108 protein-coding genes and 2 tRNA genes (1 of these 110 running past the window's edge) are annotated in these 115,343 nt (G+C 35.2%); 34 read left to right on the top strand and 76 right to left on the bottom strand.

Features of this window, described 5'->3' with window-relative positions; all coding sequences use genetic code 11:
* The 12 genes from BW932_RS10350 to BW932_RS10295 form a co-directional block, all read left to right on the top strand.
* Positions 1-358, top strand: the 3' portion of a protein-coding gene (locus BW932_RS10350) for an acyl-CoA dehydrogenase family protein (protein WP_076387432.1). 782 nt of this gene lie to the left of the window's left edge; 358 of the gene's 1,140 nt are visible here — the last part of the coding sequence; its start codon lies beyond the left edge, outside the window; the stop codon is at positions 356-358.
* Positions 359-454: 96 nt separating this feature from the next.
* Entirely contained in the window at positions 455-895 is a 441-nt protein-coding gene (locus tag BW932_RS10345) for a hypothetical protein (protein ID WP_076387431.1), read from the top strand.
* Positions 896-1,083: 188 nt separating this feature from the next.
* Complete coding sequence (locus tag BW932_RS10340) at positions 1,084-1,551, top strand: pyrophosphohydrolase domain-containing protein (protein ID WP_076387430.1); 468 nt, start codon at positions 1,084-1,086, stop codon at positions 1,549-1,551.
* Positions 1,552-1,580: 29 nt separating this feature from the next.
* Positions 1,581-2,141, top strand: coding sequence for a TlpA family protein disulfide reductase (locus BW932_RS10335; protein WP_076387429.1), 561 nt, complete (start codon positions 1,581-1,583; stop codon positions 2,139-2,141).
* 1 nt (position 2,142) lies between these two features.
* Positions 2,143-2,754, top strand: coding sequence for a DUF4230 domain-containing protein (locus BW932_RS10330; RefSeq protein ID WP_076387428.1), 612 nt, complete (start codon positions 2,143-2,145; stop codon positions 2,752-2,754).
* 690 nt (positions 2,755-3,444) lie between these two features.
* Positions 3,445-6,198: a M4 family metallopeptidase gene (locus BW932_RS10325; RefSeq protein WP_076387427.1), complete on the top strand. Its 2,754-nt coding sequence runs from the start codon at positions 3,445-3,447 to the stop codon at positions 6,196-6,198.
* A 340-nt stretch (positions 6,199-6,538) separates the two neighbouring features.
* The gene (locus BW932_RS10320) at positions 6,539-6,730 is read left to right on the top strand and encodes a hypothetical protein (protein WP_076387426.1); all 192 of its coding nucleotides are present in this window, start codon (positions 6,539-6,541) and stop codon (positions 6,728-6,730) included.
* A 358-nt stretch (positions 6,731-7,088) separates the two neighbouring features.
* Positions 7,089-9,014 (top strand): threonine--tRNA ligase, encoded by a 1,926-nt coding sequence (gene thrS, locus BW932_RS10315; RefSeq protein WP_076387425.1) that lies wholly within the window; start codon positions 7,089-7,091, stop codon positions 9,012-9,014.
* 84 nt (positions 9,015-9,098) lie between these two features.
* Positions 9,099-9,605 carry a translation initiation factor IF-3 gene (gene infC, locus BW932_RS10310; RefSeq protein WP_185113915.1) on the top strand — a complete coding sequence of 169 codons (507 nt, stop codon included), beginning with the start codon at positions 9,099-9,101 and terminating at the stop codon, positions 9,603-9,605.
* Between the two features lie 204 nt (positions 9,606-9,809).
* On the top strand, positions 9,810-10,007 hold the full coding sequence (gene rpmI / locus BW932_RS10305; RefSeq protein ID WP_076387423.1) for a 50S ribosomal protein L35: 198 nt from the start codon (positions 9,810-9,812) through the stop codon (positions 10,005-10,007).
* Positions 10,008-10,125: 118 nt separating this feature from the next.
* Entirely contained in the window at positions 10,126-10,470 is a 345-nt protein-coding gene (rplT, locus tag BW932_RS10300) for a 50S ribosomal protein L20 (RefSeq protein ID WP_076387422.1), read from the top strand.
* A 445-nt stretch (positions 10,471-10,915) separates the two neighbouring features.
* Positions 10,916-12,109: a M28 family peptidase gene (locus tag BW932_RS10295; RefSeq protein ID WP_076387421.1), complete on the top strand. Its 1,194-nt coding sequence runs from the start codon at positions 10,916-10,918 to the stop codon at positions 12,107-12,109.
* Between the two features lie 54 nt (positions 12,110-12,163).
* Here BW932_RS10295 and hisIE read toward each other — a convergent pair whose 3' ends face one another.
* The 13 genes from hisIE to BW932_RS10230 form a co-directional block, all read right to left on the bottom strand.
* The gene (hisIE, locus tag BW932_RS10290; RefSeq protein ID WP_076387420.1) at positions 12,164-12,754 is read right to left on the bottom strand and encodes a bifunctional phosphoribosyl-AMP cyclohydrolase/phosphoribosyl-ATP diphosphatase HisIE; all 591 of its coding nucleotides are present in this window, start codon (positions 12,752-12,754) and stop codon (positions 12,164-12,166) included.
* Entirely contained in the window at positions 12,751-13,503 is a 753-nt protein-coding gene (hisF, locus tag BW932_RS10285) for an imidazole glycerol phosphate synthase subunit HisF (RefSeq protein WP_076387419.1), read from the bottom strand. The genes hisIE and hisF overlap by 4 nt, the downstream gene beginning before the upstream one ends.
* 1 nt (position 13,504) lies before the next feature.
* Complete coding sequence (hisA, locus tag BW932_RS10280; protein ID WP_076387418.1) at positions 13,505-14,218, bottom strand: 1-(5-phosphoribosyl)-5-[(5-phosphoribosylamino)methylideneamino]imidazole-4-carboxamide isomerase; 714 nt, start codon at positions 14,216-14,218, stop codon at positions 13,505-13,507.
* A 162-nt stretch (positions 14,219-14,380) separates the two neighbouring features.
* Positions 14,381-14,962, bottom strand: coding sequence for an imidazole glycerol phosphate synthase subunit HisH (gene hisH / locus BW932_RS10275; RefSeq protein WP_076387417.1), 582 nt, complete (start codon positions 14,960-14,962; stop codon positions 14,381-14,383).
* Positions 14,959-16,053, bottom strand: a complete 1,095-nt coding sequence (gene hisB, locus BW932_RS10270; protein WP_076387416.1) for a bifunctional histidinol-phosphatase/imidazoleglycerol-phosphate dehydratase HisB — start codon at positions 16,051-16,053, stop codon at positions 14,959-14,961. The genes hisH and hisB overlap by 4 nt, the downstream gene beginning before the upstream one ends.
* Entirely contained in the window at positions 16,050-17,078 is a 1,029-nt protein-coding gene (hisC, locus tag BW932_RS10265; RefSeq protein ID WP_076387415.1) for a histidinol-phosphate transaminase, read from the bottom strand. The genes hisB and hisC overlap by 4 nt, the downstream gene beginning before the upstream one ends.
* Positions 17,068-18,363, bottom strand: a complete 1,296-nt coding sequence (gene hisD / locus BW932_RS10260) for a histidinol dehydrogenase (protein WP_076387414.1) — start codon at positions 18,361-18,363, stop codon at positions 17,068-17,070. Before hisD ends, hisC begins: the two co-directional genes overlap by 11 nt.
* Positions 18,364-18,375: 12 nt before the next feature.
* On the bottom strand, positions 18,376-19,233 hold the full coding sequence (gene hisG / locus BW932_RS10255; protein ID WP_076387413.1) for an ATP phosphoribosyltransferase: 858 nt from the start codon (positions 19,231-19,233) through the stop codon (positions 18,376-18,378).
* 219 nt (positions 19,234-19,452) lie between these two features.
* Positions 19,453-20,556: a glycosyltransferase family 4 protein gene (locus tag BW932_RS10250; RefSeq protein WP_076387412.1), complete on the bottom strand. Its 1,104-nt coding sequence runs from the start codon at positions 20,554-20,556 to the stop codon at positions 19,453-19,455.
* Positions 20,557-20,558: 2 nt separating this feature from the next.
* Positions 20,559-21,488 (bottom strand): glycosyltransferase family 2 protein, encoded by a 930-nt coding sequence (locus BW932_RS10245; protein WP_076387411.1) that lies wholly within the window; start codon positions 21,486-21,488, stop codon positions 20,559-20,561.
* Positions 21,489-21,501: 13 nt separating this feature from the next.
* A complete protein-coding gene (locus BW932_RS10240; protein WP_076387410.1) occupies positions 21,502-22,671 on the bottom strand; it encodes a glycosyltransferase family 87 protein in 1,170 nt (389 codons plus the stop codon).
* Positions 22,672-22,690: 19 nt separating this feature from the next.
* Complete coding sequence (locus tag BW932_RS10235; RefSeq protein ID WP_076387409.1) at positions 22,691-23,503, bottom strand: 2,3,4,5-tetrahydropyridine-2,6-dicarboxylate N-succinyltransferase; 813 nt, start codon at positions 23,501-23,503, stop codon at positions 22,691-22,693.
* A gap of 35 nt (positions 23,504-23,538) precedes the next feature.
* A complete protein-coding gene (locus BW932_RS10230) occupies positions 23,539-24,075 on the bottom strand; it encodes a C40 family peptidase (protein ID WP_076387408.1) in 537 nt (178 codons plus the stop codon).
* Positions 24,076-24,230: 155 nt separating this feature from the next.
* Here BW932_RS10230 and prmC point away from each other — a divergent pair, with 155 nt between their 5' ends.
* Positions 24,231-25,082 (top strand): peptide chain release factor N(5)-glutamine methyltransferase, encoded by an 852-nt coding sequence (gene prmC / locus BW932_RS10225; RefSeq protein WP_076387459.1) that lies wholly within the window; start codon positions 24,231-24,233, stop codon positions 25,080-25,082.
* Between the two features lie 360 nt (positions 25,083-25,442).
* Here prmC and BW932_RS10220 read toward each other — a convergent pair whose 3' ends face one another.
* From BW932_RS10220 to BW932_RS10165, 12 genes are all read right to left on the bottom strand, one after another.
* Positions 25,443-26,099 (bottom strand): rhomboid family intramembrane serine protease, encoded by a 657-nt coding sequence (locus tag BW932_RS10220; RefSeq protein ID WP_076387407.1) that lies wholly within the window; start codon positions 26,097-26,099, stop codon positions 25,443-25,445.
* 42 nt (positions 26,100-26,141) lie between these two features.
* The gene (locus BW932_RS10215) at positions 26,142-26,450 is read right to left on the bottom strand and encodes an ATP-dependent Clp protease adaptor ClpS (protein ID WP_076387406.1); all 309 of its coding nucleotides are present in this window, start codon (positions 26,448-26,450) and stop codon (positions 26,142-26,144) included.
* Between the two features lie 47 nt (positions 26,451-26,497).
* On the bottom strand, positions 26,498-27,856 hold the full coding sequence (locus tag BW932_RS10210; RefSeq protein ID WP_076387405.1) for a hemolysin family protein: 1,359 nt from the start codon (positions 27,854-27,856) through the stop codon (positions 26,498-26,500).
* A gap of 476 nt (positions 27,857-28,332) precedes the next feature.
* On the bottom strand, positions 28,333-29,217 hold the full coding sequence (locus BW932_RS10205) for a T9SS type A sorting domain-containing protein (RefSeq protein WP_143745547.1): 885 nt from the start codon (positions 29,215-29,217) through the stop codon (positions 28,333-28,335).
* A 387-nt stretch (positions 29,218-29,604) separates the two neighbouring features.
* Positions 29,605-30,462: an ATP synthase F1 subunit gamma gene (gene atpG, locus BW932_RS10200; RefSeq protein WP_076387403.1), complete on the bottom strand. Its 858-nt coding sequence runs from the start codon at positions 30,460-30,462 to the stop codon at positions 29,605-29,607.
* 85 nt (positions 30,463-30,547) lie between these two features.
* Positions 30,548-32,125, bottom strand: a complete 1,578-nt coding sequence (gene atpA, locus BW932_RS10195) for a F0F1 ATP synthase subunit alpha (RefSeq protein WP_076387402.1) — start codon at positions 32,123-32,125, stop codon at positions 30,548-30,550.
* 18 nt (positions 32,126-32,143) lie between these two features.
* Positions 32,144-32,683, bottom strand: coding sequence for an ATP synthase F1 subunit delta (gene atpH, locus BW932_RS10190; RefSeq protein WP_076387401.1), 540 nt, complete (start codon positions 32,681-32,683; stop codon positions 32,144-32,146).
* Between the two features lies 1 nt (position 32,684).
* Positions 32,685-33,182: a F0F1 ATP synthase subunit B gene (gene atpF / locus BW932_RS10185; protein WP_076387400.1), complete on the bottom strand. Its 498-nt coding sequence runs from the start codon at positions 33,180-33,182 to the stop codon at positions 32,685-32,687.
* 107 nt (positions 33,183-33,289) lie between these two features.
* Complete coding sequence (atpE, locus tag BW932_RS10180) at positions 33,290-33,478, bottom strand: ATP synthase F0 subunit C (protein WP_031503230.1); 189 nt, start codon at positions 33,476-33,478, stop codon at positions 33,290-33,292.
* 24 nt (positions 33,479-33,502) lie between these two features.
* The gene (gene atpB, locus BW932_RS10175; protein WP_076387399.1) at positions 33,503-34,630 is read right to left on the bottom strand and encodes a F0F1 ATP synthase subunit A; all 1,128 of its coding nucleotides are present in this window, start codon (positions 34,628-34,630) and stop codon (positions 33,503-33,505) included.
* A gap of 73 nt (positions 34,631-34,703) precedes the next feature.
* Positions 34,704-35,093 (bottom strand): hypothetical protein, encoded by a 390-nt coding sequence (locus BW932_RS10170; RefSeq protein ID WP_076387398.1) that lies wholly within the window; start codon positions 35,091-35,093, stop codon positions 34,704-34,706.
* A complete protein-coding gene (locus BW932_RS10165; protein ID WP_076387397.1) occupies positions 35,077-35,355 on the bottom strand; it encodes an AtpZ/AtpI family protein in 279 nt (92 codons plus the stop codon). The genes BW932_RS10170 and BW932_RS10165 overlap by 17 nt, the downstream gene beginning before the upstream one ends.
* A 105-nt stretch (positions 35,356-35,460) precedes the next feature.
* On the opposite strand from BW932_RS10165, the gene ffh reads away from it, so the two are divergent.
* Entirely contained in the window at positions 35,461-36,828 is a 1,368-nt protein-coding gene (gene ffh, locus BW932_RS10160) for a signal recognition particle protein (RefSeq protein WP_076387396.1), read from the top strand.
* Positions 36,829-36,898: 70 nt separating this feature from the next.
* Here the strand turns inward: ffh and BW932_RS10155 are convergent, their stop codons facing one another.
* From BW932_RS10155 to BW932_RS10140, 4 genes are all read right to left on the bottom strand, one after another.
* Positions 36,899-37,606: a porin family protein gene (locus BW932_RS10155; RefSeq protein ID WP_076387395.1), complete on the bottom strand. Its 708-nt coding sequence runs from the start codon at positions 37,604-37,606 to the stop codon at positions 36,899-36,901.
* A gap of 176 nt (positions 37,607-37,782) precedes the next feature.
* Complete coding sequence (locus BW932_RS10150; protein WP_076387394.1) at positions 37,783-38,376, bottom strand: outer membrane beta-barrel protein; 594 nt, start codon at positions 38,374-38,376, stop codon at positions 37,783-37,785.
* A gap of 124 nt (positions 38,377-38,500) precedes the next feature.
* Positions 38,501-39,052, bottom strand: a complete 552-nt coding sequence (locus BW932_RS10145; RefSeq protein WP_076387393.1) for a porin family protein — start codon at positions 39,050-39,052, stop codon at positions 38,501-38,503.
* A gap of 130 nt (positions 39,053-39,182) precedes the next feature.
* Complete coding sequence (locus BW932_RS10140) at positions 39,183-40,142, bottom strand: PhoH family protein (protein WP_076387392.1); 960 nt, start codon at positions 40,140-40,142, stop codon at positions 39,183-39,185.
* A gap of 130 nt (positions 40,143-40,272) precedes the next feature.
* Here BW932_RS10140 and BW932_RS10135 point away from each other — a divergent pair, with 130 nt between their 5' ends.
* Positions 40,273-41,100: an SAM hydrolase/SAM-dependent halogenase family protein gene (locus tag BW932_RS10135; RefSeq protein WP_076387391.1), complete on the top strand. Its 828-nt coding sequence runs from the start codon at positions 40,273-40,275 to the stop codon at positions 41,098-41,100.
* A 72-nt stretch (positions 41,101-41,172) separates the two neighbouring features.
* Here the strand turns inward: BW932_RS10135 and BW932_RS10130 are convergent, their stop codons facing one another.
* The gene (locus tag BW932_RS10130) at positions 41,173-43,329 is read right to left on the bottom strand and encodes a M12 family metallo-peptidase (RefSeq protein ID WP_076387390.1); all 2,157 of its coding nucleotides are present in this window, start codon (positions 43,327-43,329) and stop codon (positions 41,173-41,175) included.
* Positions 43,330-43,483: 154 nt separating this feature from the next.
* Here BW932_RS10130 and BW932_RS10125 point away from each other — a divergent pair, with 154 nt between their 5' ends.
* Genes BW932_RS10125 through gldG form a run of 3 tightly spaced genes read left to right on the top strand, consistent with a single transcriptional unit; the run spans position 43,484 to position 46,501 of the window.
* Complete coding sequence (locus tag BW932_RS10125; RefSeq protein WP_076387389.1) at positions 43,484-44,026, top strand: CopD family protein; 543 nt, start codon at positions 43,484-43,486, stop codon at positions 44,024-44,026.
* A gap of 48 nt (positions 44,027-44,074) precedes the next feature.
* Positions 44,075-44,803 (top strand): ABC transporter permease subunit, encoded by a 729-nt coding sequence (locus BW932_RS10120; protein WP_076387388.1) that lies wholly within the window; start codon positions 44,075-44,077, stop codon positions 44,801-44,803.
* Positions 44,804-44,824: 21 nt separating this feature from the next.
* Positions 44,825-46,501 carry a gliding motility-associated ABC transporter substrate-binding protein GldG gene (gene gldG, locus BW932_RS10115; RefSeq protein ID WP_076387387.1) on the top strand — a complete coding sequence of 559 codons (1,677 nt, stop codon included), beginning with the start codon at positions 44,825-44,827 and terminating at the stop codon, positions 46,499-46,501.
* Between the two features lie 167 nt (positions 46,502-46,668).
* On the opposite strand, the gene aspA is transcribed toward gldG, so the two are convergent.
* The 3 genes from aspA to BW932_RS10100 all read right to left on the bottom strand — a co-directional run bounded on the left by aspA (position 46,669) and on the right by BW932_RS10100 (position 50,716).
* Entirely contained in the window at positions 46,669-48,075 is a 1,407-nt protein-coding gene (aspA, locus tag BW932_RS10110; RefSeq protein WP_076387386.1) for an aspartate ammonia-lyase, read from the bottom strand.
* A gap of 123 nt (positions 48,076-48,198) precedes the next feature.
* Entirely contained in the window at positions 48,199-49,359 is a 1,161-nt protein-coding gene (locus tag BW932_RS10105) for a porin (RefSeq protein WP_076387385.1), read from the bottom strand.
* A 25-nt stretch (positions 49,360-49,384) separates the two neighbouring features.
* Complete coding sequence (locus BW932_RS10100) at positions 49,385-50,716, bottom strand: anaerobic C4-dicarboxylate transporter family protein (protein WP_076387384.1); 1,332 nt, start codon at positions 50,714-50,716, stop codon at positions 49,385-49,387.
* A 194-nt stretch (positions 50,717-50,910) separates the two neighbouring features.
* Between BW932_RS10100 and BW932_RS10095 the strand changes: the two genes are divergently transcribed.
* A complete protein-coding gene (locus BW932_RS10095; protein ID WP_076387383.1) occupies positions 50,911-51,558 on the top strand; it encodes a Crp/Fnr family transcriptional regulator in 648 nt (215 codons plus the stop codon).
* Positions 51,559-51,611: 53 nt separating this feature from the next.
* Here BW932_RS10095 and BW932_RS10090 read toward each other — a convergent pair whose 3' ends face one another.
* The 8 genes from BW932_RS10090 to BW932_RS10055 all read right to left on the bottom strand — a co-directional run bounded on the left by BW932_RS10090 (position 51,612) and on the right by BW932_RS10055 (position 61,258).
* A complete protein-coding gene (locus tag BW932_RS10090) occupies positions 51,612-52,040 on the bottom strand; it encodes a DUF4268 domain-containing protein (protein WP_076387382.1) in 429 nt (142 codons plus the stop codon).
* 67 nt (positions 52,041-52,107) lie between these two features.
* On the bottom strand, positions 52,108-53,304 hold the full coding sequence (locus tag BW932_RS10085; RefSeq protein WP_076387381.1) for a glycine C-acetyltransferase: 1,197 nt from the start codon (positions 53,302-53,304) through the stop codon (positions 52,108-52,110).
* A gap of 80 nt (positions 53,305-53,384) precedes the next feature.
* Positions 53,385-55,316: a M1 family aminopeptidase gene (locus BW932_RS10080; protein WP_076387380.1), complete on the bottom strand. Its 1,932-nt coding sequence runs from the start codon at positions 55,314-55,316 to the stop codon at positions 53,385-53,387.
* 79 nt (positions 55,317-55,395) lie between these two features.
* On the bottom strand, positions 55,396-56,862 hold the full coding sequence (gene dacB, locus BW932_RS10075; RefSeq protein WP_084566499.1) for a D-alanyl-D-alanine carboxypeptidase/D-alanyl-D-alanine endopeptidase: 1,467 nt from the start codon (positions 56,860-56,862) through the stop codon (positions 55,396-55,398).
* 148 nt (positions 56,863-57,010) lie between these two features.
* Positions 57,011-59,458, bottom strand: coding sequence for a replication restart helicase PriA (gene priA, locus BW932_RS10070; RefSeq protein WP_076387379.1), 2,448 nt, complete (start codon positions 59,456-59,458; stop codon positions 57,011-57,013).
* A 60-nt stretch (positions 59,459-59,518) separates the two neighbouring features.
* The gene (locus tag BW932_RS14400; protein ID WP_262493362.1) at positions 59,519-59,719 is read right to left on the bottom strand and encodes a Txe/YoeB family addiction module toxin; all 201 of its coding nucleotides are present in this window, start codon (positions 59,717-59,719) and stop codon (positions 59,519-59,521) included.
* 74 nt (positions 59,720-59,793) lie between these two features.
* Positions 59,794-60,054 (bottom strand): hypothetical protein, encoded by a 261-nt coding sequence (locus tag BW932_RS10060; RefSeq protein WP_076387377.1) that lies wholly within the window; start codon positions 60,052-60,054, stop codon positions 59,794-59,796.
* A 34-nt stretch (positions 60,055-60,088) separates the two neighbouring features.
* Positions 60,089-61,258: a proline dehydrogenase family protein gene (locus BW932_RS10055; RefSeq protein ID WP_076387376.1), complete on the bottom strand. Its 1,170-nt coding sequence runs from the start codon at positions 61,256-61,258 to the stop codon at positions 60,089-60,091.
* Between the two features lie 89 nt (positions 61,259-61,347).
* Here BW932_RS10055 and aroB point away from each other — a divergent pair, with 89 nt between their 5' ends.
* On the top strand, positions 61,348-62,388 hold the full coding sequence (gene aroB, locus BW932_RS10050; protein WP_076387375.1) for a 3-dehydroquinate synthase: 1,041 nt from the start codon (positions 61,348-61,350) through the stop codon (positions 62,386-62,388).
* 299 nt (positions 62,389-62,687) lie between these two features.
* Positions 62,688-63,317: a porin family protein gene (locus tag BW932_RS10045; RefSeq protein ID WP_076387374.1), complete on the top strand. Its 630-nt coding sequence runs from the start codon at positions 62,688-62,690 to the stop codon at positions 63,315-63,317.
* 61 nt (positions 63,318-63,378) lie between these two features.
* Here the strand turns inward: BW932_RS10045 and purF are convergent, their stop codons facing one another.
* The 7 genes from purF to purB form a co-directional block, all read right to left on the bottom strand.
* On the bottom strand, positions 63,379-64,869 hold the full coding sequence (purF, locus tag BW932_RS10040) for an amidophosphoribosyltransferase (RefSeq protein WP_076387373.1): 1,491 nt from the start codon (positions 64,867-64,869) through the stop codon (positions 63,379-63,381).
* Positions 64,870-64,887: 18 nt separating this feature from the next.
* Positions 64,888-65,607, bottom strand: coding sequence for a phosphoribosylaminoimidazolesuccinocarboxamide synthase (gene purC / locus BW932_RS10035; protein ID WP_076387372.1), 720 nt, complete (start codon positions 65,605-65,607; stop codon positions 64,888-64,890).
* 29 nt (positions 65,608-65,636) lie between these two features.
* On the bottom strand, positions 65,637-66,338 hold the full coding sequence (locus BW932_RS10030; protein ID WP_076387371.1) for a DUF3307 domain-containing protein: 702 nt from the start codon (positions 66,336-66,338) through the stop codon (positions 65,637-65,639).
* Positions 66,339-66,944 (bottom strand): SatD family protein, encoded by a 606-nt coding sequence (locus BW932_RS10025; RefSeq protein ID WP_076387370.1) that lies wholly within the window; start codon positions 66,942-66,944, stop codon positions 66,339-66,341. It lies immediately after the preceding gene.
* Between the two features lie 196 nt (positions 66,945-67,140).
* Positions 67,141-70,836, bottom strand: coding sequence for a phosphoribosylformylglycinamidine synthase (locus BW932_RS10020; protein ID WP_076387369.1), 3,696 nt, complete (start codon positions 70,834-70,836; stop codon positions 67,141-67,143).
* 55 nt (positions 70,837-70,891) lie between these two features.
* The gene (locus BW932_RS10015) at positions 70,892-71,296 is read right to left on the bottom strand and encodes a hypothetical protein (protein WP_143745546.1); all 405 of its coding nucleotides are present in this window, start codon (positions 71,294-71,296) and stop codon (positions 70,892-70,894) included.
* A 132-nt stretch (positions 71,297-71,428) separates the two neighbouring features.
* Positions 71,429-72,856, bottom strand: a complete 1,428-nt coding sequence (gene purB / locus BW932_RS10010; RefSeq protein WP_076387367.1) for an adenylosuccinate lyase — start codon at positions 72,854-72,856, stop codon at positions 71,429-71,431.
* Positions 72,857-73,028: 172 nt separating this feature from the next.
* Between purB and BW932_RS10005 the strand changes: the two genes are divergently transcribed.
* Together BW932_RS10005 and BW932_RS10000 are read left to right on the top strand one after the other, a co-directional pair.
* Positions 73,029-74,627: a GMC family oxidoreductase gene (locus tag BW932_RS10005; RefSeq protein ID WP_076387366.1), complete on the top strand. Its 1,599-nt coding sequence runs from the start codon at positions 73,029-73,031 to the stop codon at positions 74,625-74,627.
* Between the two features lie 66 nt (positions 74,628-74,693).
* Positions 74,694-76,055, top strand: coding sequence for an aldehyde dehydrogenase (locus BW932_RS10000; RefSeq protein ID WP_076387457.1), 1,362 nt, complete (start codon positions 74,694-74,696; stop codon positions 76,053-76,055).
* 38 nt (positions 76,056-76,093) lie between these two features.
* Here BW932_RS10000 and BW932_RS09995 read toward each other — a convergent pair whose 3' ends face one another.
* Positions 76,094-76,684 carry a thioredoxin family protein gene (locus BW932_RS09995; RefSeq protein ID WP_076387365.1) on the bottom strand — a complete coding sequence of 197 codons (591 nt, stop codon included), beginning with the start codon at positions 76,682-76,684 and terminating at the stop codon, positions 76,094-76,096.
* 84 nt (positions 76,685-76,768) lie between these two features.
* Between BW932_RS09995 and BW932_RS09990 the strand changes: the two genes are divergently transcribed.
* From BW932_RS09990 to BW932_RS09965, 5 genes are all read left to right on the top strand, one after another.
* A complete protein-coding gene (locus BW932_RS09990; protein ID WP_076387364.1) occupies positions 76,769-77,644 on the top strand; it encodes a lysophospholipid acyltransferase family protein in 876 nt (291 codons plus the stop codon).
* Positions 77,645-77,691: 47 nt separating this feature from the next.
* Positions 77,692-78,654: a glycosyltransferase family 2 protein gene (locus BW932_RS09985; RefSeq protein ID WP_076387363.1), complete on the top strand. Its 963-nt coding sequence runs from the start codon at positions 77,692-77,694 to the stop codon at positions 78,652-78,654.
* 67 nt (positions 78,655-78,721) lie between these two features.
* Positions 78,722-79,582, top strand: coding sequence for an alpha/beta hydrolase (locus BW932_RS09980; RefSeq protein ID WP_076387362.1), 861 nt, complete (start codon positions 78,722-78,724; stop codon positions 79,580-79,582).
* Between the two features lie 18 nt (positions 79,583-79,600).
* Positions 79,601-80,368 (top strand): alpha/beta hydrolase, encoded by a 768-nt coding sequence (locus tag BW932_RS09975; RefSeq protein ID WP_076387361.1) that lies wholly within the window; start codon positions 79,601-79,603, stop codon positions 80,366-80,368.
* Between the two features lie 222 nt (positions 80,369-80,590).
* Positions 80,591-81,148, top strand: a complete 558-nt coding sequence (locus BW932_RS09965) for a 3'-5' exonuclease (protein WP_076387359.1) — start codon at positions 80,591-80,593, stop codon at positions 81,146-81,148.
* Between the two features lie 163 nt (positions 81,149-81,311).
* On the opposite strand, the gene apaG is transcribed toward BW932_RS09965, so the two are convergent.
* The 24 genes from apaG to BW932_RS09845 all read right to left on the bottom strand — a co-directional run bounded on the left by apaG (position 81,312) and on the right by BW932_RS09845 (position 104,664).
* Positions 81,312-81,698, bottom strand: a complete 387-nt coding sequence (apaG, locus tag BW932_RS09960) for a Co2+/Mg2+ efflux protein ApaG (protein WP_076387358.1) — start codon at positions 81,696-81,698, stop codon at positions 81,312-81,314.
* 82 nt (positions 81,699-81,780) lie between these two features.
* The gene (gene odhB, locus BW932_RS09955) at positions 81,781-83,037 is read right to left on the bottom strand and encodes a 2-oxoglutarate dehydrogenase complex dihydrolipoyllysine-residue succinyltransferase (protein WP_076387357.1); all 1,257 of its coding nucleotides are present in this window, start codon (positions 83,035-83,037) and stop codon (positions 81,781-81,783) included.
* 18 nt (positions 83,038-83,055) lie between these two features.
* Positions 83,056-83,622: a hypothetical protein gene (locus tag BW932_RS09950; RefSeq protein WP_076387356.1), complete on the bottom strand. Its 567-nt coding sequence runs from the start codon at positions 83,620-83,622 to the stop codon at positions 83,056-83,058.
* 7 nt (positions 83,623-83,629) lie between these two features.
* Positions 83,630-86,437 (bottom strand): 2-oxoglutarate dehydrogenase E1 component, encoded by a 2,808-nt coding sequence (locus BW932_RS09945; RefSeq protein WP_076387355.1) that lies wholly within the window; start codon positions 86,435-86,437, stop codon positions 83,630-83,632.
* Positions 86,438-86,534: 97 nt separating this feature from the next.
* Positions 86,535-87,572 carry an SRPBCC family protein gene (locus BW932_RS09940; RefSeq protein WP_076387354.1) on the bottom strand — a complete coding sequence of 346 codons (1,038 nt, stop codon included), beginning with the start codon at positions 87,570-87,572 and terminating at the stop codon, positions 86,535-86,537.
* A gap of 77 nt (positions 87,573-87,649) precedes the next feature.
* Positions 87,650-88,918, bottom strand: coding sequence for a glucose-1-phosphate adenylyltransferase (locus BW932_RS09935; protein WP_076387353.1), 1,269 nt, complete (start codon positions 88,916-88,918; stop codon positions 87,650-87,652).
* A 429-nt stretch (positions 88,919-89,347) separates the two neighbouring features.
* Positions 89,348-89,421 (bottom strand) — tRNA-Asp (locus BW932_RS09930).
* A gap of 31 nt (positions 89,422-89,452) precedes the next feature.
* A tRNA-Asp gene (locus BW932_RS09925) sits at positions 89,453-89,526 on the bottom strand.
* Between the two features lie 127 nt (positions 89,527-89,653).
* Complete coding sequence (gene trxA, locus BW932_RS09920) at positions 89,654-89,971, bottom strand: thioredoxin (protein ID WP_076387352.1); 318 nt, start codon at positions 89,969-89,971, stop codon at positions 89,654-89,656.
* A 68-nt stretch (positions 89,972-90,039) separates the two neighbouring features.
* On the bottom strand, positions 90,040-91,215 hold the full coding sequence (locus tag BW932_RS09915; RefSeq protein WP_076387351.1) for a cysteine desulfurase family protein: 1,176 nt from the start codon (positions 91,213-91,215) through the stop codon (positions 90,040-90,042).
* Between the two features lie 39 nt (positions 91,216-91,254).
* Complete coding sequence (locus BW932_RS09910; protein ID WP_076387350.1) at positions 91,255-91,842, bottom strand: HAD-IB family hydrolase; 588 nt, start codon at positions 91,840-91,842, stop codon at positions 91,255-91,257.
* 38 nt (positions 91,843-91,880) lie between these two features.
* Positions 91,881-92,606 (bottom strand): SDR family NAD(P)-dependent oxidoreductase, encoded by a 726-nt coding sequence (locus BW932_RS09905; protein WP_076387349.1) that lies wholly within the window; start codon positions 92,604-92,606, stop codon positions 91,881-91,883.
* Between the two features lie 45 nt (positions 92,607-92,651).
* Positions 92,652-93,968 carry an FAD-binding oxidoreductase gene (locus tag BW932_RS09900; RefSeq protein ID WP_076387348.1) on the bottom strand — a complete coding sequence of 439 codons (1,317 nt, stop codon included), beginning with the start codon at positions 93,966-93,968 and terminating at the stop codon, positions 92,652-92,654.
* A gap of 85 nt (positions 93,969-94,053) precedes the next feature.
* Positions 94,054-94,938: a decaprenyl-phosphate phosphoribosyltransferase gene (locus BW932_RS09895; RefSeq protein ID WP_076387347.1), complete on the bottom strand. Its 885-nt coding sequence runs from the start codon at positions 94,936-94,938 to the stop codon at positions 94,054-94,056.
* A gap of 87 nt (positions 94,939-95,025) precedes the next feature.
* Positions 95,026-95,718, bottom strand: coding sequence for an OmpA family protein (locus BW932_RS09890; RefSeq protein WP_076387346.1), 693 nt, complete (start codon positions 95,716-95,718; stop codon positions 95,026-95,028).
* 19 nt (positions 95,719-95,737) lie between these two features.
* Positions 95,738-96,226, bottom strand: coding sequence for a lipocalin family protein (locus BW932_RS09885; protein WP_076387345.1), 489 nt, complete (start codon positions 96,224-96,226; stop codon positions 95,738-95,740).
* A gap of 106 nt (positions 96,227-96,332) precedes the next feature.
* On the bottom strand, positions 96,333-98,045 hold the full coding sequence (locus tag BW932_RS09880; protein WP_076387344.1) for a S8 family serine peptidase: 1,713 nt from the start codon (positions 98,043-98,045) through the stop codon (positions 96,333-96,335).
* An 11-nt stretch (positions 98,046-98,056) separates the two neighbouring features.
* Entirely contained in the window at positions 98,057-98,668 is a 612-nt protein-coding gene (locus BW932_RS09875; protein WP_076387343.1) for a WbqC family protein, read from the bottom strand.
* A gap of 146 nt (positions 98,669-98,814) precedes the next feature.
* Positions 98,815-100,467 carry a signal peptidase I gene (gene lepB, locus BW932_RS09870; RefSeq protein ID WP_076387342.1) on the bottom strand — a complete coding sequence of 551 codons (1,653 nt, stop codon included), beginning with the start codon at positions 100,465-100,467 and terminating at the stop codon, positions 98,815-98,817.
* Positions 100,468-100,605: 138 nt separating this feature from the next.
* A complete protein-coding gene (dapB, locus tag BW932_RS09865; RefSeq protein ID WP_076387456.1) occupies positions 100,606-101,307 on the bottom strand; it encodes a 4-hydroxy-tetrahydrodipicolinate reductase in 702 nt (233 codons plus the stop codon).
* Positions 101,308-101,337: 30 nt separating this feature from the next.
* Entirely contained in the window at positions 101,338-101,967 is a 630-nt protein-coding gene (locus tag BW932_RS09860) for a DUF5683 domain-containing protein (RefSeq protein WP_076387341.1), read from the bottom strand.
* Entirely contained in the window at positions 101,968-102,855 is an 888-nt protein-coding gene (locus BW932_RS09855; protein WP_076387340.1) for a ParB/RepB/Spo0J family partition protein, read from the bottom strand.
* A gap of 51 nt (positions 102,856-102,906) precedes the next feature.
* Positions 102,907-103,680 (bottom strand): ParA family protein, encoded by a 774-nt coding sequence (locus BW932_RS09850; RefSeq protein ID WP_076387339.1) that lies wholly within the window; start codon positions 103,678-103,680, stop codon positions 102,907-102,909.
* Between the two features lie 171 nt (positions 103,681-103,851).
* Positions 103,852-104,664, bottom strand: a complete 813-nt coding sequence (locus BW932_RS09845) for an energy transducer TonB (RefSeq protein ID WP_076387338.1) — start codon at positions 104,662-104,664, stop codon at positions 103,852-103,854.
* A gap of 546 nt (positions 104,665-105,210) precedes the next feature.
* Between BW932_RS09845 and BW932_RS09840 the strand changes: the two genes are divergently transcribed.
* Genes BW932_RS09840 through BW932_RS09830 form a run of 3 tightly spaced genes read left to right on the top strand, consistent with a single transcriptional unit; the run spans position 105,211 to position 109,582 of the window.
* Complete coding sequence (locus BW932_RS09840) at positions 105,211-106,812, top strand: hypothetical protein (RefSeq protein ID WP_076387337.1); 1,602 nt, start codon at positions 105,211-105,213, stop codon at positions 106,810-106,812.
* Between the two features lie 58 nt (positions 106,813-106,870).
* Positions 106,871-108,739: a hypothetical protein gene (locus tag BW932_RS09835; RefSeq protein ID WP_076387336.1), complete on the top strand. Its 1,869-nt coding sequence runs from the start codon at positions 106,871-106,873 to the stop codon at positions 108,737-108,739.
* Between the two features lie 21 nt (positions 108,740-108,760).
* Positions 108,761-109,582 (top strand): N-acetylmuramidase domain-containing protein, encoded by an 822-nt coding sequence (locus BW932_RS09830; RefSeq protein WP_076387335.1) that lies wholly within the window; start codon positions 108,761-108,763, stop codon positions 109,580-109,582.
* 64 nt (positions 109,583-109,646) lie between these two features.
* Here the strand turns inward: BW932_RS09830 and BW932_RS09825 are convergent, their stop codons facing one another.
* Positions 109,647-110,933 carry an adenylosuccinate synthase gene (locus BW932_RS09825; protein WP_076387334.1) on the bottom strand — a complete coding sequence of 429 codons (1,287 nt, stop codon included), beginning with the start codon at positions 110,931-110,933 and terminating at the stop codon, positions 109,647-109,649.
* A gap of 169 nt (positions 110,934-111,102) precedes the next feature.
* Here BW932_RS09825 and BW932_RS09820 point away from each other — a divergent pair, with 169 nt between their 5' ends.
* The 3 genes from BW932_RS09820 to obgE all read left to right on the top strand — a co-directional run bounded on the left by BW932_RS09820 (position 111,103) and on the right by obgE (position 113,372).
* Complete coding sequence (locus tag BW932_RS09820) at positions 111,103-111,657, top strand: phosphoribosyltransferase (protein ID WP_076387333.1); 555 nt, start codon at positions 111,103-111,105, stop codon at positions 111,655-111,657.
* A 61-nt stretch (positions 111,658-111,718) separates the two neighbouring features.
* The gene (locus BW932_RS09815; RefSeq protein WP_076387332.1) at positions 111,719-112,297 is read left to right on the top strand and encodes an adenylate kinase; all 579 of its coding nucleotides are present in this window, start codon (positions 111,719-111,721) and stop codon (positions 112,295-112,297) included.
* A 76-nt stretch (positions 112,298-112,373) separates the two neighbouring features.
* Positions 112,374-113,372 (top strand): GTPase ObgE, encoded by a 999-nt coding sequence (gene obgE, locus BW932_RS09810; RefSeq protein WP_076387331.1) that lies wholly within the window; start codon positions 112,374-112,376, stop codon positions 113,370-113,372.
* Positions 113,373-113,808: 436 nt separating this feature from the next.
* Here obgE and BW932_RS09805 read toward each other — a convergent pair whose 3' ends face one another.
* Positions 113,809-114,360, bottom strand: a complete 552-nt coding sequence (locus BW932_RS09805) for a hypothetical protein (RefSeq protein ID WP_076387330.1) — start codon at positions 114,358-114,360, stop codon at positions 113,809-113,811.
* 488 nt (positions 114,361-114,848) lie between these two features.
* Positions 114,849-115,133, bottom strand: a complete 285-nt coding sequence (locus tag BW932_RS09800; RefSeq protein ID WP_076387329.1) for a hypothetical protein — start codon at positions 115,131-115,133, stop codon at positions 114,849-114,851.
* Positions 115,134-115,343: the final 210 nt, after the last annotated feature.

The following is a 115,343-nucleotide window of genomic DNA, read 5'->3' as shown; positions in this document are numbered from 1 at the left end:
TTTAAAATATTCATTAGAAAGACACCAGTTTGGTAAAGCAATCAATCAATTTCAAGCCATTAACTTTATGCTTGCAGATATGGCAACAGAGATTGATGCAGCTGAACTTTTGATTCAGCGTGCTTCTAATTTGAAAAACGCCAAACAACCGATGACCAAAGAAGGTGCAATGGCAAAACTATACGCTTCTGAAGCTTGTGTACGTATTGCAAATAACGCAGTTCAGGTATTTGGTGGATATGGATATACGAAAGATTTCCCTGTGGAGAAATTTTATAGAGATTCGAAATTATGTACCATTGGCGAAGGAACTTCTGAAATTCAGAGATTAGTGATTGGAAGAGAAATTTCAAAATAGGCTCTCCTAATTTTTACTATAATAAAGCATCTCTTTTGAGGTGCTTTTTTTCGTGTAATTATTTTTATTAATTTTATTGTAATAAAAACTACACCAATGGCAACTGAAAACAAAACCGAAAAAACGTCGATTGCGGTCATTATTACTGCAGTTGCGACCTTGTTAACTGCATTAGGCGGATTAATTTACGCATTGAAATCTCCCTCGCAAAACACATTACCTGCTCCTAACAATCCGGTACATCTTTCAGAAAATACAGAAAAAACATATCATGGTAATGTTGGTAAATTAGAAGCTACCTTTAATTTAACCTTTATTAATAATTCCACAACGGTGAAAGGAACCTATTTCTACGACAAAAAACAGGATCAACGGTACGAACTTTCTGGAACGGTGATCAATGGTGATTTGCATCTGAATGAGTACACTAAAGGTATATTAACAGCCAACTGTGTTTTAAAAAAATACGATGGATGCTTTAGCGGAAAAATGTTCAACAAGGATGGAAGAGTTTTTGTCATGAATCTTTGCGAATAAAATAACTTTAAAATCGAGCTGGTTTTCTCCCAAATCAACTTTATGAAATTACGAGGAGCTAAAAAATTAAATGATCCTGAAATCACTATCGCTTAATTAAAGCTTGGTTTATTAAGTTGACTTAAAAAATTGGGACCGCATTTATATTTATTAAACTGAATGTTTATCTTTGTTCAAATTAAACTTTAATGGAAAAAATAGATGCGCTGAATCAGGTTGCAGAATTTCACAAAACATTTAATGCCCCAATTTTAGAAAAGCCTCAAATTCCTTCCCAAGAAAGATGCGAACTCAGAGTTTCTCTCCTACAAGAAGAATTGAATGAGCTGCAGCAAGCAATTGCTGACAATGATCTGGTAGAAATTGCAGATGCATTGTGCGATTTGCAGTATGTTTTGAGTGGTGCGGTTTTAGAATTTGGTTTGGGCGAAAAATTTCCGGCCCTTTTTAATGAAGTTCAACGATCAAACATGTCTAAAGCTTGCAGCAATCAACAAGAAGCTGATGAAACCATCGCATTTTATAAAGAGAAAGGTGAGGAAGCATTTTCAGAAAAATCAGGTGACAAGATTAATGTTCACCGGAAATCCGATCACAAAGTTTTAAAAAACAAATACTATTCTCCAGCTGATTTAAAAACTATTTTAGACAAGTAAGTCTATTCACTTAATTTAATGCTTTACAAATGAAAAAAATATCCCTGATTATAGCGACTGCAACCGTACTTTTTTTTACACTGCAATCTTGTAATTCCCAAAAAATGGTTGTTAACAGAGAAGTTCAAACAACAAAAGACGGAAAAATGCTTTTAGGACAACAAACCAAAAAACAGTTGCTGAAAGAACCTTACAGCGAATGGTACATCAAAGAACACGATGAATACGCCATCGATCAAAATGCAATTAAACATCTGAAAAAAGCAAAAATAAATACCTACAACATTACCTTGGTGATGGGAACTTGGTGTGAAGACAGTCACCGCGAAGTTCCACGCTTGTTTAAAATTTTGGAAGCTGCTAATTATCCTGAAAATAGAGTAACCATGATTGCCGTAAATAGAAAAAAAGAAGCACCGAGCGGCGAAGAAGGTCCTTTCAATATTCAGAAAGTTCCTACCATTATCGTGCAAAAATATGGCAAAGAAATTGGTAGAATTATAGAAAGTCCTCAATCAGGTTACTTGGAAAAAGACTTGGTAGAAATTCTAAAAAAAGACGATTCATCATTTAAAGATCTCCTCAAATAAATTGAAAAATAATAAGACCGGAATAGCATTCGTTTTAGGAGCTGCTGCAATGTTCCTCCTCTTTTTCATTTGGAATGCAATTACAAAAAAATCGGAAGATAAAGTTCAGAACGACTACTATATCATCTCCAATCAGATTACGAAAATGAATAAATTGGTGGTTATGGAACAGGACTTCTCAAGCATGCAGAAAACTAATATTTCTTCTGAGCTTTTAGGAGGAATGTTGCCAAAATTTGAAAAAGAATTAATCACCTTTACAAAGACCAATGCACAGGTTTCTTATGATCTGACCAAGATGAAAATTGAAGTTGATTCGATCAATAAAAAACTCATCATCAAAAAATTACCAAATGCCGATATAAGAATTACACCCAGTGTAGAGATTCAATCACTTGATGATTCATTTTTCAACCGTTTTGATGAAAAAGATTTTCAGAAAATCACGAAATCGGCAAAAGAAAATGCGTACAAAAGTGTCAATCAGACTCGATTGCGTGACGATGGTCGAAAACAATTATTAGAAAATCTTGAAAATATTTTTGTTTTAGCCAAAGCGTTGAATTATAAAATCGAAGACCAAACCGGCCAAATCGATGTTTCCAAACTTTAGTAATACAGGATTGTCTTGCAAAAGAAATAATATTGTGTAATTAAATATTTAGTCTGAAATTTTGTTTTGAAAACGGACAACACATTCAAAAAAGCGAAAATTAATTTTTTCGCTTTTTTTATTTTTAAAGCTTTACTAAAGTCCAAAAATAATTTTCAGGTGCCATAAGATTTGCAACCAATTACTGAAGCGCGATATCCCATTAAATTTAAAAATTTATAAGATGACAAACAATATTAATGCAATTGTAACGACCATCGAGGAAGCAATCTTCGCAGCGAATCACCTAAAAAAACGGTTTTTTTAAAACAATTTCCTGGTTTTTCAAAAAACACAAAGTTGCGCGATGAATCTCAAGCAGAAGATCATTTGATTGCTGAAAATGAAATTCCCGTTTATACGCCAAATTTGAATGGAGCACCCCTCGCAAAAAATATCTTAATGATAATCGAATAGCAATTCATCATTTACCAAATCTCCATTTTCTATATTTTTCATCAATATCTTGTTTGCTTTCAACATCTAAAGTATGCACTTTATTTTGTTTGCTGATAAAATAAGACGATTCCATTAATCTACAATTCAATTTCTCTAATTTTATTAAAAACTAAGTTTTTCAAATTTTTATCCCGATTTCACAATTTAAAATCAAAATATTTATTAATTTTACAGAAAGTAAAACCAATAATTATGAAAAAAAAATTACTCACGCTCGGTATTCTCGGGCTCGTTCTTAGCATTACCGATTCAATTTCTGCACAAGATCTTGTTAAGCAAAGAATAACCAATCCCAATGGCGGAATAAGTCTTGCCGTTTTTGATGATCATTCTAACCTGAATGAAAGCTCTGTAAAAATGATTTTTCAAGATATTTTGAAATTACGTCCTACAGAAGAATTGCGACTTATAAAATCTGAGAAAGATTTCACTGGTAAATTTACGGATGCTAAATACCAACTTTATCAGAATAATATTAAGGTAGAGGGTGGAATTTACTTTTTGCATTATCAAAATGGAAAACTCGTCAGCATGAATGGGGAAATTTTTCAGGATGACAAAACCATTACAACACCTGTACTTTCTCCTAACGCTGCTTTTCAACAAGCAGTTAAAAGTGTGGGAGCCGACAAATACATGTGGGAAGATGATGCATACATGGCAGAAAACACGTACAAAAAACCCACAGGTGAATTGGTTTATATGCCGATTTCGCAGGGTGTTGATAAATACAGTTTAGTTTTAGCCTATAAGTTTGATATATATGCCGCTCAACCATTGAGTAGAGATTATGTTTTCGTAGATGCAACAGAAGGAAGAATTATTGCTGTGGATGCTATTATGAAACATGCACAAAAGAAACAAAGCAATGAAGAAAAGTTACCAATATCAATCGCACCATTTGCAGAAACTAGTAAAAATTTCTCAACTTTAGTTCTAGGAACAGCCGATACAAGATACAGTGGCTCTCAATCGATACAAACTACTTTGTTAGGTTCCGGTAAATATACATTAAACGATACGACACGAGGCGGCGGAATTCGAACTTATAATTTGAAAAAAAGCAGTACACTTTCGACTGGTGTTGATTTTGAAGATAATGATAATAACTGGACCGCTGCAGAATTTGACAATGCTTTATTTGATAATGCTGCGTTAGATGCACATTTGGGTGTAGAAAATACGTATGATTATTTCTTCACTACTTTTGGAAGAAATAGTTACGACGGTCTTGGTACTTTGCTCAAAAGTTACGTTCATTACGGCAACGCCTATGAAAACGCAGGTTGGACGGGTTCTGAAATGATTTATGGAGACGGTGCATCAACGTTCAAACCTTTAACAGCATATGATGTGACTGCTCATGAACTGGGTCACGGTGTCTGTTCCAGTTCAGCTGCTTTGATTTATAACAGAGAATCCGGCGCTATGAATGAAGGTTTCTCCGACATTTGGGCCGCAACAGCAGAATTTAAATATTCGCCTACCAAACAAATTTGGTTGATTGGTGAAGACATTACTAAAATTGCTCCATTCTATCTTCGCTCGATGAGTAATCCGAAATCTGGGCTCAATCCACAACCAGATACTTACCGCGGTATCAACTGGAAACCTGCAACCGTTGCAGAAGGTTGTGTAACTCCAAGTTCTTCAACAAATGATAATTGTGGAGTGCATTACAACAGTGGAGTTCTAAACCATTGGTTCTATATTCTTTCTGTCGGAAAAACTGGAACCAACGATATTGGAAGCAATTACAGTGTAACTGGTATTACCATTGCCAAAGCAGAAAAAATTGCTTACCGCTTAGAGACTACTTATCTTACACCCTCTTCCAACTACAAAAATGCAAGAGATTTTGGTATTCAAGCGGCAAAAGATCTGTACGGAGCTGACTCTCCAGAAGCAATTGCTACACAAGATGCCTTCTACGCGGTGGGAATTGGTGCGAAATACTTAGCTATTCCCGACACAACTGCACCAACCGCTCCTTCAACTTTAACAGCGACAAATACTACAGGTTCCCAAACCAAATTAACATGGAATGCTTCTACAGATACCAACGGAATCGATCGTTACCTTATTTTTAAAAACGGTGTAGAATCTGCTACTGTAGCAGGAAATATAAATACCACCATTATGGCAGGTCTTACTACTTCTACTGCATACAATTTCTATGTAAAAGCAGTTGATCCTTATGAGAATGTATCTTCTGAAAGTAACACGGTAAATATTACAACCTCGAATGTCCCAACATATTGCACCTCTACTTCATCAAATACCAATGATGAAAGAATACAGCGGGTACAATTTGGAACCATTAATAATCCAAGTACAAGTACCGCAGGTTATGAAGATTTCTCCTATCTTTCTACAGTCGTCTACAAAGAGTCCATTTATCCAATTACCATTACTCCAGAGTGGCCCGCAACTATTTACAATGAAGCATATGTGGTTTATGTCGACTGGAATAATGATGGTGATTTCTTAGATGCGGGCGAAACTGCCTTTACAAAAGCTGCATCCAAAGACAATCCTGCAGTAGGAAGTATTACAGTTCCATCAACATATACCTACACCGGACCAGTTCGTATGAGAGTTATCATGAGATTTAGTACAACTCCAACTACAGCTTGTGGCACCATTCCTTATGGTCAAATTGAAGATTATACGTTAAATGTTAACAATAAACTTTTAGCAACTTCAAATATCAATAATACTTCAACAGCAATTTATCCAAACCCTGTAAATGATATTATTAATATTCAAACGAAAGTTAGCGGAGAATTTTCTTACAAAATTTTAAACGCGGCCGGACAAATCGTGAACAGCGGAACTTCTGCCGATAAAAAAGTGAATGTTCAAAAGCTTCCTGTAGGAAACTATGTTATTGAACTTACCGATAAAACGGGTCAAAAAATAAGCAGCAAATTTATCAAAAAATAAATTTTAGGTCCTTTTTTAACCGCCTCAAAGTTTTCTTTGAGGCAGTTTTTTTTCGATTAAATTTCGCTTTTACTGCGTTAAAACCATATCAGTATAAAAATTTGCGAAAAACAAAAAGATGACCATTTCATATTTTTAAAAACATTTCAAAAATTAAATCATAGGCCACTTTTTTCCTAATGACCCTATTCGGAATTAAAGTTTTTGCTTCGTGAACAAAGAAATGATAGGAAATAAAAATTAATTCGGTAAAAGATGGAATAAAAAAGGCAAACTTGCATTTTCAAATTGATTGGCAACACTTTTGAAGATAAATGGTCTAACCCTTTAAAACATTGTTATGAACAACGAAAAAAACAACAAAAAAACAAAAGATTCCGAGGTTCTTAAACAAAACGAAGACTTTCCAAATATTCCCGTGTCATCAGAAAAAGTTGGGTCAGGACAAACCATGAAAAAGCAAATCAAAAAAACGTCTAAATTAAATGTTGACGGAAAAACAGACAATACAGAAAAAAATAGCAACAATTAGTATTTTAGCCGTTTCATACTTTCCCATATCGCAATCAATCAGCTAAAAAACACCCAGTTCAAAAATTCAAATCAGAAATATTTTCGATCGAGTGAGCAATTTTTCTGAGCATGAAATTTCATTTTGTACTTCCAAGACTCCACCGGCTTTCACTACTCGCTTCCCGATAAATCGGGAGAGCTCAAACATGATGTTCAATCCGGGCTACAATATCATTTCGTTTTTCTTTGTGGGGATCTGAACCACAAAATCTCAAAAATTCACACAAAATAATGCAAGTACACCATAAAAAACATTAAACTAAAAGACTCTTTCATAGAAAATCCGTATTTTTGCCTCCTAAAATTTCTCGTTCAAAATGATAAAAATTACTCTTCCCGATGGGAGCATCAAAGAATTTGAAGGCGCGGTAACTCCGCTTGACGTCGCAAAATCAATCAGTGAAGGTTTAGCAAGAAATGTTATTTCTGCACTCGTAAACGGAACACAGGTTGAAAATACCACACCAATCACGACAGATTCTACGGTTCAATTGCTCACCTGGAACGATGATTTGGGAAAAAAAGCATTTTGGCATTCCTCCGCTCACCTTTTGGCACAAGCGATCATCGCGTTTTATCCGGACGCTAAATTAACAATCGGACCTGCAATTGAGCAAGGGTTCTATTACGATGTTGATTTCGGTGATGAGGTTTTATCAGAAAAAGATTTCGAAAAAATCGAAAAGAAAATGTTGGAGAACGCGAAGAAAAACGAAACCTTCAGTATTTATCCGGTTTCAAAATCAGATGCTTTAAAAGAATACGCAGACAATCCTTATAAAACAGAATTAATCACCAACTTAAACGATGGTGAAATTACGTTCTGTACCCACGACAACTTCACCGATCTTTGCCGCGGCGGTCACCTTCCTGCAACAGGAATCGTAAAAGCTGTAAAAATATTAAATGCAGCGGGAGCATATTGGAGAGGCGATGAGAAAAATAAGCAATTAACAAGAGTTTACGCGATTTCTTTCCCGAAACAAAAAGACCTAACAGAATATCTAGAACTTTTAGAAGAAGCAAAACGACGTGATCACCGAAAACTTGGTAGAGAATTAGGAATTTACGCCTTCTCCGAAAAAGTAGGTGCAGGTTTACCTTTATGGTTACCAAAAGGAACAGCTTTAAGAAAAAAATTAGAAAACTTCCTTTCAGAAGCGCAGAAAAAATCTGGTTATGAATTTGTGATGACGCCGCATATAGGTGCAAAAGAATTGTACGTAACTTCTGGACATTGGGATAAATACGGAGCAGATAGTTTTCAACCCATCAAAACTCCAAACGAAGGGGAAGAATTTATGTTGAAACCCATGAATTGTCCGCACCACTGCGAAATTTACAAAGTTGGTCAATGGTCGTACCGCGATTTACCAAAACGTTTTGCAGAATTTGGAACAGTTTACAGATATGAACAATCCGGGGAACTTCATGGTTTAACCAGAGTTCGTGGATTTACTCAGGATGATGCCCACATTTTCTGTACTCCGGATCAATTAATGGCAGAATTCGAAAATGTAATTGATTTGACGCTTTATGTTTTCAAATCTCTAGGTTTTGAAGATTTTGTTACTCAAGTTTCTTTAAGAGATCCAGAAAAGAAAGAAAAATACATTGGAAGTGATGAAAACTGGAAAAAAGCAGAAGATGCTATTGTTCAGTCCGCCATCAAAAAAGGATTAAATTATGTGGTAGAATATGGTGAAGCTGCCTTCTACGGACCAAAACTCGATTTCATGGTCAAAGATGCATTGGGTAGAAAATGGCAATTAGGAACCATCCAGGTTGATTATAATTTACCGGAAAGATTTGATCTTTGGTACACTGGAAGCGATGGGGAAAAACACCGACCGGTGATGATTCACAGAGCGCCATTCGGTTCTATGGAAAGGTTTATCGCAATCTTGCTAGAAAATACAGCGGGAGATTTCCCATTGTGGTTAGCTCCAGATCAATTCACTATTTTGCCGATAAGCGAAAAATATTTGGATTATGCAAAAAAAGTTTCACAATTGCTGGAAAATCACGATATTTGCGGAATAGTTGACGAAAGAAACGAAAAAACCGGTAGAAAAATTCGTGATGCGGAAATCAACAAGCTACCATTTATGCTCATAGTCGGTGAAAACGAAGAATTGAATGGCACTATTTCTGTAAGAAGAAGAGGCGAAGGAGATTTAGGCGAAATGAGTGTAGAAGACTTTATCACGTACTTCAAAAAAGAAGCAAAAATTAGCAATTAGTATTTAAACAATTAAAATTAAGAAACCATAGCACAGAAATTTAACTACAGAGGTAGAGGTCCACAAAGACGAGTTCAGGAAGATTTGCACCAGATCAATCAAAAAATCCGTGCGAGAGAAGTTCGTTTGGTAGGTGATAACGTGGAACCAGGCGTTTATCCTTTAGAAAAAGCCCTGGAAATAGCAAAAGATCTGGAATTGGATTTAGTGGTTATTTCCGATAAAGCAGAACCGTTTATATCCAGAATTTTGGATTATAAAAAGTTTCTTTATGAGCAAAAGAAAAAGACCAAAGAGCTAAAAGCGAAACAGGTAAAGGTTGTCGTAAAAGAAATCAGATTCGGTCCACAAACCGATGAGCATGATTACGATTTCAAAAAGAAACATGCTGAAAAGTTCTTAGAAGAAGGTTCTAAATTGAAAACGTACGTTTTCTTTAAAGGACGTTCGATCATCTTTAAAGATCAAGGTGAAATTCTTCTTCTTAAATTGGCTCAAGAATTAGAGCACGTTGGAAAAGTTGATCAGTTGCCTAAATTAGAGGGTAAAAGAATGATTATGATGATGAGCCCGAAAAAACCGGCGAAGTAATTTGATGTAACAATTTACCAATTTAAAAATGTAGCAATTTTGAGTTGGGAAGGTATAAAAAAGAGATTTTTAATTTTTAAAAGTCTCTTTTTGTTTGAAGTATGATAATTCAAAGAAATTTCGTACTTTTGCAGTCTGAAAATGTAGAGTTTCTGCATATTCACTAGTAATGACATTGATAACAAATAGATAAAATTAAGCAAAATGCCAAAATTAAAAACTAAATCAGGTGCTAAGAAGCGTTTTAAGCTGACCGGAACCGGAAAGATTAAAAGAAAAAGTGCTTTCAAAAGCCACATTTTGACCAAAAAAGAAACGAAGCAAAAGAGAAATCTTACGCAGACTTCTTATGTTGCAGAAGTGGACAAAAAAAGTGTTTTACGTCAATTAGCTTTAAGATAGTTTTTATAAATCAACCGGTTTATAAGAATTAAAAAAATTCAGAAAATTTAACCCTGAAACGGTGCAAAAAAGTGCAATGAAATAAATTGCCGCCCTTTTCAAAAAAACAAATTTAATTATGCCAAGATCAGTAAATGCAGTAGCTTCTAGAGCTCGCAGAAAAAAAGTAATGAAGCTGGCTAAAGGTTTTTTCGGTAGAAGAAAAAATGTTTGGACCGTAGCTAAAAATGCCGTACAAAAAGCAATGCAATATGCTTACCGCGGTAGAAAAGAGAAAAAAAGAAGTTTCCGAAGCCTTTGGATTATGCGTATTAACGCAGGAGCTAGAGAACACGGAATGTCTTACTCCCAGTTTATGGGCGCTCTAAAAACGAACAACATTGAATTGAACAGAAAAGTTTTAGCTGATTTAGCAATGAATCATCCTGAAGCGTTCAAAGCAATTGTTGATCAAGTAAAATAAATGTAAAATTTTTGTTATCAATTATAAATCCTGAGAATTTCTCGGGATTTTTTTTGTGCCTATAATTTCTTACAATATAGCGAAAAGCAGGTCCAAAATTTGGTGTACTTTAAACCACTAGTTTTTCATTTAGAACAAGTACAAAATAAAGAAGACGTGTAAAATTTCACCAAAAAAAAAATCACTTAATAGGTTCGTGCTTTTTAGTTTTCGCTGAACGAAGCGGTGTTTTTGGGTAAATATTTTTGAGATGCAGCAAGGTTTAGAATTGTTTTATTTTAGGTCCGCTTATAAGAAAGGTAAAAAATAGTGTTCTTCTTTATTACAGTAGCTTTCAATGGTATTGTATATAAAGGAAACTTAATGTAAACTTTTTGGTGATCCGTTCTAAATTCTAAACGTTTGTTTAGGATTTTTTTTTATATTTGAATCAAAATTAAACTATATGAAACGTTTTCTACTTCCATCCCTACTTCTTCTTTCTACCATCGCATCTTCCCAAAGTTTTATACAAGCCTATAAAAACCGGGCAAGCCAAGTTACACAAACAAATATCAATACGCTCTTAACCGATTTTACTGCATTTGGAGTTAAAACAACCGGTTCTACTGCAAATAATAATGCGTTTACTTGGCTTAAGAATAAGTATTTATCTTTTGGATATACTGCTGCAGAAATCACAGAAAATGCATTTACCTATTCTGGAAAGCAAACCAAAAACTTAATTGTAACGAAAACCGGAACGGTGTATCCGAATAAATTTCTTATTATATGTGGTCACTACGACACCATTACAGGAACAGGAACAAATGATAATGGATCAGGAACGAGCATCATTTTAGAAGCAGCCCGGATTTTAGAAAATGTTTCCAGCGAATATTCTATTAAATTCATCAATTTCTCGGGAGAAGAACAAGGACTTTTAGGAAGCCAAGCCTATGTAACAAATGTTGTAAAAGCTACTAATCCAAGAATGGACATCCTTTTAGTAATCAATTTGGATGAAGTTGGTGGTGTAGCTGGAATGGTTAACGACAAGATTTACGCCGAAAAAGACGGAACTCCTACTTTTCCAAGTGGAATGTATACCACTTATCCATCTACCAATAACGCTGCATCTGCAATAAAAACTACCGAGTTTAAGAATAGCATATTGAATTATTCAAACATAACACCGGTCGATAATTACATCGAACGTTCAGATTATATGCCATTCGAAAAAGAAGGATATGTAGTGACCGGTTTATTCGAATATAATCAAAGTACTAAACCACACACAGCGGGTGATACTTATATCAATATGGATCCAGTTTATGTTTATAATGTTGCTCAAGGAGTTGTAGGTGCAATACAGCATTTTTCTACGGCAGCAACAGATATCACTCTATCCACAAATGAATCTTCAAAAAATTTGCAAGATAGAATCAGTATTTTTCCTAATCCTGCAAATGATTTTGTAAACATTGGACTGGATGGAAAAGGTTACACCACATCGATTTCAGATATTTCTGGAAGAAAAGTACAGGAAACCAATGATCAACAGAATCTAGATACTTCTAAATTGAAAAATGGAGTCTATTTAGTTACAATTACCATGAACGGCGAAAGTGTAACTAAGAAACTTATTATCAAGAAATAATTTTTTAACTACTATTAAAAAAAACCTGAACAACTGCTCAGGTTTTTTTTTATGCTATTTTGAATTCCGTTGTAGTAATACTTCCTCAATTTCATTTAATGAAAATCCTTTCGCTTTCAGAAGAATTAAAAAGTGATACAACAGATCTGCAGCTTCATTTTTAAAAAGTTCAGCATTGTCATCTTTCGCTTCGATCACGAGTTCTACGGCTTCCTCTCCTACTTTCTGCGCCATTTTATTGATACCTCTTTGATACAGATCGTAAGTGTAAGATTTTTCTACCTTTTGGTCAATTCGCTCTGAAATGGTTTCTTCTAATTCATATAAAAATCCTTTTGAATTTTTCTCTGCAAAACAACTGAAACTTCCGGTATGACAAACATTTCCAGCAGGTTTTGCCTGGATTAAAAGTGCATCGGAATCACAATCTTCTTTAATGCTTTTTACGTAAAGATAATTTTCAGAAGTTTCGCCTTTTAGCCAAATTCGGTTTGTGGTTCGGCTGAAAAAATGAACGCGTCCATCTTTTTTGGTTAAATCAAGTGCTTCCTGATTCATATAACCCAACATCAAAACCTGCTGCGTTCGATCATCCTGAATAATTACGGGAACCAAACCATTTCCTTTTTCAAAATCTATTGTCATCTTACTTCTATTTTTTGTTGTCTTAAATTATCTTTTAAATCACTGATTTTTATTTCATTAAAATGAAAAATACTTGCAGCCAAAGCTCCGGTAACAGAAGTTTCGGTAAAAACTTCGGTGAAATCCTCCATTTTTCCGGCACCACCTGAAGCGATGATCGGAAGCTGACAAACCTTTGAAATATTCAGTAATATTCGGGTATCGAAACCATTTTTTGTTCCATCGAAATCCATGGAAGTCAGTAAAATTTCTCCCGCTCCTAAATCAGTTACGGTTTTTACCCAATCCAAAGTTTTCAATTCCGTTTGAATTTTTCCCCCATTAATGAAAACATAATCTTCACCGTCGATATTTTTAGTATCGATCGCTATAACCACGCATTGATTTCCGAATTGCTGCGCGATTTCCCGGACCAATTCCGGACGACGAACAGCAGCAGAATTGATGGAAATTTTATCAGCTCCCGCTTTCAACAAAGCTTCTACATCTTGAACCGAGGAAATTCCGCCACCGATCGTAAAAGGAATATTGATTTCTAAACTCAGTTTTTCTACGAGTTCAATTATGGTTTTTCTGTTTTCCAAAGTTGCGGTAATGTCCAGAAAAACCAATTCATCTGCGCCATCTTTGACATATTTTTTCGCCAATTCCACAGGATCTCCGGCAATTCTAAGATCTTCAAACTGAATTCCTTTTACGGTTTTTCCATCCTTGATGTCCAAACACGGAATAATTCTTTTTTTCAACATTTTATAAAAATTTTTGAAGTTCTTTTAACGTAATTTTCCCTTCATACAAGGCTTTTCCAATGATCGCTCCGGAACAGCCGAGTACTTTTAAGTCCTCCAAATCCTTCATGCAGGAAATTCCGCCACTCGCGATGAGTGAAATTTTACATTGTCCCAAAATTTCTTTGTACAGTTCGAAGGAAGGACCTTGCAACATTCCATCTTTGGAAATATCCGTACAAATCACGTCTTTTAATCCTTTCTTTTGATAAGATTGAATAAAATCGATCACCTCCAGATCCGAACTTTCTAACCAACCCGAAGTTTTTACTTTTCGCTCTAAACAATCTGCGCCTAAAATTAACTTTTCCGCACCAAATTCTTGAATCCATTCTTCACAAATTTCCGGATTTTCTACGGCGATACTTCCAACCGTCACTTGATTTGCTCCTGCATTGAAAGCACTTTCCAAACTTTCCCGGGTTTTAATTCCACCGCCAAAATCGATGACTAAATTGGTTTCGGAGGCGAGAATTTCTAAGGTTCTCAAGTTTTTAATGGTCTTCGCTTTTGCACCATCTAAATCGACCAAATGCAAATATTGAATTCCGTTGGCTTCATATTCTTTTGCGATATCCAAAGGATTTTCATGGTAAATTTTCTTCGTATCGTAATCTCCTTTGGAAAGTCGGACGCATTTTCCGTCGATAATATCAATTGCTGGAATTATTTTCATTTGTATTTTATTTTTAAAACCACAAAAGGCACAAAAGTTTTTTTTAAATTTTTTGAGAAACTCAAAAGTCCATAAAAGATTAAATTTTAACGCTTATCTTTTGTAAACTTTACAGCGAATAAATTTCACTTTTACTTTTGTGACTTTTGTGGTTAAAGTCTTTTATTTTAATTTTAAAAAATTTTCTAGAATTTTAGAACCAACGTCACCAGATTTTTCGGGGTGAAACTGTGTTCCATAAAAATTATCTTTCTGTAAAGTCGCACTGAATGGCAAAATATAATCACATTCAGACGTGGTAAATTCCCCAACTTCGCAGTAATAACTGTGAACAAAGTAGAAATTATCGAGTTCTGAAATTCCTTCAAAAAGCGGTCCTTGCAACTTTTGCAAATTATTCCAACCCATGTGTGGAACAATATCTGTGGACGGAAATTCCTTCACTTTCAAATCAAATATTCCGAGACATTTGGTTGCTCCTTCTTCAGAAAAATCACATAGCAATTGTTGTCCTAAACAAATTCCCAAAAAAGGTTGTTTCAAAGTCGGAATTAATTTTTCTAAATTTTTCTGTTTTAAATATTTCATCGCTGTTGAAGCTTCACCAACACCTGGAAAAATAACTTTTTCAGCGTTTCTGATCTCCTCAAAACCTGAGGTAATGATGGTTTCAAAACCCAACTTTTGCACTGCGTTTTCTACGGATTTTACATTTCCCGCCACATAATCAATAATCGCTATCATAATATTCCTTTGGTACTTGGGATGGAAAAATTGTTTGGATCCTGCTTCACTGCATCGCGCAAAACTTTCGCAAATGCTTTAAAAATGGACTCTATTTTATGGTGTTCATTGTCACCTTCACATTGAATATTGAGATTGCATTTTCCTGTATCGGTGAATGATTTAAAGAAATGATAAAACAATTCTGTAGGAACATCGCCAATTTTTTCACGTTTAAAATCAACGTTCCAAACGAGCCAGTTTCGTCCGCCAAAATCCAACGCAACTTGCGCCAAACAATCGTCCATCGGTAAAGCGAAAGCATATCTTTCAATGCCTTTTTTAGAACCTAAAGCCTGCTCAAAACAAGTACCCAAAACCAAAGCGGTATCTTCAATCGTGTGGTGTTCATCAACCTCCAAATCACCATTAACATTCACTTCCAGATCAAAATTTCCGTGTTTGGAGATTTGTTCCAACATGTGATCAAAAAATGGTAAACCCGTATTGATATTCGATTTTCCACTACCGTCAAGATTTAATTCCACCGTTATTTCGGTTTCCTTCGTTTTGCGGTTCACTTTTGCTTTTCGCGGAATTTGCTTTAAATATTGATAGATTTCATCCCAACTTTGCGTGGCTAAAGTGGCCTCTTCAAAATTTTCATTTGCGATAAAAATAGATTGCGTTCCGAGATTTTTCGCCAATTCTACGTCTGTTTTTCGATCACCGATAACGAAAGAATTTTTTAGATCGTAATTTCCGTAAATGTACTTTTGAAGCAATCCGGTTCGTGGTTTTCTGTTCGGCGAATTATCCGATTCAAAACTGTCATCAATCAAAAGATCAGAAAAAACGATTCCTTCATTTTCCAAAGTTTTCAGCATTTTTTCTTGAGGAATCCGGAAATCTTCTTCTGGAAAAAAATCCGTTCCCAAACCATCCTGATTCGTTACCATCACCAATTCGTAATCGAGTTCAATCACGATTTTGGCCAAATTCTGAATTACTTTTGGATAAAATTCTAATTTTTCTAAAGAATCCACCTGGAAATCTGTAGGCGGTTCTAAAATTAATGTTCCGTCGCGGTCGATGAATAATACTTTTTTCATGATGGTATTTTGGATAAAACGTTTAATAATTTTGAATTTTCTTCTGCTGTTCCCACCGTAATTCTCAGACAATTTTTCAAAGCGGGATGTCTTAAACTCGTCAGAATATTCTCTTCTAATAACTTTTGATAAGCGGTTTCTGCATTTTTAAATTCAATGAGAAAGAAATTGGCATCGGAAGGAAAAATTTTATTGACTGAACTTAATTTTTCTAAACCAACTTTCAAATGATCTCTTTCTTTTAAAATAATTGAGATATTTTTTTGCAATTCCTCTAGATTCTCCAATTGTTTTAAAGCCAGTTTTTGACTTTCTGAACTGATGTTGTAAGGTGGTTTAAATTGATTGAATAGCACAGCAATTTCTGGTGAAGCAAATCCGACTCCTATTCTTAAACCTGCCATTCCATAAGCTTTTGATAAAGTTTTTAGAACAATTAAGTTCGGATATTTAGCAAGCAAACTCACCGCAGAAACTTCTTTGGAAAACTCAATATAGGCTTCATCCACGATCACAATTCCTGCAAAACTCTGAATATAAAATTCTAAATCGTCAATTGAATTGCCAGTCGGATTATTCGGCGAACAGAGAAATAAAATTTTAGCCTTTGTTTTTGAAATAACGTCTTGAAAAACCTCTTTTTCTAATTGAAAATCTGAATTTAACTGAAGTTTCTCAACATCAAGATTATTTAATTTTGCAGAAATTTCATACATCACGAAACTCGGATTGAAAACCAGTATGGCATCCTGGGTTGGTTCGCAGAACATTCGCATCGCCAAATCAATCAACTCATCACTTCCGTTTCCTAAAAATAATTGCTCTGGCTGTACTTCATTTATTTCTGCTAATTTCCGCTTCAATTGAAGATGTTCCGCATCTGGATATCGGTTGTAGGATCCAAATGGATTTTCATTGGCATCCAATAAAACCACTTCCTTTTTTAAGTAAGAATTGCGCAAACTTGTGTAAGATTTCGAATCCAACAAGTGTGGACGAATTATATTTTCGATGTTAAATTCCATTTTCTAAAGATTTTAAGCGAAGTGAAACTGCATTTTTGTGAGCGGTTAAACCTTCCGCTTCTGCCATCACTTCTATCGTTTTTCCAATATTCTGAATTCCGGTTTTTGAAATCTCCTGAATGGTGATTTTCTTAACGAAACTGTCCAGAGAAACGCCACTGTAATTTCTGGCAAAACCGTTGGTTGGCAACGTGTGATTGGTTCCGCTTGCATAATCTCCCGCAGATTCTGGCGTATAATTTCCAAGAAAAACAGAACCCGCATTATTGATTTTTGAAATATAAGTTCTCGGGTTTTCTACGGATAAAATTAAGTGTTCCGGCGCATAATAATTGCTCATTTCAAGAGCTTCTTCCACAGAATTCATCAAGATAAATCGGCTGTTTTCTAAAGCTGACTTTGCAATTTCATTTCGGGGTAATTCAGCGACTTGTTTTTCGATTTCTTTTAAAGTTTCATTAAAAATGCCTTCGTCCGTGGAAATAAAAATCACTTGCGAATCGGTTCCGTGTTCCGCTTGCGAAAGCAAATCTGCCGCACAAAACTGTGGATCTGCAGTTTCATCTGCAATCACCAAAACTTCGCTTGGACCAGCCGGTAGATCGATCGCTACATTATATTCCATCGCCAATTGTTTCGCTTGTGTGACATACTGATTTCCAGGGCCAAAAATTTTATCCACTTTCGGAATACTTTCTGTACCCGAAGTTAAAGCTGCAATTGCTTGAGCACCACCAATTTTAAAAATTTTTGTAATTCCACACAATTGTGCCGTAAATAAAATCGCGGGATTGATGGAACCATCTTTTTGTGGCGGTGTACAGAGAATCAATTCTTTGCAACCTGCAATTTGAGCGGGAACAGCCAACATTAAAACGGTAGAAAAAAGAGGTGCGGTTCCACCCGGAATATACAATCCTACATTTTCTATCGCTCTGGATTCTCGCCAACAAAAAACACCTTTTGCGGTTTCAATTTCTTCAGATTCCGCTTTTTGAGCAAGGTGAAATTTATAAATGTTTTCTTTTGCTTGCTTGATCGCCGTTTTTAGTTCCTCAGAAACTTCAGTAATTGCAGATTCGATCTCCTTTTCAGAAACTAAGAAGTTTTCAATGGTTACTTGATCAAATTTTGCAGAAAATTCCTTTAAAGCTAAGTCTCCTTCATTTTTTACTTTCAAGAAAATTTCTGCGACGGTATTTCTTAAATCCTTTTTTTCCAGCACGGGTCTTTCTAGAAGAGTTTCCCATGTATTTTTTTCTGGATATTTACTAATGTTTTTCATATACACTATAATTTACAGGACCATTTTTTCAATTGGAATCACTAAAATTCCTTCGGCTCCATACTTTTTCAACTCGTCAATAATTTTCCAAAATTCACTTTCCCGAACTACAGAGTGAATACTGCTCCATCCAGATTCTGCCAATGGCAAAACGGTCGGCGATTTCATTCCAGGCAAAATGTCGATGATTTTTTCGATGGAATCATTGGGAGCGTTCAACAAGATGTATTTATTTTCTCTGGAATTGATCACTGCCTGAATTCTAAAAAGTAAAGATTCTAAAATAATGGAAATGTCATCCGAAAGATCCCGGCTGGAAATTAAAACAGCTTCACTGGTTAAAACCTGCTCTACTTCCTTCAAGCCATTATGTAAAAGTGTACTTCCGGAACTCACCAAATCTGCGATGGTATCGGCTAAACCAATACTTGGTGCAATTTCTACAGACCCCGAAATTTCCACAATTTCTGCTTCAACATTGTTGGCTTGGAAATAATTTTTAACAATATTTGGATAGGAAGTTGCTATTTTCTTTCCTTGGAAAAAAGTAAGATTGGAATAGTCCTGTTCCTTCGGAATTGCCAATGATAATCTGCAATTTGCAAAACCCAATTTTCTTACGAGATCCACATTTTTACCCTGTTCCAAAACTTCATTTTCGCCAATAATCCCGATATCAACAATTCCCTGCTCTACATATTTTGGAATATCATCATCACGAAGGAAAAGAATTTCTAAAGGAAAATTGGTTGCTGCATTTTTGAGTTTACTTTTAAAATCAGGGATTTTTATGCCACATTCTTTTAAAAGTTCGAGGGATTTTTCGCTGAGTCTGCCACTTTTTTGGATGGCGATTTTTAATTTGTTCATTTTTCTGGGATGTTGGGTCTGAACAAATTCTTAAATTTTAAAACAAAAAAAACCGTCTTTGTTCAGACGGTTTTTAAATATTTTGTTCGCTTATAGCCATAAATAATCAACTCGTCTTTTGGATGAGATGATAATGATGGAATAAAGCGGTTGTATTTTTCATATTGTTTAACGTTGCAAATATATCAAATAAAAAAATGAATATGCAAATATTTATTTTTATTTAGACATAACTTCCTGATAAACAGATTGTAAATTTTTGCCAATTTCTTTGTCATTAAATTTCTGAACGAATTCTAAACTTTTTGCAGCACGTCGATTTCGTTCGGATTCGTTGTTCCAAAGAAACAAAATTTTAGCTTTAATATCTTCGAAATGATGTGGATTGATATAGACCGAATCTTCTCCTCCAGCTTCCGGAAGACAACTTAAATTACTTGTAATTACAGGAGTTTTTGAAAAAAGTGCCTCAATTATCGGAATTCCGAAACCTTCGAAAAAACTGGGATAAACGAAAATATCTGCGAGTTTATAAATTGCTGCCAATTCTTCCATCGAAACATTTTCTAGAAATAGAACTTGCCTTTGCAGCGCATTTTTATCGATGAAATTTTGAACTTTTTTATAATATTTTGTCTTTTTACCAATCACCACCAAAGGAATTTCTGTTCCCTGTATTGCTTTGACAATATTTAACAGATTTTTTCGCTCTTCAATGGTTCCAACATTTAGGATAAATCTTTCGGGAAGATTAAATTTTTCTTTAATCGAAATTAAATATTGCGCACTTTGATTTTCTTTAAAAGATTGGTGACAACCTTGATAAATCACTCTAATTTTACTTTCCGGAACTTTCAAATAATGAATGATATCTTGCTTTGTTTGTTCAGAAATCGCGATAATTAGATCGGCTTGTTCAGCAGCTTTTTTGAATTTCCAGAAATGTATTTTTCGATCAAAAAAAGAATAATATTGCGGAAATCTCATGAATATTAAATCATGAATGGTTACTATTTTTTTAATGGGTTTTTCTGTCCATTTTAGAGGCAATTCGCCAGAAAGTCCGTGGAAAATATCCGCATTAATTTGTTGCGCATCTTTTCCCATTTTAAATTGGCGAGAAAAATTTCCTTTCGATGTTTCTAGGAATGAAACATTAGGTAAATTTAAAATTTCCTTTCCTTTTTCAGACTGATTTTTATTGAAAAGTACATACTGGTTTTCAGGAAAATAAGTCCCCAAAATTCTCACTAAATCCCGGGAATAGTTGCCTAAACCAGAACTGTTATTGAAGAAGCGTTTTCCGTCGAAAGCAATTTTCATGATCAAAAGTTTTTGGAACGGATAATATAATTTGGTCGCTCTTTCACTTGTTTAAAAATTTTGCCAAGGTAAATTCCGATAATTCCAAGAATAATTAATTGTATTCCTCCAAAAAATACAACAGTCATAATCAATGAAGCCCAACCTGAAATTTCGGTTCCTGATACAAAAGAATGGATCACATAAATACCGTAACCAAGAACGGCAATTGCAGAAAATATAAATCCTAAATATGCCGCTAAATAAAGCGGTTTTACGCTAAAAGCAGTAATTCCGGTAAAGGCAAAACGCATCATTTTTTGTAAATTGTAACTGCTTTCACCAAATGCACGTTCACCTGCTGTGAAGTGAATTCCCGTTTGGCGGAAACCCATCCAATTAGAGAGTCCACGCAAAAAAATGTCAGACTCGTTCATATTTCGCACCACATCAACTACGGAAGAATCCATCAATCTGAAATCCGAACCACCACCTTCCCGTAGGTTAACATCGGAAATTTTCGATAAAAACTTATAATATAAGGACGATGTCTTTCTTTTAAAGGCGGAAATTTCTTTTGGGTAAGTTCTGATGGTATAAACGATATCAAAACCTTCTTCCCATTTTTTAATCATGTCGGGAATTAATTCTGGTGGATGTTGCAAATCTGCATCCATCGAAATAACAGCATTGGCGTTGGAACGATCGATTCCGGCTTTTACCGCCGGTTGATGTCCAAAATTTCTAGAAAATTCGATAAACTTAACCTCCTCAAACTGGCTCGCTAATTCTTCAATTTTTGCCTGAGTTTGGTCGCGACTGCCATCATTCACGAAAATAATTTCGAAATGATAATTTTGAAGTTCAGAAAAAACTTTTTTTATTCTTTGATGAATCAAAAAAATATTGCCTTCTTCGTTGTGCGCGGGAATAACGATGGAAATTTTCTTCACGTCGGAAATAGGTTTAATCTAATTTATAATCTTTTTGAAAATCTTTGGTCAGGAGTTCGTAAATCACTCTGAACCAAACGAAACAACAAGGTAGCGCTTTTAGCGAATATTTGATGATATAATTTTCCTTAATGAATTTTGGGAATAAATCTGAGAAAGAAAAGCAAGTTAAAATAATTACAAAAATCAACAAACCTATAACGTAAGGTGTTTTTTCTTTTTGAATTAGGAACCAAATCATGACTCCTGCAACCGCAATAATATAAGTCGGAGATTCGGATCCAGAACTAAACAAGACGATAAATAAAAGTGTAGAGGACAAAATTAAGAGTTGAAACGGAAGGTTTTGATACTGCTTGATTCTTAAATAAGGAAGCGCAAAAACAGCCATTCCCGGAATTAAAAAAGTAAGATTAGAAATGGAAGCGTCTCCTAAAACGCGTCTAACAATGCCCATTAAAGAAAAATCTTGTCTGTTTCCCAAAACTTGGTTCGAAACATTTTTTTCTGACAAAGATTGAAACCAATCGGCGTAAGATTGAATTCCGAAATGAGGGCTCGAAAGCAGCATGGGAAGTACAATAAACAAAATTCCGAATGCTATTAAAGCTCCAATAAATTTTATTTTATTCTTCACGAAAAAGAAGGCTGAAAGTCCGGCGACACCATATAATTTCACAAAAAAACCGATCATGATGAAAAAAGCAGACTGGGTTTCCTTTCTTTCATAAATATAAATTGCAGACAACATCAATAATCCTGCAAGTGCAATATTAAATTGCAGACTCACTGCGGCGGTAATAAATTCTTGCAAACAGAGCCATGCAAAAAATGCTCTTTTCTGGTTCGAAAAAGGGAGTTTGTGAATTGCAAAAAGAAAAACCAACGTATTCGCAACATTCCAAAGTGGCATTCCTAACCAATCAGGAAGCATTGCAAACGGAGCAATTAAAATACTAAAAAATACGCCGTAATGATTGGAATCAAAATGAATATCAGGATAGTGAAGGTAAATATTATTCTCGTGCAGCGTGTTATAAAAAACGTTTGTGAAGATTAAATAATTATTATATTTCAATGGACCTCCATTCAATTTGGCAATCGCTGACAAAACGGCTACAAGCAGATAAATCCCAAAAATATATTTGGGATTTGAAATGAATTTTAAAAATTTATCTTTCAAAATTAATTAAAATTATGATTTAAACCGACACGTTGTTTTCTCTCAAAGCATCATTAAGTGAAGTTTTCTTATCAGTTGATTCTTTTCTTTGTCCGATAATTAAAGCACATGGAACCTGATATTCTCCCGCGGGGAATTTTTTCGTATAACTTCCAGGAATAACAACAGAACGAGAAGGAACTCGGCCTTTAATTTCTACAGGAGTTTCACCGGTAACATCGATAATTTTTGTAGAGGCAGTAAGTACAACATTTGCACCCAAAACGGCTTCTTTTTCCACGTGAACACCTTCTACAACGATACATCTGGAACCAACAAAAACATTATCTTCAATAATTACTGGAGCCGCTTGAAGGGGTTCTAAAACACCACCAATTCCTACTCCGCCACTTAAATGAACATCTTTCCCGATTTGTGCACAACTTCCAACAGTCGCCCAAGTATCGACCATTGTTCCAGAATCCACATACGCACCAATATTGACGTAAGACGGCATCAAAATAACGCCAGGTGCGATATAAGCACCTTCTCTTGCAACTGCGTGAGGAACTACGCGCACTCCTTTTTCTGCGTAATTTCTTTTCAAAGGCATTTTATCATGAAATTCAAAAGGACCCACTTCAATGGTTTCCATTTTTTGAATTGGGAAGTACAGTACTACGGCTTTCTTTACCCACTCATTCACTTTCCACCCGTTTTCGGTAGGTTCTGCGACCCGAAGTTCACCCAAGTCGAGTTGTCGAATTACTTCACGGATCGTTTTTCCGCTTTCTTCGGTGTGTAATAATTCGCGGTTGTCCCAAATATTTTCAATGGTTTGTTGTAATGTCATTCGTTTATTTATTTAATTTTAAAGTGGAGACAAATTTACAAAACTCTTCGTGCGAAAAGGTATGCTTTGTTCCAATATTTTTCATTGAGAGAAGAAATGATGACTCCTTTTGAAGTTGAGGCATGTATAAATTTTACTTCACCTTCACCTCCGATGTCGTGCACAATTCCTACATGAGTAACTTTACTTCCACCTGCTGTTGCGAAAAACAGTAAATCGCCGGGTTTTGTTTCTCTGATATTGATCAGTTTCCCGGCATTGGATTGATCTTCCGAACGGCGCGGAAGTTTGGTGTCATTTTCATCAAAAACCTTGCAGGTAAAACCGGAACAATCGAAACCGGAAGAGGTGTTTCCCGCATATTTATAGGGTGCACCAAGATATTTTTCGGCATCTTTCAAGATTTCTTTTATTTGTGAACTGACGTTTCCAGAAAAATTAGAATCTAAGGTTTTTAGACCTTCAGTTTTTACTACAGATTTTGTAGGAACCGATCTTTTCACTACCGTTTTTGAAGCTCCACAAGAAACCAAAAAAAGAAATGCAAGAACGATAAATAAACCCTTTTTCATATTTTACTTTGATGATTTTCAAAAATAGTAAAATTATTTGCAATGGATAGAAATTTTAGCATTTTTCCTCGATTAATAAATGTTTTGGATGATTTTGGGTGGATTCTGCAAAAAAGAATTTATATTTAAAAATTACTTTAGCGCAAGAGAACATCATGACTATTTTAGAATTAAAAACACTCTTTACCGAAAATTTATCTTCCCATTTCACAACCTCGGAAGGTGCGGAACTCTACTCTATTTTTATTGAAAAAGAGTTGGGATATAATAAATTTCAGCAAAGACAATCTGGAAATGAAATACTTTCTGAAAAGCAAATCGAAAATTTTCGTGCCCTAATTTCGGAGTTGAAAACCGGTAAACCTTTTCAACAGATTTTGGGAGAAACCGAATTTTATGGGCTAAAGTTTTTCGTAGATGAACACATTTTAATTCCTCGTCCGGAAACAGAAGAGTTGTTGGAATTGGCGATTGAAAAGATTAAAGCTAGAAGTTTGAAGTCTGAAGTTATTAAGATATTGGATATTGGAACCGGTTCTGGAATTATTCCGATTGTTCTGAAAAAACATTTTCCGCAAGCTGAAGTTTCAGCGATTGATTTTTCGGAGAAGGCTTTGAAAACGGCAAAAAGAAATGCTGATTTTCATGAAGTTGAGATTAATTTTATCCATCAGGATTATTTGAATGCAGATTTGACGGAGATTTATGACGTCATTATTTCTAATCCACCCTATATTGGAATGGAAGAAGAAGTTGAGATTGCGGATTCTGTGAAAGAATTTGAGCCGAAAATGGCGCTGTTCTCTCCTACTTCTAATGCTTTGATTTTCTATGAAAAAATTGCAAAAGATTGTGAAAATCATTTGGCTAAAAACGGAATGGTTTTTTTGGAAATCAATCAGAAATTAGGGAATGAAACACGGGAATTGTTTGTTGATGTGTTGTCGGAAGTGGAATTATTGAAGGATATTTCCGGAAATGAGCGGTTTGTTTGGGGAGTTTTTTGAGTGATTGTGTAAATGAGTTTTGCGTTTTTAGATCAAGTATGAATAAAAATGAAGTTCAATCTACACTTTTAAGAAATTAAATTGATGAAGGCTTAATGAAAATCTCTTCATGGTAAAAGAAATCTAACTGTTTTATACGTTAAACGGTATAAAAATCTACAATTTTGACTGAGAGAAATACTTTTCTAAGAAGAGATATCTGAAGTTTTAGCCCCGATCGCAACGGCATCCTTTTTTGCTAACCGTCATTTTCTTTTTAAAGATTCTTTTTCTGGCAAAAAAGATAGAGTGAAGAGCGGGACGGGTTTTGGAAAGATGCGATCCCGATTGCTATCGGGACTTGTTGCTCCTTAAAAAAAATTAGCCAATTTTCTTTTTCACGAAAACCATATAGGACATGTAAATAAGCGGAAGTGCCATAATTCCTAGGAAAAATGCATTTTGAATTGCTCTTTCTGGCTGAAATGCAACTGCATAAATTAATCCTAAAAAAGCGCCACCTAAATGTGCAGCATGACCGATTTTGTCGTTTTCTTTGGGATAAAGCATCATATAAACGGAATAGGCGAAGTATAAAAATCCGAAAATATATCCGGGAATTGCAATGGGAATAAAGAAAAAATAAATCCCCAAATCTGGAATCATCGCAATGGAGGCAAACAAAATTCCGGAAACACCGCCACTTGCACCGATTGCTGAATACCACGCTTGATTTTTGTAGAGATAAAGAGAAAATACATTGCCTAAAATGATGGAGCCAAAATAAACCGCTAGAAAGCCAATATCGCCAAATGCCTGAATGACAATGGGTCCAAAGAAATAAAGCGTCATCATATTGAACAGCAAATGCATCATATCACCGTGTAAAAACCCGGCAGAAATTAAGCGAACATATTCCTTTTTTTGAAGAATCGCACCTACATTGAACTTGTATTTTTCGAAAAGTTGGTGGTTGGTGAAGCCCACATAACTAAAAATTGCGGTTGCGATAATGATGATTAATAAAACTGGACTCATATTATTTTTACAAAATAAAAGTTTCGAAAAACGAAACTTTAGTTAAACGATTTCTGAAGTTAAACTGCGCGCAAGTAATTGTTCGTGCATTGGTTTGAGAACTTCTAAACTTCCTGTTTTCACGGTACATTTTCCTTTGTAATGAACGAGCATTGTGCACTGTTCCGCCTGTTCTAAAGTATGTTTGCAAATTTCGACTAATGCTTCGATGACATCATCGAACGTATTTACATCGTCGTTCCAAAGGACGATTTTGTAAACTTCGTCTTCTTTCTCGAGTAATGCGATCTCTTGGTCGTATTCCCGCTGTGGATTTTCGTAATCCTTAATATTATTAATGGTACTAAACATATTTTTTAAATAAAATGATACCTGTAAGTTAGCATTTAGAAAAAAAACTAGAGTTCTGTTATCTCCTCGGAAATATCATCTAGGAGACTTGGTTCTTCGTAAACCAGTTCTACTAAATCGACACTTTTATTCTGCATTTTGAGAATTTTCACATGGTAATCATTAATATTGAACTCCTGATTTTCTTCCGGAATATCTTCTAATTCGTGTAAAATAAAACCTGCCAAAGTATTGTATTCTCCGTCTTCCGAAAGAGGGAACTTTTTGGGTAGATTTTCATTGATTTCGTCTAAGGGTTGCGTTGCTTTTACCCAGAAAACGTTCTCTCCTACTTTGTCGACGATTCTTTCCTCCTCATCTTCTTCATCTTGAATTTCGCCCACCAATTCTTCTAAAATATCTTCGAGGGTAACAATTCCTTCAGTCCCACCAAATTCGTCGATTACTACAGCTAAATGTTGCTTTTTCTGCTGGAAAACTTTCAGCAAATCAGAAATCTTTTTACTGCCTACGACAAAAAACGGATCGCGCATGAGATCTTTTAGATCTTCGTGATTAATGGCACCTTTTCTCTTCACATATTCGCGAATGATTTCTTTGGCATAAAAAATTCCAATAATATTATCGATTGAATTTTCGTAAACAGGTAATCGGGAATATCCACCATCCATAATAATATTGATGATATTTTCGATAGGTTCCTCGATATCAATGGAAGAAATATTCTGTCTCGGAATCATGATTTGCTTTGCAGAATGATCGGTAAAATCAAATGCATTTTTGATGATTTCATAATTCTCTTCTTCGATTGCTCCCGAATCTGCAGATTGCTTTACCAGCAACTGTAATTCTTCGGTAGAATGAATTTCCTGATCTGAAGCTGGGTGAATTTTTACCAAACGCAAAAAACCATTGGACATTTGATTCATGGACCAAATGAAAGGCTTGAAAACAGTATAAAAAAGACGCAACGGCATTGCGATTAACATTGCAGTTTGTTCTGATTTTCTAATGGCAATCGATTTCGGAATCAACTCACCGAATACGATATGCATAATGGTGATGAGTAGAAAACTAATGACAAGGGAAATGGTGGTAATCGTAGAATCAGCCAACGCGATACTAAAATAATGCAACGTTTTATCGATGACATGATGCATTGCACTTTCACCAACCCAACCTAATGCAAGTGAAGCTAAAGTAATCCCCAACTGCGTTGCAGAAAGATACTCATCTAAATGTTTGATCAGATGTTCAGCTTGTTTAGCCATCGCATTTCCTTCGGCGGCTTTAATTTGAATTTGGGAATAACGAACTTTGACTATGGAGAATTCTGCGGCTACAAAAAAACCATTGAGTACTACTAAGAATAAGGCTAATAAAAGCTTGACGACGTCTGAGTCCATTTATTTTTTGAAATATTTGAAGCAAAGATAGAGAAAAATTAATAATTAAATTTTTGAATGAAACCTTTAAACGATTTATTATCTATTAAATAGGGTAATAAAAAAGCATCGAAATAGACGATGCTATTACGTTTATTAATGAATGGTAAATAATATTTTTTAATGAAAAGTTTTATCTTGCTTTCATTCTTTCATTAAAGTTTGTCGTTGGGTAGAAACAGGGTTTCATTCTTACCTGAAAGCTTGTCGCTGGGTAGAAAGAAGCTTTCCGGAAGAGTGGAAAGGTAGTTGCAGGAGTGCATTGCATTTCCCTTACTTATTTCCTCAGCAATCTTATCATTGTTAATAGACAGAGAGAAAAACTAATAACTTATTTCTTGAATGACACCTCAAAACTATATATTCACTATCAAATTGGAAAATAAAAAAAGCACCAGAATTTATCCGGTGCTCTTCAATATAAAAAAAAATGGGAACTATTTTTTAATAAATTTGATGGCTTGTTTTCTCTCACCATCTTTCACTGGATTTAGAAGATACATACCAGGAGTTAAATTTCTAACATCAAGTTGAATGTTTTTTGTATTTTTTATGATGTTTTCATTTTTAACATTTTTGCCCGATGCATCGTATATTTCTAAATTTAATGATTTAAAATCATTGTTCACATCGATCAATAAGTAATCTTGAACCGGGTTTTGCTTAATTGAAATTTCGCTTCCAAAAGTACCAGTTTCGCCAGCTTTTAATGTTGCTCCTGCTGCTACAACAATTTGCCATGAATTGAGAGTAGTAGCATCACCAGTTCCATAATCGTAGACGATAAGTCGCCATGTTCCACTTAATTGCTTGCCATTAAAAAAAGTTGCCAAATTCCCCGGATGATGCACTGGAAATTTTGCAGCACTATAGGTTGGAGCATAATTACCTGCAGGAACGGGAGTACCTGGTGTACTTGCTGCAGCATTAATAAGGTTCACATTTGCCGAATTAAAACCTAGAATATTACCTACAACGAAAGAAGAAGAAGATCCACAACTTGAATTTGCTATAGCACCAATTCTTCTAATCAGCGTAATTCCTTCTCCACCTGGACTTACTAATTCTACGACAACATCACCTAACCAAGCAGCTCCGATGGATAAATTGACCGTAATTTTCGAAGGATCCACAATCGTACCGACTAACGGCACTGCAATTTCGGACATGTTAACACCAGGTTGCGTGGAATATCCGCAACCACCTGCTCTTGTGATTCCATCCACAGCTGTTGCTGGAGTATTGTTTTGATAGGTTTGTGCTTGTGTAAATCCAGCGGACATGAATAAACAAAAAGCCAAAAAATTAAATTTTTTCATCATTTTAAATTTTAAAGGGTTAAAGAATTCTATTTTGTTCTGATTTTCTTTCACTCTACAAATATTATTTAATTATCATTCAAAATAAATAGCAAATCGATGAACGACGTTTTAAATAGACCAATCATTTAAATAAGATAAAAATACCTTTGAAACCTCCCAAAAGAGAGCTAAAAATCTTATTATAAGCGTTCTCCAATTTTTAAGTTTGATAATTATAAACAAAATTAAAACTAAACCTTGTATTATTATAGGGTGAAATCACCCTTTTTTTAACCGTTAAATCACCCTTTTTTAATGCGTGAAAACACCCTTTTTAAAAATCCAGAAAAAATGCACGAAAAAAAGACTGCAAAATTGCAGTCTTTATTATTTTCAAAATAAAAAATATTAGCTATTTTTCAAAGCTTCAGCACCACCTACAATCTCCAAAATTTCATTGGTAATCGCAGCTTGACGTGCTTTATTGTAGAAAATCTTCAACTCATTTCTCAATGCTTCTGCGTTATCAGTTGCTTTGTGCATTGCTGTCATTCTTGCACCGTGCTCTGAAGCTACAGAATCTAAAATCGCTTTGTAAACTTGCGTTTTAATAGATTTGGGCATCAAAACATTTAAAATTTCGCCTGCATTTGGTTCAAAAATATAATCGGTGTTTATGGCGTCTTTCTTCTCGGCCATTGCAATTGGTAAAACCTGTTCTATTTTTACTTCTTGTGTAGCTGCGTTGATAAACTTGTTGTAAATCACAAAAACCTTATCGAATTTCCCTTCTTTATAATCGTTCATCACGTGCTCCACAAAATTGGAAACGCCACGAAAACTCAAAGAATCGAAAATTGCGCTTTGATTATCATATACTTTTCGGCTTCTTCTCACCGCATCATATACTTTTTTACCGACTGAAAGAATTTCAACTTCGTGCGAAGTATTGCTGATCGCAGTATTCAATTCTTTAATTACTGAAGAGTTAAATGCTCCGGCAAGACCTTTGTTTGAAGTCACTACAATATAAAGAACTTTCTTTACTTCTCTTTCTGCGGTGTACATAGAAACACCTTCCAAATCTGTAGTGGAACTTACGTTTTCAATGATTTCCTGAAGTTTTTCGGAGTAAGGTCTCAACATCACAATTGCATCGGTTGCTTTTTTCAGTTTCGCTGCCGAAACCATTTTCATTGCACTCGTAATTTGCATTGTGGAAGAGATCGAAGTGATTCTTGCCCGTATTTCCTTTAAATTTGCCATATTTCTTTAGTTGTTGGTTGTCGGTTGTTGGTTGTTAGTCTTAGAAAAAATCCATCAACTATCAACCAAAAACCATCAACTAATTTTAATTGTATTTAGAAGCTAATTCTGCTGCTGCCTGTTTTAGAACTGCTGTAATATCGTTATCAATTTTACCTGATTTAATGGCTGCCATTGTTTCAGGATGTTTTGATCTTAAAAATGCAACATATTCGATTTGGAATTCTTTTACCTTATTGATAGGTACGTTTTTCAAAAGATTTTCAGTTCCAGAATAGATCATAGCAACTTGTGCATCAACCGGAAGAGGTGAATTTACAGGTTGTTTCAAAATCTCCACGTTTCTTTCTCCTTTAGATATAACTGCTTGCGTAGAAGCATCAAGATCAGATCCGAATTTCGCAAATGCTTCTAATTCTTTGTATTGTGCTTGATCTAATTTCAAAGTTCCAGAAACTTTTTTCATGGATTTGATCTGAGCATTACCTCCAACACGAGATACAGAAATACCTACGTTAATCGCTGGACGAACACCTGAGTTAAATAAATCAGTCTCCAAGAAAATCTGACCATCAGTAATTGAAATTACGTTGGTTGGGATATATGCAGAAACGTCACCCGCTTGAGTTTCGATAATCGGAAGTGCAGTTAAAGAACCGCCACCTTTTACGATTGGTTTCAAAACTTCTGGCAAATCATTCATCTGAGCTGCAATAGTATCATCTTTGATCACTTTTGCCGCTCTCTCCAATAATCTGGAGTGAAGATAGAAAACGTCTCCTGGATAAGCTTCACGACCCGGTGGTCTTCTTAGAAGCAAAGAAAGTTCACGGTAAGCAACCGCTTGTTTCGATAAATCATCATAAATAATTAAAGCCGGACGACCAGTATCACGGAAGAATTCTCCGATTGCTGCTCCTGCCATTGGTGCATACACCTGCATTGGAGTTGGATCAGAAGCATTTGCTGCTACAATTACTGTATAAGCCATTGCTCCTCTATCTTCCAATGTTTTTACAATCTGAGCTACGGTTGAACCTTTTTGTCCAATCGCAACATAAATACAGAATACAGGTTCACCTGCATCATAAAATTCTTTTTGGTTGATAATCGTATCAATCGCAACGGTAGTTTTACCCGTTTGACGGTCACCGATGATTAATTCTCTTTGACCTCTTCCTACAGGAATCATAGAGTCGATTGCAACGATACCAGTTTGTAATGGTTCAGTTACCGGTTGACGGAAAATTACACCTGGAGCTTTTCTTTCCAAAGGCAATTCATAAGTAACACCAGCAATTGGTCCTTTTCCATCGATTGGGTTACCAAGAGTATCAACTACTCTACCCAACATACCTTCTCCTACTTTAATAGAAGAAATTCTTTTGGTTCTGTTTACGGTATCACCTTCTCTTACCAATTTAGATTCACCAAGAAGTGCAACACCTACGTTATCTTCTGCAAGATTTAGTACGATTCCTTCAATACCACTTTGGAATTTTACCAATTCACCGTACTGAACATTTTCTAAACCGTATACTAAAGCGATCCCATCACCGATGGTCAATACAGTTCCCACTTCTTCCACATTAGACTGCGTATCGAAGTTTGCTAACTGTTGTTTAAGAATTGCAGATATTTCTGCCGGATTTATTTCTGCCATTTTATGGTTGTTTTTGTCTTAATTTAATTGAAATTCTTTTTGAAGTTGAGTCAGTTTTGATTTTACCGAAGCATCAATCTGCTGATCACCAACTCTCAAAATATAACCTCCTAAAATACTAGGATTAATGATGGTTTTCACATCGAACTTATTGTCGTGATTCACCAATGCTGAAGATTTCAAAATATTCGCAATATTTTCCTGAGATAATGAAGTTGCAGCAGTTAAAGTAATTCTCTGAACTCCATTTAGATCTTCTACTTTATTTACAAATTCCTGAGCAATATTCTGCATTTGACTTTCTCTTCCGTGTTTGATGACCATGGTGATCATATTAAGAGAAACGGGAGATAAGCTTTTGAAAATTTCTAAAGCAATACTAATTTTTTTCTTAACATCAATAATCGGAGAACTGAAAAAGTTTTGCAGTTCTTTAGATTGGTTAATGGTGTTCACAATGTCTCGCATCTCACCAAAAACAGAAGCAGTACTTCCGGATTCCTGAGTGAAATTAAGCAAACCTTGCGCGTATCTTTTTGCTACTTTACTTGTAAGCATTTTAGTTCAGGTTTGTTTTGTTAAGCATATTTTCTACCAAAGCATTCTGTGCACCATCGTTATCCAATTTCTGTTTCAAAATTGTTTCAGCGATGTTTACAGATAAAGTACTGATTTGGTTTTTGATATCTGACATTGCAGTAGCTTTTTCAGCCTGGATAGACTGTCTTGCTTGCTCAATCATTTTATCACCTTCCGTTTTAGCAAGGTCTTTTGCTTCACCTACAATACGGTCTTTAATTTCTCTGGCTTCTTTCAAGATGTTATCACGCTCTACTTTCGCTTCACGGATGATTACTTCATTTTCAGCTTTCAAATTCAAAACTTCTTGTTTTGCCAATTTCGCTTGGTTCAAAGAATCTACGATGGTCACTTCTCTTTCATTAACAGCATCCATAATTGGTTTCCATGCGAATTTTCTTAGTACCAACAATAGAATGATAAAAACCACCGATTGTATGATGAATAAACCTGATGAAAAATTTTCTAATAATCCCATAATGAGTTATGATATATATTGTAATTGTTTTTAATTTTTTTTAGAAAAAACATCTGCCGTAACCAACCGTTCCCGGCAGATGATTTTTGGGTGGCTGAAAAGCTTGCTTAAACTGCGAATAATGCAGCAAATGCAAGACCTTCAACAAGTGCAGCAGCAATAAGCATTGCAGTTTGAAGTTTACCAGCTTGTTCTGGTTGTCTAGCCATACCTTCTAGAGCCGCAGCACCGATTTTACCGATACCAAGACCTGCTCCGATTACTACTAAACCTGCTCCTACTAATTTAAGATCCATAATATAAAAATTTAAAAGGTTTTATTAATGATGTGCTACTCCTTGTTCGCCCTCATGTGCATGCTCTTCGTTTGCCATACCGAAATATACGGCAGAAAGCATGGTGAAGATATAGGCCTGCAAGAAAGCAACTAATATTTCAAGAAGATAAAGTACAAATGTTAAGAGTGGGAATGCTACTCCAGCGATCACATTTTTGAAAACATAGATCATCGCGATAAGTGACATGATTACAATGTGTCCCGCGGTCATGTTCGCAAAAAGACGGATAAGAAGTGCGAATGGCTTAATGAACATTCCAATAATTTCAATTGGCATCATTACTATTTTCATTGGCCAAGGCAATCCAGGCATCCAGAAAATATGTTGCCAGTATGTTTTGTTTGCTGTAAACTGGGTAATAAGGAATGTAAATATTGCTAAAGCCGCAGTAATTGCGATATTTCCAGTTACGTTAATCCCAAATGGTAACAATCCGAAAATGTTCAAGAACAAAATAAAGAAGAAAATAGTGAGCAAATAACCCATGTATTTCTTGTATTTCGGACCAATGTTTGGTTTAGCAATATCGTCTCTGATAAAAAGAATCAAAGGTTCTAAAATTTTTCCAGCACCACTTGGTACTAAAGAATTTTTATAGCTTCTAGCGATTCCACCAAAAATAAAAATCATTAATAAAGATACCACAACAATCATAAGAACACTTTTAGTAATGGATAAATCCAAGACTTTTTCATTGGTTGCATGGTGCGCCTCATCTAGGTTAATTGTTCCTGAAGCATCGGTTTTGTAGATTTTTTCGTGGAAAAGTTTGTAGTGTCCACCTTTACTTTCTACTACTTTTTCACCGTGATGAAAAGCAGAACTCATCATTGCGTGAAATCCGTTGACTTTATCATAAAAAATCACCGGCAGCGGAAAACCAATATGCTTTCCTTCTTTAGTCACCATGATATCGAAGCTATGCGCATCCAAAAGGTGATGATTAATAAAGTCCTTGTTTTCTTTTCTTACTTGATCAGCTTCAGAAACTACAACAGGAGCTTCTACCCCGTGGGTATTTGTTTCTTTTACTTCAACAGCCTCATGCTGTGCAAATGACGTTGAAAATATCGATAAAAAACCTAGTACAAGAACTACTCTTTTCAGCATTGCTATATCTTATTTTAAAGTTTTGCAAAAATAGGATAAATAATCATAATATAAAAATCCTTTTTTACTGATTTTATTCATCTTTCGAGGTTTCGGAAACCTCCTCATCCTGAATTATTTTTACCGCATACAATGTTTCCAGCACCAAAGCTATTAAATATGGTATAATGAAATGAACCTTGTAATTGGGAACTTCATTTAAATTAAGTTTCTTCATTACCAACAACATCAGCATTAATTTAAACATCACCAAACCCATAAATGCAAAACCCACATAATTTGGATATATTTTTTTGATGATTGAAATTACCGTCACCACCATCATAAAAAGTAAGGTAAGAAACAAATAATACTTAATAAAAGTGGTTTCAAAGCCGATATTTAAGTTTTGCCAAATAAAAAAATGCAAGGCAAACATTAAAAAAAACAAAATTACATATATGGTATTACTTTTTATTTTCATTATTCTGAATATTTTTTAGCTGATGAAGAAGATTATAAAAGGCAATTCCCATTCCCAAAAAACCTATCGCAATAGTCAAAAGATTTCTTTCAATTTCGAAATGATCATTAATTCTTTTGCCGCCCCAAAAAGCAAGTCCCATCGTGGCGAGCATCTGAAAAACAATCGCTGAATAAACACCATACTGCCGCAAACCATTCATTTCGAAATTTTCTTTGTCTTTGTTGCTGAACTGGTCTTCGGTGGATTTTTCGTCGGACATCTTGTTTACATTTTTGCAAATCTAATGATTATAAGACAATAGAAAAATTTAGAATTTTAAAATTCATCAAATTTCTGTATTTTTGCGCATCTTAAATAAAAAACAATGTTCAACAGTTTACAAGATAAATTAGACAAAGCGCTTCACAATATTTCCGGGCGCGGAAAAATCTCGGAAATCAACGTTGCAGAAACGGTAAAAGAAATTCGCCGTGCATTGGTTGATGCCGATGTAAATTACAAAATTGCCAAAGATTTAACCAAAAGAGTTCAGGATAAAGCTTTAGGACAAAATGTTTTGACAAGTTTGACGCCTGGACAATTGATGACGAAGATTGTTCATGATGAACTCGTAGAATTAATGGGCGGAACCAGCGAAGGAATAAATCTTTCTGGCAAACCAAGCATTATTCTGATCGCGGGACTTCAAGGTTCGGGTAAGACTACTTTCTCTGGAAAACTGGCCAATTTTTTAAAGCAAAAGAAAAATAAAAAACCATTGTTGGTTGCCTGTGACGTTTACAGACCTGCAGCAATTCAGCAGTTGAAAATTTTAGGAGAACAAGTTGGTATTCCTGTTTATACTGAAGAAGGTGCGCTAAATCCTTCTTCTATCGCCGAAAATGCGGTAAAATTTGCAAAAGAGAATGGGAACGATGTTGTGATTGTAGATACTGCAGGTCGATTGGCGATTGATGAGCAGATGATGAACGAGATAAAATCGGTTCACTATTTCATTAAACCCAATGAAACTTTGTTCGTAGTAGATTCCATGACGGGACAAGATGCGGTGAATACTGCAAAAGCCTTTAATGAAGCTTTGAATTTTGATGGAGTTGTGCTGACGAAATTAGATGGTGATACTCGAGGTGGAGCTGCATTAACGATTCGTTCTGTTGTTGAAAAACCGATCAAGTTTATTTCCACAGGAGAAAAAATGGAAGCGCTTGATATTTTCTATCCGGAAAGAATGGCAGATCGTATTCTAGGAATGGGAGATGTTGTTTCCTTGGTTGAAAGAGCTCAGGAACAATTTGACGAAGAGGAAGCAAAAAAACTTCATAAAAAAATTGCCAAAAATGAATTTGGTTTCGATGATTTCTTAAAGCAGATCAATCAGCTCAAAAAAATGGGGAACATGAAAGATTTGATGGGAATGATTCCGGGAGTTGGAAAAGCTATTAAAGATGTTGATATTCAAGATGATGCCTTCAAACATATCGAAGCGATGATTCACTCGATGACACCAGAAGAAAGAAGAAGACCTTCCATTATCAATACGCAAAGAAAAAACAGAATTGCAAGAGGTGCAGGAAGAAAAATCGAGGATTTAAACGCATTGATGAAACAGTTTGATCAAATGGGTAAAATGATGAAAATGATGCAAGGACCACAAGGAAAGCAAATGATGGAAATGATGAGCAAAGGAATGCCGAAAATGCCTGGAATGGGCGGCAATTTGTTTGGAAAGTAAAGACTAAATAAGAAAAATACAAAGGCGCTGCAAAATAATTTGAAGCGCCTTCGTTTTATGAAATAAATTTTTAGAATTTATACCCTAAACCAACTTGAAGATAATTCATTTTTAATTCTTCACCATCAACGGGGTCTTTAATATAATTTGTCAAACCAACAGTGTATCTTGCATCTACAGATAATCCTTTGTAAAAAGTATATTCACCACCAAAGAAAATGTTGAAAGCAGTTGATTTAAGACTTTCTTTAAGTAGATCATCTTGTTCTTTTTCCAAAGCTGAAAGTTCCTGATTAATTTCCCCCATAAATTCTGAAGGAATATTATGATCTTTAAATTTTAATTCAGATTTATAACCTGCATTAAATGCAACAGAAGGACCTCCGTATATTGCTAATTGTGGTATAACAAAATACTTAGCAGAAATGGGAATAAGAATTTGATTAAAATTTAATTTATCCTGAAGTGTAAATTTGATGTTTAATCCTCCCGCAGTTTCATCATATTTTACCTCAAATTGTCCACCAAGATTTGCATATTGAGCTTCTCCTTGGATAGCAAATTTATCATTTAGTTTATGCTCTACAAAAGCACCAATAAAATAACCCGATTTAGAGTTGTTATTGCTACTACCACCAAACTCGTCTTCCAAGCTTTCTTCCAACTCTTGCGACACAATGTTAGAGAGAGCATATCCAGCTTTCAAACCAAATTTTGTTTGTTGAGCATTTAAAGCTCCGAAAAGTGCAATAGCACCAATAAGTAATACTTTTTTCATAATTTTTTAAATTTAAACGCAAAAATACATTTTATCAATATTATTACAACATGATATTTATCACAAAAAAACATGATGAAAATAAGAAAAAAATCAAAGTGAATTGTAATTAAATGCACCTCATAAAAAATCCCGAATCTTTCGACCCGGGATCCTGTATGTAAATAATACGATAATTAGAATTTGTAAACTAATCCCAATTTAATATCGTTTAGGTTTACACCGATGTTAAAGCTATCAGTAGACTCAGCACCAGTTACATCTGGTTTAACAGAGTTATAACCAAGAACTCCCGCTTTAGCTTCTAAAGCAAAATGGTTTGTAAGGAAATAGCTAATTCCTGGAGCAAATTCAGCACCAAAACCATTAACTTTTGCTTTTGTAGAACCAGCAATACCGTTATCATAAGAAGCAGTAGCATAATCAACACCTAACTCAGCAAAGATGGAGAATTTAGAAGCTGGCATCCAGTAATATCTACCGAATACACCTGCAGTAAAAGTATCTAATGTAGATTTAACAACTCCGTTATCCTCTGTACCATTATTGTAACCTACTCTTGCACCTAATGCAACGTTAGGAGTTACAAAGTAACCAACACTTGGAGAAATTGTAAAATTGTTTTCTTTAACGTTACCAGTTTTCACTGAATTAAATCCTACTGCACCTGTAATAAAAGTATTACCCTGTGCAAAACCTTCAGTTGAAGTTTCCTGTGCGTTTACCGCTGTAAAAAGTGCTACAGCACCAACTAACATTAATTTTTTCATGTTTAAAATTTTAGTGGTGCAAAGCTAAAACTAAACCTGATAAACCCCACCACGATCTTTAATGAGATAAATCATATCAAAAAATCCCGCTGTATGCGGGATTTTTTGTATTTATTATAATATACTATTTTGTAAATTTGTAAGTTAATCCTATTTGGAAAACATTGTTTCTTATTGAAGTTCCACCATCAGTTTTATCTGCATTGGTAAGACCTGCAACAAATCTTGCATTAATTCCTACACTTGGGATGAAGTAATAACCAGCACCTAAACCAAGTCCTAGATCGAAACTATTAACATTATCTTTAATATCAAGCGTTGCGCCACCTCCTTTTGCTTTAGCACTTACTAAAAAACTAAATTCAGGACCTGCTTCTAAATAAAATTGTGGTACAACATTATACTGAAACATTACTGGAACAGAGATATAATCAAGATTAGCAGTAACGTCAGCTCCGTCAAACTTAAATCCTTTTGAATTATATAAAACCTCCGGCTGGATACTAAAGTTTGTAGCAATTGGTGCGTTCATTAAAGCACCTGCATAAAATCCTATTTTAGATTTTGTATCACTTTCAGACACAGATGAAACATTCATACCTGCCTTTAATCCAAACGTTTGAGCATTCATCGCTCCGAAAAGTGCAATAGCACCAACTAACAATACTTTTTTCATAATTTTTGATTTTTAAATTAGTAAAACAAATATATACTATTTTTTTTAATTAACAAAAAATTAACACTTTTATGGTAAAATTTTTATTATACAAAAGATTTTATAGTATTATTTACTGTATTTTAAAGGATCATTCTTCCCGCAAACGTTGCTCTTCTTTACTGTAAGACTGAATAATTTTTCTTACAATAGGATGCCGCACTACATCTTCTTCTGTTAAATAGACAAAACCTATTTCATCTACGTCTTTTAAAATCCTCATCGCTTCTTGCAAACCAGATTTCTGCCTCATCGGTAAATCAACCTGACTGGGATCTCCGGTGATGATAAATTTCGCATTCATCCCCATTCTGGTCAAAAACATTTTCATTTGCGAGTGCGTGGTATTCTGGGCTTCGTCTAAAATAACGAACGCTTCATCTAAAGTTCGACCTCTCATAAATGCGAGTGGCGCAACTTCGATGACTTTTTTCTCCATAAATCCTTCCAGCTTTTCATGAGGAATCATATCGCGGAGTGCATCATATAACGGTTGTAAATACGGATCCAGTTTCTCTTTCAGATCGCCCGGAAGAAATCCTAAACTCTCCCCTGCTTCTACGGCGGGTCTGGTTAAAATGATTCTTTTTACTTCCTTATCTCGCAATGCTCTTACCGCTAAAGCGACACTGGTATAAGTTTTTCCAGTTCCCGCAGGTCCGATCGCAAAAACCATGTCTTTTGTATCACACGCTTTAACGAGTTTTTTCAGATTGGTCGTTTTGGCTTTAATGACTTTTCCATGAACTCCTTTTACAATGATATCCTGATCAAAAACGAGCTGTTTCTCTGAATCATCTTTAATTTTCAGAATACTTTCGTAATCTTTTAAAGTGATGGAATTATTGGTGGAAATAAAACTTACAATGTCATCTAATTTCTTTTGAAAAAAGTCCAGCGTCTCCTGATTTCCGTGGGCAAAGACGAAATGATCTCTTCCTGTGATTTTCAGGGTAGGAAAGATAGATTTCAGCAGGTTAAAAAATTGGTTATTGACTCCATAAAATATTTTAGGATCGATGTCTTTCAGTTCATAATTTAATTCAAACATTCACAGTCTATTTGGGTTAAAATTTTTATTAAATGTATCAATTTTATTTGAAATAAAAGGTTTTACTTTTCCACAATGGTTGCTCGAAACCTATTTTTTAGTCTAAATTTGTAATCCTCTAAATTTTTTCATGGCGGTTATCACTTTTACATCAGATTACGGGTTAATAGATCACAGAGTTGCTTCGGTGAAAGGTAAAATTCTGAGCTTAAATGAGGAAGTGAAAATCGTCGATATTACGCATCAAATTCAAGCTTATAACTTACTTCAGACTGCATATATCATTAGAAATTCTTATTCATTTTTTCCGAAAGGAACGGTTCATATTATTTCCGTTGACAGTTTTTTCAGCAAAGACCGAAAATGTATTCTTTACCAAAACGATGGCCATTATTTTATCGCTGCAGACAATGGACTACTGAGTTTAATTTTTTATGACATTAAACCCGAAGGAATTTACGAAATCACCTTAAACAATCGGTTTGATGATGAAGTACGATTCACTTCAACTGATATTTTCGCGCCTGTTGCGGTTCATCTTCACAATGGTGGTTTGCCAGAAGTGATCGGGCGAAAATTCAAATCTCCACGTCAACTTTCGTTTCCACGACCGGTTTATAGCGATAGTGAAAAGATGATTATTGGTGAAATTATGTATATTGATAATTTTGGAAATGTGGTTTCGAATATCAGTAAAAAATTCTTTGAAAAGAACAATATTGTATTAGAAAACTTCATCATTAAATTTAGAAATTTAGCGCTTTCAAAAATTTACAATCAATACACCGATTTTGTAAGCGACTGGAAAAACGAGCATGAATATCACGGCAAATCTGCGGCGATTTTTAACGATGCCGGTTTGCTGGAACTCACGATTTACAAAGGCAATGAACACAATGGTGCAAAAACATTGTTTGGTTTGAAGGTGGGCGAAAAAATCTACGTCGAATTTCAATAATCAATATATTTGACTTTAAAAAAAATAGCCGACTGTAAAAAGAGCCGGCTATTTCTATATCTTAAGATTTGATTATCTGATAATCTTTTTCGTTGTTGTTTCTTTTGTAGTAGTAACACTTACCACGTAAGTTCCAACAGGATAATTGGCAAGATTTAATTTTTCTTCAGAACTGTTGAGCTGATTGCTATTCTTAACCAATTTCCCGGAAGCATCAAATACTTTATAGGAAAGGATTTTATCTTTAGAAGTCATTGCAAAAACACCTTTCACTGCCGTACTGGAAATATTCAGGGAGTTTACAAGTGCATTTTCGCCAGTTGCTAAATTTAAACATTCTACTGTTGCTTTCCAACCTGCTTTTGTGCTGCTTGAATTCGAAATAAATCGAATAGTTATCGCACCTGTTGCGTTTGTTGCCTGAAATGGTCCTGGAATCGTAGTTCCGGATAATTGTGAACCATTCGAAAATCGTGGTGATCCAATTCCTGGACCATCATATACATTCATAAAATCACCTGCATCAACATCAAACTGGGAAAAAGTAAGTTTCACTTTATCTGAAGCATTCACCGGGTAAATCGTTTTTGAAAAAGACTGACTGTCGCCATAATTTGCATTCGCACCGCCTGAATCGGTAAACAATACTCCACCACACCAATCTGCATCAGTAAAAATAAGTTGTTCACTAGCAAAAGCTGCTGAACAAGAAGATCCTACTGCGATGGTATAATAAGTACCTTGTGTTAAATCAGTAAAATTCAAAACCTTATTGGTTGAAATACCTGAAGAAATTACGGTACCATCCATTTTGGCAAGTCTGTATTTCCAACTTGTGCCCGTTGCATCACTAATAGTTGCAGTAACTGAAGTTTTTGTAAGATTAGAAAGCGCCATACCTGTAACAGAAACCACGCAGGAAGTAACGCAGTCTGTTCCTAAGCAACTTCTTGCATTGATGGTATTTCTAATTAATGCTCCTGGTTGTGGACCGAATCCTTTAGTAAAATTAATTCCGACACTAGAAACTAAGTGACAGTAGCTCATGATTGTTCCACCACCACTTGGTAGTGTTCCTGCAGCACAAGTTCCGTTCCCTGCATTCCCTGAAGCGGGTCCGCAACCGTCGATTCTGGTATTATCGCCATTCCAAGAACAATCGTGCGTATGTGGAGAGCCTAAATTATGACCAATTTCATGAGTCATTGCTTCAATGTTCCAAGAATAGGTAGGTACATTGCTGTACGCGAAATTTACTCCAGAATAGGAATATTTAGAACTTGTACAAAGCGCATTAACAAAAGCAATACTTGTTGTAGCAGGATTTCTTAAAAGCTGAGCGACATCACCGTTGAAAGTTGTTCTCGTAGTTCGGAACTGATTCAAAATTTCGGAAGGTGTTCCTGTAAAAGGATCAGTGGTCGTCCAAACAAAAACTTGGCTCAAAGCGACTGTAATTCCATCATTGGCATAAAGGGTAGAAATATTATTATGCATTGCAGTAACCCAGTTGGTTGTTGTAGTTGTATTAGAACCGTTTTGAGTGTAAGGTCCGAAACCAGCTTCGTAATAAATTCTTACGCAGTTATCGGTTTTCTTTGCAGTCATGGTTTTTGGATTGTAAGAAGGAATCGCCGTGTTTTGATTTTCTAGCAATTCGTCGCTACCACAAGAAAAAGGATTAACTCCTTTAAGATTAACATCGTTATACGAAACAAAATCGTCAGAATTTTTCGCTTTTCCGATGACGATATTTCCGATATCTTCAATAGAAGTTACCCCAATCACATTATCATTGAAGAAACTGATTGCAACAATCGATTTATCGTCCCCTTTCACAATTCCTTGGTAATAAACTCCAGGAGTATAATTCACAAATCCTTTGTCGGTATTCACTTTGAAATCTTGTGTGAAAAAATTATTCTTCACCAATTCAAGTGTAATATTTCTTCCTTCGAAGGGAAAATTCATTTCTAATGCTTCTGGTCTTTCAGAATTAATTCTTTGAATTTCATTCTTATTTAATTTCATTACGGTAATTCCATCAGCAGCATCTTTGTAAAGACTTTGCTTTTGTACAGAAGGATCTACGGTGAAGAAATTGTAAGGTGCAAAGGTTTTATTTGCAGCGTGAGCGTTGCTCACTTTTTCAGCAACCAGCTTTAAACTCTGCGAATATCCGAGAGCAAAAAATGCCAATGTGAAACAAAATGGGAAAAATCTTTTCATAATTATTAAACTAAATTTTATTATTTTACAAAATAAGTAAAAATTACAGAAGACAGCAACAATTAGCTCAATTCAAAAATTCTTTCGGAACAGAAGAGAAAACTATCACCTGTTGTAAGCGTTTAATTTTTATCTTTGTGCCTAAATTTTTCAGATGCTTTATACCATTCTCAAAGCCGTTCATATCATTTTTATGGTCAGTTATTTTGCCGGAATCTTTTACTTGGTTCGGCTCTTCGTGTATTATAAAGATACCGATGAATTTGAGGAAACCAAAAGAAATATTCTTCGCGAACAATATGTTTTTATGGCCAGAAGATTATGGAACATCATTACTGTACCTGCAGGAATCATTATGCTGGGAACTGGTCTCACCTTGATTTTTCTGAATGATGGCTTAATGAAAACGCCTTGGTTTCATTTGAAACTTACTTTTTTATTGGGTCTCGCTATGTATCATTATTGGTGTTGGAAAAAAGTTTTACAGATCAAAAAACTAGAAGGCAATGTACTTCCCATCAAAAACATCAAACTTCGTCAAGCGAATGAGATTGCCACTTTCCTCTTATTTTTAGTGGTTTTTACGGTGATTCTAAAGTCTTCAATTATCGAATATTGGTGGCAATTAATTGTAGGGTTTTTCGTTTTGGTCTTGTTGATAATGACCACTGTGAAACTCGTCAACAAAAGAAAATAATTGTAAATTTTCAAATTATCGACTTATCAACTTAACTCATTATAAAATATGATTGCAATTTTTAGAAAAGAACTTTGGACCTTTTTCGGGAACTGGAGCGCGTGGTTCATCATCGCAGCGTTCAGTTTGATTGGGTCTTTGTTTTTGTTTTTCTTTGAGAATGATTTTAATCTATTCGATATTGGTACTGCGACTCTGCAAAGTTATTTCGTTTTAGCACCGTGGTTATTGATGTTTGTAATTCCTGCTGTTTCGATGAAATCTTTGGCAGAAGAAGAGCAATCGGGAACCCTGAACTGGCTTTTTTCTCAACCGGTGAAAATATCTGAAATTATCGCCGGAAAATTTCTTTCAGTTTTGATCGTTGGTGTTTTATGCATTATTCCTTCTCTGGTGTATTTTTGTACCGTTTACATTTTAGGTGTTCCGAAAGGAAACATTGATTTAGGCGCGACATTCGGAAGTTATTTCGGTTTAGTTTTACTCATTGCTGTTTTTTCAGCGGTCGGAATTTTAGCTTCATCACTTTCTCAGAATCAAATCATGGCTTATCTTCTCGGTGTCTTTTTGTGCTTTATTTTCTATTTTGGAATTGAGCAACTGGCGAGTTACAAATTATTGGGTGGCGCCGATTACATTCTCAGCAATTTGGGGTTTTATCAGCATTTCATCGCATTTACAAGAGGTTTAATAGACACCAGAGACGTTTTCTACTTTCTTTTGGTGATTGTACTGAGCCTTTTTTTGGCGAAAATTTTTGTAGAAAAGAAAAAATAACCGTTCTATACTATTCATCAAATGGACAAAAAACAGATTCTCTATATTCTTCTTGCGATTTTCGGAATGCTCGGCGTTTTCGGCATTTTTTCAAAGCGATTTGATTTCACTCAAGAAAAACGATACACGCTTTCCCCTTCTACTTTAAAAGTATTAGAATCGGTAGAAAAGCCTTTAATAGTCGATGTTTATCTGGAAGGTGATTTCCCCGCAAGTTTTCGTCAGCTGCAAAACGAAACACGATTTATGTTAGAAGAATTTCGAAAAGTAAACCCGAAAATCGATTTCAAATTTATAGATCCCATCCAAACAAAAATGTCCAAAGAAACTTTGGCGGCTCTGGGAATGCAACCCTCTGTTCTTCCTGACATGAAGGATGGCAAAATTTCGGAAATCGTGATGTTTCCGTATGCGCTTCTAAAATACAATTCGAACTCATTTTCTATTCCTTTAATCATTAATCAAACTGGAATCGACGCTTCTGAGCAACTCACGCGATCCATTGAAAATCTGGAGTATAACTTTGCATCCAACATTAAATTACTGACCGAAGATCATAAAAAAAACGTCGGAATCCTCATCAATCAAGATGAATTGGGACCTACGCAATTTCAAGGTTTTATGGATATGGCGCTGGAAAATTACAACGCAGGTCCGATTATTCCGGCGAATCAAAAAGAATTGTCATTAGCAGATGTTCCGAAACTGAAAAAGATGGATGCGCTGGTTATAGCAAAACCAAGAAAACCTTTTACCGAAAGCGAAAAATTGATTTTAGACCAATACATCATGAACGGCGGGAAAACGTTGTGGATGATTGATGCGGTAAATGCTGAAATGGACACGCTTTTTCAGTCGAAAAAAATCATGGCTTACCCGATGGATAATAATTTGACCGATTTCTTTTTTAATTACGGAATCAGAATTAATCCAGGTTTGGTGAAAGACATGAAAAAATCTGCGCTGATCAGAATCGTGTCTGGTGAAGTTGCCGGAAATCCTCAATTCAGCAGTTTTTTGTGGCCTTATTTTCCGTTGGGAATAGCAGAAACTCCCAATCCGATCACGAAAAACATCAACCCCGTAAAATTCGAATTTCCTACTTCTATCGATACTTTGGGCAGAAAAAATTTGAAAACCAAAGTTTTATTTGAATCAAGCGAAAGAACGAATATCAAACAGGTTCCCAATTATGTTTCATTAGCAGAAATTGTAAAAGCAGATTCTCTGAGTGAATTCGATAAACCCTCTTCACCAAAAATTTTTGCGGTGAGTTTGGAAGGTAAATTTAAATCCGCTTATGCGACTAGAAGCGAACGAAATGCTTATCCGAATTTTACATCGGACAGCAAAAACAATAAAATGATCATAATCGCAGATGGCGATGTCGGTAGAAATCAAATTTACAAAGGGAAACCGCTTGCTTTAGGCGAAGATTTGTTGACCAAACAAATGTATGGCAACGAACAGTTTCTGAGAAATTCCCTTGATTTTCTTTTGGATGATTCCAACTTAATGGAATTAAGAAACCGAAATATAGAAGCGAGATTACTCGACCGACAAAGAATCGACGAAGAAAGAACAAAGTGGCAATGGATTAACTTATTGCTTCCACTAGCAATTATCGGACTTCTGGGTGGATTTTTCTACTGGCTGCGAAAGAGAAAATTCGCATCAATCAAAAACCTTCAAGAATAAAATCCTGAAGGTTTTTTTTAATGGTCATTTCGTGAACGTCTTTTTAAATTTAAAGAAGAAAAATAACGGAGCTCAGAATGTTGTTATCAAACAATATGAGAATACCCTTTTAATAAAAAATCTTGAAACAAACTTAATATCTAAGCTCCATTATTGGACTTACGTACTTAATTAATTGCGTCGTGCGCACTTAACATATTTTTCGGATCTAGAATTTCGTCCAGTTTTTCTTTCGATAGCATGTTTTGTTCTAACACCAAATCATAAACCGTTTTTCCTGTTTCCATGGCTTGTTGAGCGATTTTGGTACTGGCTTTATAACCAATATAAGGGTTCAACGCGGTTACGATTCCGATGCTATTCATGACGAGATTTTTACAAACATCGCGGTTCGCTGTAATTCCATCGATACATTTGGTTCGCAAAGTATCCATGGCTCTTTGTAAGAAAATCATCGATTCTACAATCGAAGCGCAAAGTACAGGCTCCATCACATTTAACTGTAATTGCCCTGCTTCTGCGGCAAAAGTTACGGTTAAATCATTACCAATTACTTTAAAACAAACCTGATTCACCACTTCTGGAATTACAGGATTTACTTTTCCTGGCATAATGGAAGATCCTGGTTGCATGGCTGGAAGATTAATTTCATTAATACCCGTTCTCGGACCAGAAGAAAGCAATCTTAAATCATTACAGATTTTCGAAAGTTTCACCGCCAAACGTTTTAGCGCTGAAGAGTAAATTAAATATGAACCTGTATCTGGAGTGGCTTCTACAAGGTTTGGAGCAGACACAAAAGCTTCGCCAGTTAACTTCGCCAGTTTTTCTGCGCAAAGTAAAGCGTATCCTTGTGGAGCATTAATTCCTGTTCCAATTGCGGTTCCGCCCATATTAATTTCTAAAAACAAATTAGAAATATTATTTAAGAGGGTGATTTCTTCATCTAAATTAGCTGCAAATGCGCCAAATTCCTGACCCAAAGTCATTGGAACTGCATCTTGTAATTGGGTTCGTCCCATTTTAATGACATCACTAAATTCTTCTCCTTTTTTTCGGAATGAATTGTTTAATTCAGCCAAATGCTTCACCAAAATCTGATTCATTTTGATTACCGTCAATCGAACTGTGGTAGGATACACATCATTTGTAGATTGCGAAAGATTTAAATGATCGTTTGGATAACAGTGTTGATAGTCTCCTTTTTCGTAGCCCATTATTTCTAAAGCACGATTGGCAATAACTTCATTGGCATTCATATTAACCGAGGTTCCTGCACCACCCTGAATCATGTCTACGGGAAATTGATCGTGGAATTGACCGTCTATAATTTCTTGGCAAGCCTGTGAAATCGCGTCGGTCATTTTATCATCTAAAAGACCTAGTTCATGATTGGTTTTGGCAGCGGCAAGTTTTACATAAGCGATCGCTTTTACAAATTCTGGATAATCGCCCATCTTTTGACCGGTGATGTAAAAATTATCTACAGCACGTTGCGTTTGTACGCCATAATAAGCCTCTTTAGGAACTTGCAATTCTCCGAGTAAGTCGGATTCTACTCTGTAATTTTTCATAATAATTGATTTTGAAGTATTTATAAATATATTTTTTTAAATTTTTATCAATGTTTAAATTGAAGATGCCTCTTTTTTAAGACTTTTTAAACATCGAAAGATCGATATTTGCCTTCCTTTTTTTTAGAAAGCTTTAATTCTATACATTACGCCTAAACTAACTCGATCAGTATTAAAATCGTGTAAAGTCGGAATTGCTTTGGTGTAGACATATTTTCTACCGATATAGGCCAAGAAAAGTCTTAAGTCCTGATCTTTAAAAGGGAGATATTCCACGCCTCCCATGTAACCATAGGCTTTTCGGAAATCATCATCGTAATTCACTACGTCTTTTACAGAGGTGGTTTCATACATTCCTTTGGCGAAGATATTCCACTCTGGTTTGGGTTGAAATTCTGCTTTTAGAATGAGGGTATTGTAAGTAACGTCGCGAAATATTTTCTGGTTGTTTTGCTCTAGCCATTTCGCTCCATCTTTGGTGGCAATTCCTAAGCGATCAATTTTTTCATCAGCATTCATAAAATCAAAAGTCAACTGAAACTGCTCGAGATTATATTTAGTACCCAGAGTAATCATTTTAGAATAGTTATTCTTGGCTTCTGTCTGAATTCCATACGCCCATCGCGTCTGAAAACGCTTGTTCAGAAAACTACCATTCCAGTTGATGACGTAGGCAAGCGGACTGTGAGACTGTTCAATTCCCTGCGCTGACAAATCACCATAAATATCTTCTAAGTAGGAGTTTCTGTTATTGGTGATCTGAAACTGAAATTCCTGATTTTTAAAGGGAGTATAAATAATAGTTCCACCCATCATACTGTTATCCATTGCATTAATAAAATCAGAATATTCATGAACATTAATGGCATTGAGATCAAATTCAAATCCGCCCCAAGCTTGACGTTGTTTCCCAGTAATCAGGGTAATTTTATCGGTGGCTTTATAACCAACGTAAATATAATCGGTGGCTTTACCTAAGTTATCCAAAGATTGTGGGTTCGTAGGCTTGTTCAACCTTTGTCTAAAACGATAAAACAATTTATCAGTAAGATTTCCTTTAATTTCCAATCGGAACTGTCTTGCCTTAAATGCCATATCTGTTTCTTTACTTTGTTCTGAAACGACGTCGAAACTAGATTGAATATGGAAAAAGATATTGAGTTGGTCGTTATGTCTTTCCAGAAAACTAATTTTATTATCAGTTTCTTTGTTGGTGGGATTATCCTGTGCATAGACGCCTAGAGAAAATAAAGATACGAAGGCGACTGTTATATATTTTTTCATGATGTTTATTCTTTAATGATACATGCTACATAAAACTGATAATGAGATAACCGACTGCAATTGCTACAATTGTTGAGACAAATCCTGGGATCTGAAACGAGTGGTTAATCACATACTTACCAATTCTGGTTGTCCCTGTTCGGTCGAAGTTAATCGCTGCCACCACCGTCGGATAATTAGGTAAGAAGAAGTAACCGTTCACCGCTGGAAACATAGCGAGCAATGCAAGTGGTGAAATACCCAAAGCCAATCCTAGCGGATAAAGTGTACGAACGGTCGCTGCCTGACTGAACAATAAGATCGACATCACGAACAGCGCAAATGCGAAAAGGAAAGGATACGTCGTCACTACACTTTGTATGTTTTCTTTGAAGAAAGCAAGGTTTCCATTAAAAAACGTATCTCCCATCCAGGCAATACCGAAGATGGCAATAACTGCTTGCATTCCTGCAATAAAGATGCTTCCATTAACTGCCTTCGTAACATCAGCTTTCGCGAGAAGTAAAATCAACCCTGCGGTAGACATCATCACGATTTCAATGATTTGTGCCATTGTTACTTTCACCATTTCACCATCGATATTAAATGAAGGTCTTAAACTGGAAATTGAACCAAACAAAACAACAGAGAATACACCCATTAGAAATAGAATCACGGCAATCAACGGACGACTTTTGCTATCTGCATTAGATGTTTCTGTATGTTCTTTCGTTTGTATTAAACCTTCCTGTAATCTTTTCAAATAGATGGGATCTTTATCTAAATCAACTCCCACAAAACTAACGGCAAAGGCACCAGCTAAAACTCCGAGAATCGTTGCAGGAACGCAGACCATCAAAATATCAATCATTTCGATTCCTTGACCACCTAATAAACTGGTACTTAATAGTGCGGCTGTAGCGGCAGAAATCGGGCTTGCTGTGATCGCCTGCTGCGAAGCAATAACCGAAATACTCAGTGGACGCTCAGGACGAACTTTACTATCTGTGGCAATTTCAGAAATAATTGGCAGTAGTGAATAAGCGATATGCCCAGTTCCCGCTAAAAAGGTAAATACATAACAGACAATCGGTCCCAAATAAGTAATTGATTCTGGATTTCTTCGAAGAATTTTTTCTGCCACCTTAACCAGATAATCCAATCCACCGGCAGACTGTAAAGTAGATGCTGCAGTAATTACCGCAACAATCATTAACATAACTTCTATAGGCGCTTCACCAGGAGGAATATGAAATACGAAGACCAATATGGCCATTCCTATCATTCCAAAAATTCCTAACCCAATTCCTCCTACTTTTGCTCCAACAAATATTGCGGCCAAAACCACGATAAGTTGTAAATAAACTGCGTATTCCATGTTCTTGTTTTTTATTGGGGTAAAGGTCCGCCGAATAAACACAGATTTTTGATTCTACCCTATGAACTATCTTTCAGCAGGGAGTTTGAATAGTCACATCAAAGTGTGAACATTTTCTTAGTTGATTAATTTCATACAATACACCCACTTGATACGAATAAAAAAAACGTAAATTGCTTGAGTTAATAAAAACGATGACTGTACCAGAAACTTATTTAGAAAATCCTTTTTTTGACCACTTGAGTGATCATGAAAAGTCGGTACTTAATTCTAATGCGTCACTCATGAAATTTGAGCAGGAGGAAATGTTCATCAAAAACGAAAGCTTACTACTGTCGGTTTTTTACATTTACAAAGGGGAAGTAAAACTAAAAGATAGTGAGGGTCATCTTGTAGATATCTATGGCGAAAAAGATTTTATTGGCTTGAGGTATTTATTCACTGAAGAGCCTGTCTTTTTTTCAGCGTACGGAGTAAAGGGAACCGAAATTATACAGTTCGAAAAAAATGTTTACAGAAAGTTTGTCGCAACGAATTCTAAATTTCTTGTAGAGGTTTATAATAAGTCTAATGAGAACATGAATTCCTTGGTAAAAAATCTTTTAAGCTATAAACGGAATAAGGTGAACGGAGCTTTAGCAAATTTTCTGCTTTGCTACAGTGAAAAAGGATGCTTGATCTATTTAAAACAAAAAGAAATTAGTGATATGTTGGGATATTCCAGAGAAAATATCAATAAGTGTTTAAATAATTTCACCGCAGAAGGTTACATCGAATATACCGATGAAAACATAAAAATAAAGAATATTGAAGCCTTGCAATCCATTAAAAAATTCGGCTAAAATTTTTTAAGATTTTGATCGATAAATTTTGAAATTACGGTTAAATAATTGGATTAAACATCTTTAATAAAATCTTCATATTCATAGAAAACCCTTTCAAAACCTTCCATTTTTTCGACAAAAAACTCAAAGATTTCTTGCCATGTATTTTTATCATAAATAGATACGTTCGCTTTGGTGATCCAAAATCGAGAAATGACTTTTCCGTTTTCTAAAAGATAAAATTCATCTTTAAAAATTTCCCCTAATTCCTCTTCCAGAATAGATTCTAGCGACCACATTTTTTCGAAATAGGCATTCCGAAAGACTTCATCAATCATTTCTATATCTAAAGAAACCTCAGCTTTTTTTGGATCTGCATTAAATTTAAAGGAGAAATCTTTAATTTTCGTGTTGTATAAAATCCACTTTCGGGGAAAACTTTTTCCAAAAGCGATCCAGAATTCTTTCCTGATTTGTTGTGCTTCTACTTTGCTGAACATGTTTGCTGTTTAAAAAAAGCCTTCCAGCTTTGAAAGGCTGAAAGGCTTCCTAGATTGGTCAAAAAAATTATGAAATTACGCCTAAATCTTTCCCCACTTTTTCGAAAGCTGCAATCGCTTTGTCTAAGTGTTCTTTGGTATGAGACGCAGAAAGTTGAACTCTGATTCTGGCTTTACCTTTTGCTACTACTGGGTAGAAAAATCCGATCACATAAATTCCTTCTTCCATTAAATGTTCTGCCATTTTTTGCGCTAAAGGTGCATCATAAAGCATTACCGGAACTATCGCAGCATCACCATCAGGAATATCAAAACCTTTGCCTTTCATTTCTTTTCTAAAGTATTCTGCGTTCTCCATGACTTGATCTCGAAGTGAAGTATCATGAGAAATCATATCCAAAACTTTAATTGCCGCACCAACAATTCCTGGAGCCAAAGAATTCGAGAATAAATAAGGTCTGGAACGCTGTCTTAGCATATCGATGATCTCTTTTTTACCAGAAGTAAATCCACCCAATGCGCCTCCTAAAGCTTTTCCTAAAGTGGAAGTAATAATATCAACTCTTCCCATTACTTCATTCGCTTCATGGGTTCCACGACCGGTTTTCCCAATAAATCCTGTTGCGTGCGAATCATCGACCATCACCAAACAATCGTATTTATCTGCCAAATCGCAAACTCCTTTTAAATCTGCCACAATTCCGTCCATAGAAAAAACGCCATCGGTCACAATGATTTTAAAACGGTGGTCTTTTTTGGAAGCTTCAATAAGTTGCTCTTCCAAATCTTGCATGTTGTTATTTTTATATCGGTATCTCGCTGCTTTACACAAACGAACGCCATCGATAATTGACGCGTGATTTAATTCATCTGAAATTATAGCGTCCTGATCGGTAAACAAAGGCTCGAAAACGCCTCCATTTGCGTCAAAACAAGCTGCATATAAAATGGTGTCTTCTAAACCCAGGAAGTTCGAAATCTTGGCTTCCAAATCTTTATGAATATCCTGAGTTCCACAAATAAAACGCACAGAAGACATTCCGTAACCATGACTTTCGATCATTTCTTGGGAAGCTTTCATGACCTCTTTGTTATTCGATAATCCGAGATAGTTATTGGCGCAGAAATTTAATAATGTTTTTCCGTTGGCTTCAATCACCGCAGATTGCTGTGAGGTAATGATTCGTTCGGTCTTGAACAAGCCATCGTTCTTAATATTTTGCAGTTCGCTCTGCAGCGTTTCCAGATAATTTTTAGAAATCATAAATAGTAATTTTGAAAAATGCTAATTTAAGAAAAAAGCCCTCATTTCTGAGAGCTTTTCGTTTTATTCTTTTATTCGTTTTATTCTTTGATAAACTTAAGATTTTGATCATCTATTTTTAAGAAATAAATTCCTTTCGGAAGGGTATTCACCTCTATGATTTGATCGGAAGAATATTTTCCAGTTTTAATCAATTTACCTTCAACATTATAGATTTCAAAAGGCTGTGCTTTGGAAATTCCGGTTACTGTAATTTGATTTTTTACAGGATTAGGATAAATTTTAATTGCTTCTTTTTCGGAGTTTCCAACAGCAAGAATCGACGTATCTTTTGTCACCGTAGAATTTTTCTGAACAATTTGATATTCATAATTAAACTGAACTGAAGCAACTGGGAAACCAACCGTTTTAGCAAAATTCTGATTATTGGTGGTGTTATCTAAAACAAGATAAGCCACTTGTCCTCCTGTACCATTCACTTTGATTGGTAAAGGCATTTCAAAAAAGCTCACAGAAGAATGACTCTGCGTTTGACTTACTTTAAATCTTAATATTTGATCTGCAGTTTGGTTCCATTTGATTTGATAAGTTGGGTAGCCTTGTCCGTAAATCCAATCATTAAAAAATTCTGTAAAATCTTTTCCGGTTGATTGCAAAAGTGAATTTTTGAGGTCTGCAGTTTTCACATAGTTATAAGCAAGATTAGGGCGCGAATGATAATCCCGAATTGCGGAATAAAACGCGTCATCGCCCAAGATCCATTTCAACATTTTCACTACATAACCCCCTTTTGAATAAGAGAGTCTGCCGCTAAAAATCACATTAGTATTGCTTAAATTACTGTCTGCAACATACACACTTCCACTTGGAGAGCTTGTAATATTGGTAATTTCGTTTGCCAAGTACGTCATAAACTGCGTATTGGTCATGAGTAATTTTTCATTGGCGAGCGTAGCTCCGTAGGTTGCAAAACCCTCATTCAACCAGATATCGTTCCATGCTCCACAAGTTAATTTGTCGCCAAACCATTGGTGGGCTAATTCATGCGCAATAATAGATCTGCTCCATGATCCCATTGAGGACATCGTTGCGTGTTCCATTCCACCGCCCCAACCGAATTCCATGTGACCATATTTTTCGTTTCTATAAGGATAAGGTCCTAAATAGGTTTCGAACATTTCCATAATATTTTTAGTATAGGCAATATTCGACATTGTTGTGGTGTTAGAAATTGTCGCGGGATATAAATAATTGACAAACGGAAACGGTGGAATTCCCATGGTATCATTCAATTTGGTATAATTTGTAATACCTAACGCAATTAAATAAGCAGGAATCGGATAATTGGTTTGCCAGAAAGTCCGTTTATTGCTCCCAGTTATTACTTCTGAAAACAACTTTCCGTTTGAAGCAACATTATATTGTGAAGGCGTCGTAATTTTCATATCGACTTTTTCAATTTTGTCATTCAAACTCTGCTTTGTAGGAAACCATTCCTGTGCACCGTATGGTTCAGACAGCGTAAATAAAACCGGAGTACCACCTTGTGTAGAAATGGTAAAAGCGTCACCTGCACTTCCTGTCCTATCTGGAGCACCAGAATATTTAATCGAAAGTGAATCAAGGGTTGCAGCCGGAATATTCGTAGGGAAATCTATTTTAACTTCCTTGGTAGACAATTGGGTAAAAGTAAGATTTGCACCGTGATATTTTACTTCAGAAACCGTCAATACATTTGAAAGATCAAAATAGATACTCGACATATTCTGTTTTGCCTGAAAATGACTGGTCACCGTACCACTTACGAATTGAACCGCCGGATCTAGACTTAATTCCAAACGCTGGTATTTTAAATCGTAGTTTAATGTATTCGGATTCTCATTGTACCCGATCATTTTTGCATAACTGTTAAGCTCATTTTTGATCATACTCTTTCGCTCAGCTTCCTCATTTTTTTGAGAATACACTTGAACAAAAAGGAGCGCAAGAATTAGGACGTATAATTTTTTCATTTAAAAATTTATTTTGCGATAAAGATAAAAAAAACCTTCCAATTATTATTGAAAGGTTAAAAAATTTCGAGAATGCTTATTATAAACTCAACGCTGGCTGCAAAAGCTGCTCCATTTTGTTTTTCACCTGATCAACAGAACCTGCATAATTATTGATGAGAAGAGAAAAAACTAATGTTTTCCCACTATTGGTTTTCATATAACCCGCTAACGTTTTTACTTTATTCAGAGTTCCTGTTTTTGCAAAAATCTGTCCGTAACCTTCTCCATTAAACATCTTTTTTAATGTTCCTGTTTGTCCACCGATTGGCAGTGAATCGAAATAGGATTTATAAAATTTCTCATTCATTAAACCTGTCAGAAATTTAACCTGTGCAATTGGAGTTACCAAATTACTTCGGGATAATCCACTTCCGTCCATGTAATTCAATCCGCTTGTATCAAAACCAATCGAATTCAAATGGGAAATTACAGCAGCTCTACCCGACTCCAAAGTCTGATCACCGTTTTTTTGAAATCCAACCGTTCGCAAAAATGCTTCTGCCAAACCATTATCACTGTGTTGATTGGTATAGATAAGAATATCGGTTAAAGAGGGCGATTGATAAGATGTAATCAATTCTCTTTTTTCCGGATTTAGATCTGTCAATTTAGGAACGACTTTTCCTACGACAGGAATTCCACTTTTGATGAGAGTCGCACGCAAAACATTTGCCAGATAAGCCGGAGCATCAGGAACTTTTGTCGTTAAACCCATTCCTTCAAACTTGTCGGCATAAACCATCTGTTTGATATAAGGTGAAATGTAATAGAAATTCTTACTTTCCGCAAACGGATTAGATTGTTTTGCAATAAGCTTTTCGTTAGATGGACTGATTTGTAATGTAGAACCAACCGGCAAATAATAATTCCCATTTTCTAACCACACAATATTTTCGGGAAGTGTCTGCGATTTATTAACTTTAAAAACTCCGGTTTGAATTATGATATCACCGCTCACTTTTTTAATCCCTTTTTCGGCCATTGCCAAAACAAAGTCAGAAACAATATCTTTATAAGATGCAGCTCCAGCTTTGTTGGTTCCTAATGAGGGATCACCACTTCCAACTACATACAAATTCCCCTGAAGAGTCCCGTCTAAATTAACCGTTCCAGAATATTCGAGTTGGGTGATCCAACGGAATTTTTCTCCCAGCAAACTTATCGCAGTTTCGGTCGTTAATAATTTCGTAGTGGATGCTGGAACTAAGGGCGTATTTTCATTATAAGAACTTACTACTTTTTTAGTCTTTGGATCATAAATCACAAAACCCCAACTTGCATTTCGAAGAACAGGGTCACTCATCATCGAATTGATATTAATGTCAACCAATTCTTTGGCGGTCATTAATTTTTCGGTAGTGGTTGAACTGAAGTCTTTCGGCGAACTGGAGGATTGATTATCGTAAGATTGAGGATAAGTAGAAGTTGTAAATGTTCCCTGTGAGAATGCAAAAGCGGATACAGCAAGTGCTGAAGAAACAAATATATTTTTAAGTCTAATCATTTAATAATCATTTATTTGATGATGGTTGCTGATTGATGTTAACCTTATATGAAGAAACCAACATCTTTCCAACGCTCAAAAATATAAATTATTATCGACCTACCGTGTTTTCACCCTTATAAAAGGAGCCAAATAATGTTAAAAATTGTTAAAAATCGACAAAAATCATCTTTTTAATGCTTTGATAAGCAGTGATTTCATCAAATTCTTCAAAACTTTTCAAAACTAAGTTCTTGTATTCGTTGTAATTTTTTCCCCGCGGAAGCTTTAATAAAATTTGATATTGATACATTAAATTTAATTTTCCGATGGGTGATTTTTCTGGCCCAAGAATACATTCAGAAGGCAAATATTTATGAAAAATAGAACCTAAAAACTGAGAAGCGCGATTGACTTTATCTTCTTTTCGATGTTTCAATTCGATCATGATTAATTTCACGAAAGGTGGATAGAGAAACTTCTTCCGCTCTTCCAAAAAATGCTCATAGATTTTTGCAGGATCATTTTCTTTGATCAACTGAAAAACAGAATGTTGCGGATTATAAGTTTGAATGAGAATTTTTCCTTCACCTGTAATTCTTCCGGCTCTTCCAGAAACTTGCGTAATCAATTGAAAAGCCCGCTCTTCTGCGCGAAAATCCTGAACATACAGCATCGAATCTGCGCGTGGAATTGCGACCAATTCTATATTTTCGAAATCGAGACCTTTAGAAATCATCTGTGTTCCGACCAAAATATCGGTTTCGCCTTCTTCTAGTTTTTCGTACAGTTTTTCGTAGGCGAATTTTTTACGCATCGAATCTACATCCATGCGATCGACTTCTGCTTCAGGGAAAATCTTCATCATTTCTTCATGAATTTGCTCCACACCAACTCCTCTTTCATTTAAGTTTTCGGAATTGCATTTGGGACAAACTTTGGGTTTCGATGCTTTTTGTCCACAATAATGGCATTTCATCTCATTCGAAAATTTATGATACGTCATCACCACATCACAATTAGAGCAGTAATTCACATAACCACAACTTTCGCATTCAATCACGTTGGCGTAACCACGACGGTTGTGCAGAATCATGGTCTGTTTTTTCCGGTCGAGTTCTTTTTTTATTTCTTCAATTAATTTTAAAGAGAAATTTCCGATAATTTTTTTTGAGTCCTGTTCTTCTTTAAAGTTGATCAATTCGAACTCGGGCAATTTCACGTTTCCAAACCTTTCTCCTAAAAAAACATAAGCCAGTTTTTCTTTTTTTGCTAAATAATATGATTCTACAGAAGGTGTTGCGGAACCTAAAATCACTTTCGCATCATACATTTTTGCTAAAACCTGCGTCGCATCTTTCGCATTAAAAAATGGCGAAACTTCTCTCGGTTTATAAGCGGAATCGTGCTCTTCATCGACGATTATTAAACCTAAATTTTGGTAAGGAAGAAACAGTGCATTTCGTGTTCCTATCAAAATTTTCAAATCATTATTCTTTACGCTTCGCCAAACTTCTACCCTTTCAAAATCCGTTAGTTTTTGATGATAAAAACCCAATTGTTTGCCGTATTTTTTTTCTAAACGCTGCACAATTTGTTTTGTAATGGCAATTTCGGGCAGCAAAAACAAAATATTTTTTCCCGCTTCAATGGTTTCTTCAATTTGCTCCAAATAAAGATGTGTTTTCCCGGAAGAAGTAACTCCGTGAAGCAAAACATTTTTGCCTTCAACGAACGCTTTATCAATTGCTGTTTTGGCTTCCAGTTGCGCATCTGTCAAAGAATCTAAATCTTCAATTTCGCCTTCATACTTTTGCAGGCGATCTTTTTGAAGATAATATTCCATTACCAAATTTTTCTCTACTAAAGATTTCAACTGGGAATGTGCAAAATTTCCATCTTCGAAAACATCTGATTTTTTGATGGATTTTCCAGGATCTTCGGTATGTTTCTCTAGAAGTAAAAGAAAAAGTTCTTGTTGTTTGGGAGCTTTTTTTAACAATAAAAGAATTTGCGCCAGACTTTTATTTGAAACTTCTTCCTCATTAATTTTGAGAAAAGCAATTTCTTTGGCTTTGTATTTTTCGGCAATTTTTTCATCAATTTCGATGTACTGTAAATCGATGAGAGATTTGATGGTTTTTACAATTTCCTTTTTGGGAATAAACGCTTCAATTTCGGTCAAATTAATAAGTTGCCGAACTTCTAAAGCTTGTATCAAATACATTTCATTGACATCTAAATTCTGAAAATCGATGGTCGCTCCAGATTTTAATTTTAAATAGGTTTCACTTTCCAGTTTTAAAGAAGATGGAAAAGCAAATCGGTAGATTTCGCCTATATTGCAGAGATAATACTCGGAAAGCCAAGTCCAGAAAGAGATTTGCTCTTTTGGCAAAATCGGGGAATCATCTAAAAGATTGATGATTTCTTTTGGGTCAAAATTTTCGGGAGCCAGATCGTGCAAATCAAATACAATTCCGGTATAAATTTTCTTGCCACCAAAAGGAATTAAAACCCGCATTCCAATTTCTATTTTTTCGGCAAGTTCAGCGGGAACTTTGTAGGTAAAAGTTCCTTTTAAATTGAGCGGAAGAATAATTTGGGCGAATTTCAATGAGATAATTTGAGAATGAGATAATTTGAAAATTTAATTTTCATTATGAAGATTTTCAAATTATTTATCGTCATAATGTCCTTTTGCAGAGATAATTTCTATGGTAATAATATTTTCTTCAACATTGTAAATCAATCTGTTCTTACCGTCGATTCTTCTGGACCAAACATTACCTTCTATGTATTTCAAGCGTTCAGGTTTTCCGGTTCCGAAATAGGGATTGTCTTGCAATTCTTGCAGTAATATTTCGATTTTCTTCAGCAGAATTTTATTGCCTTATTTTTTGAAAAATTCTATATCTTCATTTGCGCGTTTTCTAAAAACTAAAATATAGCTCATAAACCCAAAAGATTTTTAATATCTTCTTTGGTTTTCAGTATCACTTTATTTTCGTTGGTATTTTTCTTCAATTTTTTAATCCTCTTTTCCAATTCTGCAACATTTTCAGGAATATCATAGTAAGGATCGTTGCTTGGACTTACGCTTTCTTTTACTTCTTTTTTTAGAACAAAAGACGCATCCAAGGCTTCAAGAATTTTTTTCAGAGTTGATAATTCTTTTCTGTTTCGGGGTTTTATAATAATTGAATCTGTCATTTTTTGTGCTTTTTAGAAATAAAACTAAACGAATTTACGAATTTTTTCTTCTTTGCAATTCTTTTTCAATCAAACCTAATTCTCGTCCAGTTTGTCCTGCAACAGAGGTGTTTTCCTGTGCTCTTCTTGTCAGATAAGGAACCACATCTTTTACTGGTCCATAAGGAAGATATTTGCAGACATTGTATTTTTCTGCGCCTAAATAATAGGTAATATTGTCGCTCATTCCGTACAATTGTCCAAAATGAATTTGAGGATGATCATGTGGCAATTCCATGGCTTTCATTTTATCCATCACGAGTTCTGTAGATTTCTCGTTGTGTGTTCCAAAAAATGCAGAAACCTTATCTAAATTCTTTAATACAAAATCAATGGCTGCATTGTAATTGTCATCTGAAGCTTGCTTTGTGGGCTGAATCGGATCCGGATAATTCAATTCTGCGGCGCGTTTTCTTTCTTTTTCCATATACGCACCACGAACAAATTTGTAGCCGAGAAAATAGTTTTTTTCTTTGGCGCGCTCCAAATCTTTTGCAAGATATTCTAATCTTCCGGTTCTGTACATTTGAACAGTATTCCAAACGATGGCTTTTTCTTTGTTGAATTTCGACATCATCTCATTCACCAAATCATCGGTAGAATCTTGCATCCACGTTTCTTCGGCGTCAATCATGATCACTACATTTCTTTCAAACGCCATTTGACAAACTTCTTCAAATCTTTTTACAACTCTCGCCCATTCTTGTTTTTGGGAAGTTGTTAATTCAACATTTTTCCCTACTTCTTCATAAATTTCAATGCGTCCAAAACCCGTTGGTTTAAAAACAACAAACGGAATTGCCGGATTTCCTTCTGCAAATTTGATGTTCTGTTTGATTTCGGTACAGGTATCATCAAAAACCTTTTCTTCTGCTTTTCCTTCAATCGCATAATCGAAAATACTTCCGACGTGATGTTTAAACATTTGCTTTACCACTTTCATGCTTTCTTCATGCGTTTCGCCACCGCAAAACTGCTCGAATAAAGTACTTTTAACAATATCGGTTACAAGTGGGAAATTATTTTTTATGGTAAAATTGAGCGCAGAAATTCCAATGTTGGTAATAAACGGCTGCTCAATTGCCTTGAACATCCAAAATGCTTTTTTGAGTTGAGAATCAGTTTTGTCTGCGAAGGCAACTTGGGTGTTATTGAAAATACTCATGATTATTTTTAAAGTGCAACAAATTTAATATAACTCTATGAATTGATAAAACGAATTTATAGTTTAATTTTGCGAAAAATTTTAGTTCAATGATTTCAATTTTAGATGAGGATTTCTCCCAACTCAACGAATTTCTACACCGATTACAACCGACCCAACTATTAATTTTGGTTGATGAAAACACGCATGAATATTGTCTTCCAAGACTTTTAGGAAATTTAGAGACCGAGATTCCTTTTGAAATTATAGAAATTGAAGCCGGCGAAGAAATGAAAACATTAGAAACTGCGGCTCAACTTTGGGAAATTTTAACCGAATTTGAAACTGATCGGAAAGCTTTGATGATTAATTTAGGTGGTGGAGTTCTTACGGACTTGGGTGGATTTATCGCCTCAACTTACAAAAGAGGAATTCCTTTTATTAATATTCCTACGACGCTTTTGGGAATGTGCGATGCTTCAATTGGTGGAAAAACAGGAATCGATCATCAGTTTTTGAAGAACATTATTGGAACTTTCGCGAATCCGGAACAGATTTTTGTCTTTCCAAAATTTTTAGAAACATTGCCGTTTGAAGAACTTAGAAGTGGTTTTGCCGAAATGCTCAAACATGGTTTAATTATCGATGAAAAGCATTGGAACGATTTAATTTCGATTAAAAATTTAACGCCTCAAAGTGTTTTCCCTTTCATTGAAACTTCGATGAAGATTAAACAAAAGGTGGTTGAACAAGATTTTACCGAACAAAATATTCGTAAGACCTTAAACTTTGGTCATACGATTGGTCATGCTTTAGAAAGTTTATTCTTATTGCAAGGAAAGCCAATTATGCATGGTGAAGCGGTTGCTTTAGGCATGATTTGCGAAACGAGAATTTCGATGTTGCACGGATTAATTTCAGAAGAAACATCGAATACCATTATTTCTCATCTGCGACAATTCTTCCCCGATATCGATACGAAGCAGTTCTCAGTAGAAGAAATTTTAAGTCTAATGAGGAACGACAAGAAAAATTCGCACGGAACCATTAATTTTTCCTTGTTAACCGGAATCGGAAATTCTGCTTATAACTGTTCGGTTGATGCAGAACACATCAACAAGTCATTGCATTATTATCAAAATTTGCCTTAAAAAGTAATAAAACTGCTGAACTCAATTCTTGTACAAATATTGTATGAGAATTTTTATTTTACGGCAATACATTTGATTTACAGCATCTTAATACAAAAACTATTTAAACCATCGTTTAATTTTTTCAAACTTTATATCGTTTTGGCACAGCGTTTGGAAGTACCCCACACGTCAAACAAAATTTAAAATGCGTAGATAGTGAGGATTTAATGATTTTAGAAATGGTAGGCTTATCATTTTTAAAAAAGAAAAACATCTCATTATCAAAAATGTAAAATTAATTAGAAAAATTAAAGATTATGAAAAAGTTATTTTTAGGTGCAGCAGTAGCAATGAGTTCATTAGCATTTGCACAACAATTCGGGATTAAAGGAGGAATGAATGTTTCATCTTTATCAAAAGACGCTTCATTAAGCGATCAACAATCAAAAATTGGTTTCAACGCAGGTGTATTTATGAATGCTCCATTGGGATCTAATTTTAGTATTCAACCGGAGTTACTTTATACACAATATGGTGCAAAAGGAAATTACACTGCACCTGTAGTTACGACCAGTGGAGTTGTAAACCAAGAGTTTTCATCTTCAACACATTTCGATTACATCGCTCTACCTGTAATGTTTCAATATAATGCTACACCAGCATTTTATTTAGAAGCTGGTCCGGAATTCGGTTTATCAGTAAGTGCTAAAGACAAAGTAAAAAATGAAACTACTGGAGAAACCTTGGCAGAATCAGACAACTATAAAGATAATATCAACGGCTTTAATTTAGGTTTAGGTATTGGAGCAGGGTATTATTTCACTCCGAATGTTGGCTTAACTGCAAGATATGTTGCAGGTTTAACCGATGTTGCGAAAAACAGACCAAGTGGTTCTGATGCAGTAAGAAACAATACTTTTCAAGTTGGTTTAGCGTATAAATTCTAATAAGAATTGCTTATACACCTTATAAGAAAGGTTGGGAAATTATTCCCAACCTTTTTTCTATTTATTCATCTTTAAAATCGGGATTTGGTCCCGGTGGAACAGGATATTCTTCTGTAAAACACCCAAAACAGTGATTAGAGCTACCCAAAATCACTTTCAGATTATCCATGCTTAAAAATTCTAGAGTATCAACTCCCAAATAATTTCTCAATTCTTCCACATTCATGTTCGCAGAAATGAGATCATCTTTTGATGGAGTATCAATTCCTAAATAACAAGGTGCGATAATTGGTGGTGAAACACTTCGGAAATGAATTTCTTTTACTCCTGCATCTTTCAGTATTCGCACCAATCTTTTTGAAGTAGTTCCGCGCACGATAGAATCATCGATAATAACTACTCTTTTTCCTTTAATTTCGGAAACAATGGGATTCAGTTTTAAATTGACAATTCTCTCACGCATTTCCTGAGTAGGAACGATAAAACTTCTGCCAATATATCGGTTCTTAATCAAAACGGGGCGAAATGGAATACCCGAAGCAATAGAAAAACCAATCGCAGCCGGAACTCCAGAATCTGGCACACCAATAACAATATCAGCTTCTACAGGTGCTTGTTCCCATATTTTCATTCCCGATTTCTCTCGGATTTCGTGTACATTAATGTTTTCTAAAATAGAATCGGGGCGCGCAAAATAAATATATTCGAATGCACAGATTCTTTTTTCGCAATCTTCTTTGACCAGAAAGCTTTGTAAACCTGGTTCATTTTCATTGGTATAAACAATTTCGCCAGGTAAAATATCGCGTACATATTGCGCTCCCACAGCATCTAAAGCAACAGATTCTGAAGCCGCAACAAATGTTTTTTCGTCAATCGCACCCAAAACTAAGGGACGAATCCCATGGAAATCACGAAAGGCAAAAAATTTATTTCTCGTCATTCCTACCACAGAATAAGCACCTTCGATCTTTTCCATCGTGGCTTTAATGGCACCTCTTAAACCAAGATCAAGGTTTTTTTGAATCAATCGCAAAATAACTTCAGAATCAGAAGTTGCCTTGAAAACGACTCCTTCTGCTTCCAATTCCTTTTTAAGTTCATGTGCATTGGTTAAATTACCATTATGAGCGATGGAAAGGATGATTTGATCATATTCGTTTTTAGCAAAAAAGGGCTGAAAATTATACTTTTTCTTATCACCTGCAGTCGTATATCGGGTATGACCGATTGCAGAATTGCCCATAAAAGTCTCGGGATTGCGAATTTCTTTGAAAACATCAAGAACCAAACCTTCATCTTTAATATTGAAAATCTTTCCGTCTTTCATCACAGAAATCCCGCATGCTTCCTGACCTCTGTGTTGAAGCGCAAAAAGGCCAAATTGCGAAAGAGAAAAGGTATCGACATCGTTCTCTGAGTACAAGCCGAAAATTCCACATTCCTCGGAAGGAGCATCAAATGAATCTTCGGTTTTGAGGAGATTTCTGCCGTACGTATTTTCCTTAAACTGATTTAAATAAACTTCTTTGTATCGTTGTAAATCTTTCATTTTTAGTTTTCCCAAAAATTATTTTTGAAGAACTTTTTTCAATCGTTCATAAATTTCTACATACGCTTCGGTAACATCACCCAAATCTCTTCTGAATCGATCTTTATCGAGTTTCTTCATGGTATCTTTATCCCAAAGTCTGCAGGTATCGGGCGAAATTTCATCGGCTAAAATTATTTTTCCGGTCGAATCTTTACCCAATTCAATTTTGAAATCAATCAAAATGATATTCATTTGATCAAAAAGTTCAATTAAGAGATCATTAATATCTGAAGACAGTTCATACATCTCATCGAGTTCCTCATACGTTGCCGCACCGAGAAAAACAGCGTGATGATCATTGATAAGAGGATCTCCGAGATCATCTCTTTTAAAGCAGAGATCGAAAATGGTTACAGGAGATTTAATTCCTTCTTCCACTCCTAATCTTTGTGCCATACTTCCGGCGGAATAGTTTCGAACAACCATTTCTAGAGGAATGATCTGAACTTTTTTTACCAATTGTTCTCTTTCGTCTATTTTACTAATGAAATGCGTCGGAATTCCTTTGGTGTTTAAATACTCGAAAATCAACGTGGTAATCGCGTTGTTCATTTCTCCCTTAAGATCTACACTTCCTCTTTTTTGTGCGTTGAAAGCGGTTGCATCATCTTTAAAACGGACAATCACTTCATTGGGATTGTCGGTTTCAAAAACCTGCTTTGCCTTTCCTTCATAAAGCATTGCTCCTTTTGTCATTTTTACTTTTTATTAAATTTTACTTTATATTAAATTTTCACTAAAATTCCTGTTAGAACTGCGATGCCAAAACTTAGCAAAGTTCCTATTAATACATATTCTGTGAGTTTCCTCTGTTTTGCTTCTGCCAAATCGCTGAACCTGAAAACCGATTTTGCCGCGATCATAAAACCAACGCCTTCCCAATGATTGACTACAATAAATACGAAAACCAAAAGTCGTTCTAAAATTCCGATATATTTTCCGGCATTCACCAAAGACTCTGTTTGCAATTTGCTGTGTTCTACGGTAATCGGAGTCCAAACAGAGATGACGGTTTTAATTAAAATGGAACACGGAATGGTGAGAAAAATAACTGCTGTTGCAATTTTTAAATTTTCAGGATTAAAGAAATCATTCCATTTAAAATAAGGAAAATACCAAATTGAAATTGCAGCAATGATGAGAATATGCAAGATTTGATCGATGAAAAACCAAGTTCTTTTTGTTTTTGATGTTTGAAATTTCAGTTTTGCCCAATCGATAAAAAAGTGTGTGATGCCAATAATTATGGCAATCCACCACAGTTTTAAATCCCAAAGAAACACGAGTGCAAGAATGATATGGATGAAAACATGAAAATATAAATAAATGCTTCTCCCCTTTTTTACCTCTTTATCAGCGACCCAAGAATTGGGTTGAAGAATAAAATCTCCCAATAAATGTGCAAATATGAGGTTGGTAAAAATCATTTATAATTCGGTTATTTTTTTTCTAAAATACAAATCTGTTTCTTGCAGCAATTCAAAATTAGCTCTTTTAAGTCTCTGACTAACTGACGATTGGGTAATATTGAGTTCTTTCGCCAGTTCATCCTGAGTTAATTCTGAATTTCGCAATAACTGATGAATAATTTCTGCTGTTGCTACGGTCCAGTTATCGAAGTCAATTGCAGCCCATTTAAAAAGAATATTGAGATCTTGGTTTACTTTTTCATTTTCCGTTTGTATGGCAAATGTTTTTCCCTGAGATTTAATATCTGTGAGCAATCTTCCCGAATTCAAATAAGCAGAGCCATTCGATTCGGTGATTTTTTCAGATAGAAAAACTTCATTGCCAATACCGATTGCCACACGTACATCTAAATTCTCAAAACTTCGGAGGAGTGATTTTATAAGCAATGCTTTATGAAAAACTTCATCAACACTGCATTTTAACTGAAATTCATCGCCTCTGTATATTTCCCAATTCTCTGGTGTAGTCGACCATGATTGCAACAATCCCTTTAATTTTGGAAGCCACAACTCAGAATCGGACTTTTGAGAATTAATAATATCTCCGGTAATAATTGCAATCATGATTCAAATATAAGCATTATTCCTTATAAATTCAAATTATAAGGTAATTGCCTTATAAACTCAAATTATAAGGTGATTGCCTTATAATTTTTTAAAAAAATTGATTCGAAAATATAAGTCAATTCACTAATAAAACACAAGTATAAGCAAATTGACTTATAATTTAAAATTGATGCTCTCAACAGTCTAACTCCTACTATTTAAAATACTCAACTCCATTTTTAAAGATATTATGGTAATTCGCCGTTGGAATGTTCTTCAATAAACCTTCAGAAAACCGTTCCGGATGTCCCATTCTTCCATAAATTTTTCCAGATTCAGAAGTCAATCCTTCAATTCCAAATAAGGAGTTATTGGGATTAAAAGGCATTCCGTGCGCAATATTTCCATCGTGATCAATATATTGAGTGGCAATTTGTCCATTTTCGTACAGTTCCTGAAGCACTTTTTCTGAGGCCACGAAACGACCCTCACCATGTGAAATAGGAATTGTGAAAACTTGATCCTTCATTCCTTTTAACCAAGGAGAATCATCATTAATGACTTTCACATCAACCATTTGAGAAATATGACGACCAATTGCGTTATGCGCTAAAGTCGGCGAATCTCCATCTAAATCCCGAATTTCACCATAAGGCAATAATCCTGATTTTACCAACGCTTGAAAACCGTTACAGATTCCGAGAACCATTCCGTCCCGTTCCAATAATTGATGAACTGCATTTTTCATCTTCTCATTTTTCAAAACATTGACGATGAATTTTGCAGAACCATCAGGTTCATCTCCGGCTGAAAAACCACCCGATAAAACTAAAATTTGCGACTGGTTAATTTCCGAAATCCAGGCATCTAAACTTTCATTTAAAAGCTGATGATTGAGATTAATTAAGGGCAATCCTGAAACTTCAGCACCTTCTTTTCTAAAGGCATTTTGAGTTTCATATTCACAATTGGTTCCCGGAAAAATGGGTGCAAAAACTTTCGGTTTCGCTAAGTTGTGTTTTAAGATCTGAATCGATCTTGGTTGAATAGAGTTCAATTTTGAATCAATTTCAACAACCATTTTCTTTTCTTCTGCCGTTGGAAAAAGTTCTTCAAAAGTTCCTTTCCATGCTTCAAGTAATTTTCCGATATGGAACTCAAAAGTATTGATTTTCAAATTACTCGAATTTGAAATCTCACCAATAACTTGAAGTAAATCATTTTCTAAAACTGCTGAACTTTCAATGATCAGACTTCCAATATTCTTGGTCAAGAGCAAATCTTCAGCGAGTTCAACTTCCGCTCCGAGATGATTCCCAAAACTCATTTTCGATAAGGCAACTGCAACTCCACCTTCTTTAATCGTCTTGACAGAAACAATCTTTTTCGCCTTAATATTTTCAAATATGAAATCAAAAATTTGTTTCAAATCGCCATAATTCGGCATTCCATTTTCTTGCGAAATATGGTTAAATAAGTACAATTTATTTCCGGCTTTTTTGAACTCTGGTGAAATGATATTTTTCTTTTCTCCGTTTGCACACGCAAAAGAAATCAAGGTCGGTGGAACGTGAATATCTTGAAAACTTCCACTCATAGAATCTTTACCACCAATTGCAGCCAATTCGAAATTCATCTGCGCATCATACGCTCCAAGCAAAGAAGCCAATGGTTTCCCCCACTTTTTAGGATTATTCCCAAGTTTTTCAAAATACTCCTGGAAACTCAAACGGATGTTTTTATAATTACCACCCATTGCAACAATCTTGGCAACACTTTCAACTACGGCGTTCGCAGCTCCAATTAAGGAGTTTTGAGACGATAATTCGGCATCAAATCCCCAACTCGCCAAAGAAACTGTTTCGATGTTTTCGGCGTTTAAAATAGGCAGCGTTTGTACACTTCCTTCCATTTCTGTTAGCTGATGTCTTCCTCCAAACGGCATTGCAACAGAAGTTCCGCCCACAGAAGCATCGAACATTTCTACCAATCCTTTCTGGGAAGCGACATTTTTACTGGAAAGAACCTTTAATAAATTTTCTTCATTAAAGTTTAAAACTTGATTATCAATTGTTTGCAAGTGTGAAACTTCAGCATACTGTTTTTTTGCACAACCATTGGTATCTAAAAATTCCCGACTTAGGTCAACAATTTTATTTCCCTGCCAAAACATCTGCATTCTTCCGGAATCGGTTACTTTCGCAACTTCTACGGCTTTTATATTTTCCTTTTCACAGAACCTGATGAATTGCTCTTTATCTTTGGCTTCAATAACGACCGCCATTCTTTCTTGTGATTCCGAAATAGCGAGTTCAGTTCCATTTAAACCTTCATATTTTAAAGGTAAGATATCGAGGTTAATTTCCAGTGAATCAGCAATTTCACCGATCGCAACAGAAACTCCACCTGCTCCAAAATCGTTTGATTTTTTAATCAAAGTCGTAACTTCTGGGTTTCTAAAGAGTCTTTGAATTTTTCGCTCTTCAACTGCATTTCCTTTTTGAACTTCGGTTGATAAAGTATGAATCGAGGTTTCATCCTGTACTTTTGAACTTCCACTTGCACCGCCAACTCCGTCTCTTCCGGTTGCGCCGCCTAATAAAATAACAAGATCACCATTTTGCGGTTGCTCCCTTTTCACCCAATCCTTTTTCACGGCACCCACGACGAAACCAACTTCCATGCGCTTTGCTTTGTACCCATCGTGGTAAATTTCATTGACAGAAGTGGTCGCTAAACCGATTTGATTTCCGTAAGAAGAATAGCCGTTTGCAGCTTGTTTCGTAATCGTTCGTTGTGGAAGTTTACCTGCTAAAGTTTCAGAAATCGGTTCTAGAACATCGGCTGCTCCAGATAATCGCATCGCCTGATAAACAAAAGCACGGCCGGATAAAGGATCACGGATTGCGCCTCCTAAACAAGTTGATGCACCACCAAAAGGTTCAATTTCCGTTGGGTGATTATGGGTTTCATTTTTAAATAACAAATACCACGGTTCTTTTTTACCATCGAATTCTGCTTCAATTTCAATCGTACAAGCATTGATTTCATCGGAAACTACGAGGTTTTCTAATTTACCTGTCTTGTGAAAATATCTTGCACAAACCGTCGCTAAATCCATTAATGAAACGGGTTTCGCTTCTCGATCCAAGAATTTTCTTTTTTCTAAATAATCATTAAATATCGTTTCTAAAGTCGATTTAAAGGCATCATTAAACTGAATATCAGTTAGTTCAGTTTCAAAAGTCGTATGTCGGCAATGGTCGCTCCAATACGTATCGAGAACTTTGAGTTCAGTTTCGGTCGGATTTCTATTTTCTGACTTAAAATAGCTTTGAATAAAACCGAGATCATCAATATCTAAAGCAAAACCGTGATCATCGTAAAAAGCTTTTAATTCTTCTGCAGAAAAATCATTGAAACCTTCGTGAACAATAACCGGATCAGGTGTTTCTTCTGCCGGAATTTCTAATTTTGATAAATTTTTAACCTGAGATTCAACTTTGTTGATCAAATGATTTTTGATGGTTTCTATTTCAGCTTCCGAAACTCCAAACAATTCGATGAGTTTCCCACTTCTTACTTTACCATTCTCATTTTCAGTTAATAAGGCAATACATTGCTGTGCAGAATCTGCGCGTTGATCATATTGTCCTGGTAAAAATTCGGTTGCGAAATGATTGCTTTTTGCCGGATTTTCTTCATGCAAAATATCGGTCACTGGATCTACAAAAGTACTGTTGATGACTTTCGAGAACTCATGGTCATTCACTCCGAAAACATCATAGATGTTGTAAACTTTAACATCTTTAATTGTCGGAACAATATTTTTGATTTCATTAAAAACCTGTGGACTTTCAACATCGAAAATTCCTTTTTTTTCTACGAAGATTCTTTTTTTATTAGACATTAGATGTCAGTTTTTAGTTTTAATTAGATTTTTTATTGATTCTGATAAACTTTATCTAAAAGTTCAAAATGTGGATCACCAAAAAATAAAGAAGATAGGATCCGTCGTTTAGAATAATTACAGAAGTTCCACATTCTCGCTTCTTTTTAAAAAGAAGATTTTTTAAAAAGTAGAGATCATCGATAATTATCGTACTATCCCATAATTTAAGTTTGTTTATTCTATTTCCTGGCTCTCTAAAGTTATAAGCAATTGCATCTTTATGTTGAGCGTTGAAATCTGAAATATGCTTCTGAAAACTCATTTTGATAATCTCTATTTTTTCATTTCCCTGCTCATCTAAGCGATTCCAGCAACTTTCTTTATTGAAGTCATATTTAATAAAAATAGTATCCTTAATTTGCAGATTTTTAGAAACTAAAAACGCTTTCAAATCACTAAACTGACTCGAACTTAACATTCCTTTTTTTTGATTGCTAAAACTCTGCGCTTTATAAGCACTTTGAAATATTAACGTAAATAGGAACAAAAGCAAATATTTATGTTTCATAAGGGTAAAAAAAATTGCAGCCAAAAAGACTGCATTAATTATTTATACTTTAAGGTCGGCTTTTAACCCGATTAAGTCGGCGTACTTTTGGAGGATTGGATTTACCTCGTTTTCGATAAATTCTTCCGTTTGAATGGGCGCGAAACCGATGAAGTTTTTCGGATCGAGCACTTCCATCAATTTCGATTTATCCAGTTTTAAGGAATGATCGTTTAAAATTCTTTCAAGCAAATCGTTCTCCTTCCCTTCTTCTTTCACCTTTTTTGAGGCTTCCATCGAATGTACGCGGATGGTTTCGTGAATTTCCTGACGATCACCGCCAGCTTTTACTTCCTCCATAATAATATATTCGGTCGCCATAAATGGAAGTTCTTCCATAATATGTTTCTGAATTCTATTTTCATACACCACGATTCCGTTCATGATATTATTCCAAATCATCAGAATTGCATCTACGGAAAGAAACGCTTGTGGAATGGTTAATCTTTTATTGGCAGAATCATCCAAAGTTCTTTCAAACCATTGTGTAGATGCGACCATTGCGGAACTTGTAGAAAGTGACATCACGAATTTTGATAAGGCTCCGATTCTTTCAGAACGCATTGGATTTCTTTTGTAAGCCATTGCAGAAGATCCAATTTGATTTTTTTCAAAAGGTTCTTCGATTTCTTTTAAATTCTGTAAAAGTCTTAAATCATTGGTAAACTTATGAGCAGATTGTGCAATATTAGAAAGTAAAGCAACAACTTTCGCATCAATTTTTCGGTCGTAAGTTTGGCCAGAAACTCCGAAAACTTTATCAAAACCAAACCGTTTTGAAAGTTCTTTATCCAAATGTTTTACTTTGGAATAATCGCCATTAAACAGTTCTAAAAAACTTGCGGCAGTTCCGGTTGTTCCTTTCACGCCACGAAATCTTAAAGTTTCTAAGAAAAATTCTAATTCTTCGAAATCTAAAATTAAAGACTGTAACCATAATGTGGCGCGTTTTCCTACAGTTGTTAATTGTGCCGGTTGATAATGCGTAAAACCAAGAGTCGGTAAATCTTTGTATTGAAGGGCGAAATCAGCTAGATTTTTCATCACATTGACCAATTGTTTTCTGATCAACAGAAGACCGTCGCGCATTTGAATCAAATCGGTATTATCACCAACAAAAGCCGAAGTAGCTCCGAGATGAATAATTCCTTTTGCTAAGGGAGCCACGTCGCCGTAGGTATGAACATGCGCCATAACGTCGTGACGAAACTTCTTCTCATATTCTGCAGCTTTCTCGTAATCAATCTCTTCTGCGTTGTCTTTCAGTTGCGAAATTTGTTCGTCAGAAATGTCAAGCCCTAAATCTTTTTCAATTTCAGCCAGTGCAATCCACAGTTTTCGCCAGTTTCGGAACTTATTATTGGGAGAGAAATTATAGAGCATTTCTTCACTCGAATAGCGTTCTTCAAGAGGATTTTTGTAGGAATTCATTTTAAATCTTTAAGGTAACAAAAGTAATATTTTAAGAGCAGAAATAAAAGTGATTCAATCTTAAATAAATTTTATTTGTGAAAATCTTATTTAAAGCATTATTAAAAATGATGCATTTTTTTAAAAAAGATCAATTAAATGATTAAATTTAAAAATTAGACCTTAAAAAAAAATGAATGTAGATTTTATAATTATTGGCGCAGGTTCTTCGGGAAGTGTTTTGGCAAATCGACTAAGCAAAAATCAAGAAAACTCAGTTCTATTAATAGAAGCGGGTGGAAAACCGAATTTTTTATCAAAAATTCCGGGATGGTATAGTTTGTTGAATCGCAGTAAAATGGATTGGGCATTTTCAACGGAACCACAAAAATTCGTCAATAACCGGAAAATTTATATTCCCAGAGGAAAATCTTTGGGTGGATCGAGTGCGACCAATGCAATGGCTTACGTACGTGGAAACTCAAAAGATTATGACAACTGGCAAGAAATGGGAAATAAAGGTTGGAATTACGATTCGCTTCTTCCCTATTTTAAAAAATCTGAAAACAACCACTCCTTTAATAATGAGTTTCACGGTAAAAATGGGGAATTAAATGTTTCATTGCGCAAAGAATACAACAAATCAACCTATAAGTTTATTGAAGCCTGTAAAGAAAATGGGTTGAATTTTAATGAAGATTACAATGGTGAAAACCAGGAAGGTTCTTCTTTTTTACAATACACGATTGATAAAAACGTTCGTCAAAGCACGTATGAAGCATTTTTAAAACCTATTTCTGACCGAACAAATTTAACAATCAAAACAAAAACTTTTGTAAAAAAGATAATCATTGAAAATGGAAAAGCGATTGGTGTAGAAATCTATGCCGGGAAAAATTCCTCGGAAAAAATATTTTGCAATAAAGAAGTGATCCTTTGTGCAGGTGCAATTCAATCACCACAACTTTTGAAAGTATCGGGAATTGGTCCAAAAGAAGAACTGAAAAAATTTGATATTGATTTAATTAAAGATTTACCCGCAGTTGGCGAAAATTTGAAAGACCACGTGTGGACAGGAACCAGCGATTTCAGTAAAGTAAATGGATTAAATACTGTTATTAAAAAAACGGGGTTCATCAACAATCTGTTGCAATATTTTCGAAAAAAAGAATCGTTGCTCAACTACTCTATTATTGAAACCACCTCATTTTTTAAATCTTCAGAAGAGAAAAAAATTCCAGATTTGCAGTTTCACTTTTCGCCTTTACACATGGGAAATGACTACAAAGCGGATCTTTACAATCCATTTTCACTTCCAACAACAAACGGTTATACGATTTTGGCCATATTATTGCATCCAGAAAGCTCGGGAAATATTCTTTTACAATCTGAAGACAGTCGAGTTGCACCATTGATCCAACCCAATTTTTTATCAAAAGAAAATGATGTCAAGACATTATTATTTGGATTGAAAAAAGCAATGGCAGTAATGGATTCTTCGACTTTTGATGACGTAAGATTAAAGAAAATGAATTGGCCGCCAAGAAATTCTTCTGATGATGTTTTGATTGAGCACCTTAAAAAAACATTAGAAACCCTATATCATCCTGTTGGAACCTGCAGAATGGGAAACGGTGAAAATTCTGTGGTTAATGATAAATTGCAAGTTCATGGTATTGAAAACCTTAGAGTTGCAGATGCTTCGATCATGCCGGAAATTATTTCTGGAAATACCAATGCAGCATGTTTGATGATTGCGGAAAAAGCCGCAGATTTCATATTGAATAACTAATTGTTTTTCAATAATTTAAAAAAGATATTACCCTCAATTGATACGAAACGAAAAATTAAAATAATAATGGATTTTCAAAATATTTTATCCGATCAGCGGAATTTGTTTAACAGTCAAAAAACCAAAAACCTGAAATTCAGGAAAATGTACCTGGAAAAACTGAAAGAAGTTCTTCTGAAAAATGAGGAATTACTTTACGATTCGATCTTTAAAGATTTTGGGAAATCGAAATTCGACACTTTTACGACGGAGATTTCCTTTGTTTTGAAAGACATCGATTATTTTTTGAAAAATCTTAATTCTTTAGCAAAACCTAAAAAAGTTCGCACCAATCTCGCCAATCAATTGGGTTCCAGTAAAATTTATCCCGAACCTCTTGGTTGTACGTTGGTTATTGGCGCCTGGAATTATCCTTATCAACTATCACTTTCGCCAGTTGTTGCAGCTTTGGCGGCAGGAAATACTTGTATTTTAAAACCAAGTGAAATCGCAGAAAACACGATGAAAGCAATGGCAAAAATCATCAATGAGAATTTTCCGAAAGATTATTTTTACGTTGCTGAAGGCGGAATCGAGGAAACAACGGAAATTTTAAAACAAAAATTCGATAAGATATTTTTTACAGGAAGTCCGAAAGTGGGACAAATTATCTACGAAGCTGCCGCCAAACATTTAACACCTGTAACTTTAGAATTGGGTGGAAAAAGTCCTGCAATTGTAACATCTAGCGCCAATTTTGACGTCGCTGCAAAAAGAATTGTGTGGGGAAAATTTTTGAACGCAGGACAAACTTGCGTTGCACCAGATTATATTTTGGTCGATGAAAAAGTGAAAGACAGTTTTCTAGATTCTTTACAATCTTACATTCAAAAATTTAATTACCATTCAGAATCCGAAAATTACACCCAAATCATCAATCAAAGAAATTTTGATCGGTTGGTGAATTTAATTGATCAAGAAAAAGTATATTTTGGTGGAAAAACAGATGCTGCAAAAAGATATATTGAACCCACGATTATGCATGATGTAACGTGGAATGATAAAGTGATGCAAGAAGAAATTTTCGGACCTATTCTTCCGGTTTTGACATTCAAAAATTTCAATGAAGCTTTACTGCAAATCGCAGCGTATGAAAAACCACTTTCTGCGTATTTATTTAGCGATAATTCGGAAGAAAAGGAAGAATTTACTATAAAAATTTCGTTTGGTGGTGGTTGTATTAATGATGTTGTGATGCATTTGAGCAACGATTATTTACCTTTCGGCGGTGTTGGAAATTCAGGAATCGGGAATTATCATGGGAAATATGGGTTCGATGCATTTTCTCACCAAAAAGCAGTTTTGGATCGTGCAACTTGGGGAGAACCAGATCTAAAATATCCACCTTACACCGATAAAAAATTAAATTGGATCAAGAAACTCCTCTAAAAAAAAATCTCGTCAAATCAATGACGAGATTTTTTAATTTAAGATTTCGGCGACCATTCTTTAAAAAAGGTTTTGGTTTTTTCTAAACTGTATCCTTTTCCCTCTTCTAAAACTGAACTATCCTGCGTATGAATTTGTTTCCCGTTCTGATCTAAAACGATAAAAACTGGATAGCCAAATTTTTCTCCTGGATTCCCATATTTTGCAAAAACCTTTTCATTTTTATTTTCGGGAGAGTAATTTAAATGATAGTAAATGAAATTTTGATCAACCAATTCTTTTAATTCTGGCGTAGTTTGAACATAATGATCAAATCTCAAACACCAAATACACCAGTTTCCACCAGCTTGAATCATGATATTTTTATTTTCTTTCTTCGCTTGTTTTACCAATTCTGCGATTTTTGTTTGCGCATTTTCCTTCTGATTGTAAGGTTTCGGAAGCTTTGCGATTTCGGCTGCAGCTGCCTTTTTCTTCGCCGCAACAACGGAGTCATTTTTTGCTTTTAAAAGGAGAGCATTATCGGAAACATTATTTTTTGTTTGCAATTGATCCGTTTTTTGCGAATATGCCAAACTTGAAACGAGTAATGACGAAAAAGCTAAAATTTTCAAATTTAATTTGATCATACTTTTTTAAATATTTATTCGAAACAAATAAACAAAAATAGCGCCATCAATAAACTATATTATCATTAAATTTGCAAATTATTTATGAGATTTCTTTTTAAAATAATTCTGCTGCTTTCACAAATTCCACTTCGGATTTTGTACCTGATTTCGGATTTTATGTTTTTTGTAATCTATTATATCATTGGTTACAGAAGAAAAGTGGTACTCGAGAATCTTCAACATTCCTTTCCAGAAAAGTCACCTACAGATCTAAAAAAAATTGAGAAAAAGTTTTACATTAATTTTTGCGATTATATTGTAGAAACTTTCAAATCCTTCACCATTTCTTCCACGGAACTGCGTGTTCGCGTTCAGCATTTGAATCAAGATATTTTTCAGGAAGCCAAAGAGGAAAATAAAAATGTGATTTTGCTCGCAGGACATGTCTTTAATTGGGAATGGTACAACACTTTAGCGACCATTATTCCTCAAGAAAATAGTTTTCCTGTGTATCGAAAAGTTCAAAACAGTTTCTGGGAAGAAAAGATAAAATCCCTTAGAAACCGATTTGGGAATCAAGCTTTGGAAGCAAAAGAGGTGATTCGGCATATTTTCAGAAATCCCAATGATGGAAATTCCGTGTATATGTTTGTTGCCGATCAAACTCCTCATCACTCGGAAGTTACTTATGGTCTTAATTTTTTGAACCAAAAAACTCCTGCTTTTGTAGGATACGACAAACTTTCTACCAGAATGGAACTGGCGTTTGTTTTTTGTGAAATGAAAAAAGTCAAGCGCGGATATTATCAGATCAATTATTATCGAATTTATCCAGATGGTGAAAAATTTGTGGAACATGAAGTTGTAAAAAAATTCCATCATCTTTTGGAAAACACCATTAATAAAAGACCCGACAATTATCTTTGGTCACATAGAAGATGGAAATACCAAAATGCCATTAAATTTATGGGACAATGATAGCGCATCTTTTCTATCATTAATAATTAATTTTTAATTTTTACATCTTGAATTTAGCAATTGTTATCCTCAACTGGAACGGCAAAAATTGGTTAGAAAAATTTCTTCCAAATGTCATTTTACATTCAGGAAACACCGAAATTTTTGTAATTGACAATGCTTCCACAGACGATTCTGTTTCTTTCTTAAAGGAAAAATTTCCCGCGATAAAAATTGTTAAAAACGAAAAAAATTACGGATTTGCGGGAGGTTACAATGAAGGTTTAAAGAAAATCGAGGCTGAAATTTACTGTCTTTTAAACTCCGATGTTGAAGTGACAGAAAACTGGATCAATCCCGTTTTAGACCTTTTTCAAAGTGATTTAAATATTGCTGCTGTTCAACCGAAAGTTCTAGATTACCACCGAAGAAATTATTTCGAATTTGCAGGCGCTGCAGGAGGATTTATCGACAATCTTGGATTTCCTTATTGCAGAGGAAGAATTTTTGAAGATCTAGAAGAAGATCTCGGACAATATAATGATGAAACCGAAATTTTCTGGGCTTCAGGTTGTTGTTTGTTTATCCGTTCTCAAGATTTTTGGGATCAAAATGGTTTCGACCAAAGATTTTTCGCCCATCAGGAAGAAATTGATTTGTGTTGGCGATTAAAAAATTCAGGAAGAAAAATATTTTATACCGGAAAATCAACCATTTTTCATGTCGGAGGTGGAACATTAAATAAACAAAGTGCACAGAAAACATTTTTAAACATCCGAAATAACCTGTCGATGATTTTAAAAAATGCGCCTTTACATACATTATTTTGGGTGATTCCCGCACGTTTGATTTTAGATGGTTTTGCAGGAATATATTTGGGATACAAAAATGGCTTCTCTCACTTTTGGGCAGTTATTCGAGCACACAGAAGTTGGTATCGACAGTTTTATGGAACACTCAAATTGCGCGGAAAAAATCAAATTACCGATTATTACCAAACAAAATGGTTAATATTTAAACATTTTCTATGAAAATTTGATAAAAATTTAAAGAAACACAAATAATTCTCATAAATTTATTTACTTTTATATCATTGATATGAAAATAGATATTTACTTTCTTTTGAGCATTGTTGTGACAGTTACGCTGATTACAGGAATACTGATTTATTTTTTTCAACATCGATTTTTTTTTCAACCCGAGAAACTTTCACCAGATTTTAAATTTGCTTATGAACATTTAAAAGCGGAGGAAAAAACCGTTGAACCAGAACGTGGTGCCCAAATCAATTATTTGCATTTTCAAGTTGAAAACCCAAAAGGCGTTGTAATTTATCTGAAAGGTAACACGAAAAGCATCAAAGGTTGGGGAAAATTTGCCATCGATTTCACGAGGTTAAACTACGAAGTCATCATGATGGATTATCGTGGATTCGGGAAAAGTACGGGAAAAAGAACTGCAGAAGCCATGAAGCGCGACTCTCAATTTATTTATGACATCGTAAAAAAAGAATATTCAGAAGATCAGATCATCGTTTACGGACGATCGCTCGGTTCCGGATTTGCAGCAAGATTGGCCGCGAAAAATAATCCTCGAATTTTGATTCTCACTTCTCCACTCTACTCTCTTTTACGAGCGATTCATCGATATCTTCCGTTTATGCCCGCAAAACCCTTTCTGCGTTACAATATTCCGACTTTTCATTATTTAAAAAATGTTCGTTGCCCAATTAAAATCCTTCATGGAAGTGATGACGGTTTAGTTCCTATAAAAACGGCGATCGACCTTTCCGAAGTTAATCCAAAACTAACCAGACTTTATGTTATTTTAGGAGCTGGACATATTAATATTCATCAGTTTGAAGAATATCATCGTGCGATGGAAGAAATTTTTGAAGAGCGAAAAGTTTTTATCGACATGGAGAAAACGAGTATGAATGAAAACCACCGAAAAAATTAGTTTTCTTAAATTTGCGCCATGTCAGAAATCCTAAAATATTTTCAGGAAAAAGTAGTTTTTTTACCCGTCATTTTACCCGAACATCACGAATTCGATTTTGATAAAGATTTCGAAGAATACTTTTGGGAAACACCATTCGAGGGAAAAATCAATGCGCTTCATTTCAAAATAAAAAATCCAAAAGGTGTGTTGCTTTATTTTCATGGAAACTCCGACAATCTTCATCGTTGGGGAAAAATCGCCAGTGAATTCACTCAATTTGGCTACGATGTTTTGGTGATGGATTATCGAGGTTACGGCAAAAGTTCCGGCCCGAGAAATGAAGATTTGCTCTATTCTGATGCCCAATTTTTTTATGAATTTGCAAAAAAAAATTATGGCGAAAAAAATATGGTGGTTTATGGCAGAAGTTTGGGTGGTGTTTTTGCCATTAAAGTCGCCTCCGAAAATCATCCGAAAGCTTTAATTTTGGAAGCTACTTTTTTTAATCTTCAAGATATTGTAAACCGATGGTTGCCAAAGCAAGTGACCGATCGGGTTTCGCCAACGATGACTTATCATTTTAGGTCAAATGAACTTATTTCTTCAGTAAAAGTTCCACTCTTTCATTTTCACGGGACGAATGATAAAATAGTTCCGCTAAAATCGGGAAAAAAATTATTCGACACCTTTAAAAACGCCCAACCAAAAATAGAGAAAAGATTTATAGAAATACTTGGTGGAAGTCATGATGATTTGGCTTCTTTCGAAGAATTTAATATTGAAATAAAGAAAATTTTGGAATGAAAACTCTTGCTCTCACTGATTTTGCTGATTATTTAACCGCAAAAGAAACAAAAGATTTACCGCTAAATGAGATTTTCAAAAGTGTGCAAAATTTCAAAAAAAAACAATTATTTAGATTTTGCAATCTTTGTAATTTTTTTTCAAGAATTACTTTTGTAAAAAAGAATATATTTTACTCATGCAAATATCTTACTGTTTAAACTAAATAATATCAAACCTTAAATGATTGATTTCTGCGCCATCGATTTTGAAACTGCGACACACGAAAGAAATTCTGCATGTGAAATGGGAATTTGCGTGGTGGAAAACGGAGTAATTGTGAAAACTGAAAACTGGCTCATTAAACCTCCAAGTTATCCTTACTTTCATCCAAGAAACATCGACATTCATGGGATTACACCGAGAGATGTTAAAGATTCGCCTACTTTTGATGAAGTATGGCAAGAAGCAGAAAAATTGATGTACGGAAATTTAATGATTGCGCACAATGCTGTTTTTGATGCGGGAGTTTTGCGAAGTTCTTTAGATCACTACGGTTTTTTCAAACCAAAACTGAATTATTTATGCAGTATTTCTTTGGCCAAAAAATCATGGAAAGATTTACCCAAATATGGCTTAAAATCATTGGCAGAACTTCATCAAATCAAATTTAATCATCACCGAGCAGGAGCGGATGCAGAAGTTTGTGCCAAAATATCCTTGCTCGCTTTTGAAAGGTTAATGTTGACGAGAAATGAAGACGTGAATTCCGTTATGAAGAATAACTTGAAAGTTTTGTAAACGGTTTCTTTTTTTGAGCAAACTACCTATTTAGGAACGTTCTAAAAATTAAAATTTGAAGAAATGGTTGCTTAAGTTACCGCGTTTTTGTACTGCTTCCTACTAAAGGTTTCGTAAAAAATAACGAAGAATTAGCATGGTAAAAAGCAAACAATATTTCCCTTTAATTACTCAAAACTTCGGCAACAAGATTAAATTTTGGGATTTCGATTTCCAGTTCATCATTGGTTAAAAGATGGGTGCAAAAGTAAGAACCACTCATATTTCCGACACCGGATCTCAACATGACATTTGAAAAATAGGTAAAATTTTCACCGGAATGAATTTCGGGAGTTAATCCAATGACGCCATCGCCCATTACTTCGGTAAAACCGAAACCGACATCATAAATTAGCCATTTTCTTTTTAAAACTTTAATCGGGAATTCGCTTAAATTTTCAATGGAAATATGGTAACGAAAAACAAAACGGTTATCTGAAGGGAAACTGTTTTTGTAATCGTACTCCGTAAGTACAGAAACTTTAATATCGAAAGTAGTTGCAGAGTTCATATTTATTGTTTTAAAAATTAATACAAAAATCCCGCCTTTTTGTGACGGGATTCATATATTCTAAAAAATCTTTGAATAAATTCTAAAGTTCTAAAGCTTTTCTTTCGTCGCCATTCATTAAAAATTCAACTGGATTGTCGATTGCTTCTTTTACGGCTACTAAAAATCCTACTGATTCTTTACCGTCAATAATACGGTGATCATAAGACATTGCAACGTACATCATTGGGCGAATTACCACTTCACCGTTAATCGCCATTGGTCTTTGCAGAATATTGTGCATTCCCAAAATTGCAGATTGTGGTGGATTAATAATTGGTGTGGACATCATCGAACCGAAAGTTCCACCGTTGGTTACGGTAAATGTTCCGCCTGTCATTTCATCAACGGTGATTTTACCATCTCTTACTTTTTCAGCGAGTGATTTTATATTTGCTTCAACACTTCTGAACGTCATGTTTTCCGCATTTCTTAGCACTGGAACCATTAAACCTTTTGGTCCAGAAACAGCAATAGAAATGTCGCAGAAATCATAATTTATTTTGTAATCTCCATCGATAGAAGCATTTACATCTGGATACAATTGAAGTGCTCTTGTAACTGCTTTGGTAAAGAAGGACATGAAACCAAGACCAATCCCATGTTTTTGACTGAATTCTTCTTTGTATTGTTTTCTAATTCTAAAGATTTCAGACATATCAACTTCATTGAAAGTTGTCAACATGGCTGTTTCATTTTTTACAGAAACCAATCTTGCAGCGATTTTTCTTCTTAGAACTGAAAGCTTTGTAGTGCTAGAATTTCTGGAGCCATTGGTAGAAGAAGATGATCCCATTGCTGCAACAGAAGCAGTTTCCGCATCATTTTTCGTAATTCTACCGTCTTTTCCAGAACCCGAAACCTGATTTGCATCGATTCCTTTTTCGTCTAGAATTTTCTTAGCTGCAGGAGAAGGAGTTCCCGATGCATAACTTGTTGCAACTGGCTTTTCTTCTTTTTTAGCTTCCTGAACGATTGCCGGTTTTTCAACAACTTTTACTTCAGCTTGTGGAGCTTCGGCATTTTCTGTTTTTGGAGCAGCTGAACCTTCTGGTTTCGAAGCAGCAGTATCGATCAAACAAACAATTTGCCCTACTTGTACCACTTCACCTTCTTCCGCTTTCAGAGTGATGATTCCACTTTGTTCTGCAGGAAGTTCCAGTGTAGCTTTATCAGAATCAACTTCGGCAATTGGTTGATCTTTTTCTACATAATCGCCGTCTTTTACCAACCAAGATGCGATTTCAACTTCTGTGATAGATTCTCCCGGCGACGGGACTTTCATTTCTAATATTGACATCGTTAATATTTTTGTTTATTATTTTAAATCTTTTAAAAATTGTTCTGGAATAAATCCTATTAATATTGGGATTTGCTTTTGTTCCAGGACCGTAAATTTCCAATTTTTCAAGTCACTTGAATTTGCTACTGCTGTTTTGACCGTATTCACTAAAAAAAATCCTGTTTTATCCTCATATTTCACCTGTTCATTACCAAAAGTTTTTTGCAAAGCAGCCAACAAATTATCTCTATTCAGTTCAGCATCATTAAATTTCATTTCCAGTTTTTGCTGAAAATCTATTTTCACAAATTTCTTCTCGTTTTGATCAATAACTTTATCACTTACAACTATATTTTCAGGAGCTGCCAAATGAAAATCAATTTCTGGTGAGCTGAACATTTTATTCATCTTTTCAACCAGCTGCTCTATCGGAAAACGCTTTAGGAAATCTTCATTGCCATAAAGCTGAAGTGCTTTTTCAAATTTTTTCTCTATCAATAAGTTGTTGTAATCCCGGAACTGATTTTCAATTTCGGTTCTCAAGTCCTGCGCAAAAAACGGAACAAAAGAAATAAAACTTAAGAATAAAAAAAGCTTTTTCATTAATCAATTACGCAGTTACAGGTCGTTTTACCGGTGCGTCGTCTCTGTCAAAAACTCTGTTGATCACATTGTTCTGATTTTTCTCGAACATTTTATGGCTTCCAGGAGCCGGTGTTCCACTGGCAACTGCTGCAATAACTTGAATTCCGGTATCTCTGAAATTTCTTAAAATAAAAGTCCACGCTCCCATGTTTTCTGGTTCTTCCTGTACCCAAAGAAGTTGTTTTCTATTTTTATATTTTGCGAAAATTTCTTCAATTTTATCATTTTGAATTGGGTAAAGTTGCTCAAATCTAACTAAAGCAATATTTTCACAATTCAGTTCTTCTTTTTTAGCTAAAAGTTCGTAGTAAATCTTACCAGAACAAAGAACTAATTTTTCAATTTTATCTGCATTTGCCGTTTCATCATCTATGATTGGCTGGAATTGTCCGTTAGCAAAATCTTCTAAAGGAGAAACAACTTTCGGATGACGAAGCAAAGACTTCGGCGTCATTACTACCAATGGTTTTCTGAAATTCCATTTTAATTGTCTTCTTAACAAGTGGAAATAGTTTGCAGGCGTTGTTGCATTAGCAACCGTCATATTTTCATTTGCAGCAAGCGTTAAAAACCGTTCAAGTCTGGCCGAAGAATGTTCTGCACCTTGACCTTCAAAACCGTGTGGAAGAAGCATTACCAAACCATTTTGGATTTTCCATTTTTCTTCGGCAGCAACTACATATTGGTCAATAATAATTTGTGCTCCATTTAAGAAATCTCCAAATTGTGCTTCCCAAATGGTTAAAGTTTTGGGAGAAGCCATTGCATAACCGTAGTCAAAACCAAGAACTCCGTATTCAGACAGATGCGAATTATAAATATCGAACCTGTTTTCGGAAATATGTCTTAAAGGAATATAATCTTCTTCTGTATCTTCTGTTTTCACTACTGCATGACGGTGAGAAAAAGTTCCTCTTTCAACGTCTTCACCAGAAATTCTGATATCATTTCCTTCCGTCAACAATGTTGCATAAGCCAACCACTCTCCAAGTGCCCAATCTAATGAATTGGCCTCGATCATTTTGAGTCGATTTTCAAAAAGTCTTGTGATTTTGGAAATGAATTTTTTGTCAGCAGGCAAAGTTGTCATTTGAATGGCAAGTTTTTTTAACTCGTCTAAATTAAAACCTGTATCAACAGGACTTTGCATTGCATCTTTCGAACTTAGCGGGAAATCTCTCCAATCACCGGACATAAAAATATCCATTGTGTTTTTTTCAATTCCCTTCGAAGCATCGTAATCTTCATCTAAAAGTTTCTTGAATTTGGATTCCATTTCTTTCAGAACTTCGTCTGAAACTACTCCTTCTTTAATCAATTCAGCTTTATAAATTTCTCTTGGATTCGGATGTTTGGAAATTGATTTGTACAAATTAGGTTGCGTAAATCTTGGTTCATCGCCTTCATTATGACCATATTTTCTGTAGCCTAATAAGTCGATATAAACATCTTTACCAAATTCTGCACGGAAATCTGCTGCGAATCTGATGGCATGAACTACAGCTTCAACATCATCTGCATTTACGTGCATTACAGGAGATTCTGTTACTTTAGCAATATCTGTACAATAAATTGAAGACCTCGCGTCGATATAATTGGTGGTAAATGACACCTGATTGTTCACGACAATATGAACAGTTCCGCCGGTTTTATAACCTTCCAAAGTCATCATTTGCGCGATTTCGTACACAATTCCTTGTCCGGCAATAGCTCCGTCACCATGAATAACGATTGGCAAAACTTTTTTGTAATCTTTATATTTATGGTCAACTTTTGCACGACAGATTCCTTCTACCAATGCAGCTACTGTTTCAAGATGCGATGGATTCGGGGTTAAATTAATGATTACTTCTTCGCCAGATTCTGTTTTAATTGTTTTTGATGAACCTAAATGGTATTTAACATCACCGGAAAATACATCTTCTTCGAATTCTTTTCCTTCAAATTCTGAGAAAATCTGTTTGTACGATTTTCCGAATATATTGGTTAGAACACTTAATCTTCCACGGTGAGCCATTCCCAAAACCACTTCATCAACTCCTAATTGAGAAGAGCGCGTAATCAATTGATCTAATGCTGGAATAAGTGATTCACCACCTTCTAATGAAAATCTTTTCTGACCTACAAATTTGGTATGAAGATAATTCTCAAAAGCAACCGCTTGATTAAGTTTTTCTAAAATTTCTGTTTTTTCTGGCGCTGAAAGTTTTGCATGATTTTCATTTACGGTAATCCATTCACGAATGAATTTCTTTTCTGAAACGTTGTTGATATGCATATATTCAACACCGATTGATTCACAGTAAATCTTTTCAAGATGTTTAATGATTTCCTGCAACGTCGCTGCAGAAGACATTCCTGTTTCTGTTGCAGAATTAAATTTTGTGTTTAAATCGCTTTTGGAAAGTCCAAAATTTTCAATATCCAAAGTTGGTTCGTAGTGTCGTCTTTCTCTAACAGGATTGGTTTTGGTAAATAAATGACCTCTCTGTCTGTAAGCTTCGATTAAATTGAGAACTTTAAATTCTTTTTGAATGTCATCAGGAATCTGTTCTTTAGAAACAATTTGATTTGAAATCGGCGCCGAAGTTTGTGCTGAAGATGGCGCGATATTTACCGAATCCTCCTCGCTGTAATTTTCGAGTGCAAAATCAAATCCCTGAAAAAATGCTTTCCAGGAAGGCTCTACGGAATCGGGATATTTTAAATATTGCTGATATAAGTCTTCTATTAACTGCGAATGTGCAGCATTCAGGAATGAAAATTTGTCCATTTTTTACAGATTAACTCTTTATTTTATTTAAAAGACAAACTTAGCAAAAAAAAGTGAGGTAATAAAGCTGAAAGACCTTTAAAAAAACTTAAAAAATTTATCTAAAAACAGGGAGCGATAATTTAATCATGGTATTGGCTTCGTCTCGAGGTTCCTCTAGAAAAGTCTGTTGCAATTCTCCGGTTCGAAGCGTGTCTTTTTTAGCTTGAAGAAGTAATTGCTGAATTGCTTTTGTTCTTCCTGCGTAGTTTCCACGGTAATAAATGACGTAATTTTTAGACGCATTTAGGGTTCTGAAGCTGAAATTATTGTCTGAAATTCCAATTCTTTTTGGGAGCGGAATACTGTAAAAATAAGAAACTTCTTTGTCTTTAAAATTATCGGCATCTGTGATTAAAATCGGTTCACCATATTCGTCGCTTTTTTTCGCTAAGTCCATTTTAACGTAATTCAACACCTTATTATGATTGATCACTATATTTTTGAAAAGCGCATTTTTGTCATTTTTGGAATTCACATTGATCCCCAAAAGCAACTGGATTCCCTGGTTTTCAACCATCAAACTGTCGAATTTTAAACTTTCGCGTTTTCTATCTTTATCGACCTTATTGCCCAATGTATTGTAAAGATTTTTCATGCTTAAATCAATCTGATCTGCAATAAAATCCTCTGTAAGTAAATTCAAAGAACGTTTAAGAAAAGGTTGTTTGGGAGTTTGAATGTACCAAACAATTCGCGTTTTCCCTTTATCGGCCACGAATTTCACATCGATGAGATAAGGATTGCTTTGCATGCCTTCATAAAAGCGATAACGCAATGTTTTATTGGGATTCGCATATCGTATATACAAATCTCCCGCACTTTTTTTGTTTTTTTTGTCGTGAAAAGTCATGGCACTTCCCTGCCCTTCATAAGGCGTGAAATATTCGAAGGTCCATTGATTATTTTGACTGAAAAAAGAATTCCACATGCTGAAATTCTGTAAATTATTAAATTGTGGAAATACTTTTTCTACGGGATAATTTATTTCCTTTTCAATGGTAAATTTTTTATTTTCCTCCACGAAAGACATGGATACCGCGTAGACAGTAAAGAAAAAAATGATGAGTAGAAGTCCGAATTTTAACCAGCGCATATCGCAAAAATACAAAAAGTAACATAAAAAAAGCACGGCGATTAAATATTGCCGTGCTTTTTGACTTGATTTGTTATTTAAGGGATGATGGTTCCTGCACTAATAACTGCATTTTTTTTCACCACGACGATTCCGTCTTTGATCGAATGATTCTCATAATCGCCATCGGAAAGATGTTTACCACCGATGATACGAACGTTATCACCAATACTGCAATTTTTATCGAGAATTGCATTTTCTATAAAGCAATATTTTCCTACGCCCAAATTTGGTATTCCATTCTGATCGTTGGATATGATATTTTCGGTACTTTGATAGTAATCTGCTCCCATCATATAGGTGCATATTAAGGTGCTTCCTTTATCAATTCTACTTCTGTTTCCGACGAGAGAGTTTTCAATTTTATCTGCCATTACAATACATCCATCACCAAAAATAGCTTTGCTCACATAAGATCCCAAAATTTTTGAAGGCGGAAGCATTCTGGCTCTCGTGTAAATGGGTGCATTACTGAACAGATTAAACTTGGGAAAATCTCTGGTTAGATCAATATTCGCATCAAAAAATGATTCAATGGTTCCGATATCTGTCCAATAACCATCATACTGAAAACTCAGTGTTTTATAGACACCAATTCCGTTTGGTATGAGTTCGCCGCCAAAATCGTCGCCGGGATCTTCTGCAAACATTTTTTTCAGAACAGCCTTGCTGAAAACATAAATTCCCATCGAGGCCAAATATTCCTTTCCTTCGTTCCTGCTTTTTTCGGAAACTTCCGATTTCCAGTCAACGAGCAAATCAGAAGAAGGTTTTTCGATAAATGAAGTAATATTCCCTTCGTCATCTGATTTTAAGATTCCAAATCCAGGTGCATCTTTAGCATTCACAGGAATGGTCGCTATGGTAATATCGCCTTCGTTTTTGCAATGGTAATCGATGAGTTCGCGAAAATCCATCTGATAAAGCTGATCACCGGATAGAATTAAGATATATTCATAATCATACTTATCAAGATGTTTCATCGATTGGCGCACTGCATCTGCGGTTCCTTGATACCACTGATCGTTTTCTACATTCTGTTCTGCGGCTAAAATATCTACGAAACCTTTGCTAAATATATCAAAATGATAAGAATTCTTGATGTGTGAATTCAAAGAAGCTGAATTAAACTGGGTTAAAACCAAGATTTTGTTGTAGCCCGAATTCAAACAATTAGAAATTGGAATATCAACTAATCTGTATTTTCCAGCAATAGGAACAGCGGGTTTTGACCGGGAATATGTTAACGGAAACAGCCGACTTCCTCTTCCACCACCGAGTACGATTGAGATGACATTGGGTTTCATACTTAAATTATTTTGTTATTTAGAAGTTAATTGCTTTATAACAATATTAGTACTTTTTACGCACTAAACAAAATTTTATAACGTGATAGTTATTGAATTAATAAGATTTAATGCTGTGTGCAACTGAAATTAACACCCTAATTCAAAAAGACAGGAGAATGTGGATTAAAATCTGTTTCAGTTTTCACGAAGATGAAATAAACCATTATCAAGATATTTAAAATAATTAAAACCACAGAAGTATTTGTGAGTTTGCAGAATTATTGACTGCGATAAAAAAAACCAATTGCACCTTCGAGGACCAAAAGACAATGGATTTCTCTACTTCACATTATCCAAATTTTTTGCTCAGTTCCCAAGTTTTGATAATGATTCCGTTTTGATTTTGATCCAAAAAAAAAAGTCTCCCAATTACATTGAGAGACTTCGCGATCCGGACGGGATTCGAACCCGCGACCTCCGCCGTGACAGGGCGGCATTCTAACCAGCTGAACTACCGGATCAATTTTTTGAAAAGTAATTGTAAACTTTTTGCGATCCGGACGGGATTCGAACCCGCGACCTCCGCCGTGACAGGGCGGCATTCTAACCAGCTGAACTACCGGATCATTAGAATCAGAAACTATGTTTCTTTTTGGTGAGTGCAAAAATACAACTTTATCCCTATCTACAAAACATTTTTACAAAAAAAATGCTTCCTTTTATAGAAAGCATTCATTATCACCTGATTATTTTTTATAAATGTGCAGATAATTTCTCAGCAATTACCTCTTTCGATGCAACTCCTACGATTTTATCAACGACTTGCCCACCTTTGAAAATTAAAACAGTCGGGATATTTCGGATTCCGTAGTCCACAGAAACTTGTTGATTGTTATCAACATCAACTTTTCCTACAACTGCTTTGCCTTCAAAATCGGCAGCAATTTCCTCTACAATTGGTCCCAACATTCTACATGGTCCACACCAAACTGCCCAAAAATCTACCAACACTGGTTTATCGGAATTCAAAACCATTTCTTGAAATGATTGATCTGTAATTTCTAATGCCATTTTTATACTATTTTTAAATTAATTTTAAAGTACAAATTTACAATTTTCCTGCTTAGTCAAAAAGTAAATCATCTATGTTCAACATTTGTTTTTTCTATATTAAAAGAGACCGCAATCTCCTGTAAAGCATCGACTAACGTATCTATTTCTTCTTTCGTTGTCAAATGACTGAAAGAAATACGCAATGGCGTACAATTTTCTATTTCGTCCTCATCCAGAATCATCATCATCACCATAGAAGGTTTTGTAGCACCAGATGAACAAGCACTTCCCTGAGAAACAGCAATACCTTTCATATCGAGTTTCAAACCGATCATTGGATCTTTGAAGGGCAATAAAACACTTAACACCGTATATAAACTTGTTTCTTCTTCAGCACTTCTCCCGTTAAATTTCACGCCATCAACTTCACTTAAAAGACGCTCTTTTGTATATTTCTTAATTTCCTTTATGTGGGAAGAATACTGATCCATATTATTCAGAGAAATCTCCAAAGCTTTTCCCAAACCTACAATACCGCAAACATTCTCCGTTCCAGCTCGTAAAGATCTTTCTTGTGGACCACCGGTGATAATTCCCTTTAATCCAGAAGCTTTTCTTATAAAGGCAAAACCACTTCCTTTCGGGCCGTGAAATTTATGGGCACTGCAAGATGCGAAATCCAACGGAATTTGGGAAAAATCAATTTCCATATGCGCCATTGACTGTACCGTGTCTGAATGAAAAAGTACTTTATTCGCTTTACACATTTCAGCAACTTTCTTAAGGTCTAACAAATTGCCGATTTCGTTGTTAGCGTGCATTAGTGTTACTAAAGTTTTCTTATCGGAACTTTTGATGATTTCTTCTAATTGAATCAAATCGAAATCTCCTTTTTGATCGGGACGAAGATACACGACTTCTACCCCTCTCCGTTTTTTCATATCTAAAACAGTCTCTGCGACGCACTTGTGCTCCATAGGAGAAGTGATAATTCGCTCTACTCCTAAATGGTTTACACACGATTTAATAATCATGTTATTGGATTCTGTACCGCAGGAAGTAAAAATTATTTCCGCCGGAGTTACATGGAGATAATCTGCAACCTGCCTCCTAACGTTTTCAATTAAGATTTTGGCTTCTTGCCCGAGACTGTGAGTAGAAGAAGGATTGCCGTAATTTGTTTTCATCACATCAACCATCGCATCGATTACTTCTTCGGAAAGTGGTGTCGTAGCAGCATTATCCAGGTAAATTCTATCCATTATTTTACTTTCTTTTTTAAGATTTTTCGCAGTTCAAAATTAGTGAAAAAATTCAAACTTCCCTTCATTCGCCCAAGCTAACATTTCTTTATCGCCCGAGGTGTCGCCAAATGCTATTGTTTTATCAAATTTTTTATTGCCAATTGCGTCGATCACTCGATTTACTTTTTCAGCATTGTTGCAATTTTTTCCGATAAAATTTCCGGTGAAAATATCATCTTTGTATTCAGCACGTGTTGCTAAAAGTTTAATATTGAATTTTTCTGCAAAAGGTTGTACCCAAATATCCAAAGAAGCAGAAACAATATAACATTCAGTAGTATTTCGGTCGATATTCTTGATAAATTCTAAAGCATTTTCTCTAAAAATATCAGGAAAATTGGTGTCGAAAAATGCTTTTGATTTGCTTTCTATTTTAGCTTTCCGTTCCCCTTTTAAGATTGAGGAAATAAAACTTTTTTTTACTTTTTCAGCATCGGCAAGTTTCAGTTTCAATAAAACAAATAAGGGTATATGCTTGAAAAACTGTAACTTGAATTTGCTGGGATTATAAAATTTGAGGTACAGAAACATGGTGTCTTTATAGGTTAAAGTCCCATCGAAATCGAATAAATACAGCTTTTTCATATTGGATTAGTGATCGTTAATAATCGACTTGTGTTCGATTAAAGTTTCAACTTTTTAAAAATAAATTCCGGAATATTTTTGATGATCAACATGATGATTCTCCAAATCGGGAGAATATACGCCACGTTTTTGCCGCTTTTGTAGGCTTTGTAGATGGCTTCTGCAGCTTGTTTTGGTGTGGCTGTTAATTTTGGATTCAGCGGTAAACCTTCGGTCATTTTCGTATCCATAAAACCTGGTTTTATAGTAAGAACATGTACTTTTCTTTCAAACATATAATTCCGGAGTCCGCTTAAATAAGCTGTTAAACCCGCTTTTGCACTTCCATAAATAAAATTACTTTGCCGACCTCTTTCACCTGCGACAGAAGACAATACGATCATCGTTCCGGCGCGCTGTCTTTCCATTTTCTTTGCAAAAAAAGTAAGTACAGGAACTAATTTTGCGTAATTGATATCAATAATTAATTCGGTATTTTTCTGATCATATAATCCCTCTTCGGTACCTTCACCTAAATATCCTGTGCCGCAGAAAAGTAAATCGGAAGAAATATAATCGAATTTGGTATAATCAATTTCCGCTCTTAAATCCAATTCTATGACTTCGGTTTGCTGCAAAAATTTCACATCGAGATGTTTCGCAAATTTCTCTGTGGTTTCTTTGTTTGAGGTAAAAAGGTAAATTGTAGAATATTTTTCGTTCGCTTCTAAAGCTTTTTCGACAAAAGCCTGAGAAATTTCTGAATTACTGCCGAGAATAATCATAGTGGAGAGATAATTGGGGATGAATATTTACTTTTAGTCAATAATTCAATTGTTATTAATGATCCTTTTGTGCTGCATCGAAACAAACTTCGGATTCTGCACATTTTGAAGGTAATTGGTCAAAGAAGATTTGCTCATGCTGTCTTTGCTCAAATAAATTCTACCGCCGTACTCCTCCACAATTTTGTCTAATTTTTCGACCAAATTTTTCAGTTTCGCATTAACTTTGAAATCTAAAGCCAAAGTATAGCCTTCGACCGGAAATGAATTGTAAGCATTAGGATTATTTTCGCCAAACAATTTCAGCACCGCTAGGAACGATCCGTTTCCACTTTTGGCGATGGTTTCTAGTATTTTTCGCATTCCCTCCTTTCCTTTCTCCTTCGGAATTACCATTTGATACTGTATAAATCCACTTTTCCCATAAATTTTATTCCAGTCATTGATGGCATCTAATGGATAGAAAAAGGTTTCGTAATCAATATAACTTTTAACTTCTTTGTTGCGTTGCTTATTAAAATAAAGAAGATTGAAAATCTTGACCGTGAGATTATTAAGTAAAAAATTAGGAAAATAAAAAGGAACCGTGGGATTCAATTTTTTCTTTAGTCTTAAGGGATTATCCTGCAAATTTTTTGGGAGTTGATGTCTGAATGCGTGTTCGCCTCTCATCAGAATACTTCTGCCGATATTATTGCCTGTTTGCAAGCAGTCGATCCAGGCGACATTGTACGTCCAGTTCTCACTTTCATCAAATAATTTGAAGATTTCGTCTAAATTTTCTGCTTTGATGCTTTCCTGACGAATATACGCCGTTTCAATATTTTTTAATTTGAATTTTGCAGAAAGAATAATTCCTGTTAAACCCATTCCACCGATTGTTGACCAAAATTTCTCGACGTTTTCTGTTTGAGAGCATTGTAAAACATTACCATTTTCATTTAATAAAGAAAATGAAATCAGATACTCCGAGAAACAACCTTCAGCATGGTGATTTTTGCCGTGAACATCGGAGGCGATTGCTCCTCCAACGGTGATAAATTTGGTTCCCGGTGTTACAAAAAGAAAATAACCTTGAGGAACGATTACTTCAAGGATTTCAGAAAGAAGAACTCCAGATTCACATTCTAAAACGCCATTGAGTCGATCAAAGCTTATGAATTTATTTAATCTTTTGGTTGAAAAAATATGTTCAGAAAGAGAGGCATCGCCATAACATCTGCCATTTCCACGCGCGATGATTTCGTTGCTGTTATCTATGAAATTTATAATTTTCTGAAGGGAATCTTCTGACTTTATTTCTTTTTCTACAACAGGAAAATTTCCCCAATTTGTGACTTTCTGGATAAAATTCGGTTTCATCTCTTGGTAATTATTTTTTTAAGGTCAGATGCAATCGCCACAGAATGTTCATTATTGTTTGTAATTTCGAGTCTTTGCGATTTCATTATTTAAAATAAATTTGAAGTAAAAAGGCAGCGACCCACAACACCAAAGTGATCTGAATATACCGGTCTCTGTAAATTATTTTGGTAGGAGATTCGGTTTTATTGTAAACCAAGGTTTGTTGTAAATATCTTAAAAAGGCGAAAACAACAAAAATCACGGTATAGAAAACCCGTGCATGAAAACGTTGCTGAACTTCGGGAGAAAGCGTAAACATTAAATAACAAACAATCGCCAATGTACAACTTACAGAAAGTGCAATATCGGCAAATTGCACATTGTAACCATCTAGAGCTTTTCTGGTTTTACCGGAAATTTGTGCGTTGATCAATTCTCCTCTCCTTTTTCCGATGGCCAAAACGAGCGCTAGAACAAAGGTGAGCAAGATTGCCCATTGAGAAATGAAAATGCCAGTAGCATAACCTCCCGCCAAAACCCTCAAAACAAAACCTAAGGAAATAATACTCACATCGATGATTGCGACGTGCTTAAGCTTAAAAGTATAAGCCAAATTCATGAAAAAATAAAATGCAATGATCGTGGCAAATTTCCAAAAATTATGATGAAAGTATTGCGCACCAAAGTAAATAAGCGCGATACTCAAACTGATGAGCGCAACCAAAACGATGAGCGCTGTTCTTTTTGAAATTGCACCACTTGCAAGTGGCCGTCTTCTTTTTTCCGGATGTTTCCTGTCTGATTCGATATCAGAATAATCATTAATGATGTAAATAGAACTTGCAGCCAAGGAAAAAATAATGAAAGCAAAAATGCTTTTGCCCAATAAATCGAAGTTGGTGATATTGCCGGAGAAAAATAAGGGAACAAAGACGAAAAAATTTTTGATCCATTGTTCTACGCGAAGCAGTTTTAAATATTTAATCATTCGTATAAAAAATCAATTGCGAAATTAGTGATTTTAAAATAAAAAAATCCGCCGAAGCGGATATATAATTATGAATTGAATGAAAAATTACTGTGCAGTTTTTGCATCATTGATCATATCTTGATTTGCAGTAATTGCAAATTCGACTCTTCTGTTCTGCGCTCTACCTGCATCGGTATCGTTACTTGCGATTGGATCAGCTTCACCCATTCCCATCGTATTCATTCTCGCTGAAGCAACTGCTTTAGATGACAAATAACTTTTTACTGCAGCAGCTCTTCTGTCAGAAAGGGAAAGATTATAAGAATCTGCTCCTTTACTGTCTGTATAACCGTAGATATTAATATTAGTATCTGGATTATTTGATAAAACGGTTGCCAACTTATCTAAGTTAGCTTTACCAATTGCTGTTAAATTCGAGGAATCAAAAGCAAAATTAACCATGTTTTCTTTCAGCGTAATTTTTATTCCTTCACCTACTCTTTCTACTTCCGCTCCAGGTAATGTTTCTTTGATTTCTTTTGCTTGCTTATCCATTTTATTACCGATAACATTCCCGGCAACACCACCTACGATCCCTCCTAGAACTGCACCAAGAGCTGAGTTACCCCCTTTTCCGATGTTATTTCCTAAGATTCCACCAAGAACGGCTCCTCCTGTAGCACCGATTACGGTACCTCTTTGCTGATTATTTGAATTTTGTACAGCTTCACAACTTGTCAAGATTAAAGAAGACGAGATGAAAAGTGCAGCGATGTTTGTTTTGTTAAAAATTTTCATAATTTATTTTTTACTATTATTATTTCATTCCTGTTCTAGCGAAATTATAAACGATTCTTACATTATCGCTACCTGAAGGAACATTTTGTTCTAATGAAAACGAATCGGTAGTTTGGCTGATTAAATTAAGAGAATACCCTACAGTAACAGCTTTGGCTTTAGATCCTTCCAATAGTTTCTTGAATTTGAATTCAGTTCCGTTTACTACTTCGAATTTAATAGGTTGAATAAGACTTGGACATGCGCCACCTCCGCTTAAAGTATAAGAACCGCTGTAATTATTCGGGATTAATCTCCAATGACTTCCAACGAAACATTTCGCATCAGCTCCCTCATCAAAAGGTTTAACTTTAAAATTTTTGTCGTAATCAACACTTGTTACTTCCCAATCTCCTTTTAGTTTAAGAAATTCTACACGGTCAGATTGTGCTGTTTTTGCTGTTTTCACGGTGGAACAAGAAACGCTCATGATAGCGCCTACAATTCCTGCAAGTAATAAATTTTTCATAGTGATTTAATTATTTAAAATACAAGTTACAAAAAACCGTGCCAATTGTACACACAAAGAAAAAAAAATCCGTTAAAAACGGATTTTTTTAATATTTAAGTATTTTTTATTTTACTTTTTTCATTTTTTTCTTTTTTACCGCTTTGGTCTTTATGGTAGAAGGAGAAGAATTCGCTTTGTAGAAATTGGTATAAGCGTATTCTGCAGCTTTTTTCAGGTCGATCACACCACCTGCTTCAGATATAAGATCAAATCTATTGTTTGTGTTGGAGCTGATCATCGCATTTACAGTAGATTTATTCGTTGTTTTCACCAATGACTCAATTACTTGAGCAGGTGTTAAATTGGGCATATACGCTAAAAGTACCGCTGCACCACCTGCAACAACTGGAGAAGCCATAGACGTTCCCTGAAGATAGGCGTATTTCGCAGCTGGAACCGTAGAATAAATTTTTTCACCTGGAGCAAAAACATTCACCATTTTCTGATTATAATTGGAAAAATCTGCTCTTAAAAATTCATTATTATTTGTAGAAGCTCCTACCACAATCATGTTGTTGATATAAGGTTTTGCATCTTCCACGTTTTTGAAATTGGTTGGATAATACACATTTTCTGCAACGTTTTCATTTTCGTTACCTGCAGCTTTCACCAAAAGAACTCCTTTGTCCTGTGCATATTTAAACGCCTCCCAAACTACATTTTTACCCGGTGAAACTGGCTTTCCGAAACTCATATTTAATATTTTCGCACCGTTATCAACTGCATATCTTACTGCATTTGCAACATCTTTGTCTCTTTCGTCACCATTAGGAACGGCTCTTACTGCCATAATTTTTGCGACTTTGTAACCCACTCCGTACTGTACTTCTTTTCCTTGCGGAAGTCCAGCAATAATTCCGGCAACGTGTGTTCCATGCTCACCTTTTGGATCTGCATAATGATTGTTACCATAGGTTTTCTGCGTATAATCATCATAATTATCACCAACGATTGCAGCACGAGGATCAAAATCAAGATTATATTGTTTGGTTGCCTGTACTTCGAAATAACCTACAGCTTCTTTCATTTGATCTTTTAAAAATACAAACACTTCTGCAGGTGATTTTCCATTTACATTCGGGTCTTGCGCCATTTGAGACAAAATAGAAGCAGACATTGCCTGTTCCTGATTCGTAGGTTTAATCGCTGCAACCAATTCCGGAGTTAAATTTTGCCCATTAAGCATTCCCACCATCGTTGGAATTAAGTCTTGAATTTTTTTATACGTTTCGTAGCCTTGTTTAGCTTCAACACCTTTCTTTGTAAAAATTTCTTTAGACTTCATGTACATTGCAAAATCTTCAGGCATTTTAGCTTGATTTGCTTTGTTTTTTGCAGAATCGTCGCCTTCGAAAATCGGCTGGTATTTTTTCACAACTCTGGTAACTTCTAAGTTATCATCGGTGATATCACCATTTTTTCCACCAATGAAATTCCATCCGTGAACATCATCAACGTATCCGTTTCCGTCGTCGTCTTTTCCGTTGTTTGGAACTTCATTCGGGTTGGTCCACATGTTTTTGATCAACCCAGGATGACCTACTTCTACTCCGCTGTCTAAAACACCTACAATTACGGGAGTTGCTTTCAGACCTTTGGATTCCAAATATTTATAAGCATTTTGGGTATTTACACCATATATATTGGTAGAAGCGAAATCTTTGTGGTACCAAGTCATCAAATCTTTATCTTGCATCGGATCTAAAGGTGCAACTTCAGTTTGTGCAAAAGTGGCAAAACCTGTCATAAAACAAGCTGCAATGAATATTTTTTTCATAAACTAACGATTTATTTGTTTTGAATGTTTTTTATATAGGTCAAAGATTCCGGTCCTTTGTTACAAAGAAGATCAATGATAGAAAGATCTTCTTGAAAACCAAATTTTTCGGTAAAAGTTTGGTAGTATTCTTCGAGAATAAATTCTTGCTCTTTTTTGGGAGAGAATTTTTCTCTGTAGTTTTCTTCGGTCGGATTTCTAAAATATTCTTCGGTCAAAGAATAACCTTTATCTGTTTTCAGAATTTTCTGAATAATTTTTAAAGCGTTCAGATTAAAAGCAAAGAGGGAATTGGTTTTAAAATTGAAAATTTGTTCGAGTTGATCTTCGTAATATTCAAAATACGGGGATCTTTGATAAGCGGTTTTGATCGATTTCCAATGGATTTTTTCCCAGCCATCGCGGTGCGAAACTTCGATTTCGTTGATGGTTCTAGTGTCGTTATGTTTTACGGGAATGATTAAAAGCAATCTTCCGTTTGCGCCATACACTGCGGTTCTATTACGATATGTCTGTTTGGGAAAACTTTCGAACTGTTCGAAAACGATTTCAGCATCTTCTCGCAGAAAAACCGAAAACCAGGAAATAGGCGGTAGATAAAAGAGGGGTAATAAAATTTTCATAATTAAAAAACCAGTCAGTAAAATTTTAATAAAAAAGCAAATCCCGGGTATTCATCCAAAATTCTAGCCCCGATCGCAACGGCATCCTTTTATGGAGCTTCAGCGGAATAAAAGATATAGTGGAGAGCGGGATTAAGCTCCTAAAACTAATCTTCGGAATCTTTTTTCTTGAATAGTTTTGCTATATAATCCCAACCGAAAAAGACGATTAAAATGATCGCTGCAACCCACCAATAAGAGGTTTTGTTAGCTTCACCGGTGTTTGTAGCTTTGAACATGCGATCCCAACGGAATTTTTTTCCTTCTGGTTGATAAGAGGAACTTTTATCCGGGAAAAGACCTTCTACACTTAACCACGTAAACATGGGAGAACCGACAATATTTTCTTCGGGAACGAAGCCAAAAAACCGAGCATCGAGCGATGCATCGCGGTTGTCACCAATCATCATGTAATAATCTTGCTTGATGGTATATTGCGAAGTTTCTTGTCCGTTGACGAAGATTTTACCGTTTTTGTTTTCGAGTTTGTTGTGCTCGTATTCTGAAATAATCCAGCGGTATTCGGGTAATGTTTCCTGATTTAATTGTACTACATCGCCTTTTTTCGGGATTCTAAGTGGTCCGTACCAATCTTGATTCCATTTTTTGTTGATGGGGAAAATGGATTGCGTGGTATCAACATGTTTCGTGTAGCCATCGTGCATTGCGTTTAATTTGAGGGAAACTGCAGCGGAATCTTTTGGCCAAATATGCTCTTTTAAGTCAATGATTTGTGGCAAAGCTTTGATTTCTCTTGCGGTTTCATCGGTCAAACCTTGGAAATCGTATAAATAACCGGTATGCGTTTGAACTTCCTGCACAGGCAGAAATCCGTATTTCCTGTAAAGCGCGGGAACGTCGAGTTGGCTTCCAGTAGTTGCAATAAATTTATGTTGTTTTTTCTGATCTCCCAAAATGGTTTCGGGTTTCCCATTCACGAAAAGTCTACCCGCACGAAATTCTAAAACATCGCCTGCAACGGCAACACAACGTTTTACATAAGGATCTTTGCGATCGATCGCAGTGTGAACAGAATCTTGGGGATAATTGAAAACAACGATATCGTTTCTCTGTGGTTTACTGAATTGCAGAAGTCTTGCGTACGGTAATTTCACGGCATCAACATAAGATTTCGGATCATCTTTTGGATTTCCTTTTTCGCCAGTATCCATCATTGTTCCCTGCAAAAAAGGAATTGCAAGAGGTCGCATCGGCATTCTGAAACCGTAACTCCATTTATTTACAAAAAGAAAATCTCCTACGAGAAGTGTTCTTTCCATGGATCCTGTTGGAATACCAAAAGGTTGGGTTAAGAAAACGTGTACAATGGTGGCGAAAACGACCGCAAAAGTAATCGATCCAAGAAAAGATTCCTTTTTGCCTTCTGCTTTTTCTTCTTCTGTCAAATACAATTCATTTTCTACTTGCAAATCAGCGTCTTTGGAATAATTAACCGTTGCCATGTAAATGAAAGGAAGGATTACGGTGAGTAATTTTTGAACAAAACTCGTTTTTCCAAAATGCTTCATTAAAAATAAATGGAAAACAGTCATCATAATTGGACCAACAATGGGAATATAAGCTAAAATAACCCACCATTTGGAGTGCTCTGTTTCTTTCTGAATAATGTAATAATTATAAAAAGGAACAAATGCAAAAAGCGGATTATAACCCATCTTTTTAAAAAGTTTCCACGTAGAAATCCCCATCAATACTGAGAGAATGATCACGTAAACCGAATAAGTAAGAAAGTAGTTCATATTTCTGATTGGTAATATTTGAATGATTAGTTTGTTTTAAAGCGCTTTTGTTACAAATGCTTGAGGAATTAAGTATCTACAAATTATTGCTTATTGCTTATTGCTCATAGCTTATTGCATATTGCTTAATGCTTGCTTCTAATTAAAAAGTACGTCTTTCATCGAAAAATTTCCTTTTTTACCTTGAATCCACTCCGCTGCGATTACTGCTCCCAAAGCAAAACCGTTTCTGTTGAAAGCGGTGTGTTTGATTTCGATTTCATCTACGTCGCTTTTGTAGAAAACACTGTGAGTTCCGGGAACCTCATCTTCACGAAGTGCGAAAATTCCCAGTTGATGATCTTTGGTTTCTTCCAATTTCCAGGCATCGAATCTTGGATCATTCTTTATAATTCCCTCCGCTAAAGTGATTGCAGTTCCGCTTGGTGCATCTTTTTTATGGGTGTGATGGATTTCTTCCAATTGAACTTGATATTCAGGGAAATTTTTCATCAGATCGGCTAATTTTTCATTTAAGGCAAAAAATAAATTAACACCCAAACTGAAATTAGAACCATACAAAAAAGCACTATTATTTTCGACTGCAATTTTCTCGATTTCCGGTTTCTGATCGAGCCAACCTGTGGTTCCGCAAATAACTGGAATTTGATTTTGAAGACAAATCCTACTATTTTCAAATGATGCTTCAGGATTAGAAAATTCGATCGCAACATCTGGATTATTCAAATTTTCCAAAGTTGGAGTTTCATTGAGTTGGGCAACAATACTGTGACCTCTTTTTTGGGCAACTTCCTCGATTATTTTACCCATTTTTCCGTAACCAACTAATGCTATTCTCATCATTTTTACGCCAAAAGCGTCAGATTTTAATTAAAAATTATAACTTAAACTTAAACCGGCTTTTGAATTATTTTCGGAAAATTCATCGAAAATTACGGTAGGTTTTAAAGCCAAATCAGGATCTTTTCTCCCTTCATACAAGTGCGCATCTACGACTGCATCGACAATATTCAGAACATAAATCAAGGCTGTAACTGCGATGGCATAATCGCGCTGTCTTTGTGCACGATCCTGAGTTCTACCCAAAGCTTCTGCAGAAATCCCCGGTATTTCTGAAAACTCATGAGGTTGCCCATTCAATTGTGCGATAAAAGCATTTCGGTATCTTGTATATTGTTTTTGATTCCAAAGTGTGATTCCGATTCCGGTTCCGATTCCGCCCCAAACGATCGGAATTTTCCAATATTTTTTATTGTAATATTGTCCGAGTCCAGGTAAAACTGCTGAATACAACCCGGCTTTTGTAGGATTAAATTTCAGTGCTTTTACCGGCGCATTCGCTTCTTGAATATCGGTGAGAACTTCCAATTCTGCTTTCGGTTTATCTACAGAAACAGAGTCTTTAGGATAATTTTCTACCCGAATGGTATCGTTGCGATTGACCTGAGCGAAATAGTTCAAGGAAAATAAAAGAAGCAAAATAAAGGTAAGTTTCTTCATTTATTTAAAGTGTGAAAGAATATTTTCAAGTTCTTCTTCATTTTTGAAATCGAGGACTATTTTTCCTTTTTTACCATTTGCAGCGGCTTTAATTTCGACTTTAACCTCTAAAATATCTGCAAGATTTTTTTCGGCTTTTTTAAAATGATTGGGAAGTGCTGCTTTCGTTTTACTTACCGATTGTTTTGGATTTTTCAGAAGGTTTGATTCTTCTTCGGCCTGTCTTACACTCCAGTTATTCTTTAAAATTTTCTGAAAAAGGTCGACTTGACTTTCTTTGTCATCCAAACTTAGGATTGCTCTACCGTGCCCTGCAGAAATTTCCCCACTTCTGATGGCGTTTTGCATATCGGGATTCAACCTCAACAATCGAATATAATTGGTAATGGTACTTCTTTCTTTCCCTACTCTTTGACTTAAGTTCTCCTGAGTCATTCCAATTTCTTCAAGCAGTCTTTGGTAGGTTAAAGCTATTTCGATCGCGTCTAAATCTTCTCTTTGGATGTTTTCTACCAAAGCCATTTCGAGCAATTCCTGATCGTTCACCAAACGAATATAAGCTGGAATCGTTTCTAAACCTGCAATTTTACTCGCCCGAAAACGTCTTTCTCCCGAAATAATTTCGAACCGATCGCCATCTTTTCTTAACGTTATAGGCTGAATAACGCCTAGATTCTGAATAGATTGCGCTAAATCAGCCAATGCTTTCTCGTCAAAATACGTTCTTGGTTGCGTAGCATTTGGATAAATATCCTCTAAAGCAACTTCTACGATATTACCGACAAATTTGTCAGCACCTTCATCTGTTGCGGAATTCACCGTTGCTTTGGATTCTGCACTTAAAATTGCGCCCAAACCACGACCCATCGCTCTTTTTTTGTCTTTCATTTTTTGTAAATAATTTTAATAAGGATGATTGCTCACCTTTAAAATCAATTTCTAATTCTTAACTAAATTTTCGTTTTTCAATAAAACTTCTTCCGCCAATTGAAGATACTGAATTGCGCCTTTGCTTTCTGCATCGTAGTTCAAAATACTTTCACCAAAACTTGGCGCTTCACTTAAACGAACATTTCTACTGATAATTGTTTCGAAAACCATTTCTGGGAAATGCGAATTGACCTCTTCAACCACTTGATTGGATAATCTCAATCGGGAATCGTACATCGTTAAGAGTAATCCTTCGATATCTAATTCTTTATTGTGAATTTTCTGAACATTTTTAATGGTGTTAAGAAGCTTTCCTAAACCTTCCAAGGCAAAATACTCACACTGAATCGGAATAATTACAGAATCAGCAGCAGTTAAAGCGTTGATCGTAATTAAACCTAAACTCGGCGCGCAGTCAATAATGATATAATCGTAATCGTCTCTTACCGCCTGTAATGCTTCTTTAAGCATATATTCGCGGTTTTCGCGATCTACCAATTCGATTTCGGCAGCAACCAAGTCGATGTGCGATGGAATGATATCAAGATTTGGAGAAGTCGTTTTCTGGATGCACATTTTCGCATCTTCACTACCTTCCAAAAGATTATAGGTTGAAAAATTTGATTGCTCAATTCCTAAACCTGAAGTTGCATTTGCCTGCGGATCAGCGTCTATCAGTAAGATTTTCTTTTCCAAAACTCCCAATGCGGCGGCTAAATTAATGGCAGTAGTTGTTTTACCGACTCCACCTTTTTGATTTGCAACACCTATAATTTTAGCCATTCTTTACAATTTTAATCACCAAAAGTACACTTTTTTCTGATTTTTGGTAGATTGCCAAACCTTGGATTTATATTAAAGCACTATCTATCAATTAATTGCGCTGTAAAAAAATTATCCACAAAAGTAAATCTTTTGTGGATAACTGTTGAGGAGATATCTAAATAAATAATTTTAGTCAAATTGCATGGAGATTGGGAAGTTGAAATAGCTTCTAACAGTTTCCCCATTTAACTTTGCGGGCATCCATTTCCCTTTGATATTTTTAATGGTGTTTTCAGCCTCCTTATTAAATTTGGAATCTGGTCCTTTTGCAGTTATGCTCGAGATCGTTCCGTCTTTTTCTACGATAAAAGTGACTGTAGTTTTTATTAATTCACCGGTTCCTTCAAAATTTTCTGCATTGAAATTGTTCACCACTTTAGTTCTAAATGCATTAATTCCACCGCTGAAAGCTGCTTCTACATCAACAATTGTAACTGGATTGTTATTGACAGGTTTTGTCGGAGCAGGCACAGATTTTATATTTTGATCAACAATTACTGGGGGAGAATTTATAACAACCGGCAATCCAGCAATGGTTTCTGTACCAATTTTCGCATTATTGATCGCACTTAGTGGAGTTGCAGGAGTTTCTTTTTTCGCATCACGTGTAGGTGTTGGAATTTCTAGTTTCACTGTATTTTCAATAATCTTTGGAGGTACAATTGGAGCTACAACGACAGGAACTTCGTCGGGTGGTAATTCAACAGGAGTATAGATCACTCCTCCACTATCAGATTCAAGAATTGTTGGACTTCTGAAAGAATTGATTATTAAAGGGGAAATTGCTAATGTACCAAAAATTGCAACTCCGATCAACAGAGATTTAGTTAGAACATTTGCTTCATTGTTTCGCATTACGTACGCACCGTAATTCTTATTGCGGTTTTCGAAAAGAAGTTCATTGAAACGAAATTCATTTTCAGTGTTCAAAAAATTTTTCATTGAGCAAAGATTTAAAGGTTAAAAAATAAAAATTACCATTATCGTATGAAATTACATACAACAATAAACTATTACCAAATTATAAGCCAAACAATTACTTATTTTATACAAATAGTATTCAATTCATAGCAAAATGAAAAATCAACCAGTGAGAAATTAATTGGATTAGTAGGAAAATTTTGCAAATCATTGCGTCATATTATGAATTTCATCAATGAAAGAAAATTATTCTACGCCTTCATCAATAATTAATGTTATTGTTTTCATTCAGTAAAACCTCCGAAATAATGCCATTCTACTGAGGTTTAATGATTTAGACAGAGCAAACCAATCAATTATTTGAAAAAAATTATTACTATTTGTTGCATATAATAAAATATAAATACCTAATTTTGAATAGCTTAACGCAATAAAAGGTGTTTTCACCCTATAAAATACCGTTAAAACACGGTGAATTACTCGAAATACTTGATATACCTTTACTTATGGAAAAATATCGGGGAAGCTGAAAACCGTACAGAGTAAGCGAAAAAACTAAAAAAACAAATGATGCCAACACAAGAAGACCTCACAAAAGATTTTATGGGCCAATTAATTGGTAAAGTCTATGACACTTTAACCAACAACAACCCAGAGAGTTTAGGACCAAACAATTTTATTGCTTTTGATCCTATTGGGAAAGTGCTAATGAGCAATTCCTTCGATTTCGCCATTAATGGAATTTTTGGAATACCACCAAAACCCAAACCAATTTTAGATAGCAAAGGCAACCAAGTTGTAGATGCAAACGGAAAACCACAATTTGATATGATAGATTATCAAAACATGGTCAATTCCACAAAAAACGGAAATTTTCTAAAAATGGAGCAGTTCGCTGCCATTACAGATGAAGTTCATGATGGAGTTCCCCCATTGCTTCCAAGTGGAAAAGGACGCGCTTTTGCGATTTTCAACCCTACTGGAAAGTCTATTTCTAAAGGATATGGTGATTTGATGGATTGGTGTGAAGTTGCCGATTCCACAATTGACCCGAAGGTTGAAACGAAACTGGCAAAAATGAGGGATAAATTATCAAAAACAAAAGTTTTGAAAAATCCTGAATTTGATCCAGATGAAATTGAAAGTGATACTAATTTGAAAATGATCACGCAGACCTTTGTATCTCCGATGTATAAAAAATATCTGGAATATGCGATTAAATACAACGATGTTTTAGAAACCAATAACGCCATACGAATCGCCGCAGACAATGGAGATTCCGATGCTGCTGCACAAATTTCCATTGACGGAAAGAATATGAAAAAGCGCGAAGACATGGCGCTTCAAGCCTGGAGTTCAATGGGATTCAAGGAGTCCGTTGAGCAAATGCAAAATTATATTGCTGAAGTGGAGGCAAAAAGTATTCTCACCTTAAAAAAGAGACTCGAGAAAGAATATAGAAATAATTTGCGAACCAAAATTTTAGAGTTCACCGACTATTCTGTCTCCTCACCTATTCCTGCAGAAGCGATCCAACTTTCATCGGGCTGGACAAAATTTGATTCAAAAACCATGGCCTCTTCAAGCAGCTACAACCACTCAGTACACGCAGCTTCTATAAAAGCCGGTTTCAATGCCCTATTTGTAAAAGGAAATGCAGGTTCGAGTTTTAATCGAGACAGTATGAACAGTAACTTCTCCAGTGAAGATTTCAGTTTCAGTTTCAAAATCGGAAAAGTTGCAGTTGCGCGAGGTTGGCTCAATCAAAATTTCCTGGAATCTAAGTATTGGAGATTAGCAAATAATTCACCACAGTCCATTAACAAGGATATTCTAAGTGATGGAAACGGGAAAGGTTTATTATCATCTTTAATTACGGAGTTAATCATGGTAAAAGATGTTTCCTTTAAATTTAACACGCAGTCTGCTAATTATTCTAAAATCAAAACCCATTTCGATGCAGGTGGCGGTTTCAGTTTCGGACCATTTTTTAATTCAAGTGCGAAATATTCTTACGACAACACCAATATTCAATCGAGTTCTCAATTTAAGAATGGAGAATTAAGTTCTCCCGATATTTCAATAATTGGTTACAAATGTCGCATTCTACCAAAATCCCCGAATACTGATCCAAGTATCAAAAAATTTGTGAGCGCAACTGAGTCATAAATCCATAGATCAGCAGGAAAGAATTCTTTCCTGCTGATTTTAAAAAAAAACAAAACTCATGAAATATTATATCGCAGTTTTCGAAAAACTGAGGGAAATTTATGTTTCTCGGGGCGCCATGGAAAATGACCTTCCTTTGATCTGTCCTTCCTTGCGCATGTACGAAAATGAAGATTTAGAACTTCTGAAACCGGCCTCTTTACTCAATGATGACCAGAAAAAAACAGAATCTATTCTAAAAAAACAAAACATTTCTTATGAATTGAATTCGGTGCCTATTTCCGCCTATTTTTGGGATCTCAATGTAAATACCGCACTTTTTGATATTTACCGGGATATTTTGGAATACAGTAATATTAGAGATTTTGAGCAAAATTTTATGCGGATTTCTGTGAATTCAAGCGCCATTCTAAGTGATTCAAAAAACGCGGATACCAAAGAATATAAAAGCTACAAGAAATACAGACTTGCGTATGATTTGGCCTTACAAAAAATCACAGAACACCTCTCAACTTTTGAAGATTTAAACACTGACGACCAAAAAACAAACTGGAAAGATCAATTTTTAAGCCTTAATAATTCTAAAGAATTGGCAATGTCTGAGTGGAAAGTTCGAGGTTTCAAAGATCTCATCGAAAAAGAATTGGTTAGAATAAATGCTAATTCTGATGCTGATCTTTATTTGGCGATGTCACGTGATGCAAAATTCTCTTTCGATTCGGCAGAAAGAACAGACATCATTACATTTTCTGCAATTCACGACATCAATTTTATTCCTTATGATTTTATGGAAAATGAATCTGGGTGGAACTCTTTAAAACTCAATAAGCAGGAAATGGAAACCCTTTATCTCGCGGCAAAAAGCGGTAACCAAAATTTACCTTCCGAGATTTTATCCATTGATTATGATGAAAGTGGAATTGAAGCCATAGAAGTTGATTATAGTTTTGTACACCTTAAAAGATCTTGGTTTAACAAAAATTTTATGCTTTCCCCTTTCTTTGAATGGAAAGAAAGCAAACCAATTTCGGATGGCGTTACAATTTCTGATGGATTTAAGCTTCCAGCGATTCCGAAAACGATGATGCTCATCAAAAATCTGAAAATAATTCTGGATTCCTCTGTTAATTCAGCAGATGTGAATGACCCCAATAAACTAATCTTTTTTGGACCCATGATTATGAAGCAGCAACTCTTCATCAACAAAAATAATAATGAAAGATTTCTAAAAGTAGTTACGGACAAAAAAATCTTACAATCTGATCAGCTTTCGTACTTATCCAGAAAAGCTACTCCACAAATGGTGAACATACAAATACCGGGAAAAAGACCACAAATCTTTGAAAGCACCACTGGTGATCCAGTAACACCCGTTTTTAATACCATTAAAGTAGATCGAATGAAAATGGGAACGGTACTAACTTCCAGACAAATTTTTACTGCGGTGACTCCACAACCAATTGAACCTGTGCGGACAACAGTTGCAACTCCTCTCGCAACAGACCCAATAAGACCAAAAACGTTTCCCACCAATATAAAGCTTACTTCTGCGATCTTTGTTCCCATAAATTTACCAGTATTTGAGAATCTTTCTAATGTTACTTTTCGGGTTATTGATAACAAAAACAATGCGCCAGTTTATAAGTGCAGCATTTCTATCATTGGAACCAATAGTAATAACGAAACCAACAGAATTTTTAATATTGAAACTGACCTGGATGGTACAATCTCTCAAAAGCTACCAATTGGCGACTATAATATCAGTTTAAAAATTAATGAATACGCCGCATTCGATGCCAAAATAAATGTTCCCACTACCAATCCAATAACTTTGGAGTATAAACTTCAAAGAAAACAAATTCAATTTAAGTCATTTTTCCTCATCGGTATGGTCTGCGAAAAAATGCCGAAAATACCTGCTCATTAAACCAAAAAAAAATTATAAAAAATGATTACTTTAAAATACCGAGCAAAAGCACCGGAAGTTTATACCCTCTGCGAAATGCTACATAAACTAGGCTATGCCGTAAAGATTTCTGATTCATTTACCTTAGAAGTAGATGCTGCAGTAAAAGATTTTCAGAAAAAAAACGCACTCGTAAGCGACGGAATTGTGGGAATGAAAACATGGCAAGTTTTATTCGACAAAAGTTCGAAAATATTCAGCAGTAATAATCTATTTTTGTCTGAATCAGATTTGGTTAATTTTTCTAAAGAACACCATCTCGAATTGGCCGCAGTAAAAGCGATTAACGAGGTAGAAAGTTCTGGCAAAGGTTTCCTCATCAATGGTAAACCAAAAATACTATTTGAAGGTCATGTTTTTTGGCAGCAACTTCAAAAAAGAGGCATCAAACCTGAAACTATTTTAAATTCAACCAACAAAAATGTTCTCTATCCCAAATGGACTAAAGCTTTTTACCAAGGCGGTGTAAAAGAATACGACCGGCTCAACCAAGCCATCGCAATCAAATCAGATCCCAAAATAAAAGAGGCCGCTTTAGCTTCTGCTTCTTGGGGAAGTTTCCAAATTATGGGATACCATGCAGTGAGTTTGGGATATCCTACTGTGCAAAATTTTGTAGACAAAATGTACCTTCACGAAAGAGAACACTTAAAAGCTTTTGGTAAATTCCTGGAAACCAACAACATTATGACTGATTTAAGAAATAGAAATTGGGCAAAAGTAGCACAAAAATATAACGGAGCGAGTTATAAATTAAATAAATATGACCTGAAATTACAAAAAGCGTACGAGAAGTATTCTTAATTAAAATGAAAAAAAGCTGGGAAAAATATTCTTCCCAGCTTTTCTTTTTTTGGAATCAGTTCTATTAAAATAATTCTTTTCGAATAATGTTTTGGCTGCGTTCTGGTCCTACAGAAACGAGATACACATTAATTCCTAAATATTTTTCAATAAACTCGATGTATTTTTTTGCGTTTTCTGGGAGTTCATCATAACTTCTAACTTTAGTTAAATCTTCATCCCAACCTTGCAATTCTTCGTACAACGGTTCGTAATTGTATAATTTCGTGGTGGATGAAGTGAAGTAATCGATGATTTTTCCGTCTTCTGTTTTGTATTTTGTTGCAATTTTTATAGGCGAAATTCCTGATAAAACATCCAGTTTTGTGATCACTAAATTGTTGATTCCATTGATCATCGTTGCATGTTTCAACGAAACCAAATCCAACCAACCTGTTCTTCTTGGTCTTCCTGTAGTCGCGCCAAATTCAAAACCAATCTGTCGGATTTTTTCACCCAATTCATTATCCAATTCTGTTGGAAAAGGTCCTTCTCCAACTCTTGTGGTGTATGCTTTTGCAACACCGATTAAATTTTGAAGACTTGTTGGCGGAACTCCGGCTCCGGAACAAACACCACCCGTTGTTGGTGAAGAAGAGGTCACATAAGGATATGTTCCGAAATCAATATCCAACATTGCAGCTTGTGCACCTTCGAACAAAATATTTTTTCCATCGTGAATTGCTTGGTTCAATTCTACTTCGGTGTCAACAATACGGTCTTTCAGTTTTTCTCCTAATTCTAAAAATTCACTGTAAATTTCATCAAATTCTAAAGTCGGTTTTTCAAAATATTTTTCGAAAAGCGAATTTTTTATTTTTAAATTTTTTCTAATTTTTTCTGCCAATACTTCAGGATTCAAAAGATCAACCATTCGAATTCCGACCCTTGCGATTTTATCTTCATAACAAGGCCCGATTCCTTTTTTTGTGGTTCCAATGTGAGTTCCCTCTTCTTCTTCCTCGCGATAAGTATCGAGCAAAATGTGATAAGGCATTATTACGTGCGCTCTTCTGCTGATAAAAACGTGATCGGTTCGCATTCCTTTCGCTTCAATTTGTCCGATTTCTTTCAGAAAAGCTTTAGGATTCACTACTACTCCATTCGCGATGACACATTTTCCTTTGCACTGCAAAACTCCCGACGGAAGCAAGTGTAAAACAAATTTTTCTTCACCTGCGTAAACAGTATGACCTGCATTATCACCTCCCTGAAAACGTACCACATAATCAGATTTTGCCGACAAAACATCTGTTATTTTTCCTTTGCCTTCGTCACCATATTGAAGACCAACAACCACATAAGTCGCCATATTTTTACTTTTTTTTAGATTTCTACAAAAATAGAGTTATTAAAAGTTTTGGGCAAAAATTTGAATACAAATAATTTTTTTTAACAACAATATGATTATTAAAACCCTAAAAAATTAAAATACAAAAAATCCCTTAAAAAACATTAAATTTGCACTTTGAAAATATTATATGGAATCTGTTCAAATTCACGACAAAACATTTGTTCCTTATCTAAAAGATGCGGAGATTCAGGAAATTGTTAAAGCAACTGCCCTGAAAATTTACGAAGATTACAAAGATGAAACCCCTGTATTTATTGGAGTTTTAAACGGTGTCATCATGTTTTTTTCCGATTTATTAAAACATTATCCCGGAAAATGCGAAATTGCATTTATACAAATGAGTTCATACTCTGGAACACAAACTACGGGAATTGTGTATCAAAAAATGGAATTAACGAAAGACATTAAAGACCGCCACATCATCTTGGTTGAAGATATTGTAGACACGGGAAATACCGTAGAAAGTCTATTTCAATATTTTAAAGAAACCCAAAGACCAAAATCAGTAAAATTAGCTTCTTTTCTTTTAAAGCCTGATGTTTACAAGAAAGAATTTAAATTAGATTACATTGGAAAAGAAATTCCGAACAAATTCGTTTTAGGATATGGGTTAGATTATGATGAATTAGGAAGAAACCTAAAAGATTTATATCAGTTAGAAGAAGGTCGTATTAATGAATAACTCGATTTTTTTAAAAGAAATATAACAAGAAGCAAATCTCATAATATTCAAACAGTAAAAAATGATTAACATCGTTCTATTTGGTCCTCCAGGAAGCGGAAAAGGTACACAAGCTCAGAATTTAATTGAAAAATTTAATCTGAAACAAATTTCTACCGGTGATTTATTTCGTTACAACATGAAAAATGATACTGAATTGGGGAAACTCGCGAAATCATATATTGATAAAGGAGAACTGGTTCCTGATCAAGTGACCACCGATATGTTGACTGATGAAGTTAGAAAACCCAGTGATTCTAAAGGTTTTATTTTCGATGGTTATCCCAGAACTACAAACCAAACTGAGCAATTAGAGAAAATTGTAAAAGAAGTTTTAAATGATGAAATTTCAATCTGCATTTCTTTGGTAGTTGAGGATGAAATTTTAGTACAACGCCTTCTAAACAGAGGTAAAACGAGCGGAAGAACAGATGATTCCAATGAAGAAATCATTAGAAATAGAATCAAAGAATATTACGCAAAAACGGCAGAAGTTGCCGAACTTTACAAGCAACAAGGCAAATATGTTGAAGTGAACGGAGTTGGAGAAATAGATGAAATATCTGAAAAGCTTTTTGCCGAAATAGAAAAAATAAAATAAAAGGAGTTGTGGGATTTGAGTTACGAGGTTCGCTCTCACAATAACTCGAAACACGAACCTCGAAACAAAAATTAAAATGTCAAACTTCGTCGATTACGTAAAAATTCATTGTAAATCAGGTCATGGTGGTGCAGGTTCATCGCATCTTCGCCGTGAAAAATATATTCCAAAAGGAGGTCCTGATGGTGGCGATGGCGGAAGAGGCGGTCACGTAATCATGAAAGGGAATGCCCATGAATGGACCCTTTTACCACTTCGCTACACCCGACACATCAAAGCTGAAAGAGGTCAAAACGGAATGAAAAACCAGTTGACCGGAGCTTATGGTGAAGATATTTATATTGAAGTTCCACTCGGAACCATTGCCAAAAATGAAGAAGGTGAAATCATCGCTGAAATTTTGGAAGATGGCCAAGAAATCATCATTAAACATGGTGGTCGAGGTGGAAAAGGCAACGAACATTTCAAATCTGCAACCAATCAAACGCCGCGTTTTGCGCAACCTGGTGAAGATGGCGAAGAAGGTTTTGTGATTTTTGAACTCAAACTTTTGGCAGATGTGGGTCTCGTTGGCTTTCCAAATGCAGGGAAATCTACGCTTCTCGCAGCAGTTTCTGCGGCAAAACCAAAGATTGCAAACTACGCTTTTACCACTTTGGCTCCGAATTTAGGAATCGTGGATTACAGAAATTACAAATCTTTTGTAATGGCAGATATTCCGGGAATCATCGAAGGAGCGGCGGAAGGAAAAGGTCTTGGTCACCGTTTTTTGAGACATATCGAAAGAAATTCTATTCTTTTATTTATGATTCCGGCGGATTCTGAAAGTCATTTTCAGGAATTTAAAATTTTGGAAAATGAATTGAAAGAATACAATCCTGAGTTGATGGATAAAGATTTTTTAATTTCTGTGTCTAAATCTGATTTATTGGATGATGAGTTAAAAGCTGAAATCGCCAAAGAATTTCCGGAAAACCGCAAACCCATTTTCTTTTCCGGCGTTACGCAGGAAGGAATTATGGAACTGAAAGACGCGATCTGGAAAAGATTGCACGGTGAAGGACAAAACTTATAGATTTTTTTTAACCGCAAAAGAAGAAAAAAACTTTTGTACCTTTAAACGAGCAAAAGTATAAATGATATTTTTTAGAAAACCCCCAATTCATTTGATTGAATTGGGGGTTTTGTTGATTTGTGATGGTTCAAAGGCGGAGATTGTGCGGAGCGTAGAAATCTGGCTATTAAAACTTCATACCCGCTTGTAGAAATATTCTGTTAGCTGTAGTGCTTTTTTAGTAGTCAACTATGACAAAGTCCAGGTTTTTTGTTACAAAAAGAAAATTATCAATAAATTCGGATTTAGGAGCATTTATATATTCCTTATGTAATTCGGCAATCTCCCTTTTAGTTAAGTTTTTCGTATTTTTTCTTGATAATTCTATCTCTTTTTCAGTTTTCCAGTTCTCAAAATACTCCTTAACTTCATTCTGATAATCAGCAGTTTTTTTATATTAAACAAACTGGATTACTTTGAATTTCAAATATTCATCCTTTGTTACTTCTTTACTTCTTTCAATATTGTCATTCTTTATCGTCATTAATTGGTATTTACTGAATAGATAGGAATAACCAAAGTTTGCAGAGTCAAGAAAGTCCCCAGTTGGAATTATTAAAATTCCATTATAGTTAAGGCTAATTTGTTTGTCACCAAACAATTCTTTATAAACAGAAATATATTCGCGTTTTTCAGACTCTATATTTTGAATTTTAATATCAAACAACTTTAAAAAATTATTTTCAATTTTAAAAGTTGCAATATATCCTCGATAATTTCCTGTAGAAAATTGAATTGGAATAGGTTTATTTCTATATTTATTAAACATTTTGATTTTCCCTCCATAAATTGGATCTAATTCAGGATGTATTTTAAAAAACTGTTCTAGTGGATTATTTAACAAATCAAACTGCTTTTCGTCAATTATGATTTTGTCTGGCGTTTGAGCAGTTGCAAAAATTTTACAAATAGAAAAACTAAAAATTAATATAAATAACTTGATTTTCATTTTGTTACGTTTTTTTTAGCATTACAGCTAACGGTTGGGTATTTCTGCAGGCGGGATAAAAATACGAAAACTTTCTACTTGCTAAAAACTTAATTAATCGCTAAAATCTTCGATGAAAACTTCATACCCGCTTGCAGAAATACTTTGTTATCTGCAGATTATTTTAGTATTAACGCAATGTTTAAGGATGGATAAATGCTTTACCACATTCACAACAAACATTGTCCTCATAAAATCTTCTATTTATATGATCACATTTAGGACATTTTAAAACCACTTCGTTACACTTCGCGCATCTACCTAATTGTCCATCATCTCCCACATATCTTGAGATTGGATTTTGGCGACTCAATACATCCGAACCAATCATAACTACAAATTTTATTATTGATCCAATTGTCTGTCCAGCCGAAGGCAAGAAAAAACTGGAATGATTTGCACAATGAGGACATGTTCCCTCAAATAGTATTTCCATTATATAGTTTCTTTTAAGATCTGTCTTTCTTCGCGACCCAAGCGGGATTTTTATCTTTCGAAACCAAAGTATTCGCAATATTACTTGCCGTTTTTGCATCTCCACTTTTTGAGAAATGCTTTTGAGCATCAGCAATTGTTTTATAAGTGCCTCTTTTTCCAGAGTAATTGCCTCCGGTTTGTGTCTTGTGATTGTTAGTATTCAAATAATCTGCGACACCTTTTCCACTGGTTTTCCTACCCATGCCGCTTAATGAATTCGCTAAATCGGCGATCGCTTGAAATAAATTTTTGCTCATAATTACTTAATTTATAAATTGAAAATTTCTAGATTTAATGTTTGAAATTTATGAATATTAAAAATAGAAATTTATTTAATATTTTGGTACTTTTATAGGTGTTTTTTTTAATTTGCAGATAACGCCCGTCGGCTTTGCGAAGTGCGAAGCATTTCGCAAAACCGACAGTTAGGCGAATGTTTTTGTTTATGCTAATTTACAAAAACAAGT

Source organism: Kaistella chaponensis (assembly GCF_900156725.1).
GTDB classification, from domain to species: domain Bacteria; phylum Bacteroidota; class Bacteroidia; order Flavobacteriales; family Weeksellaceae; genus Kaistella; species Kaistella chaponensis.
The sequence above is the reverse complement of the archived record's forward strand: the minus strand, read 5'-3'. Positions and strand labels throughout refer to the sequence as shown.

Excerpts from the sequence above, each read along its gene's own strand:
- BW932_RS09835 (WP_076387336.1), top strand. The coding sequence starts at position 106,871 with ATGAAATATTATATCGCAGTTTTCGAAAAACTGAGGGAAATTTATGTT.
- BW932_RS10335 (WP_076387429.1), top strand. The coding sequence starts at position 1,581 with ATGAAAAAAATATCCCTGATTATAGCGACTGCAACCGTACTTTTTTTT.
- BW932_RS10055 (WP_076387376.1), bottom strand. The coding sequence starts at position 61,258 with ATGAGTATTTTCAATAACACCCAAGTTGCCTTCGCAGACAAAACTGAT.
- BW932_RS10095 (WP_076387383.1), top strand. The coding sequence starts at position 50,911 with ATGACTGTACCAGAAACTTATTTAGAAAATCCTTTTTTTGACCACTTG.
- BW932_RS09935 (WP_076387353.1), bottom strand. The coding sequence starts at position 88,918 with ATGAAACCCAATGTCATCTCAATCGTACTCGGTGGTGGAAGAGGAAGT.
- purF (WP_076387373.1), bottom strand. The coding sequence starts at position 64,869 with ATGAAAGATTTACAACGATACAAAGAAGTTTATTTAAATCAGTTTAAG.
- BW932_RS09880 (WP_076387344.1), bottom strand. The coding sequence starts at position 98,045 with ATGAAAAAAATATTCATTGCAGCTTGTTTTATGACAGGTTTTGCCACT.
- BW932_RS10130 (WP_076387390.1), bottom strand. The coding sequence starts at position 43,329 with ATGAAAAGATTTTTCCCATTTTGTTTCACATTGGCATTTTTTGCTCTC.
- hisG (WP_076387413.1), bottom strand. The coding sequence starts at position 19,233 with ATGAACAAATTAAAAATCGCCATCCAAAAAAGTGGCAGACTCAGCGAA.
- aroB (WP_076387375.1), top strand. The coding sequence starts at position 61,348 with ATGATTTCAATTTTAGATGAGGATTTCTCCCAACTCAACGAATTTCTA.
- BW932_RS10030 (WP_076387371.1), bottom strand. The coding sequence starts at position 66,338 with ATGATTTTTACCAACCTCATATTTGCACATTTATTGGGAGATTTTATT.
- BW932_RS10045 (WP_076387374.1), top strand. The coding sequence starts at position 62,688 with ATGAAAAAGTTATTTTTAGGTGCAGCAGTAGCAATGAGTTCATTAGCA.
- hisF (WP_076387419.1), bottom strand. The coding sequence starts at position 13,503 with ATGTTGAAAAAAAGAATTATTCCGTGTTTGGACATCAAGGATGGAAAA.
- BW932_RS10025 (WP_076387370.1), bottom strand. The coding sequence starts at position 66,944 with ATGATTGCAATTATTACCGGAGATATTATTAATTCTCAAAAGTCCGAT.
- BW932_RS09900 (WP_076387348.1), bottom strand. The coding sequence starts at position 93,968 with ATGAAACCGAATTTTATCCAGAAAGTCACAAATTGGGGAAATTTTCCT.
- BW932_RS10150 (WP_076387394.1), bottom strand. The coding sequence starts at position 38,376 with ATGAAAAAATTAATGTTAGTTGGTGCTGTAGCACTTTTTACAGCGGTA.
- BW932_RS09840 (WP_076387337.1), top strand. The coding sequence starts at position 105,211 with ATGATGCCAACACAAGAAGACCTCACAAAAGATTTTATGGGCCAATTA.
- BW932_RS10155 (WP_076387395.1), bottom strand. The coding sequence starts at position 37,606 with ATGAAAAAAGTATTACTTATTGGTGCTATTGCACTTTTCGGAGCTTTA.
- apaG (WP_076387358.1), bottom strand. The coding sequence starts at position 81,698 with ATGAACTCTGCAACTACTTTCGATATTAAAGTTTCTGTACTTACGGAG.
- hisIE (WP_076387420.1), bottom strand. The coding sequence starts at position 12,754 with ATGACAATAGATTTTGAAAAAGGAAATGGTTTGGTTCCCGTAATTATT.
- hisD (WP_076387414.1), bottom strand. The coding sequence starts at position 18,363 with ATGAAAAACATTAGTAAATATCCAGAAAAAAATACATGGGAAACTCTT.
- BW932_RS10215 (WP_076387406.1), bottom strand. The coding sequence starts at position 26,450 with ATGTTTAGTACCATTAATAATATTAAGGATTACGAAAATCCACAGCGG.
- BW932_RS10100 (WP_076387384.1), bottom strand. The coding sequence starts at position 50,716 with ATGGAATACGCAGTTTATTTACAACTTATCGTGGTTTTGGCCGCAATA.
- BW932_RS10015 (WP_143745546.1), bottom strand. The coding sequence starts at position 71,296 with ATGTTAAGTTCGAGTCAGTTTAGTGATTTGAAAGCGTTTTTAGTTTCT.
- BW932_RS10085 (WP_076387381.1), bottom strand. The coding sequence starts at position 53,304 with ATGATTTCTAAAAATTATCTGGAAACGCTGCAGAGCGAACTGCAAAAT.
- BW932_RS10320 (WP_076387426.1), top strand. The coding sequence starts at position 6,539 with ATGAACAACGAAAAAAACAACAAAAAAACAAAAGATTCCGAGGTTCTT.
- BW932_RS10080 (WP_076387380.1), bottom strand. The coding sequence starts at position 55,316 with ATGAAAAAATTATACGTCCTAATTCTTGCGCTCCTTTTTGTTCAAGTG.
- BW932_RS09890 (WP_076387346.1), bottom strand. The coding sequence starts at position 95,718 with ATGAAAATTTTTAACAAAACAAACATCGCTGCACTTTTCATCTCGTCT.
- BW932_RS09945 (WP_076387355.1), bottom strand. The coding sequence starts at position 86,437 with ATGGACAAATTTTCATTCCTGAATGCTGCACATTCGCAGTTAATAGAA.
- BW932_RS09805 (WP_076387330.1), bottom strand. The coding sequence starts at position 114,360 with ATGAAAATCAAGTTATTTATATTAATTTTTAGTTTTTCTATTTGTAAA.
- hisA (WP_076387418.1), bottom strand. The coding sequence starts at position 14,218 with ATGAAAATAATTCCAGCAATTGATATTATCGACGGAAAATGCGTCCGA.
- rpmI (WP_076387423.1), top strand. The coding sequence starts at position 9,810 with ATGCCAAAATTAAAAACTAAATCAGGTGCTAAGAAGCGTTTTAAGCTG.
- BW932_RS09915 (WP_076387351.1), bottom strand. The coding sequence starts at position 91,215 with ATGGATAGAATTTACCTGGATAATGCTGCTACGACACCACTTTCCGAA.
- hisB (WP_076387416.1), bottom strand. The coding sequence starts at position 16,053 with ATGAAAAAAGTATTATTCATCGACCGCGACGGAACATTAATTTTAGAA.
- hisH (WP_076387417.1), bottom strand. The coding sequence starts at position 14,962 with ATGATAGCGATTATTGATTATGTGGCGGGAAATGTAAAATCCGTAGAA.
- BW932_RS09895 (WP_076387347.1), bottom strand. The coding sequence starts at position 94,938 with ATGATTAAATATTTAAAACTGCTTCGCGTAGAACAATGGATCAAAAAT.
- BW932_RS09885 (WP_076387345.1), bottom strand. The coding sequence starts at position 96,226 with ATGAAAAATTTATTACTTGCAGGAATTGTAGGCGCTATCATGAGCGTT.
- BW932_RS09830 (WP_076387335.1), top strand. The coding sequence starts at position 108,761 with ATGATTACTTTAAAATACCGAGCAAAAGCACCGGAAGTTTATACCCTC.
- atpF (WP_076387400.1), bottom strand. The coding sequence starts at position 33,182 with ATGGGATTATTAGAAAATTTTTCATCAGGTTTATTCATCATACAATCG.
- hisC (WP_076387415.1), bottom strand. The coding sequence starts at position 17,078 with ATGGAATTTAACATCGAAAATATAATTCGTCCACACTTGTTGGATTCG.
- rplT (WP_076387422.1), top strand. The coding sequence starts at position 10,126 with ATGCCAAGATCAGTAAATGCAGTAGCTTCTAGAGCTCGCAGAAAAAAA.
- BW932_RS10090 (WP_076387382.1), bottom strand. The coding sequence starts at position 52,040 with ATGTTCAGCAAAGTAGAAGCACAACAAATCAGGAAAGAATTCTGGATC.
- BW932_RS09980 (WP_076387362.1), top strand. The coding sequence starts at position 78,722 with ATGAAAATAGATATTTACTTTCTTTTGAGCATTGTTGTGACAGTTACG.
- BW932_RS10295 (WP_076387421.1), top strand. The coding sequence starts at position 10,916 with ATGAAACGTTTTCTACTTCCATCCCTACTTCTTCTTTCTACCATCGCA.
- BW932_RS09825 (WP_076387334.1), bottom strand. The coding sequence starts at position 110,933 with ATGGCGACTTATGTGGTTGTTGGTCTTCAATATGGTGACGAAGGCAAA.
- BW932_RS10235 (WP_076387409.1), bottom strand. The coding sequence starts at position 23,503 with ATGACATTACAACAAACCATTGAAAATATTTGGGACAACCGCGAATTA.
- BW932_RS09905 (WP_076387349.1), bottom strand. The coding sequence starts at position 92,606 with ATGATTATTCTCGGCAGTAATTCAGAAATTTCTCAGGCTTTTGTCGAA.
- BW932_RS09850 (WP_076387339.1), bottom strand. The coding sequence starts at position 103,680 with ATGGCTAAAATTATAGGTGTTGCAAATCAAAAAGGTGGAGTCGGTAAA.
- BW932_RS09815 (WP_076387332.1), top strand. The coding sequence starts at position 111,719 with ATGATTAACATCGTTCTATTTGGTCCTCCAGGAAGCGGAAAAGGTACA.
- BW932_RS10340 (WP_076387430.1), top strand. The coding sequence starts at position 1,084 with ATGGAAAAAATAGATGCGCTGAATCAGGTTGCAGAATTTCACAAAACA.
- BW932_RS10105 (WP_076387385.1), bottom strand. The coding sequence starts at position 49,359 with ATGAAAAAATATATAACAGTCGCCTTCGTATCTTTATTTTCTCTAGGC.
- BW932_RS10345 (WP_076387431.1), top strand. The coding sequence starts at position 455 with ATGGCAACTGAAAACAAAACCGAAAAAACGTCGATTGCGGTCATTATT.
- BW932_RS09910 (WP_076387350.1), bottom strand. The coding sequence starts at position 91,842 with ATGAAAAAGCTGTATTTATTCGATTTCGATGGGACTTTAACCTATAAA.
- BW932_RS10135 (WP_076387391.1), top strand. The coding sequence starts at position 40,273 with ATGGCGGTTATCACTTTTACATCAGATTACGGGTTAATAGATCACAGA.
- BW932_RS10000 (WP_076387457.1), top strand. The coding sequence starts at position 74,694 with ATGGATTTTCAAAATATTTTATCCGATCAGCGGAATTTGTTTAACAGT.
- BW932_RS10020 (WP_076387369.1), bottom strand. The coding sequence starts at position 70,836 with ATGTCTAATAAAAAAAGAATCTTCGTAGAAAAAAAAGGAATTTTCGAT.
- ffh (WP_076387396.1), top strand. The coding sequence starts at position 35,461 with ATGTTCAACAGTTTACAAGATAAATTAGACAAAGCGCTTCACAATATT.
- BW932_RS09990 (WP_076387364.1), top strand. The coding sequence starts at position 76,769 with ATGAGATTTCTTTTTAAAATAATTCTGCTGCTTTCACAAATTCCACTT.
- gldG (WP_076387387.1), top strand. The coding sequence starts at position 44,825 with ATGGACAAAAAACAGATTCTCTATATTCTTCTTGCGATTTTCGGAATG.
- dapB (WP_076387456.1), bottom strand. The coding sequence starts at position 101,307 with ATGAGAATAGCATTAGTTGGTTACGGAAAAATGGGTAAAATAATCGAG.
- dacB (WP_084566499.1), bottom strand. The coding sequence starts at position 56,862 with ATGATTAGACTTAAAAATATATTTGTTTCTTCAGCACTTGCTGTATCC.
- lepB (WP_076387342.1), bottom strand. The coding sequence starts at position 100,467 with ATGAACTACTTTCTTACTTATTCGGTTTACGTGATCATTCTCTCAGTA.
- purB (WP_076387367.1), bottom strand. The coding sequence starts at position 72,856 with ATGAATTCCTACAAAAATCCTCTTGAAGAACGCTATTCGAGTGAAGAA.
- BW932_RS10145 (WP_076387393.1), bottom strand. The coding sequence starts at position 39,052 with ATGAAAAAAGTATTGTTAGTTGGTGCTATTGCACTTTTCGGAGCGATG.
- BW932_RS10060 (WP_076387377.1), bottom strand. The coding sequence starts at position 60,054 with ATGACAGATTCAATTATTATAAAACCCCGAAACAGAAAAGAATTATCA.
- BW932_RS09800 (WP_076387329.1), bottom strand. The coding sequence starts at position 115,133 with ATGAGCAAAAATTTATTTCAAGCGATCGCCGATTTAGCGAATTCATTA.
- atpB (WP_076387399.1), bottom strand. The coding sequence starts at position 34,630 with ATGCTGAAAAGAGTAGTTCTTGTACTAGGTTTTTTATCGATATTTTCA.
- BW932_RS10125 (WP_076387389.1), top strand. The coding sequence starts at position 43,484 with ATGCTTTATACCATTCTCAAAGCCGTTCATATCATTTTTATGGTCAGT.
- BW932_RS09975 (WP_076387361.1), top strand. The coding sequence starts at position 79,601 with ATGTCAGAAATCCTAAAATATTTTCAGGAAAAAGTAGTTTTTTTACCC.
- BW932_RS10205 (WP_143745547.1), bottom strand. The coding sequence starts at position 29,217 with ATGATGAAAAAATTTAATTTTTTGGCTTTTTGTTTATTCATGTCCGCT.
- atpG (WP_076387403.1), bottom strand. The coding sequence starts at position 30,462 with ATGGCAAATTTAAAGGAAATACGGGCAAGAATCACTTCGATCTCTTCC.
- BW932_RS10170 (WP_076387398.1), bottom strand. The coding sequence starts at position 35,093 with ATGAAAATAAAAAGTAATACCATATATGTAATTTTGTTTTTTTTAATG.
- purC (WP_076387372.1), bottom strand. The coding sequence starts at position 65,607 with ATGACAAAAGGAGCAATGCTTTATGAAGGAAAGGCAAAGCAGGTTTTT.
- BW932_RS10230 (WP_076387408.1), bottom strand. The coding sequence starts at position 24,075 with ATGAAAAAGGGTTTATTTATCGTTCTTGCATTTCTTTTTTTGGTTTCT.
- BW932_RS10210 (WP_076387405.1), bottom strand. The coding sequence starts at position 27,856 with ATGGACTCAGACGTCGTCAAGCTTTTATTAGCCTTATTCTTAGTAGTA.
- obgE (WP_076387331.1), top strand. The coding sequence starts at position 112,374 with ATGTCAAACTTCGTCGATTACGTAAAAATTCATTGTAAATCAGGTCAT.
- BW932_RS09845 (WP_076387338.1), bottom strand. The coding sequence starts at position 104,664 with ATGAAAAATTTTTTGAACACTGAAAATGAATTTCGTTTCAATGAACTT.
- BW932_RS10005 (WP_076387366.1), top strand. The coding sequence starts at position 73,029 with ATGAATGTAGATTTTATAATTATTGGCGCAGGTTCTTCGGGAAGTGTT.
- BW932_RS10250 (WP_076387412.1), bottom strand. The coding sequence starts at position 20,556 with ATGAAAATTGCTTTCGACGGAAAACGCTTCTTCAATAACAGTTCTGGT.
- aspA (WP_076387386.1), bottom strand. The coding sequence starts at position 48,075 with ATGAAAAATTACAGAGTAGAATCCGACTTACTCGGAGAATTGCAAGTT.
- BW932_RS10165 (WP_076387397.1), bottom strand. The coding sequence starts at position 35,355 with ATGTCCGACGAAAAATCCACCGAAGACCAGTTCAGCAACAAAGACAAA.
- trxA (WP_076387352.1), bottom strand. The coding sequence starts at position 89,971 with ATGGCATTAGAAATTACAGATCAATCATTTCAAGAAATGGTTTTGAAT.
- BW932_RS09860 (WP_076387341.1), bottom strand. The coding sequence starts at position 101,967 with ATGAAGAAACTTACCTTTATTTTGCTTCTTTTATTTTCCTTGAACTAT.
- BW932_RS09950 (WP_076387356.1), bottom strand. The coding sequence starts at position 83,622 with ATGAAAAAGCTTTTTTTATTCTTAAGTTTTATTTCTTTTGTTCCGTTT.
- BW932_RS09855 (WP_076387340.1), bottom strand. The coding sequence starts at position 102,855 with ATGAAAGACAAAAAAAGAGCGATGGGTCGTGGTTTGGGCGCAATTTTA.
- BW932_RS09820 (WP_076387333.1), top strand. The coding sequence starts at position 111,103 with ATGGAATCTGTTCAAATTCACGACAAAACATTTGTTCCTTATCTAAAA.
- BW932_RS10220 (WP_076387407.1), bottom strand. The coding sequence starts at position 26,099 with ATGAGTCCAGTTTTATTAATCATCATTATCGCAACCGCAATTTTTAGT.
- odhB (WP_076387357.1), bottom strand. The coding sequence starts at position 83,037 with ATGTCAATATTAGAAATGAAAGTCCCGTCGCCGGGAGAATCTATCACA.
- BW932_RS10140 (WP_076387392.1), bottom strand. The coding sequence starts at position 40,142 with ATGTTTGAATTAAATTATGAACTGAAAGACATCGATCCTAAAATATTT.
- BW932_RS09965 (WP_076387359.1), top strand. The coding sequence starts at position 80,591 with ATGATTGATTTCTGCGCCATCGATTTTGAAACTGCGACACACGAAAGA.
- prmC (WP_076387459.1), top strand. The coding sequence starts at position 24,231 with ATGACTATTTTAGAATTAAAAACACTCTTTACCGAAAATTTATCTTCC.
- BW932_RS09995 (WP_076387365.1), bottom strand. The coding sequence starts at position 76,684 with ATGATCAAATTAAATTTGAAAATTTTAGCTTTTTCGTCATTACTCGTT.
- BW932_RS10120 (WP_076387388.1), top strand. The coding sequence starts at position 44,075 with ATGATTGCAATTTTTAGAAAAGAACTTTGGACCTTTTTCGGGAACTGG.
- BW932_RS10325 (WP_076387427.1), top strand. The coding sequence starts at position 3,445 with ATGAAAAAAAAATTACTCACGCTCGGTATTCTCGGGCTCGTTCTTAGC.
- thrS (WP_076387425.1), top strand. The coding sequence starts at position 7,089 with ATGATAAAAATTACTCTTCCCGATGGGAGCATCAAAGAATTTGAAGGC.
- BW932_RS09875 (WP_076387343.1), bottom strand. The coding sequence starts at position 98,668 with ATGAAAATTTTATTACCCCTCTTTTATCTACCGCCTATTTCCTGGTTT.
- BW932_RS09940 (WP_076387354.1), bottom strand. The coding sequence starts at position 87,572 with ATGCGCTGGTTAAAATTCGGACTTCTACTCATCATTTTTTTCTTTACT.
- atpE (WP_031503230.1), bottom strand. The coding sequence starts at position 33,478 with ATGGATCTTAAATTAGTAGGAGCAGGTTTAGTAGTAATCGGAGCAGGT.
- atpH (WP_076387401.1), bottom strand. The coding sequence starts at position 32,683 with ATGCTTACAAGTAAAGTAGCAAAAAGATACGCGCAAGGTTTGCTTAAT.
- atpA (WP_076387402.1), bottom strand. The coding sequence starts at position 32,125 with ATGGCAGAAATAAATCCGGCAGAAATATCTGCAATTCTTAAACAACAG.